This window comes from Thioalkalivibrio sp. ALE19 (assembly GCF_000428605.1).
Classification (GTDB): Bacteria; Pseudomonadota; Gammaproteobacteria; order Ectothiorhodospirales; family Ectothiorhodospiraceae; genus Thioalkalivibrio.
Map to the genome: position 1 here is coordinate 41,063 of NZ_KE386770.1, position 82,055 is coordinate 123,117.

Below are 82,055 nucleotides of genomic sequence, written 5' to 3' on the forward strand. Positions count from 1 at the left end.
TGGAAGAACTGCCCTGCGGGGTAGTGGTTGTAGGGCGAGCCCGGTCAGCCGGCGCAGCGTGGACAGATCCTGGGTGTAAGAACTGCCCTTTGGGGGTGGTGGTTGGAAGACGGAAATCGGAAACCGGTTGGGGCCGCCGAACCGAGGTCGAAGAACTGCCCTCCGGGGTAGTGGTTAGAGGCTGAGCTACCTGCTAGGTAGGTGAACGCGCATAAAGGTGAAAGAACAGCCCTTCGGGGCTGTGGCAATCCAACGCTGATACACGCAGCGTCGATCTTGGACAATTTGAGAGAAACAGCCGCCCTACTGGCACCAGGATCGGGTGCATCCCGTCTGGATTCCCAGTACGGACCGGCTCTGATGTCGCCGCTGCCACGCGAGCACCGCTCTGGCGCTCCCCGTGCCGGGGAGTGCTCGTTGGCGCAGGGATGCGGTGTGTGGCAGATTGCGAATACCGTCGGGGCATCGGTTCAGGCCGAGAAGGTGGACCGCTCGCAAATGGGGCTCGAGAGCCGAATTGGTGGCGGGGTGCAACGAAGTCTGGTGGAAGAACTGTCCTGCGGGGCAGTGGTTGGAACGGCCCGCCAACAATGCGTACCTCGCGGCGATACAGCCGGTGGAAGAACTGTCCTGCGGGGCAGTGGTTGGAACGAACCGTCTCAGTCGTTTATGGATGAAGACAAGGAGGGTGGAAGAACTGTCCTGCGGGGCAGTGGTTGGAACGGAGGATCTCAGACGAGAGGTACTCGGAGGTTTCGAGGGTGGAAGAACTGTCCTGCGGGGCAGTGGTTGGAACGAAGAACTGCTCTACTGGGAAGTGGTTGGAACCACTCGGTGGAAGAACTGCCCCTGCGGGGCAGTGGTTGGAAATCAATGACAGCTCTTCGGCTTTGCTGTGGGGGCAACGGCGCAAGAACAGCTTTCCGGCTGTGGTAACCCAACGCTGATCCATTCAGCGTCGATCTTGGACAATCTGGAGAAACGGAACCGCCCATAATGGCGCCAGGATCGGGTGCATCCCGTTTGGGTCCCCAGTACGGACCGGCTCTGATGTTGCCGATGCCACGCGAGCACCGCTCTGGCGCTCCCCGTGCCGGGGAGTGCTCGTTGGCGCAGGGATGCGGTGTGTGGCAGATTGCGAACACCGTCGGGGCATCGGTTCAGGCCGAGAAGGTGGACCGCTCGCAAATGGGGCTCGAGAGCCGCATTGGTGGCGGGGTGCAGCGAAGTCCGGTGGAAGAACTGCCCTTCGGGGTAGTGGTTGGAAAGAGGTGTACCGCCCCCGGATCCCTGGACACCTCGTGCGGGTGGAAGAACTGCCCTTCGGGGTAGTGGTTGGAAATGCAGCGCCTGCACGGTATCCAGCATCTGTTTCGCGGTGGAAGAACTGCCCTGCGGGGTAGTGGTTGGAAACGAATGAGCGATAGCTGCCGGTCACTGTGGTCGTTGCGGTGGAAGAACTGCCCTGCGGGGTAGTGGTTGGAACGATAAGCAAGCCGAAGCGCTGCGCGTTCATTGCGTGGTGGAAGAACTACCTTTTGGGGTAGTGGTTGGAACGCCGCCCCCGGCCGGTCTGCCGTGTCCCCTCGCCCAGGTGGAAGAACTACCTTTTGGGGTAGTGGTTGGAACCTGCGGATCTCCCGCGCCAGGAACTCGGCGGTGAGGGTGGAAGAACTGCCCGGCAGGGCAGTGGTTGGAAACGCATGGATGCGATCGTGTCAGTGTCGTCGTGCCAGAGGTGGAAGAACTGTCCTGCGGGGCAGTGGTTGGAACTGCGAGGGGTAGACCTCGATGGACCCCGTGAAGCCGAGGGTGGAAGAACTGCCTTTTGGGGTAGTGGTTGGAACGTCATAGAGATGGTGCGGGGTTTTGCCGAGATATCGCGGTGGAAGAACTGCCCCAAGGGGTAGTGGTTGGTGGCCCCGGCAATTCAATGGTGGAAGAATAGCCCTTCGGGGCTGTGGCAATCCAACGCTGATACACGCAGCGTCGATCTTGGACAATCTGGAGAAATGGAACCGCCCATAATGGCGCCAGGATCGGGTGCATCCCGTCTGGATTCCCAGTACGGACCGGCTCTGATGTTGCCGCTGCCACGCGAGCACCGCTCTGGCGCTTTCGGTGCCGGGAGTGCTCGTTGGCGCAGGGATGCGGTGTGTGGCAGGTTGCGAGTTCCGCCGGGGCATCAGTGAAGGCCGCGAAGGCGGACCGCTCGCAAATGGGGCTCGAGAGCCGCATTGGTGGCGGGGTGCAACGAAGTCTGGTGGAAGAACTGTCCTGCGGGGCAATGGTTGGAACTTCATCCGATTCGATATGCTCTGGGGATATATCCCTGGGTGGAAGAACTGCCCGGCGGGGCAGTGGTTGGAACGGCGATGGCTGTGACGGCTCAGCGCGCCTTTTTGGTAGGTGGAAGAACTGCCCGGCAGGGCAGTGGTTGGAACGATCTTCGAGTTGGAAATCCAGATAGATAAACCAGCCGAGGTGGAAGAACTGCCCCAAGGGGTAGTGGTTGGAACCACCAAGAATCGGATCTCGTCGTCGCGTGGTATCCCCCGGTGGAAGAACTACCCCAAGGGGTAGTGGTTGGAACGTGTGGTGCCATTTTGTAGGCGTCAGCCTCAAATGGCGGTGGAAGAACTGCCCCAAGGGGTAGTGGTTGGAACTAGGATGCCGCTGGATCGATTCGTAATCGATAGGTGGTGGAAGAACTGCCCCAAGGGGTAGTGGTTGGAACCAGAACCCGCGCCGGGGCGCGTCGTCCACCGCCTCGTGGTGGAAGAACTGCCCCAAGGGGTAGTGGTTGGAACGCGGAGCCACCGAGCCAATCGGTCAAGGGATTTCCACGGTGGAAGAACTGCCCGGCAGGGCAGTGGTTGGAACCACTCGGTGGAAGAACTGCCCTACGGGACAGTGGTTGTAAGCGACGTTGCCGCGCGCGCGCCGAAACCCGAGCGCGAATGGTGGAAGAACTGCCCTACGGGGCAGTGGTTGTAAGGTCGTTCGCGGCCCGGTATTCCGTAGCACGGCTCACCGTGGTGGAAGAACTGCCCTGCGGGGTAGTGGTTGTAGGGCGAGCCCGGTCAGCCGGCGCAGCGTGGACAGATCCTGGGTGTAAGAACTGCCCTTTGGGGTGGTGGTTGGAAGACGGAAATCGGAAACCGGGTGAGGCCGCCGAACCAAGGTCGAAGAACTACCCTTCGGGGTAGTGGTTGAAATGTCTTCAAGCCCGCGCTGGTTGAGGACCGTCGCATAGTGGTGGAAGAACTGCCCGATAGGGTAGTGGTTGGAACTGGCGTGTTCCGGATCTTCTGGAGGGGCGGCATGAAAGCGAAAGAACGGCCATGTACAGGCAGTGATTAACCGTGTGAATTTTCACACACCGGCGGCTCAGTTGAGCCGCCGGCTTCACCCTTCGGGTCAATCAATCCTCAATACAGCGTTCCTCTACGACCAGGGCAATTTCCTCGCGGAGCGTGCTGCCCCGATTGGGCTGCGCCCAGAACCGTTCGGCCGCGTCGATAATCGCCACCTGCTGACAGTACGTGAGCGCCTGAAGCTTCGCCAGAAGCGCATCCCCGTCAATTTCCCATTTCTGGTCGAGACGATCCAGGCTGATGCTGTCGCTGATGCCCAGCTTCAGTGACCCCTCGATCATCCCGGCGCCCTCCTGCATCCAGACGCCATTGAGCGACTCGAAGATCAGGCCCCACTCGTTCAGTTGGAAGGTAGGCATCGAACGGCGCACCACCTCCAGGTAGCGATCAACGGCCGTATTGATGGCGCCGCTGGTGGAGCGCATGGGCTCCCCATCGTCACCCGGGTCGTATTGAGACAGCAGCTTCTCGATCGGCTCGGAACAGTAAATACTCCGCTTCATCTTTTCCCTCGCATGGTCTTGGCTATCGCGGCCGAGATACTTTCGCTCCAGGTGCCGGCGATAGTCGGATTCGTCCAGATGGGCGCCCTTCAGGGCGCCGCAGTGATTCGGTCTATCGCCCCATCAGGAATACCCCTTGGGTCGGCCCCGGCCAGTACCGGGGCCGAACACGGTCAGGCGACCGTTTTCAGGACGGCCTTCTTCTGTCGACGCAGAGCCCGCAGGATCGCCGCCCTTGCCTCGGGGAGCGGAGCTTTCTGGTATGCCTGATAGACGTCCGCCAGCGGCGCCTCCCCTTTCTCGTACGGCAGGCCTGTCCGGTGGCACCAGGACTGAATGCCGTACTCGCAAGAGCCGGTGTTACGCGCGTCCTGAACGGTCACGGTGATATCGGGGTGGTTCTGTACGATGCCCTCGATGCCGTGATGCTCCAGCGCATTCGCGAGATCAGCATCGGCCTTCTTCAGACCAATCTTGCGCCGAAGGCCCGCCATCGCCTTGTCCACGGTATCCGCGTGATAGTTGTCGCCGAGGCCGACGGCAATGTACCCACGCCGATGGCCGAGATCGTATCCCCGGCCTTGATGCAGCCAGACCGCGGCGTAAACGGTGATGCGATCCGGGGCGCCTTCGAGGCGCTGGGCGTCCAGCGTCAGCATTCCGCCCACCTGAGACAGACCGGCTCCCCCAACACGCACCCGCCAGTCCCGAGGCACGGTAATCCGGGTATGCGTGACCTTCTTCGGGTACTGGACCCGCTTGTAATACTTCAAGTCCAGTTCCTCGGACTGACGGACACCGACCTGCGCCGGATCCCGGGTCAGATGAACCGTGTCCACGCCGGCGCCGTTCACACGATAGCCGTCATACAGTTCTTTCAGGACCGAGGCTTCGACCCGTTCATGCAGTCGCGTTTCCAGGTCGCCTTGCGGGAGAGTGACAGCATCCCGGCCGCGAGGGGGCTTGGCCAGCATTCGGCGACCTTCCCGAGGTTGTTTCCGCTTCAACCAGTAAGGATCAATCCGGCACACACCGATCGCCATTTCCGCACGACGCTTATTTCGCTCGCGGCGTTCACGCTCGATATCCATCGCCGCGGCTTCGACCGCTTCGCGCGCCGCCTTCTTCGATCGCGAGCCATGGATGACCTGCTTGCGCGAACGGATCGACTGGATCCGGTCTTCGCGTTCTTTCTGCGTCCCCGGAAGTTCCGGGGTCCGGCTCCATTCCAGCGCCAGGCGGAACAGCCGTTTTCCGATGACCGGGGCATGGCGGTCAAAGGGGGTTTCGAGTCGGGTATCGTTCTGCATTTTTCGATCTCCTTCTTCCGGTGCGCCGTGGCGGTGAGCCCGGCGATTTCAGTGAAGCCGACATCGTTTGTGCCGGTAGTATTAAGGTAGCACCCGTATCCTACCCCGTCGAATTCTGGCCTTCGGATCCGGATTCCGGGTGAAGCGACTGGCGGTAGCTCATCGCATCGGTAACGGACTCCAGCGACCCATGCAGCGCATGGGCGGCCCGCAGGAGGCCCGGTGCATCCGCCGTTTTCAGGGCTTTGGCGGCCTTCTGCCGGGCTACCTCCAGATCCTCCGGCGGTGCCGGCTCGAAGGTGGCATCCGCGGTTATTCGATAAAAGCCAGGCCGGGCGGCCTCACCCTGAGTCGCCGAGGTCTCGACGACCACCAGGTCTCCGGCGCGGGCATGAAAGGATCCTGAGTACATCCCATCCCGTCGTACCAAGACACGGATCCTGGCGTCGAGTGTGCCCGGGGTGCCAAACGAAGGCTCGAGCTCGAAACGAAACGAGAAATCGGCTCGAAGGGCATCCACCGTGAACTCACGCGGCTGGAGCCCGCAAAAGAAAGTTACCTGGCGGGAAAGCCCGCCTTCGCTGTCGATTTCCATGACCGAGGCGTTCGATTTGGTATTTGCCATTGCCGAGTCCTCGTGCAGATTCAGTAAGGCCAACGCAGATCGTCGTCGAGGCGATCCACGAGATCCGCGAAACGCTCCCCCCTGAGCCATTCACCTTCGACCTTGATGTCCATGTCGTCTTCATCGATCCAGGCATCCGGATCGTCCTCGAAGTCCCGGAGCGCGGACAGGACCCGGTCGTGCCCCTTGTCCTCGATCAACGACCGCAGCACGGACGGCGCCTGGTTGGCCCGCACCCACGCGGTCGAGGCATCGTCGGCCTCACGATACTGGATCGTCTCGACCGGTTCCGGCCCCTGGCTCTGATCCCAGGTATCGGTGATCCGATAAGCGCCGCAGTGACGGCAGACCTCGGTGACCACCACGCCGCCTCCCTTGCCCCAGACGCCGGGATTTTCCTCAAGCCCACCCAGAAGGTCGTGCGGGCTCTGCCAGTCGTGTTCCGACTCGGTGCATTCCGGTTCTTCAGGGTGGATCGCGACCTCGACGCCATGCGCACCGCCATACGGGTCAATCACAGCCGCAGAAACGTAAGTCGTCTTGCCCCCAGTCGGCCAATCACCATCGCGAAGAAGCTCGCGGGCCTCGTCGATGGCGGACGCGAGATCGGTCGCCTCCAGATCCTCGGTATGCCCCGAATCCTCTCGATACTGGAACAGCGGGCACCCGACCGCCTTGAGAATGGCGTAGCGATAGCCCCGGATATGGTCGGCGATCTCGATGGCGGTTGCGGGCGTTTCGCCCGGCCCCAGGTCGCCACCCCAGTCCGCGATCAGCTCGTCGGCCGTATCGCCGGGGGTATCCAGCGCCTCCAGCGCCTCATCACGATCCGGCGCGATATCCGGATAAACGTAGGCACCGACCAGTGCCGACAGTGCTTCTTCGCGCGTATTGTGGAGGGTCCCTCGGACTTCGTAGCTCATAGCGGTCTCTCCTTCTGGTGCGCCGTGGCAGTGGCTTTGGCCCGGCGGTTTCAGTGGGTGGTGTTTGATGGTTCCAAGGTAGGATAAGTGTCCCACCCTGTCCATTTCTTCAGACGCCTCCGGCTGGTGGGCCGAACCAGCCGAAGCGCGTCGACGCACATCACCAGTCAAAGACTGGGAACGCCTCCACTTTCGCCCCGTCCCGATCGAACAGAACCCACTCGAACCCCCGCTTGTGGAAGCAATCGAGGATCGAGTCCAACTGAGGGAAGGCATGCTTATCGTCGGAATGGAGGGGGTCGGCGAGGATCAGGAAGCCCTCCTCCCGCTCCATGCCAATCAGCGGCCCGTCTTTCAGACCCTGAGTAACCGACTGAGCTTCGCGATACGGAAGATGCCCGGTGCTAATCACCGCCATCAGTTCGGTGTCGAGGTCGTACGGAACGGGCTGTGCCGGCCGGGCGGCCTCACAACGCTCCAGATGCGCCGAGAGGGTCATCTTCGCGTCGGGGCCCATGTCGATTTCGGGGTCCTCGATTTGTCCGGATTCGAGGGCTTCGGCCACGCGGTCATGGAAACGCTCCAGTTCCCGGAAATAATCGATCATGCGATTCATGGTGGTTTTTTCTCCTTCCGGCTTCGCGCCGGTTCCGTTGGATTCAGTGCCACCCTACCGAAAACCGGTGGACTGTCTATTTTTAAGGGGGGCGAGATTCGGCCTCGGTTGCCCCGCCCCGCCAGCCAAGGGGCACTCAGCGTTCCGGTGAAACAGAGGAAGCTCGATGGACGACGAATCGCGCAATGCATCGAAACCGACGCCCCGGGATGCCCTGGAAGGCATGGCCTGGTGGAATAGCCTGACGCGGGCGGAGCGCCGGCACTGGATGGATCGAGCCGGAAGCGCACGGCCGGCCGATGCCTGGAATGCGTACATGGCTGTGCAAACGCAGGTGACGAGGGCGAGCAGCCGGAGATCGAGCGGCCGCGGAACAACCGAATAGCCGGCACCCGCCAGGATCGCGTGGCGGGTGCCGGTCGGATCGCGGATCAGTGGCCCCGCCAGGCCCAGGATTCCGGAGGTACACGGAGATCCACGGTCTCGGACGGCAGATCCACCCAGATCAGCAGCGAACCGTCGGACTGCGGCGCCACCTGTTCATCGGGCACGTCCTCGGCCGTTGGGCCACCGGGGATCCGGTGGATGGCGTCCGCTGCTTTGCGCAGCCAGCGTTCGCCGATCTCGCGGGCGAGCATCACGCGGGAAAGGGTCGTGCTGGGCGTCGCCTCCCGGCCTTCATCACGCATCCGGGCCGTTACGGTCCGCTCGATCGATTCGAGGTCCTTGAACGTCTGGCCTTCCAGGTCCTGGCAGTCCGGCATGGGTCCGCTACCGGGGGTCACACGGTTCAGGATGAAGCGACGCCCCTGCGTCTGGCAGTGGGCGATGGTGAAGTGTTCGCGGGTGCTGTGAACGTGGAGCATGTAATCGGCCATGATCAATTCCTTCCGGTGGTAGTGGCTTCAGAGTCGTCAGCGGTCACGCGACGGGCCACCCTCCCCGTTCCGTTCGAACGGCACCGCCATCCGGGCACGCGCAGGTGGCCCGGGCATTGAGGCTCGAGGGAAGTCGTCAGTGAGGGGTGGCGCAAGGGAGGCACGAGGATCGGGGGTGATCCGGGAGCACGGCACAGCGTTCAGCATGAGGCCTCCTTGCAGTCGATCCGGCGTGACCGGCGTTTGCGGGCCCGGCCACGCCCGCGAGGGGCATTCTGCCGGGCGGTTCCGTCCGCATCGGACACCGGTACGAACGATGTCCATCGCCTATGCTGCCGGAAACGATCGAAAAAATCACGTCATGGGGGGGGCGAATGCGCCGCCCTGCCCTCGAGGGTGCCGGTGGGAGAGGCAATCGACACGAGGGCGGGAAGCAAAGAGGCCCGCGCGACGGCGGGCCCGGGTGATTCGGATGCAAACCTGGTTAATTACGCTATCGGCATCGGGTGTTACCGAAGGAATCGGTTGAGCAACGAGTCGTGTTGCCATGGTTATCCCGGTAAGTGGTGTTCCCGAAAGAATCGGTGTTCCCGCGAATCGTATTGCCACGATTATCCCGCCAGGTCTCGTTGCCGAAGGAATCGGTGCTGCCTCTTAGCGTGTTCCCGCTATTATCACGATACGTCGTATTCCCGAAAGAATCGGTGCTGCAATTCATTTGACTGTGTGCCGCGCCGGCCCCCCAGAAACAGGACTGCACCCAGCAGCCCGATGATCAGTCCTTTCATGGTCTCTCCCCTTTCCCGGCGAACATGAGCGGCCGGATTTCGCGCTTCAGACCAGCGTGACAAAATGCCCCATAGAAAGGAAGGGGTAACCGTAATTCAGGATTGGCGTCCCAATACACGCCCGGAAACAGAATCCAGCCGATACTGCGCGATCGTCCCGTCCACGATGGCCTCCGCCACCCGAACCGCATCCTCGGGGGAAACCGCGAACCATTCCCGGGGATGAACCGTTTTCCCTGACTTGCTTTTCATGCGAATGGAAAGCCGGCGTTCAGCAAGAAAGCCATGCACCAGGCCTTCAAATTTCCGGGGATCCAGGTTGTAGCAGGCAAACGACTCGAACACCTCGACGGGTCCTTCGAGGAAGGCCGGATCGTTCTCCGCATTGCGGATGCGATCTTCCACTGACCCTTCGGTGTAGCCGATCTTCACCAGATCCCGGTACTCCCGAAGCGCCGGGTGCCGGCTGCGCGAGCGCAGGATGTACACCGTTCCACTGCGACGGTCATGGTGGGTCAGGCCGGACATCCGATCCGCCTCCAGGTCGGGATCCACGATCCGGCGGCCGTTTTCATCTCCATAGAGCGCGCGCCCCAGGGACAGCTTCAGGATGTCGGTCTCGGTCCCGTTGTCGAAGATCACCCGCAGACGCGGGTTGCGCGCCTCGATCTCTTCTCGGGTATCCAGCACGGAGTCCACCAGGCACAGCATCCCGTACACGATGAAGTAGTCGCCCACCTCGATCTTCGATTCGAACTGGAACCTCGGGGCCTCCGCTTGCCCGGATTCCAGACGGGCGCGCATCCGATCAAACAGCGGCCGAAACCGCCAGAAATCCTCGCATGGGCGCCGCTGCGCGATGGTCTCCGGCGCACGCGGACGTGCGCTGCGATCGCCCGGGGCAAAGATCGATTCGTCGCCGGGGTCGAGCAAACCCAGATCATCGTCGTCCCAGATGTCTTCGATCGAGCGGACATCGGACTCCGCAGGCGACGGGGCCGGATCCGCATGGGGTGGGGTCGGGCTTGTGTCGGCCGATTCCGGCGAAGCAGGGGTGTCCGATGGCGCTGGCGTTTCAGGTTCGGGGGTCGCGGTTGAATCGCCCGCCCCGGTCAGGAGGCCATGCCGGTCCCATTCCGTCAGCGCGGATTGTTTCTCCGGGCTCTGGCGGATCCCGTCCAGCCGATGGGCCAGCGAACGTTCATGGAAATCCCCGTCATGGGTCGGTTCGACACCGTGTTCATCCACGAACGCATTGATCGCCTCGAACCCCTGCGCCAGACGATCATCCGGCGAAGGGCTTTTCGAGGCCGGGCGAACCTGGAGGAGATCCAGATCCTCCGGGTCATCGAACACCTCGTCGATCGAGCGATAGCGTGGCATCACGCACTCCCGGCTGTGGCCTGCTCCCGTTTGCGGTTGCGCAGGTAGGACAGGGCCTCGGCGAATCGCACCTCCATCGGATCATGCGAGTGCGGAGAAGGCTCGCGCCCGTGCTGCTGCTTGAAGGCCTTGATCTTCGGCCAGAGGATCACGGCTTCTTCCTCGGACATCTGGATCCGGCGGGCCTGCACGACATCCTGGATCGTCTTCAGCATCGTGGCTGTGACCGATTTCGACAGGACTTCGAACGCCCCCCGGAAAGGATTGACGGCATCGATCATGTTGATGTTCAGGTCCTCGATGTTGATGAACCGATCCCCCATCTTCACGAACTGGCGGTTGCCCGTGCTTTCTCCGCGCGACGGCGGCGGATCCGAAACGGTTTCGTCGTCGTATCCGGCGCCGGTCGGTGTCGTTGTAACGGAGCCCGGTTCGTCCTCGCCCGGTTCGTCCTCGCCCGGTTCGTCCTCGCCCGGTTCGTCCTCGCACGGTTCGTCCTCGCACGGTTCGTCCGGCTTCGCGATCTTCGCGTCTTCCGGGAGGTCGGCTTCATCGATCAGGCCGCCGGAGGTGTTGATGACAAGCTGCGTCTGGATACCGGTTCGGACATGCTCAACCTCGTCCTCGCTGAGATCGGGGTGCCGCTGCCGGATGATCGCGGGAAGCGCCACCTGGCTGGCATACTCGTCCGCCACACCCGGGTCCACCGCGGCCGTTGCCACATCCTCACGCTGGTGCAGCTCGGCGATGATGTCGTCACTGGATGCATTGAGCGTATCCAGCACCCGCTTGCTGGGCGGCGGGCCGCCCTCTTCGCCCACCTGGATGGTGCCGGGCTCCGCCAGCGCGGCGTCGCCCCGCTCCCGGGGACGGAAGCGGAAAGTCGGAGCCATCACCTGCTCCATAAGCAGTGAAACCGTGATGGCCTTGAGCATGTTGTTGACGGCGTTCTTCACGTCGTCGTCTTCCGCGTCCGGTTGCGCAATCAGGTTGGTGAACTGCGCATGGGTCTTGCCGGGCGCGTCCCGGGTCGCGCGGCCGATGATCTGGACCACCTCGGTCATCGAGCGGCGGTAGCCGATCGTCAGGACATGCTCGCACCAGGGCCAGTCGAACCCCTCCTTCGCCATGCCCAGGGCAATGATCACGTCCACGTCGTCGCGATCGGACACGGTGCGCAGGAAGTCCATCACCCGGGTCCGGTGCGTCAGTTCATCCTCGACCAGATTCGCGACCTTCAGCATGCGGCGATCACTGTGCCGGCGAACATGCAGCAGGCCGGTATCGGGATCCTGGTGATCCACGTCGCCCATCGCATCGATGATGGCATCGACCTCGCCGTACTTGTCGGTGGTCGATTCCGCGGAATTGACGTTCGGGATGTGGATCAGCGTCTTGCGGTCGGTGTCGAGGACCTCCGTGACCGCATCGAGGTAGCACCCCTGGTAGAAGTGGTAGCCGATCCCCAGGGATTTCAGGTGCTCGTAGCCGTTCAACTGCTCGTAGTAGGTATAGGTCACCTTGTCGAACAGTTCCTCGTCATCCGGCTGGAGGATCGGGACGGTATCCCCCCGGAAGTAGCTGCCCGTCATGGCGACGACATGCGCCGTGGAGTGATGCATAAGGCCATCGATCAGGGCACCGAGGCGGTTTTCCTCGTCGGCACTGACATGGTGGAACTCGTCGATGGCGACCACGGTGCCGTTGAAGGCTTCCGGGCCTACGCGGTCGTAGGCGAACCGCAGGGTGGCGTGCGTGCAGACCAGGGTTCGATCCGACAGGTCGGACGGCCGGGACTCGATGAATCGCGCAAAGGCATCCACCTTTCCAGCATCCGATCCCGCCGTGCAGAGGTTATGGTCCGGCCGAACCTCCCAGTCGGCAAAGAACCCGTTTTCGGACAGCGCGGTGTTCTTGAAGGAGGCCCCGATGGAGCGTTCCGGCACCGCCACGATGGCCTTGTCGACCCCCTGGTTCACCAGCTTGTCGAGCCCGATGAACATCAGTGCCCGGGATTTGCCCGAGGCTGGCGGTGCCTTGATCAGCAGGTATTGCTGCTCCCGGGACTCAAAGGCACGGGCCTGCATCTCCCGCATGCCCATTTCGTCGGTGTGCGCGCTCTTGCCGGTACGCCCGTACTCGACGCGGATCAGATCAGTGGGCATCAGCGGCCTCCTTTGCGTTGTTCTTCCTCGACCAGCTCCGCATACCGCGCGAGCAGGTATTCCTCGCGCTCCGCCATGTCGCGGAACGGGCGATCCCGGAAAAGCCGTTCGACGGCTTCATCCAGTTCCCGGTGAGCCCGGCGTAGGCCGTCCGGCATCTTGTCCGGATCGTACATCTCGGCGAGGGGCAGTTCGTAGGTTTCCTCGCGGGTCAGAAGGACCTGCTCCGCCAGCCGTTCGATCTCCGCGCGCTGGGCGGGTGTGTGTTCCGGCCATGGGAAGGTGTTGTAGACGAGTTTGGCGGAGTAACGATAGTCGCTCTTCAGACGACCACCCACCAGCCGCAGCCAGTCCATGTGCATGCGTGACGAGAGGATGCCGAACTCGTAGAACGTGGCGCCGGGGATGATATTGACGGCATCGGTCGCGATCACTGAATTGTCGAGGAAGCCGACTGGCGCGTATTCTCGGCGCTCCGAAGTTACGCGCGGAACGATGATGTACTGACCCGGGAAATTCAGGTCCCGAAATTGATGGGGCCGATCCGCAAGAGCACGAGCACCCGGATCCGGACTCGAAAGCCTCGTTTCACGAACCTTCTCAACCCGATCCCGAATCAGCGGCATCGCGTTGATTTCCTCATTCGCTGCATCCTTGAGCCAAAGGCACCACCGTTCCTTCCCATTCAGGAACTCTTCGGCCCCCATCAGGCGCCGGATCCAGCGGGCGGCTTCCGGCTCCTTCCGCACCAATTCTTCCTTTTCGGGAGGCGATAAAAGGAGGTGGCCGCCGTCGGTCGGTTTGTTTCCATAAACCAGCGGGGCCGCATTGCGAAACGGCTTCGACCGCCCACGCACGACCGTATCCCCGCCCTCCACCAGGTACGGGCTGATGTTCCGGGCTTCGGACACCCGCCACTCGCCATCCACGCGCTGAAAAAGCCGCTTGGGTCCCGGGTCCGCGCTCAGTCCGACGATGATGACGTGAACGCCGGCATTCCCCTTGGCCTGATTGCTCCACGGGAAGGTCTGGTAGGCAAACTCGATCTCGACACCAAGATCCAGAATCGGCGGCCAAAGCATGTCCACCTGAATGCCCTGGCAGATCGAGTTCGTGGAAACAAACGCCGCGTGGTTCGTGGTGCCCTGGAGGTACTGCGCGGCCTTCCAGAACCAGGAGGCCACCAGGTCCAGGTACTTGTAGGTCCGGAACCCCGAGAAGACCTTTGCCATGTCTTCGTTCTGGCTGTCCGAACGCCCATTCGCACCCAGAAACGGCGGATTCCCCATCACCACAACCTCGGCATCCGAGGGATCGCAGACCTTGCGCCAGTTCACGCGTAGCGCATTCGCCAGCACGATGTTTCCGCTGGACTTCAGAGGCAGCATCGGTTCCGCGTGCCCGAACTTCGCCTCGAACTCGGCATGCATCTGGTGTTCCGCCAGCCAGAGCGACAGCAACGCGATCTCATGGGCGAAGTCGTCGATCTCGATGCCGTAGAACTGCTCCAGGCGGATCCCGGACATGAAGATTTCGCCCTGCCCCTGCTGGGGCATGAGTGGCTGCTGCCCGGGACGGTCGAACATCTCGCTCTGCACGTCCGGCACCAGAGGCTCGCCGGCCCCTTTCCCGTTCAGACCATCCATGGCCTCGAAGATCGCCATTTCGAGGCGCCGCAGCTCCTTGTAGGCGATGATCAGGAAAGCCCCGGATCCGCAGGCGGGGTCGAATACCTTGAGGCTGTGGATCCGCTCCAGAAGCCGGTTCAGCCGCTTGCGATTGCCCTTGGCCTTCGCCAGTTCCGCGTACAGATCGTCGAGGAACAGCGGGCGCAGCACCTTCATGATGTTGCTGACAGAGGTGTAGTGCTGGCCGAGACTCCCGCGCTGCGCCGGGTCGATGACCGCCTGGAACATCGAACCGAAGATGTCGGGGTTGATCGCGGACCAGTCGAGCTTACCGGCGTCCCGGATCAGGCGCCGGGCCCGGGCCCCCATTTCAGGCACCGGCAGGTCCTCGCGGAACAGGCCGCCGTTCACATAGGGGAAGGCGTCGAGGTGCGCCGGCACGTCGTCGCCGCGTTCTTCCGGGGGCCGGTTGAGGACCCGGAAGAACTCGCGGAGGAAAACGTGGGCGTCCGAGGCATCCTCCTGGGTGTGGCTCAGGAAGGTCTCGGTGAACTGGTGCTGGCGGAAGATGCCGGTGTCTTCGGCGAACAGGCAGAACAGCACCCGGGCCATGAATACGTTGAGGCGATGGATGTCCTCTTCGGTCTCGGTCGGGTTGCGGTCGCGCAGCATATCGCAGAGCCGACCCATGCGGTCGGCGGCCTTTTCATCCGCCACCGCCTCGGTGTGCATCCGCACCCTCTCCACGCCCGCCAGTGGCAGATAGAATCCGTAGTTGCGATGCAGGTTGGTGTAGGCCTCGTCGAGCGAGTCGTCCAGATGAAGGTCGTAGCCCGCGACCGACTGGAAATCGGTCACCAGGGTAAACCGAATCCCGTGCTGTTCCAGTCGCCCGGAGCGCAACAGCGCCTCATGGGCGGCATGCACGTCCTCGCCCCGGGGCACCGGGAGGAAGTAGACCTTCTTCTTGAGCGCCACTGCACCGGGTTCCGTTGCGACATTGCGGTTCCCGGTCCCATTGCGCAGTTGGGTCAGCGTTGCCTTCGGGAAGCCATAGAGGTCCAGGAATCGGTAGATGAATTCTTCGTCCGGCCCCGTCACGGCCTCTTCGAGGCCTTCCATGATTTTCGCTTGGTTGATCGCCATTCTCTTCCTGTCCTTTCCCTTTATCCCGCGTCCAGACCATACGGATCCCGCCGGGCCACCCACCCGTCCAGCGGTTCATCCTCCACCGACTCCAGATGTTCCAGCGCCTCCAGAGCGCGCTCCGGGTCTTCGTAGCAGTACCGGCGAAGATAGCCGCCCTCGGTGACCCCGAGGCACAGCCCCGTGGTATAGAGCAACGGGATGAGGCCCGCATAGCTCCCGTCGGGAAGCTGGCGGGGATGCCGGTATCCACCATGCTCGACCATCCAGCGATCGAAGCCTTCAGGGGGCTGGCGGATTGCAGGTTCAGCCATCATCGAATCTCCAGGTACCGCGAGAGTGGATGCCGCGACAGTTGCTCCAGGGCCCGATAGCCTTCGCCCTTGGGCGCCCCTTCCACGACCCCGTCCCCGGCCATCACGACGATTTCGTTTGAACGGACCGGGATGACCCTGCTGTCCTCGGCCCGCTGGGCGTCACGCCAGCACACCACCAGATTGCCCAGCTCCCGGACGAGATCATCCACCGAGACTTCATCGCTCTGGCGGAAAATCGCCGGGATCGCTTTCGGGAGGCCGTGCGCGTCCCGCTCATGATCGGGGTCCTGGAAGAGCACCTCCCACGCGAGCGGCGCCGGCCCGCCGAACGCGCCAAGGCCGACTTCGCCCCGACCCACTCGACCGAGGTATTCGCGGATCTTCTGCACATGGCCGTGAGCACGGGCGTATTCGCGCCGACCCCAACCTTCAATCACCGGCTCGCTCGGCCCGGTCAGCCGATAGGGAACGCTGCCATGCGTCATGCCTGGATCCATCATGCCGCCTTCTTCTCCTTGACCCCCGCTTCCTCGAAAATCGAATGTTCCATCGCCGCCCGGTAGTCCGCCAGCACGCGTTCGGGCGTGTCGTTCTGATAGTCCCGCACCAGGTACTTCAGGGCGTACTCGAAGCGGTCCCGCTCGTAGGTCCGCACACAGTACGAGAGCAGGCCGGCATCACTGTAGGTCGGATAGTCGATCTCGCCCCGCTGGTAGCGGCCGTTCACCCGATCATGGTCTGCCCGCGCTTTCCGCGTGATGCCCCGGCGCCGAGGAACCGCAAACACATCTTCCATCGCGTAAGCGCTGGTCGCCAGCGTATGCGCCGAGTCCTCGAAGAAACCATGGAGTTCATCCAGCCCCGAAACCTCGAGGACGCCGAACAGCAGATGCGCCTGAATGGCGAACACCCGCAGTTCGCAGCGCAGAGCGCGCGTCGTTTCCGGCTGCGGGAAACGCTGCCCGAGCACTTCGACTTCCGGATACCCCATGCCGAACCCGAGCACCCCGCACCGCTCGATGGCACCGCAGCGGTAGAAGTCGATGACGTGCGCGATCTCGTGGGTGATGGCATGCAGGTTCGGAATCAACGCGTATTTCGCCACCAGGCGGCCGTCACCGACATAGGTGCCCGACTTCGACAGTCGAAGGTTACGGTGCGCCAGCGGGCTGGCCGAAAGGTATTCGGCCAGCCGATCCAGCGAAGGAAACTCGTAACCCTTCAGCTCCATCAGTCGATCCCCAGTGGTTCCGCAAAAGGATGCGCCACCAGATCCTTCAGCGATTGAAAACCGGAGCCTACGGGTTCGTCACCCCAGGTGGGTTCGCCGGCCGAGACGATGATGCGCTGGCTCTCACCCACTTCCCGATCTTCTGCCAGATTACGGATCATCGCGTCGCGGGCATATTGTGCGCTCTCCCACAGGTCGTTCAGCGATTCGACTTCCTTGAGGATTTCGTCGTCCGTGACTTCAGCATCCGAAGGGTGAAAGATCGAGGGAATTTCATCGGGGACATCGCCATCATCCGCCATTTCAAACGCCACAATCCACTCATCCGAGAACTTGATGTCAACATCATCAGGCGACTCGCCCTCGACCATCAACGCAATATCCTTCCGAACCTCCATCACCTTGCCGCGAAGCGCGTCCATCGTGGCGCCGGAATCGGCCGACGAGGCAACCTCGAGACGGCTCGGCCCGAACGCCATGTAGCCAACCATATCCATACCCATTGCAAATACTCCTTCCGGCCTGGAGCCGGTTTCCGTTAAACACGACTTCACCATAACAGGCGAAAGCCGCTTGTCGATTTCTTGGTGAAGGTTAATCCACGGGATCGTCCCAGCGATCCAGCGATCCGTTCATCGAAAGGATTGAGGACCGCGCCAGTGTCCGCGCATCATCGATCGTTGTTTCATTGGGAAGATAGGCGAGTTCGAAAAGCGCATCTTCCGCCATGGCGTTTCGCTGAAACCAGAAGAGGAGATCCTCGGCCAGCGCATCGCGTCCGGTATGGCAGTTGTCGCAGGCACACCCGGTGCGTGCCGGCGGGATTTCATCCGGCTCCATCCATCCGTAATTTTGCGCGTACAGCGGGTGGCGCGGATCCTTGTGGCAGAGATTTTCGAGCACCTGCTTGACCGGCATCATCGCGAGACCTCCTCTCCCGTTCCGGACAGAAAACGCTCGACCCGGCGGCGCACCGAGGGCCGTGCCAGGTCGAACACCGGGATACCGAAGTCCGCCGCGATCCGCAACGCCTGCCCGGTACCGCCCCTGCCTTCGGCCCGGGGCGTCCAGCAGAGCACGAACGCCACTGGGTCGTCACCGTGCGGACCCAGCACCTGCAGCGCATTCCGGGCCATCAGGCGCCGACCCCAGCGTTTCAGGCGCTCCGGCGCCGGGTGGTATCGGTCCACGGTGGCAAAGGCCCAGTCCGGCAGGTCGTCCTCCGGGCGATAGATGGTCTTTGCGCCACGCAAATCATCCGCCCCGGCCTCAAAGGCCTGATCGGCGCCCTCGGCCCCACCAGAGCGCAGCACGAACCCCCGCGCCGCCAGCGCCCGGGCGGAACGGCGCATCAGGTCCTGCACGTCCACGGGCGTTGCCCGGGACCCGATGCCGGCGTAGAAGCGTGGTGACGTGGACATTGGCGATCTCCGCTGGCGGCCGTGCTAGGCCACGGCCGCCACGGCCCCGGCAGGCATCGGGGTGAAGGGCTGGCCCGTCTCGGCCTCGATCATCCGGGCCTCCTGCGCGCTCGGCTCGAAACCACCGAAGGTCTCGATCAGTACCACCCGATCACCTTCACAGGTGAACGAATGCCCCCGCGAGGTGTGCGCGGTGATATAGCCCTGGCGCTCAGGACGCGCCCTGGCGACAGCGCGCGCCTTATCAAGCGAGTCACGCATCTCCGTAGTGGTGGTACGCGCAGGACCGTCCACGGGCTGATCCGTGTAATTCACGAACCAGAGGGTATCGGTCGATTCATTCGGTGCTGCCTGAGTCATCATGTTGCTCCTTCCGGCTGCGGGCCGGTTCCGTTGATTGAGGCTCCAGTGTAGCGAATCGCCTCGGCCTGTCGATTTTACGAACGCGGGTCTCCCGGTCAACGCACCGGCCCGACCCTTCTTGGAAGGTAAACGCTTTCCTCTTTCGTGACCCTCTACCTGAACCGCGCCCTTGTGTCATGCGCGGGTGCACCCCTGATCCCGACCAAAAGGAGCACGGACATGCTGCGAATTGCCACAGCCGACCCGGACCTGAGCACATACCGCCCAGATGCCCCGTGGCAGGCAATTTGGGATGAAGCGGTCCAGGAAGGACAGGGAAAAACGGTGATTGAACCGCTCAGCAACCCCTCCAGGGTCTCCAGGTGGTCGCACCTTGACATTCTCCCCGGTCGCGACCGAACACCCCCAGCCCCCCCCCAGGATCGAGTAGGAGGCGGAGTTACCCCCGCCGTCCTCTCACACAACCGGGCATACGGTTCCGTACCATGGCGGTTCATGCAGCACATTTGAGCCGATGGTATTGATCCACCAGCGACACCAGTCCAAGACGATCAAAGAGCTTCTTCGGAAGAGCCTGGTTCAGGTGCGATACACCCGAGTTCCACCAAGGGCCACGCCCGTTCGTGGCACTCTTCCAGGCCCGTTCCTCCGTTACGCCCAGACGCATCAGTCTCTTGGCCCGTATAAACGGGCGTTTCCATTGCCGCCACAGGATCTTGCGTAGATGGCGGCGAACCCAGCCATCCAGCTCTTCGAAGATCCCCTCCACCAACCCAAGGCGCTGTTCGTGTGTCAGCAGAAGCCACGCCTTGGTGGCGTAGAAAGCGTCGGCTTGGGACTGGTGAGAGGCGTCATGAAAATTTCTTCTCCAATGACACTATTTGCCCACCCCGAGCGCCTGCCCCAGGCGATTTTCCTTGGCGTCCGTTTCGGCATTCATGAGGGCATCTGTTGCAGGCTGGGTGGCCGTGATGGCCGCTCGCAGGATGGCCCTCAACTCGGGACCGGTGAGCACATCTTTGTCTGACATAATGGCCGCAGCGTCAATCCCGGACGCCGTGATGACATTTGCCACCTTGTCGCTAAACCCGCCTGCTACGAGCACGGGCCGGATATCGGCCTTTTCGTCGTCGAGAAGCGGGCGCAGGTCGTCCAGCAGCGCCCGTGCATTGGTGTTTGCCTCGGCCATCGCGACATGGTGGGATGAAGCCAGAGACGACGGTTCCTGAGATGTACCAATGTAAATACCCCCTGCGATTATGCTTGTTATTAGCACAACCGCCAGTATATCGGCGAAAACCCATGGAGTCCTCGATCCTGCGCCAGCGTCTCTTGTACTTTCCGCGAACGAATTACTCATTGTTTACCTCTCCTCTTCTCCAAGCAGTCAGGCTGAAACCAATACCCGCTACGGCCTTGCCGGCCGGCGAGTCAGGAGCCCAGACGACTCCAGTGAACCACCGAAAAGCACCACGGCGGCAATCAGAAACCCAACGCCTTCACCCATGTTCTCGGTTATGGTCGTTGCTGTATATGGCGACATCGCCTCCTATTCGTCCGGGGCGTTCTCGATCTGGTCAGGGCTGAGGGCGATCTCTTCGTCATCCTCGGTGACCCAGATCACCTTTCCATCTTCCAGCGCGAACCGCTGGGAATCCCAGTTGACCTTAGTTTCCCCTGCATAGATCGGCGTACCGTCTTCCTCGATGCCTTGCACCAGGGCGATGCCTTCAATCACTTCCTTGGTTCCCTGAAGCACGGTTTCCGTGCCTTTGATACGCAGTGCCATGATTATTCTCCTTCCGGCTCCGAGCCGGTTCCGTTGATTTCAGGGTCAGATTAGCAAAATCGATCCGGCTGTCGATTTCTGGGGATCGGAAGACCCACCGCTCACGATTCGGATTCGACCGTCCGGCGCCGGGGGATCCAGTCCGGGTTCGTTTTTTTCGAGCGACGCGCCCGGTCGAACGCCCGCCACTCTTCCAACAACGCCTTCGCGCCCTCCACATCTTCGCGGTACCACTTCCGGCCCTGTACGGTTTTCGGGCCGATATTCACGGAGGCTGAAAAGGCGTGCGGCAGACGTCCATCCTGGTCCCAGCGGTCCAGTTCGCCCCGGGAACAGCCGAGGGCTTCGCGAACCCGGGAACCCCACATCGCCTCCCGGCGAAGCTCACGGCAACGGGTTTGCTCGTCGGCATCGAGGTGAGGATCCATGGACCGCTGGAGATATTCGGATGCCGCGGCAATCCGGGCTGCATCCCCCTGTTCCGATCGAACATTCTCCAGTCGTTCCAGGAAGGCTTCCCAGGCCTGTTGGCGCTCGGCTTCCATCTGTTTGGCCTGGTCCAACCGTTCGGCCTGCTGGCGCTCCAGATCGGCCTGTCGCTGTCGGCGGCGTGCGTCCAGCGCCTGCTGGCGCTCCTCCAGTTTGCGCACCGCCAGATCCCCGAGACCCTGGCGAACCTCGGTTCGCTGTCGTTTCGGAACGCCCAGCCATACCTGGAAAGCCCGTTCATCTTCTTTCTGACGCATGAGTTTCAGAATGCGCTGGATGCGCTGTTCGGGCGTTTGCATTGCCACCCCCATCGGTCGGTTGTTATATGCGATCTTGACCGGGGCAAGGGTAATGGAAAACCGCAGATGGTCAATATCTTCAACTCTTAAAGAAAAGAAGATACCATGGTAAGGTGTTACGCCCAGAGAATCGGGCACTCTAAGAGTTTCTGTAATTGAAGACCAGCCAAGGATCCCCCCTATGCGATGGATCGCCAACCTGAAACTGCGCACCAAGCTGGGACTCGCCTTTGGCGTCGTCCTGATGCTGATGATCTTCATGGCCTTCACCAGTCTGGCCGGTGATCGTTATACCGCAGCGCAATACGAAGACGCCCTGGAACGGATGGAGGATGTCCAGTTCCAGCTTCAGATGGAGAACAACCATGTTCGATGGGGGATGGAACTGTCACAGTCCATTCTGACCGGGGACGAATTCACCGGGCAGCTGGACCATACCCAATGCGCTTTCGGACAGTGGTATTACGACTTCCAGGAATCCGATGCCTACGAAATGTCGAGCCCGGAGTTTCAGCGGGCATTCGATCGGCTCGAAGAACCGCACTACCAGATGCACGCCAGCGCCCATCCCATCACGGAGGCGACACGCGAAGGCAACGACAGTGAGGCCCAGGAGAAGTACACCCGGGAGACCGTCACGCATCTGGAGACCATGGAAGAAGGCCTCCAGGATCTCCAGGAGGTCATGGAGTCGGAAAGCCAGGACATGGTCGAGGAGGCTCAGGACGCACAGGTTCGATCCGCCGGGATCATGATCGGCGCGTCAACGGCCGCCGTTCTCGCCGGCTTGATGCTGGCGGTCCTGTTGGCGAGCTACCTGGTGCGGGCCATCGACGCTCTGCGTGAACGCGCCGTGGAAATGGCCGACGGGGACATGAGAGGTGAACCGCTGCCGGTACGGGGGCATGACGAAATTGGCAGGGCCACCGAAGCCTTCAATACCATGGGCGAGGACATGCGAACCCTGATCCGTCAGATTGTGGATTCCGGAGATCAGGTGGCCTCCGCAACGAACCAACTGGCGGCAGTGGCGGAACAGACCCGCAACGATGTGTCCCGGCAGAAGGACGAGACCGACCAGGTCGCCACCGCGATGAATGAAATGGCGGCGACCGTTGCTGAGGTCGCCAACAATACTCAGTCCGCAGCGGACGCAGCGAGCGCCGGTGAGAAGTCCGTCACCGAAGCGAACCAGTCGTCCCAGGGAACCGCCGAAGCAGTGGATCGGTTGTCCTCCGAAATCCATTCCTCGGCGGATGCCGTGCGTGACGTGGCCGAGAAGAGCGAAGAGATCGGCCAGATCCTCAAGATGATTCAGGACATCACGGAACAGACCAATCTTCTGGCGCTCAATGCGGCGATCGAAGCGGCACGGGCCGGCGAATCCGGTCGTGGATTTGCCGTGGTGGCCGACGAGGTCCGCACGCTCGCAGGGCGCACGCATGAGTCCACCGAACGTATCAGCGAAATCATCCAGAACCTTCAGGGCGGAGTGCAGCAGGCGGTGAGCGCCATGGAGGGGAACGAGAACAGCGCCCTTAGTGTTGTGGAGGAAGTTCACGGCGTGCGTGATCGCCTGAACCAGCTGACGGAGTCAATCCGGACGATTGACGAGATGACGACCCAGATCGCCAGCGCGTCGGAGCAACAGAGCACCGTGTCCGAAGAGATCAACCGTAACCTGCAGACCATCAGCACGACGGCGGACGAAAGCCTCAGCGCCTCCAGTCAGGTGGCAACAGCCAGCGAGCAACTTTCCCGGCTGTCCGCTGAACTGCATCAACGTGTGGAGCGTTTCCGGGTGTAAAACCAGGCGATGGAGGCTTCAATATGCAGGAACAGTGGGTCTCTGAACAAAGAACGGGCCGCATCCCCGAGGGGGCGGCCCGTTTCTTCAAGTCGGATGGATTCCCTCAGCCAAAAATCTTTTGCTTCCAGCGCGAGAGCCAGCCGCCTTCGAGGATCGGGCGGACGTACGGCACATAGTCCTGATCGTCGCGCTTGATGTGATTCAGCAGCCAGAGGCCCAGGTCGGAGCGGATCTTGCGCGCAACCCCCAGAGGGTCCAACCCCTTGTCCAGCTCCTCGCGCAGCTTCTGGATGCGTCCGGCGAACGCCTGGTGAACCTGACGGTGCGCCTCCAGGGCTGGGTACTCAGCCTTCTCCATCAGCCCTTCCTCGAACACCAGGTGTGATTGGGTATAGTCCAGCAGGCCATTCACGACAGACTCCACCTCCTGTTTATCCCCGGTGGCGATGGCGTGGTCGACTTGCTGGAGATAGTCGAAGATGCGCTTGTGCTGTTCATCGATGGCATCGATGCCCAGTTCGAGGTTGCGATCCCAGCTAATGGGGGTCATGGCATGCTCCTTCCGTGGAAACCCGAATACCATTATGCACGTCGGGGCGATTGAACCAATCCCCGGGAGCGACATTTGGCGGATACCCCCCCTGAAACGACAGGGGGGCAGCGGCAAACCCGCGAGGCCCAGCAAGGCGCTTGTGATTTCGCGTTTCACGGTACGCACCCCCAGTTTCCGGCCGGATTCAAGCATCGCCCGGATTCAGGCCTCCACGAACTCAGCGTCCATTCCCTCCTGATACTCGCGTGCGCGCTCGGCCATGTTATCGGCCGCGTGCGCCGCGTCGGTTTCGTCGTGGTGGATCTCCTCGTCGAACACGCTGGGCATGCCCTCACCCATCGACCAGCCGGCCAAAAATCCCCGGCCGTGAGGCAGGCGCATCACGATCCCGCGGATCGTTTCATCTTCATCGCCGGGATCCGTGAACCATCCCGTGGGGCAGATCGCGTCGGATACTTCGTCGCACCATTTCCAGCGCAGGCCGGGGGCGAGATCGCTGTCCAGAAATAACACGGCGCCCTGCCCCGCATAGCGAAGGTCGGCTACATCGTAATGTTTGGTGAGACGGGTCCGGCGCTTGTAACGGTCCAGGCGTGCGGCGAGCGGAGCACGGGGCTCGATTGCTCGCACGCGCGGCCAGGTGAAGCCGGCGAAGGTACGGGTCGGCAGGCTGGCGCGAATGTCGCGAAGCGTTTTGCGGGCGGTCGGGGGATTATCAGTGATCATCGGCTTCTCCTTCGGCTTCGGGCCGGCGTCCATTCAGGACTCAGTTCGTTTCGGGCTTCGGTGGCTTGGACCACTGGGCTTCGGTGGCACCGGCCGCGGCGGACAGGCTCCGGGACAGCACGAAGAAGTAATCCGACAGCCGGTTGATATACGGCAGAGCCTCCACCGCGGCGGGCAGGTCCTCCTGATCCACCAGACGTACCAGACTGCGTTCCACGCGACGGGTCACCGTACGGCACACATGCGCCCGCACCGTGGCCTCCGAGCCCTGCGGAAGCACGAATTCCTTGAGAGGGGGAAGTTCATCATTGTGCGCTTCGATCTCGCTATCGAGCATTTCCACCGCGTCGGCCGGCATCATGGACTCGCCCATCGCCAGACCACCGCCGATGTTGAACAGGTGGTTCTGCGTGATCTCGAGGAATTCATCGTCTTCGCTCGAATCCTCGCCGGAGGGGATTGCGCAACGCAGCAGGCCGACCAGGGCGTTCAGTTCGTCGATGGTCCCGATCACCTCGATCCGCTCCGAACTCTTGCGGATATGGCGACGGTCGGCGGTGCTGGTATTTCCTTCGTCACCGTTGCGGGTGACAACCTTGCTGACTCGGGGCATGGGAAGCTCCTTCTTGAAGTTCGAATCCAGTATATCGAAACGCTCGATGCGGTCGATTTCTTTATCTGAAAATCCGATGCGCCGAAGGGTTCCACGAACGAAAAAACGGGCCTTCCTTGGCCCGTCTTATATGGGTGGTGCGGGATTCCGAAAGGGTCAGGCAATCGCGCGATCCTCGGGGTCTTCGATGCTGGCAACGTTGAGATCCAGATCGAAGGAGTCCGTCATGTGCTTGGTCGGTTTGAGGCCGGCCTTTTTCAGCGCATTGTGATAGGCCTTGAGCAGATCCTGAACCATGCGCCCATAGGAGGGAGACAGCGTTACCTCGTGGTACAGTTCGAAGAACTCCGGGCTGTGCGAATGCCCCGTAAGATCCGCACTGTCATGACAGTATTCATGGACGAGCAGGTTCAGCACCCGGACAACGCCGGTGTATCCACGACGCAGTTCTTTCACGACTTCGCGGTCGATGGCGATGTAGGTCTCGCCATCCGTCCACGCCTCGGCGGTCTCGCTGACCCCGAAATAGATCCGACGGGGGTTCATGGGGGTCCCATTGATTCGGGTAAACATCGAAGCCACACGGCGTGAGATATCCCGAACCGCCTTGATCGCGCACCGCTCGACCTTGCTCAGATCCTTCCTGTCGTCCAGCAGATCATGCCCGGCATCGAATTGGTCACGGAAGGTGTCGAAGGACTCCACGCGGCCCTGAAACGCGGAGTGAAAGGGCCCACCCACGCAAGGGCCCGGGGTAACGTACTGGATGGATTCCAGTGCCGCCTGAACTTCCTCCGGCGACGGGTCGGACAGCCCCAGCATGGACAGCATCTGCGGGTGCAGAACGAACGCACTGCCCTTCTCATGCACCCGCGCCGCCAGGCGCTCGTCTTCCCGGCTCGGCGGGAACGTCACCATCTGCAGGTTACGGAGCCGCCCGATCCGATGGCGTTTGCCGGTCACGTCCTGCAGAAGACGCAGATCCTCGGCTCCATCATCGCTCAGCGTCATATCGCCGGATTTCAGCTGACGCAGGAAATACTCGCGTTCGGAATCGTTCAGGCTCTTGGACTTCTTCGGCTTGTTGCCGACCGCTTTGCGGATATCCTTCTTGATGGCCTTCCACACATCGCACATCGACTCGAGGATCGCATTGCGTGCGAGATTCACCTGCAGCGGCTGGTTGGAAACCACGACCCCGCCCGAGCCGAACTCGTGGGAGTTGTAGCGGCACACCAGAACACCGAGGTTGTACACATGCAGGCTGCTGCTCTGGTCCAGACGGATCCGGGCCTGCTCGGTCTCCAGCGTCCACTTCTCGTTTTCCGGTGGCTTGTTGAGACGTTTCCCGTTGAAATAGACGGGCATGGAGATATACCGAGCCATTTCCGAAAGGTTCGTCTCCGTTCTTTCGACTTCGGAGAGGGACATCGGCTCATAGAACTGCCCCGTCACCAGAAAACCGTCGACCGGCTCCTGATCTTCGAGCAGTTCATATTCGAGACCCCAGTTCTTGATATCCACATCCATGCGGTAGGAGCCGGTCCGCATGGTGGTCGGCGCAAAGCTCCAGCACTGGGAGCGCCCGGCGCCGAATTTCCCAAAGACCCTGCTTTCCGTGCTGTCATGCTCAAAGCCCAGTGTGCCGAGACAGGTTTCGACATCCTGAATACGCTGAATGCCTTTCCCATCATCCGTTACACGGAATCCATTCGTATCCATTTCAATGGACATGGAAGCGGCCTCGGCATCCACTGAATTCATGACGAATTCGAGCAGTGCCTTGTCGAAAGACCCGGCCTGAGAAACGATGGTGTGATAGATCAGCTGGGATCCGACTTCGATCTTGCGCTTTGCCATTCTCGAGTCCTCGCCGGCTGCGGGCCGGTGATCCGCCGTCCGGGAGAGGCGCGGACGGTTCGCCTTTGATTCGGTTCCCAGTATGCCATCAAGAACCGCCTTGTCGAATTCTCGGGAACTGGGGCACGATCGAAACGCGAGGGCGGCAAGCTCGGCGTCCAGTTCAATCTTGCTCCCAGGCGCCGGTTTCGAGGGGAACACCTGTTCGGGGCCGCCCTACGCCCATCAAGCAGGAACGTCCTCACTCATGTTCGTTCTCGCCACGGATGGATTCCATGAGCCGACTTTTTGCTTGCCCCATACTCTCTTCTTCTTGTTCTTCAACGATGTCGTCCATGATCTTTTGGTATTCCCAGCGAGCGATGCAATCTTCTTGTTTCCAGCAGCCCGTCTCGAACAGCGATCGGACGCGATCATGAATTTCTTCGCTTTCGTCGGCAATGGAGAAAAGCACCGCATAGCGGTCCTGGCCGATCTCCTGGTTGGATAACCAATACACAGCGAACCAAAAAATGATGGTGAGCACGAGCCCCGTGCGCATAATAGGCAAGCCATCGTCATCATCGGAAATCAGCAGGGTCACCACTACACCGAACAAGATGCAAATAGCTACGAAAGCAAACAAGTCCCAATTCATGTCGATTTCTCCATGCGGCTGAACCGGTTGCCGCCGGTAATCCGAACATCAGCATACCGTCGAGAAGCGCCTTGTCTCGTTTTACAGGTTCCGGAGCACGGCCGGATCGCTAGGACGGCGATTTCGACACGCGGTTCAGCCTAGCTTCCAGGCGCCGGTTTTCGCGTTTCAGATCGATCTCGGTTTCGCGGCCGACGCAGCCATTTGACCGCCAGCGCGGTAAGTTCGTCGTGGTTCATGCAGGCGATCTCCCATACCCTCCGGCATAACCGCGCAGAGGCGCACCATAGATATCTTGGAGACCGAGAGACGGAGCGCGCTCCGACATCCAGGCCTCAACCACGCCGGGGGGAGCCCCAAAGATACCCACCTTGGGGATCCCCGTTTGTCTGTGCTTAACATGGTGTTCGACAGGTATGCCCAACTGAGCCGAGGCATCTTTGATGCCCGGAACATAACCATGGATGATCGCTACGGGCTTACCCGCAATGGTCAGGGAGGTTTCCGGATTCTGCATGGCCGAACGAATCTTGGAACGCCCCTTCTTGAACGAATAACGTATTTGCCCCGCAGGGCGACCCTGCAGATGCGCGCGGGATAAAATACGCCACTGCTCAAGGCGATCGGGATCAATACCGGGGCAATGGCCATGGTAGGCATGAGGGAGGGAGTGATCCGCAGCGGCAGCATATCGAAGGTCTTCGTCGAGCGGCATCAGTGCTTTTCCCAGAGCATAGGTCGTTTCTGGATTTGCGGAAGACAGACGATGGAGGTATTCCACAACCTGCCCGATCGAAGAGCCGCGCCAGAATTCGGTTGGACCCATATCGAACCCCGGATCACCGGGATGATGATGATCAATACGATGAACCACTGTGCCGGGAGGTTCCGACTGGAAATCACACTCGACCAGAACCAACGGTGTTTCTGACGACACCGTTACGGCAACACCGGTCGCGCTGTACGCGCTTTTTGTGTGGACGGGGTCACCCTCAAAAAGCGCACGCCCATACCCGGCGACCAGGCCTAAACGGGAACCGATCTCCAGAACACGTTCGATGCGGAACATTTCAGGGTCGGGCGCCCCGAGAATGAAGAAATGGCCTTGACCGGGCCGCAAATTCGCTACCCCTTTACGTTCAGTCATTTCACGTTTCATGCCGGTTCCTCCAGAACCTCGCAGGGCGACGTCGGCACTTCGTCCCAGTGCCGGCCGCCGAGCACACGCCCCGCCCGTTTCTTGCCGACGTGAAGCATGATGTGCGGCCAAGACCCGCTGAGGTGCGAAGCCCCGGCCACGGCTGAACCGAACTCCCCGTGTTCGTTCAGAACGACCACTCGATCGTCCGGATTCGAGGCGGCCTCCACCTCCATGACGAGCGGGCCCTGCGGCGACCACTCGCCCCACTGCTTGAACAGGAAGGGGATGGCGCGTGCCTGGCACTGGTCGCGGATCGCCTCCACCCAGGCTGGATGCATCGGGCGCGCGTTCGGCCCCGATTCGCCGCCGACAATGATCCAGTCGATGGCGGCGTCCGCCGGCATTGCCCGATCCAGATCCACCGGGCCCACCAGCGGCTCCATCGACAGAAAGCGCATCGTCGCGGGCGTCGCCAGCAGCTTGTCGATGTCCCGCTCGGCATCCTCCTGGTTGGCAACGGTCACCCCCAGCCATACATTCGGCCACGGCGTTCCATCGGAACCCGATGCCATCCAGGGCAGCATCCGGCGCGCGACCCCGATGCGCTTGGTCAGCAGCAGGAAATCCAGCGACGGACATTCCGCAATCAGGTCGAACAGGTCCCGGCGCCATTCGTCCGGCACTTCCCGGTCGGCCCAGTCCGCCAGCGAAGCGACGAAGACCCGCTCACGGGTGCCGGCCTCCGCGTTGCGGCGCTCGAGACGGCGGATCGTGTTCCAGTTGCTCTCCGCCGTGCGTCGCCGGGGCTCGCCAGGACCCCAGTGAACCGGCTTCGAGGCCCGATTCGACGCCCAGCGTTCGGCGTAGCAGTTGTCGCAGCCGGGACCGACCTTGGTGCAGCCGATCCACGGATTGAAGGTGTGGTGTGCCCACTCGATATTCGTATTTTCCGCCATCGCAATTCTCCTTTCGGTTTGCGAGCAATCCTGGCACTGACGAAAGAAAGGCGCAATAAAAAATGGCGAAAGAAAGACGAAGATGTACAATGAAAATGAAGATCACGAGCAAACGGCGCGAAGCCGAAAGGAGTATGAAATATGGGATGGTTGTGCGGGCCGATGCCATTTGAGGGCATCAAGAAATACCTGGATCGGAATATCTGCGGACCGGATGTGAAAATCCTCGATTCCGCCCTGAAAGTTTCAGATGCGTATTACGCCGCGGCGGAAGTCCCCGTCTCGAACGAACACGGGGAATCGGACCGACTGGTGATGGCATTCGTCGTTGCTCTCAAGATCGCACCACGGAGCGAAGAAGAAGCGTTCTGCCGCAAGGAAATGCAGGAGTCCATGTTCCCGCGCCAGTGCAGTTGTCCGAAGCGCATCCTGGACCAGTTGAGCCCCGTGGAGGACTTCGCTCCGTATGTCCACGAAGACTCGTTGGAGCGTATGCGGGAGTGGCGCGCGGCCTGCCTCAAGGATGCGGAAGCGGGGGCGCTACCAGTCGGGACGGTGATCCGGTTCAGCGACCCCCTGGTCTCAGGTGGCAATTACAACATGGGGCATCGCTTCGAGAAGATCCGCCTCCGCCGTCGAAAAAACATCTGGCGGGCACTGGACGTGAGCGGCGTCGTGGTCCGCCTGAAAAAATCGACCATCCTGAAGGCCATGGAGGTCAGTCGGCCCTGAAACGATGGTCGTATCGGGAAGTCGATCGAGGGCGATCCATTCGGGTCGCCCTTTTTCGTGGGTATCCTGGAAGTCTGGGGGGCAGCGGAGGTCGCCCAAAAGAAAAGCCGGCCCGTGGAGGCCGGCTTGTCTCCGGGGTCTACCCCGGAGGGGGAAGGGGCAAAATAATTCCCTCATGGCGCCGCCGTCAATCCGACACGCCCGTTGCCTCGGGGGCGGTGTACCCGAACATCGACCAGGTGGCCGGATCAATGTGCAGGGGTTGCATGGAGCCCTGCCGGGAGTCGAAGAACATGCCGTGATGGTCGATCTCGCCCTCCCGGATCAGGCTCCAGATCAGGGAGAGGCCCATCGAGGCGTACTTGTTCACCCAAAGGTCCTGCGACGCCAGCGCCTCGGCCATCGAGCACGAAGGCGCGTCGTCGTCGGGCTGGTCCCGCATTTCCGGGTACAGATCCACGATGTGCGGCAGCTTGAACTCCGGCCTACGGTGATCGTCCCGGGCCAGATGCCCCAGAACCACCTGCCCTCGGTGCTGCCCATTGCCCATATCCAGCCAGAGAAGGGGCGGCGGCCCCATCGGAGAACCCCGACCCGTCCAGTGGTCGGCCAATGCGACGCGGAAAGAGGCCCGGTCCACGCAAGTCACGAGCAGAGGCATCACCCATGGGCCGCACCGATCACCCCTCAGCGTTTCCGGGTCCGCCATCATCGGCACGCCTTCCCAGTCGAGGCCAAAAAACAGATTGTAGCGGGAGACCAGAGTGACGGCCTTGTTCTGACCGACATCCCGTGGGCCGAATCGCTGGCGGCCGATGTTCGACGCGCTCACGGTATCGCCATCGTACACCCGGACATTCAGTCCCGGATGACCAAGGCCGACGAGACCGTGGTGCATTCGCACCAGGCCGTCCAGAACCTCCGAGCCGGTGCCGCCCGCGCCAACCAGCGTCACAGGGATGGGCTCATGGAGCCAGGAATCGGGAACCGTCAACTTGTTCGTCATCATCACGAACGCTCCCCCACAAAACGAACCCACGGGGCCAACGTACACCCCATTTCCGCCATTTCGGACACCCTGGGGCTCCGTCCGGCCTGCTCAAGCGACCGCCAGCGTTGGATGTGTTCGGCGGTGTTCACCGAGTCTCTGGAGGCGAAGGTGGCGTCGTGATTAACGTGGGTGAACCACGTCTGGAATACCGCTTCTTCCCATTCCTTCATCGCATACGAAGAAACCGGATGACTCGGGGTCCGAATCGAACCGCGACAGATTTCACCTCGCTCATAAATGTTCATCAGCGGCGGGTGGAACAGCCGCGTCTGAGGAGTGGGGCGAGCCACCCCTGCCGTCGCAGCCAGGTACAGCTGGCCGGCGGAGTTTGCGGCGAACACCAGCGACGGCCAGAAAACGTTCAGCCGAAGATCCTCGGAGGAAGCGGAGCGACGGATATACATCGTCCGTTTGCGACGAGGCACGAACCAGACCCGGAGCCTCGAGGTGCTGTAGAGCACCGATCCGTCGAGGAAATCTTCCAGGGTGTCGAACGGTTCATCGGGTTCGCCTGCCAACGCCCGAAGGAAGTCCCGAGCATCCTCCCGTGAGAGTGCCCGTCCCGCGCCCAGCGCCGGGGGCGCACCCTCGGACGTATAGACCGAATGCACGGTGGCAAGCCCACGCACGCTGGGGCTTCCGAAGCTGTAACCCAGTTGGATGCCATGTTCTTGCAGACCCGCCGTTGCGGGGTGCTGACCCGATTCCTCGTGGAAGAGGATTGCAGAGGTCGGGGTTAAGGCCATCGTTCGGCTCCTGCGATCCGGCTACGGGCCGGTTCCGCCGCATGAAGTGCGGTTGCTCGATTCACGGACTCAGGCTATCGCTCTTGTCGGGTTCGTCAATTTTTCGCAGCGCAACGGCCAAATCGTGAAGGAGACTTTTGGCGTCCAGAATATGGCGAAGCACATCAAGGGTTTCGCCCCACCGCTGCGGCTCCAGGGAGAACGCGACCGCATCCCTGTCTTCGCCGGCTTCCATATCCATCCGCAGGAAGGAATCGGCAACCTCCACGGCGGCATCCTTCAGCCGAGCCTCCTGATCCGTATCCAGAACGAGAAGACCGGCCCCGAGGCTATAAGGGATGACCCGTTCCGGCCCACGGGAACGCTCCTCGTCCACGCGATCCGCCATCAACCATAGCGCATGGGCGCGCTCCACCAGAGCATCCAATTCACTGCCACCCCGATCATGGCGAGCCTCGAACATCGCATCAACGCGTGAAGCATCCGCACGCAGAGAAAAGAGCGGCTCGTAAAGCGCCGAAGGAGCCGCGTGAGCCAGAAGATAGAGCGTTTTGACATGCTCAAACATTTCGTCGTCCGGACGCTCCCCGACAATACCGACACAGGCGTCTTCCCACTCGTCTCGAAGCCCGTCCAGAATGGATTCCGTCGCGTTTTCCGGGTTGCTCAACCGATTATGCGCGCGATCGGAAAACTCCATTGCCAGCTCATCCATGTCGCACGCCAGGTGCGCGACATCCGAACCCGTCTGGAGGCCAGGGAAAAAACGTTCCAGTACCGCCAGAACCAGAAGGACATCCTGCGCCTTGTTCGGGTCCTCCCGCGTCAGCGCCTCCATCGAGAAGTCCAGGATGTCCGGCTCAAAGCCCGAATGCTCAAGAACCACGCTCCCCGGCTGCACGTCTGGATTGAAGGAGGGAATATCGGTCGAAATGGAAAACAGCGTCGTATATCTCGGATCTTCCGGTTTCGACGATACACCGAGTCGGTGGCGAACCGCCTGCCCGGTCAGTTCGCACAGGCGATTCGTATCTTCTCCCTGGAGCGCGGTCTGGACGACGCCTTCATCAAGAACGCCATCGTCCAGCCCCATCGTCAGACACTCCCCGAAGACGCGCTTGTGTATCGGCGCGAACGGGTCCGGGTTCAGGTTGCGCACGGTTTTCGCCCAGGCTTCTGCCGGGATCGAAGGAATCTGCATAGTGCCTCCCTAGATGGGCTCCATGTGTTCCGGTGGAACATGGGCCGGGATGGACGCCGGGAAACGCTTCAGGATGCTGGGTGCTTGGACGAGAAGCCTTTGGGGAACCGGCTCCGGCGTTTCCGCATCCGGCGAGGAGGCTCCGACATTCGGAGCCTCCTGATCCGTCTCTACGGGCATCGTCCGCCACGCTTCCAGGGTTTCGCGCACGTCTTCCATCCCCCTACCCCTTCGTCTTGGCCGGTTCCTTGTCGAGCGTGAACACCAGCCGGTTACCCTCGACACTGCGCTCGCCCAACTGACACGGCGGCATCGCCGGGTTGTTGCGTTGCAGCAGTTCCACCACGTCATCGGGCTGCATCTGCGGGTCCGGGTCGGGGAAGTCGGTCGCCCCGAGGCGGAAGATGCGGGTCATCGTTTCGGTCGTTGCAGTCATCATCGAGTCCTTTTCGCTTACAGGCCGAGCGGGTTATCCGCATCCGCCGTGGGTTCTTCGGTCGTGTCATTCGGCGCGGTCGTGGTGTCCGTACCGCTTGCCTGTGGCGTCGTTTCCTTCTTGCCGCCCTTCTCGGGCGCTTTCTTGGACTCCGCCGCCTGAGCGGTTTTGCGGGCCTCACGGGCATCGGCCATCAGGTCGTTCACGGTGTCGCGCATGTCGCGGTTCGTCTGCGCGAAAGGGTCGGCCAGATCGGCCAGGGCCGTCTCCAGCGCCTCGGGCGTGGAGGCGCGAACCACCAGCGGCATCGCCACCTTCTGGCGCAACGCCTGGGCCTCGTCGGAGAGGTCCTGGGTAGCGACGGCCCCGTGGAACTGGACGATGGCCCGGTAGCCATCGCCCTCGCGTTTGATTTCGACCGAGACTTCACCCTCCCGGTCCAGCAGTTTTGCCATCGTGGCGATCATTGCGTGCCTCCCGTGGCCTTCGGGCCATTGGTAATGGTGTCGGGAATGAACTGCGACAGGTCGAGCCCACTGTTCATCACCCCGTCGATGATTTCGGGCTTCTTCTTGCCCATGAGCGCCTTGAAGCTCCCCTCGCCCTTGGCGGCATCAAAGGCCCCCGAAAAGCCGGTCTGCGTCAGTACCGACTCGATCCCGGATTTCGTCAGGGCATCGAGGAAATCCGCATCCAGTGCGTAGTGCTCGCTCCAGTCGAAGGGAGCGGCGGACAGGCAGGCCGTCACGCACTCGGGCGCATTGACCCCGACATCGAAAGCATTGGTCATCGGCTGGCGGGTCAGCTGGGTCACGACCTCCAGCATCAGGTGATCCAGCGTCGTTTGATCGAGCGCCGCCAGTGCGGCGATCCTGCCTGCCGTTGTTTCCCGGGCAGTGACGTGACTCAGCGTGTCGCTGGCGTCCTCCGGCACCTGCAGCTTCGGAAGCAGCGACGCGATCAGCATGGCGCGACGCAGAATCGGGTCGTCCTGAACCCGCTTGGCGGCGACTTCACGACGAATCTTCTGCACCGTCTCGATGACCTTGCGCGGCTGGGCCTTGACCGCCTGAGACGGGGCCTGGCCCACACCCGACGAAGCCTGCTTTGCGCCGGTACTGGCGGGAGCCGGGGCGTCGTGGCCCACGTTCTCCGAGGCGGTCGGGGTCTCCCCTGCAACAGCGGTTTCGTTGTCCTCGCCTTCGCCGGTCGGGGTCGCATCCACCTGTTTCTGCGCTTCGGCATGGGCTTCAACCTTCTGCTTGTGGCACTTGAGGTCAAAGCACACGTCTTCGGTGACGCGACCCATGCGGTCGGGGTCGGTGGAGAGGATCGCGCCGAAGCTCGCGCAGCCCTTGCACGCGGCCATCTGCACTTCGCCCACGTCGCGGACGAGCAGAATGGTATGGGTGCCCGGCTCGGCCTCGGTGTCCAGACGCACGGTGTTGTACTGTTCCGTCAGGTCCGCCTTGCGGGCCTGCATCGCCGCCTCGGTTTTCTCGTTGAAGCAGGACGGCAGCGTGCAGCGACCCTCCCCGATGTGCTCCTCGAACAGCCCCGCCTGCGTGCTGGAGTTGTGCGGGCAGGTCATGCACTCGGTGCGGTCGAAAACCGCGGATTCCAGTTCCAGGGCGTAGCCACCGATCCGCTCGCGGAGCATCTGGACGCTCACGCCATCGTTCACGATCTTCGGCAGCGAGTTGTCCTGAACCGCCGTGGGCAGCGAGGACAGCAGTTCGGCGTGGCCGTTCTTGATCTCGCCCCTCGACAGCGCATCCTTCACCGCGTCGGTGCAGTTGAGCAGCAGCAGACGGGAATCCAGCTTCTTCCGCGACCAGCCCAGCACCTTGCAGGCTTCGGCGTGGTCGCCTTCACAGGCGGAGACCACCTTGCGGGCGGCGTCGGCTTCTTCGGTCGGGGACATATCGGCACGGGCGACGTTTTCCACCGTCGCCAGAACACGGGCTTCTTCGTCGTCCACGTCCCGCACGACCACCGGCACCTGCGGCAGCGCAACAGCCTGAGCCGCCCGCAGCCGCCGTTCACCGGCCACCACGCGGTAGTACCCTTCCTCGCCTGCCGGGCGCACCACCAGCGGCTGCACGATCCCCTTGCTGGCGACCGAGGCTTTCATGTCTTCTTCGGCAGCGGCGTCGAAGTGACGGCGCGGGTTGAAATCCGGCTCGACCATCAGGCAATCGAGCGGAACGTAAGTCAGTTCATTCGCTTGTTCTGCAAGCATCTTTCGCTCCTTTTGTTTTGCGGCTTGGGGCCACATCCTCCGCCCGAGAAAGACGCGGGCGGTTCGTCGTGTTGGCAAAAATGAGATTACCGAAAACGATCCGTCTGTCGATTTTTTAGGCGTGCATTCAGTAGTCCGTGAACGCCTCGCCGCTCGGACCTTCGCTGCATCTAAACGGGTTGCAACGCACCTGGTCGTAGTGGCGTCCCTCAAAAACGAACATCACGGGAAACGATTCGGGGCCTCGGACCTCGGGGTAAGCCGCCGCAGCGGCTTTCTGGACCTCGGCGGCCGCGTTCATGGGGCCATCGCCCGATCCGAAACCTACCCAGCAGGGGACTTGATCGAAAGCGTCACGAAAGAATTTCGGAAAGCTCAGAACAACGGTGTATTCGCGGCTTCCCACCACCGAGTTGGTATTCAAATTATTCATTTCGATTCTCCCACTGGCTTAGGGCCAGGAATCCGCCGCCCGGAAGGACGCGGGCGGTTCGTCGTGTCGCAGGGCCAGGATGCCAGAGCATCCCGGCCTGTCGATTTCTTACAGGTGCGGATATGAAGTCCGGACGTCAGGCGATGACGCCCGAGGGAGGAACGATCTGCGGGGTATCCAGGCATACCCCCTTGGGGAGGTCTTTCTTGGCGGCCTTGAGCGCCGGATTGGGCAGACGAAGGCCAACCGGTTTCACGAACACCGCACGGCCATACCCAAGCCCCTCGAAGCTCACGGTCCGCGCGCGAAGGCGGTCATACGCGAGCCCATGTTCGGAAAGAACCGAAGCGACGATCTTTTTCGCCTCGACAGCACTGTACTCACCGGGAATGTTCGGCATGATTCAACGTCCAATCCGGCTTCGGGCCGGGAATCCGCCGCCCGGAAAGACGCGGGCGGTTCGCTTGGGAAGAGAGCCGGGGCGCGGATAGCACCCCGGCCATCGGCTAGATCGAGTCATCTTCTCCTGGGAGCGTTCACGCTCCTTGGCGACTCAGGCCCAGTCACTATCGCAGAGCCGAATTCGCCTCGGTCCGGTCCTCGTGATGCCCCTCGAAGGCCACTAGGATCGAGAGATCCTCCACGTCCTTGAGGCCATCGATCATCCCGAAGGCGGAATCCTGAACACGGATCGCTGCATTTTGCCAGTTAGGGGCACAGGCATGCCCCACAAAGACGACAGCGGAATCCGCACCTTCAACACCGGGCAGGTAGCCCGGTAGCTGTAAAACCACGGTGTAATCCTTCTCCGCCAGGGCACCCGTATCGTGACCCTGCTCCGCCGACTGATTGATCAGAGCCTCGAGACGGCCCAAAGCGCACTCCTGCGCGGACAGATCCTCCAGCGCGCCCTTCAATTCATCCCCGTAATCCAGGCGGCCATATTCGGAATTGAGGTATTCCGATCGATCTTCGCGCCCGTATTCGGCTAGAGCGAGAACCTTCCTCAGATCGTCCAGGGAAACCGGGACATCGGAAGATTCGGTGGGTTCGGTATTGATGTTGGTGTTCATGGTAGTTCTCCCGACCGGCTTCGGGCCGGTTGTCCGCCGCCCGGAAAGACGCGGGCGGTTCGTCGTGTCGCAGGACCAGGATGCCAGAGCATCCCGGCCTGTCGATTTTTTAGTCGATACTCACCTGGTCATCGGGTTAAATCGCGGCTTCTTCCCTGGCGGCTTCGCGTTGCTTCGCGACCCAACCCCAGTAACTTTCGCGGGTGTCATCATTGCCGACTTCGTACTGCCAGTCCTCGACCGTAAAGTCCGGGTCTTCGTCCCAGTATCCAGAACCGTCTTCCGGTGCCGTCGCGTGTAGAGTCGAATTCGCCTCGACCCGGTCCTGGTGGTGGCCCTCGAAGGCCAGCAGAACAGCCAGATCATACTTGTCCTCGATGCCGTCGATGGCGTCACAGGCGGCGTAAGCGGCATTTCGGACAGCGTCCGACCAAAAGCGCCCGTGGGTGTGGCTAACCCAGACGCATGTGTCGCCTCCCCCGCAACCGGGCAGAAAGTCCGGCAACTGGAACACCACGGTATAGGCCTTTTCGATCACTTCATCGCTGCCGGAATCCGGATGGTGGTTATCGGATTCCTCCGACCGCTTGAGGCAGTTCCGAAGGGTGTCCATCGCGCGATCCTGAGCGGCCAGGGTATCGAGCGCATCATCCAGTTCCGCACCGTAATCCACCCGACCATAGAACGAGTTCAGGTATTCCGAACGATCATCGCGGCCCATTTCGGCCAGATCGAGTACCTGGCGGAGTGCATGGACGGGAACGGAAACCAGGGTTTCCGGGTTCTCATTGGACCGATTTTCGTCATTCATTGCGAGATTGCTCCTACCGGCTTCGGGCCGGTTGTCCGCCGCCCGGAAGGACGCGGGCGGTTCGTCGTCGCTTCAGGGTCAATATGCCATTTTTTGCGGATTTGTCGATTTCTTAGTCTGCCGCGACTTTTCGTACATAAGATGACCATTCATTCAATTCGGCATTCGTGCCATCCGTCAGAAGACCTTCCTCAATAGCCATCCTCACCATTTGGTGAAGATTGTCATAAAGGTGGTCGGGATTTACTCCGTTAGGGTCGTATTTAGCGGTAAGGGTCAGCTCCAGCGTAAGCGTTGAACCCGAATGATCGAATTGATCTTGCGTGTTATCCATTGCGAGATTGATCCTTCCGGCTTTGAGCCGAATTCATCGCCCGAAAGGACGCGGGCGGTTCGTCGTTACTGCAGGATTATTATGCCATTCCCTGGCGTGCTGTCGATTTTTCCCTGAAAGCTACGCCTCGGGCGACGCCGGGGGCTCCAGTAGGTCAGGATGAACCTTGAAGACGTGCTCCACGAAGTCTCGGGCGGGCTGCCAGTCTTCGGGTGTACCGTCCGAACGGATTTCGAGCACGCCCGGAGCAACCTTGGCGGCCATAAGCAGGGTTGCACAGACCATCAGGTCGTAGGGCTTGCGATCCGTTTTGCAGAACCAGAAACCCTGCGGGATCGGGGAATCGGGATCCATCCGCTCCCGGAACCGGGTCAGCAAAAAGGTTTCATGGGACAGCGGTTCCGGTGCTCCGTTGAACAGGATCCTTTCTTCGTCGCAAACCGGGTCCCCGCCTTCCTGATCGTCAATCGCCAACGGATCGTTCGAGTAATAACCGCCCGCCGAACGGCTGCTGGACGGCATTTCCTGACACAGCCGGGAGAAAGCCATCATCAGGCGACTCCACTCTTGATCGGTGAAATCGCGCTGCTGCGTGTATTGGTGCGTATAACCCATGACGTTGCACTCCTTTCGGCTTTGAGCCGCATTCATCGCCCGAATTGACGCGAGCAATTCGTCGTCGCTTCAGGGTCAATATTCCATTTATCGCCGTGGTGTCGATTTTTTAACGGGCCACCGACCCCCGCCCAGGCACCTAGCTCGGACCGCACCCCGAACGGGAGAACGCCCCGGTGGGCATGAACCATTCATCCGGTTCCGAACGAACCGGCAGCGTGTATTCGGTCCGAAGGGCCTGATCGAGTACTTCGGTGTCCTGAATGGACAGGGGCTCCGCCTGCCGGGAAACATCCTTGATCGGGATGCGACTGCGGTGAATCGTGGTCCCGAAGCGATCCTCATAGGCGGCGATGTCGTCCAGACTGCCGGGGAAGTGTTCGCGCAGCGTGGCCCAGATGGTCGGGTCGTTGAAGATGCACTTCATGCAGGACGAGCGGCCCCATCCCAGCCGGTACGGTACGGGCGGCAGCACACCATGGCGCTTCAGCGCATCCCAGACCTGCTCCTCCGACCAGTGCAGAACGGGTCGCCATGCGTCCACATGCCGCGCCTTGCGTCCGGATCGGCGGTCGCAGGCATGGGGCTCCAGCTGGTTGTACTTCGCCCGGTTGGTGCTTTCCTCGCGGCGCTCCCCGGTCACGAACAGTACCCGCTTGCCGTCGAAGCGCGACTGGTTGTTCAGGGCGCGGCGGCCCACGTCGATCTTGAGCGCTGAACTGCACCAGCGGGTTTGCAGGCTGGCGGACACCTGGGGGAACTTCAGGCGAGTGCCCGGTTTCGCGCGACGGGTATCCCGATCCAGCGTCACCAGGCCCTCGGGCGTCTCGATCTTATGCGGGCGACCGTAGCTGTTCTCCTTGAGCATTTCGCCCTCGAAGCCCCCTTCCAGCCAGGAGAAGTACAGCGGGAGATCGAAAGCATCCGCCAGCTTGCGGTTGTAGTCCGCCATGAACGGCCAGTCCATCAGCGTTGAGCCCTCGCGGCCGTCCACGTCGTGGTGCCACAACTCGACCGATCCGTGATCCACGCCCTCGTCCAGCAGGTGGGCCAGGCTGGCGATGGAATCCTTGCCGCCGGACATGCACAGCACGACCCGGTCGTACTGGTCGAGGTCCACGCTGGGGGCCGAGAAATACACGCCGTCCTCGGAGGGCGACCGCGAGGATTCGCGCAGATCCACGCCCAGCGAATCGCCCAGGCCGGGGATCACCATCTGGTCGTCGTATTGATCGGACATGGTATTTGCCTTTTTTCCGGCTGTGGGCCGGAATCCGCCGCCCGCCAGGTTCGTGGACGGTTGGTTTCGATTCAGGAACCAGATTACCAGGCGCCGCCGGTTTGTCGATTTTCCGACCGCGTAAAACCCGGCGAGGATTAACCTTCCTCCAGCGAAACGTCCGGGACGACCCCTTCGACCTGGTTCCGGCTGGACAGCCAGCGTGACGGCGAGAATACCTGGAGGTCATGCAGCCGTGGCCAGAGGTCTTCGACCTCACGCTCCGCCTGCTCCAGAAACAGTGTGCGTGTCGCCTCGTTGTACGCCTCGATGATGGGCCGCACCGCGCGCACGTTGTCCCGACGAAACGCCAGCGCCCGCGTCAGGGCCTGAGAACGGTCCGCCCCGGAGCCGTCGGGTCGATACGGGAACCGGCGAACGTGCTGGCAACCCGTCTCGACTGAACGGTGGAGAACCTGGAACAGTGGCTTTCCCCGGTGGTACAGATGCGTGATCCGGGCATAGCCGGTATTCGTCCGGGACCGTTCATCATTCATCGTGGGGACCAACAGGCTGATCGCCTTCGCGGAAAACGGCCGCTCGACATACAGTTCGTTTCGGACGGTCAGTGCCTTGCGCAGCGCATCCGTCCCGGTGCCCGGCACCCAGCGGGTGAGCCGTTTGCGGGTGACCGGATGCCATCGAGTCACCAGGAAACCTTCATCCGTCGGGGAGACCGAGAAAAAGGGTCCGTAATTCATGCTCGCTCCTTCCGTGATCGCGGGGAGGCCTGCCGCCTCCCCGGTGTATTCCGTTACGCCGCCGCTGCGTCGGCGAAAAGATCCAGCGTTTCGCCCTGCTTCGGTGGGCGAGTACCAATGATCGGATCGACCGATCCCGCGTCGAAGGCTTCGGCATCCTCCGTTTCCAGGGCGAGCGCCGCCGCATCGTCCTCCACCGTCCCGGTCTCCGGCAGCGGTTCATCATCGGCATCGATGACAGCCGGTTCCGCCGTTGGGGCCAACGCCTCCGGCGTCACGATGGGGCCGTTTTCCGCCAGCCATTCGCTGAAGGTCATTTCGGGCTCGGCCTCCACCGCATCGGCGTTCTCGGCGCGCGAGGCGGACTGTTCCGACAGTTCGGCCTCGATCTCCTGAATCCGGTGGGCGACCCGATCCAGGTCTTCCCGCGTCACCTTCGGTTCCCGGTTCAGCACGTCCCGAGCGCCCGCCATTTCGTCGTGGAAGGCCTGCCACTTCCGCTCAATGCGGGGTTCGATGTTCGAGCGCAGGTCATGGACGATATTGGACAGGCGGCGGACCAACCCCGTGGGACTGATACGCTCCCCCATCTTGTAGCCGGTGACATCGGACGCGCCCTGGCCGCGCAGCCAGAACTCCGGCTGCTCGCCGGGGGAAAGGTACAGTTCCAGATTCAGGCCATTGAGCTGACCCAGCAGGAACCCTCGGCTACGCAGAACCTTTTTCGACTGGCTCAGCCCTTCGGACACCGCTTTCTCCAAGTGGGCGACGAAGGCCTTGCGATCCCCTTGGTGGGACACCGAGCCGCCATGAGGGGAAGCCAGCACGAGATCATCACCGTGGGTGTTCAGCGTGTCCAGATCCTGCCGCATCAGGTATTCCATGCGTTCCAGCGAGGCCCGGCGCTTCGCTTCGTCACTCAACGTCGATTCGGCCTTGTGCCGGGCTCGCTTCTCCCCCCGCTCAATGCTCTTGAGGTTTTTGTATTCCTCGTGCTTCTCGAAGTGTTCGAGGATGAGCGGATTGCCGGAGAGTTCGGCCTTCATCGCCGCAAAGCCGCTTTCCGCCGCTTCCGTTTCGGCGTCACTGACGGTGCGATCGTTCACCGATCCCTTGCGGACCTGACCGATGAAGTGCGCCTTGGTTTCGAGGATCGCCCAGCGCATCGCATCCAGCGTCTTCATCGTCCCGTAACGGTACAGGGCCACGGCGAAATCCGGTTCGGAGTCGCGCAGCGCGTTCCCGCGACGGATGATCCGACCGTCGCGCTGTTCCACGTCGGACGGACGGAATGGCGCATCGAGGTCGTGCTTGGCGACGAGGCGTTCCTGTACGTTCATGCCCTCGCCCATCTTCGCCGTCGTGCCGATCAGCACCCGGAGATCGCCGCAGCGCATCCGGCGAAACAGATCCTTTTTCTTCTTCGGCGTCGGGGCCTCGTGGATAAAAGCGATCTCGCGGCGCGGGATGCCCAGGGCCACCAGCTTTTCCCGGATGTCGCTGTACAGATCCATGTTCTCGTCGGCTTCGGCCTTCGGCGTGCCGCTGTCGAGAAAGATCAACTGCGTCCCGCGCACATGGTTCCAGTTCAGGTATTCATGGCAGACGTTGCGGCAGCACTCGTTGATCTTCGAGAAGGCATAATCGGGCGCGCTCGGCTCGATCATCCGGGGGTCGAGCGCGATTTTCCCGGCGTCCGAGAAAATTTTCAGGGCGTTGTCCTGCTTGGGGTCACTCGGCGGGTTGTCGGCCCGTTCCACGATGTCATCCATCATCCGCGACTGGGTGGCGCTGCGTTCGGCGTGAACCATGATCGGCTCACCCGTGCGGATTTCCGGCGTCGGCCACTCCTTCCCTTTATCGGCATAGATCGCCTTCAGGTCCGGCGTATGGATCACGTCGGCATACCGGCGATACAGCCGCATGAGTTCGGGCAGGTTGTTGAACTCCCGGAACCGGGTCTTGAGCTTGTACTTGCCGCTGCTCGAAAGCTCGTAGGCCGAAGTCGGGGTGGCGAACAGGGACGCCCAGGCATCGAACTGGTCAATGCCCATCGCCTTCAGTTCGTCCATCGCCAGAAACCGCAGCACCGTGTACATTTCGGACACGCTGTTCGAGATCGGCGTGCCTGACAGCAGGACCAGGCCACCTTCACCCTCGGTTTCCTGCACCCACCGACCCTTCAGGAGCAGGTCGAGCGAAGCCATCGAGCCATCCGGCTTGCCCAGACCGCCCACGTCCTGGTGGCCGGTGAAATAAAACAGGTTCTTGTAGGACTTGTGGTACTCGTCCACCACGATCGAATCGATGCCCATGGCATCCACCGTGACGGTCCGATCCTTCGGAGCCTTTTCGATCAACGATTCGATGCGGTTGTTGATCCGCTTCTTGGCGCGTTCCATCGATCGCAGGGTGTCCCGCGAATCGTCCATTTGCTGGGCTTCCCGGATCGCTGCTTCGAGCGATTCCCGCATTTCGTCGAGGTGGCGCGTCTTCTCGTGCGCCGGCATTTCGATGAACTGGAACGACGAGTGCGGAATGATGATGGCGTCCCAGTCGTTCAGGGCGATGCGCGAGAACAGGCGGGACCGCTTATTGCCGGCGAATTCTTCTTCCGAGGCCGCCAGCACGCGGGCATCCGGGAACGCCTTGCGGTATTCATCCGCCCACTGGCCGACGAGGTGGCCGGGGACCACGAAGCACGGCTTGTTGACCCGCCCCATGCGCTTGGCGAGGAAGGCCCCGGTGATCGCGGTCAGGGTCTTGCCAGCCCCCACCACATGGTCGATCAGCGCCGTGCCATCCTGCGCCACGCGCCAGGCCGCGTTGATCTGGTGGCGGTCGTAGACGAACGCCCGCGAGGAACCCGGCAGGGTTCCATCATCGTCCAGCAGGAACGTACCGTCGTACTGGGGCTCAACGAAGCAGTTGTAGTTCTCGTTGTAGATGGACTCCAGGCGTTCGCGGCGGTCGGCGTCGTCCATGATCCATTCGTCCCACGCCTCCCGAATCTCCCGCGCGCGGTTTTCGAGCTGACGGGTCAGGTCCATGTTCTGAACCCGCTTGCCTTCCCAATCCCGCTCAAAGACCGCCAGACGATGATGGTTGCAAAGGGCCTCGAAGATCCGGCAAAACGGCCAGTCCTCGGGGCCGCCCCAAACGGATTGGTTCTTGGCGTGATTGAGTCGGGTCACCTTCGGGAAATGCCACTGCCCCGCCACATAGCGCGGATCGTTCGGCGGCTCGGCGTCCACCATGTGCCGCATGAAGTCCGTCATCACGTCCGGCGGCAGCCAGGCCGCGCCCACCGGCACGGTGATGTCCGAAGCCGGAATCCACTCGGGCAGCACCGATTCGAGGGCTTCCACGTTCGCTTCAAAGATCGGCTGCGTTTCAGCCAGCGACTTCGCCTTCTCCAGCTTTTCGCGGACGTTGCCCGACAGGTAACGGTTCCGCGTCTCCCAGCGCGTGAAATACGCATCCGCCGGGAAGACCTGCCCCTTTAGAGCCTCCATGAGCGTGGCACTGTCGATGCGGCTGCGCTGCTCCATGTACGGAAAGTCCACACCGCCCTTGTACGTCAGGGAGTCCAGAAGTGCCGCCTCCGGGGTTTGCGGGCGCTGATGGTCCCGAGACGGATGGATGGTGCGGCGATGCAGGATGTCCGATTCGCGCCAGGAGGGATCGCGCGGCTCGTCGTCCTCCTTGGCCGCCTGCGCGGCCGTCAGGCCGGGGTCGTAGTCTAGTTCCAGACCCTGGATCAGCGCATAATCCGGGTCTTCGCGGTACACGCTGGCGTTGGCCCGGGCATGGATCGCCCCGAAGCGTTTGACGAATGCACGGTAGTTCTCGCGCAGTTCATCGCGCATGGACTCGATGCGGCTTTCCGGGGCGTCGGAGGATTCCGCATCCAGCAGATCGCGCAGACGGTCGCGCAGATCCCGCATGGCGTTCATCCGCTTCAGGCGAGCCCCCTTGATGCCCGGAACACGGCACCAACGCGCCTGATCGGCATGATCCGGCAGCCGCTGAACCACGTCGCCGGTTTCCCGATCCTGCGCGAACCCGAATACGGCGGCGGGCGCGTCGGGAACAATCGAGGGGTCCGCCTCGTCCTCGACCCCCTCCCCGGTCATCACCGGCTCAAGATCCTGTTCGATGCGATGGGTCAGGCCGTCCAGCCAGCCCGGGGCCGCATCTTCGAGCGTGAAGGCGGGACGCATGTACTGGTTCGTCTTCACCTCCGGGGTGCCGATCAGGTGCCCCGGACGAAAATCGAAATAGCCGCAGATCGCGTCGGTGCCATCCTGGCCGTGGATCACGCAGCCATCCTTCTCCGACCATTCATCGGCGTTGTGTTCGACGCCGTTATCCGGGTCCACGCGCTGCAGGAACACCACGTCGGTGACCACCTCGGCCCCCGCTGAACGGAACACGTTGGTTGGCAGGCGATACGCTGCGATCAGGCGCGTCCGGGCCCGGAGCCAGTCGAGCGCGGCGTTTTCTCCGTCCAGGGTGTACCGGGACACGACGAACGCGCCCAGACCGCCCGGACGCACCCGGCTCATGGCCTTGGCGATGGTGAAGGTATGGATCGGGCCGGACGGCGTCTTGCCGGACAGGTCATCGACCGTATGCCGGTCATAGGGCGGGTTCCCGATCGCCATATCATACGAATCCGCCTGAAGCGGCGTGGACTCGAACGAGCGGTTGAGGACATGGTGATCCGGGTACAGGTAACCGGCGATGCGCGCGCTCACCGGATCGAGTTCGATCCCGGTGAACGACATCGAGGCCGCCAGATCATCGGGGGCGTGTTCGATGAACGCGCCCGCCCCTACGGTCGGCTCCAGCACCTTGCCGCCCTCGAAACCGAGACGGCGCACTCCATCGTACATCGCGCGGATCAGCTCGGGCGGCGTGAAATACGCGTCCAGCACCGATGCCTGCATGGCGTCGTACTCGTCGGGCGAGACCAGCTGGCGCAGTTCACGACGCACGCCTTCGTGCTCGTCCTTCGCGGGATCGAAGACCGCGGCATGGGCACCCCAGCCCCTGTAGGCCAGCAGATCGGCACGTTCGGCATCCGAGAGATCACGCGGGTTCGCGTCCAGATCCGCCAGCAGACGCAGCGCAGTGAGATTCGCTTGGATCGACATAAGAATAGCTCCTTTCGGTGTCTTTGCGGCTAAGGGCCGAAACCTGTTTTTGCTTTATCCGGAAGGGATGAAATCAACGGACTCAAGAATACCGAAAGAAGGCCATGTGTCGATTTCTTCAGGGGGGTGATTTTAAGAAAAAAGACCCGCCTCGTTGCTGCAAAACGAAGCGGGACGAAAAGATCATCGCATCAGGAACACACTGCCTGTTCTTTTGGAACGCTCTGTTTTGATCGGGTGTTTCGAGGTTTCGATTTAGAGGATTTCGTGGCGGGCGAAGATTTCGGTTTCGACTGAGTGTTCGCGTTGGACCTGGACGACGAGGCACCCGATTGTTTCGGGTTGGCTTTCTTCTTGCCGGAGCCCTTCGACGATTTCGACGGCTTCGGGGCCGAGGATTTAGGACTCGCTGAAGAAGCCGCAGGCTGCGCCTTCTGGCCGCTGGAAGAGTTCGCCTGGCTTTTCTTTTTGGCAGGCGAACCCGAGGCACCGGACTTGGAGGGCTGGCCCTGGGACTTCTTGTTACCCTGGGCCGTTTTCCCGCCCTTCTGTGAACCCCCTTTGGATGGCGGACCAGAGGCACCAGGCGGCGCATAAGTGCCCGCGAAGTCCGACTGGGAAGGGTCGAAGAAAGCACCTTCGGCTTTGCCCTTGATCGCGTGCCGGGCCAGATGGTGGGCAGCCCGAATATCGAGGTAATGGCGGTCGTTCCCATGGAGCAGACGGATGCGACCCGCCATGAGTCGAAGGTTGGAGAGAGCCCGCTGGAGATAGATGGATTGGCGAATCCGGCCGGGGATGGATGCCGGCCGCGCCGGGTTGGCGCCGCGTATCCCGACTGACGCCGCCAGCGACGAGACAAGCGCCAGATGATCGCCGTGCATGGTGACCGGGCGGCCCGCCCAGACGGCATATTCCGTCGCCATCCAGAGTCCCAGCAGTTCCGCTTCAAGGGAACTGAGCTGGCGGCCGCCGGGGAACGCCTCCGGCCCCTCCACGCGCCAGAAACTTCGTCGGTGATGTCCGTCCACGACCACCAGGGCTGCGCTGACACGGCTGAAGTCCGGGGCCACGCTCCCATCGCTGTACAGGTGGACCGAGCCGCCGACCGGAACGCTGTCGGATGACTCGCGGCGCTGAACGGGTCGCCCGAGGTAATCCCGGGGGTCGTGGAATCGCAGGGTCATGTCGTCGCCTCCCGGTGCGTTCCCAGGGCCGCACGCAGATTGCCGATGGTTTCCCGGTCCTCCCCGAAGGTGGCGCTTTGCAGTTCCGGGTGGCGCGACAGGATCACATCCAACGCCTCGCGGCATTGCCGAAGCTGGCGGTCGTTTTCCTCGCGCGGATCCGGGATCGGCTCCGGCGCACGGCGGTCCGGGTCGTCCCCGCGAACCATGGCGATCGCGGCATCCATCTGGGGGTTTCGATAGAACGCCCCGTTGCGTACCTGGCTGATGGATTCGAGTTCTCGCCGCGCCGCTTCCAGGGACTCGGTGACGGCTTTCAGTGCCCCGATCTCGACCGGGCCCTCGATACCCTGACACGCATCCATGCACCAGGCGATATTGGCGAAGTCGATGGCGCGGAGCGTCACCCGACCGCTTCGGGATTCGATCGTCGGCGGGCGACCCGAGGTGGGTGTCCAGGCCGGAGCGTTGGGATTCAGGTTCGACATGCGATCTTTCCTCTTCGGTTGGGGTTCAGAACCACCGTACCTAAAGGAAGCATCCTGTCGATTTTTTGAACGAAGGAATGATTGCTTAGAGCAGAGCGAAAATCAGAATGAATGGCTTTCCGAAATGGAGTGAAAGTCCACCTCGAGGTTCAGCGGGGACGAATCGAAAAAAGAGGTATGCACGATGGGGTCGTGCGGCGTGGACGGAACGTGGACCGAAATGCGCCAGTAAGCACCGCGAGGGCGTTCAAACGAAACAGTGGCATTCCCGCCGGGAAACCGTGAACGCAGCGTTTGGTACGCTTCTTGGCTGGTATGGCATTCGATGCAGTCCGTTCCCTGAATGATCCGGTACATCCGGCGCTTCCTCCTTGATGCAACAGGACGCCCGGATCGTAGCGAAGAGAACGCTGAAGGTTAAGAGACCGGAAGCGAATGCCCCGTGATCTGGGCCTGGCGGGCGGCGACCAGCCGCAGGTACTCCCGGGGGTCGAACCCCGAATAGAAGCCGATGGCCCATCCATCGGTCGCCTCCACCAGTACGGTATCGCCCTCCCCGTCCACCGCGAAGTCGAGCGCGCAGCCCGCCGGCATCGGGTCCTCTTCGGAGCAACGCCAGGCCTCGATGGCCTCCATGATGACGGACATATCCAGAGCGCCCGGTGGCGGCGTGTCGTTCGGGTCATAGCGAACCGCGCCGCGCATACGCCCCTGGTGGACATAGACGCGGTACTCCGCGTGCGGGTCGAACACCGAGGAAGTCCAGACCGGCGTGGAATCCGGCCAACCGGCGCCGGGCCAGTGTTCGGACGACACGGCCGGATCCAGCACCCCCGCGTCGAACGCCTTACCGCGCTGCGGCTTCACGAAAACACAGTGCGGTTCCCGACGAGCCTCCCCCAGCGTTTTCGGCTGGACTTCGCGTTTCAGAAAAGGACGCAGCGGCTCCGGGTAGTCGATGTCTTCGGGGATCGGGCAGTCGTGTTGCCGCCAGTGCGCGTGCAGGACTTCCACCGATCCAATGACGATGGCTTCGGGCTCCAGTTGCAGCGAACCGTTCAGCACTTCTTCGCCCGAGAACACCCGGACATCGAGGCTTCGGTCGAGGGTTCCCTGCAGAAAAACGGCTTTTCCTTCCGCCGACAGCGGGCCTCCATCCGGGGACCTCTGCACACGAATGGGTCGATAGATCGGCATCACGCATACCTCCGTTCCGGTTGATCCGCTTCCAGCAGGCCGCCGCCTGCGCCGAGGATGGAATCCAGATCCGCTTTACACCAGCGACCGCCGCTCCCGGCCCAGACGACGTACGCCGGGCTGATATAGGGCTCGTTGATAAACCCGGCGTAGGCATGCTGAACATGGACCGTCCGCTTGCGCCGATTGGTTGAGGGGTCTTCGTGAACACACGAAACCTGCACCCCTTTAGGGATCTGTAGACGAGCCCCGCGAGCGTACCCCTGGAGGGAGATGCCGGCCGCCACGAACGGGCCAAAGAACAGTCCGTACCCCTCGATCGGGCCGTCACCGTGGACGGCCAGTACCCGCCGGATCACATCCCGGGTTTCCTCATCGAGATCGCCGGACGTTGCCAGTTCTTCCAGAGACTCCCGTGTGATCCGCTCGACGGGGAGCGGGACCTGGAAGCGGGCAAGATGGCTCAAGCAGGCTGGCTTATTCATCGAAGCGGCCCTCCTCGGGCACGTCGTCGTCCCAGTCGTCTTCGTCGCAGTGGTTCCCGTGCGCTTCCAGAGCCGTTTTCAGCCCTTCGATGTACCGCTCGTCCAGCACGTCGATCCCGGCAACCGCGTGCGCAAGCACCAGCGAGTCGATCGCATTCGGAACCTCATCCGCAGGAGCCGAGCTGCGGGCACCCACATAGCGACCATCGGGCTGTTGTCTGTACAGAGAGATCGTCCAGCCGGAGCCAACCGGGATCTCGATGGTCTTGCCAGTCGGATTGTTCATGGTTTCTTTCGAGTCCTGCATTTCGCTTCTCCATTGTCCGGATTGGGCCGGAATCCCGTTGCTTCATCGGATCAAGAATGCCTTCGGAAACAATCTATCAAATCCGGGGAGGGTGTCGATTTTTATGCGAGCGGGAAACGGGTGCCGATACGGACGATAGTGCCAATGAAAAGACGAATGGAGGAAGGAAATTGGTCACGGGGCTCTTTACCGAGGGGGAATCTGCGATACACTGCGTACTCGTCAAACCCGGCTGAAAATTGCGCTTGCCGGCGAATGGCACGAAGATGAAGTGGCCCGATCGGGGTAAAAACGGTTGCCGCAACACCCCGGGGAGGCATGTTCTGAATCAACGAAAGGAGTTCAAATTGATGGACAACAATACGATCGGAAAGGGTGAACTGGTGGAAACGGTGGCGGACTTGGCCGGCCTCTCGAAAACCCAAGCGAAGGAAGTGATCGAAGCAACCTTCCAGAAGATCGAGGATCACCTGCGGAAAGGAGACGGCTACAAGGTCCGCATCCACAACTTCGGCACATTCGAGACGCGGCATCGCGAGGCCCGCGAGGCGCACAACCCCGCCAGCGGCGGCAAGGTGCAGGTGCCGGCGAAAAACGTCGCGGCCTTCAAGCCGGCCACGGCCCTGAAGGATCTCTAAGGGCCATCGCAATGCTCACGGCGGCGGGCACGGTCCCGCCGCCTGTCCAGGGAAGGCCCCATGGAATTGACCCCATCGCTCGCAGGCGGGATGCTCATCGCACTCGCCGTTTTCAATCTGGTGTCCTACGCCCTCTATGCGTTCGACAAGCACATGGCGCGTCAGGGCCACGGGCGAATCCCCGAAAAGATGTTGCTGGCGGTCGATCTGGCGGGTGGATTCCCGGCCGGCTTCACGGCCCAGCGCCAGTTTCGGCACAAGACCCGCAAGACTTCGTTCCAGGTCCAGTGGTGGGCCGCGGCGGTGGTGTCCGTGGCCGGTTGGTCGTGGGTAGTGATGCAGGGGGTCTAGCGAACGGCGGCAACGGCAACGGTGACAACAGCGACAACGGTAGCGAAGAGTGATCGGGCTGGCGTGCGGCGCATGGATATGAACTACTCCCGCCAAGCCTTTCAGGCTATGGCGTGAGTTTTGCGCTTCACGGGGCGTGCCGGATCATCCGGGGATGATCCGGTCTTACCGCCCTCCACGCGTCGGCCCGGTTCCCGACCGAATGACTTGCTGCTCGGCCCAGGCCATCAGGACCCGGGCGGCGTTTTCGTCCCGCGAGCAGGACGCGCCACAGGCACACGCATGGTGCCGCTGGCCGAGCGGCTTCTTCTCCTGACGCCCGCAGGCGTGGCAGGTCTGCGAGGGCTTGAGCTGCCGCGTCGGGGCCTCCATCGCCCAGGCACCAGCCTCCTCCGCTTTGTACCCGAGCCGTTGATGAAAAGCCCCGCCGGCGGCATCGAGGATGCTGCGGTTCAGGCCCTTTTTGTACGGACCGCCGGAGGCGGTCATGTTGCGGATGTTCAGCGCCTCCAGTCCCAGGACGGCGAATTGCCCAACAAGCCGCGCCGTCGTCTGGTGCAGAAAATCGTTTCTCTGATTCGCCACCTTGCGGTGAAGGCGGCGCAGGCGCTCGTATTGCCGCTGGAGCCGGTTGGAGACCGGGAAGCGGCGCGTCCTGCCGGACGCCTTCTTCGCCGCCTCCTCCTTGCGGGAGATATCCCGCTGGACCCGTCGGATCTCGCCCAGGGTCCGGGCCATGTGGCGCGGGTTGTCGATGGTTTCGGTCCCCTCGGGGGTCGCCATGGTGGCAAAGGTCTCAACGCCCCAGTCCAGTCCGCCGAGTTGATCGCCGCGCTCCCGCTCCGGTTCGCAGTCCAGCGTGATACTGGCGTACCAACGCCCGCCGAGCCGGATGATCTCGCAGGTCTTCGGGGTGCCCGGTGTGCGGGGTTTGCCGCGAATGGCCACCTTGCCGATGCCGGACAGGCGCAGGGTGCCGTGTTTCATGCGCTCGTTGGTGATCAGGCTCCAGCCGTCACCGTGGTTTTTGTACCCCCAGCCCTTGAAGCGATGCAGCGGCTTGAAACGGGGAAACCCCGGCGTCTCGCCGTTTTGCACCCGGCGAAAGAAATGCTTGAACGCCAGGTCCAGGCGTTTGAGCGTGACCTGTTCGGACTGGGCATTGAGACCGCGAAGCAATTTCGACTGATGGCGCCACTTCGTCAGAATCTTGCACTGATCCGAGAACTTCAGTGATTCCCGACGCTCGCCCCAGGCCCGGCGCCGTTCGGCCAGCGCCTCATTCCACAACAGGCAATGGACCCAACGCTGGTGCTCCAGGGCGGCCAGTTGTTCCGCCGTGGGATAAAGCCGGTATGTGACTTTGCGCTGAACCATCGTGGCTCCAATATACGCCGAGCATCCATTGATGCAATTTTTCTGGCGGGACCGCCCTGCGCCGCTTCACCACCCCCTAAGCCGCTGCGCGGCTATAGGCGGAGCACTGCGGCGCGGATTGGTAGCACCAAGAAATACGATGTTGGAAGTGCGGGATATGAGATGATCGAAAAATCAATCGCTTACAAAGACCGTACAGAAAACATCGTATTTCGGGTGTTTGTGCGTCTTTCGTTAATCGAAAGAGAGGTTTACGATAAAATGCGCCGTGTTATCCGCCGCATGGCGGCTTAGAAGACCGCGCGGCAGGGGTTTGCGCGGCCCTCCGGGTTATCCGCCGCATGGCGGCTTAGAAGCCTCGATGCGGAGGCCCATCTCGTACTGAAGCGTTATCCGCCGCATGGCGGCTTAGAAGCGGCGCTTCGCGCCGCATGGTCCGCTCGCTCCGTTATCCGCCGCATGGCGGCTTAGAAGTGCCGCGCGGTGGCTCATCCAGGGATGAGCCAGTTATCCGCCGCATGGCGGCTTAGAAGCTGATGGGCTTCGACGACAGCTTCCGTATCCCGTTATCCGCCGCATGGCGGCTTAGAAGATCGAGGATTCGGGCGGAGAGGTGGATCCTCGGTTATCCGCCGCATGGCGGCTTAGAAGTGCGCCAGCTTCCGGCGAATCTGCTCGATTTCGTTATCCGCCGCATGGCGGCTTAGAAGTCGACCTGAACGCACCAGGTCTCGCCCTGGGCGTTATCCGCCGCATGGCGGCTTAGAAGCATCGGTGGGTGGCTCATCCAGGGATGAGCCAGTTATCCGCCGCATGGCGGCTTAGAAGTCCTCGGGTGTAGAGGCGAGTTCGGGTACTCGGTTATCCGCCGCATGGCGGCTTAGAAGGCAGTGTGGGCGCATATCACAGGCTGATATGCGTTATCCGCCGCATGGCGGCTTAGAAGACACCCGGACGCGCGTGCATGCGTCGGTAAGCGTTATCCGCCGCATGGCGGCTTAGAAGGCGATCCGGGACGTGAATGAGCACTCCGACCGTTATCCGCCGCATGGCGGCTTAGAAGAGGACCAGGAGCAGCACACCCGGCCAAAGGGGGTTATCCGCCGCATGGCGGCTTAGAAGTCGTAGTGCTGGAGCTGATCGCGAGCGAACGCGTTATCCGCCGCATGGCGGCTTAGAAGTCCACCGCCCAGCTATCACCCTCCCCAATGATGTTATCCGCCGCATGGCGGCTTAGAAGGACCATGTGGGCATGACCTGGTGGAACCGGCTGTTATCCGCCGCATGGCGGCTTAGAAGATGCCGGGTGACATGGATGGAAGCCAGCGTCTGTTATCCGCCGCATGGCGGCTTAGAAGATCTCTTCCAGCAGCTCGAGCTGCCAGTCGTCGTTATCCGCCGCATGGCGGCTTAGAAGGACTGGATCGGCATGACATGGTGGAATCGTCTGTTATCCGCCGCATGGCGGCTTAGAAGATCGACGCATACCGCGCGTATATCGCCTTCTTGTTATCCGCCGCATGGCGGCTTAGAAGTTTGAGACCGCCGACCCGGCTGACCTGGTTCCGTTATCCGCCGCATGGCGGCTTAGAAGAGGTCATGCCGATCCAGTCGGAGTGCTTCACTGTTATCCGCCGCATGGCGGCTTAGAAGTCCCCCCAGACCCCCCTCCGGGGGCATCTTCAGTTATCCGCCGCATGGCGGCTTAGAAGGTGAATGGCTCCGTGATGCGCCTTTGGGTGATGTTATCCGCCGCATGGCGGCTTAGAAGATCCGGAGCAGATGGGCGGGAGCAAAGACTCCGTTATCCGCCGCATGGCGGCTTAGAAGCCACGCCGGGGGTTGATGGGCACAGAAAAACCGTTATCCGCCGCATGGCGGCTTAGAAGGGAGCGGATCGGCCCGGCCAGACCGCGGAGCGGTTATCCGCCGCATGGCGGCTTAGAAGATGCGTAGTCGTTCCGGTTCTGCTCGACCCGTGTTATCCGCCGCATGGCGGCTTAGAAGACCGTGCCGTGGCTCATGTCGCCGCGCTCCCGGTTATCCGCCGCATGGCGGCTTAGAAGAGTGGTTTGGCACGTTCAGGAATCGACCGGTTGTTATCCGCCGCATGGCGGCTTAGAAGACCGCGCGGCAGGGGTTTGCGCGGCCCTCCGGGTTATCCGCCGCATGGCGGCTTAGAAGTTGCGCGGACCATCGCGACGGTTTCACCGCCCGTTATCCGCCGCATGGCGGCTTAGAAGAACCACGCCTGACCGATGATGTCGGCCCGGCCGTTATCCGCCGCATGGCGGCTTAGAAGTCACGCTGATCGGCGGGATCCGTACTTCAGTGGTTATCCGCCGCATGGCGGCTTAGAAGGTCACCTGGCGTCGTGGGGTCTTGCCGGTTTCGTTATCCGCCGCATGGCGGCTTAGAAGAGCGCCGCGTACCACGCTGGACTCTCACCATTGTTATCCGCCGCATGGCGGCTTAGAAGAGCGCCGCGTACCACGCTGGACTCTCACCATTGTTATCCGCCGCATGGCGGCTTAGAAGATGCGGAACTTACGCTGGGTGCCGGTCGATCCGTTATCCGCCGCATGGCGGCTTAGAAGACCCGGTGTGCCGACGCATGCACGTTCGGCCGGTTATCCGCCGCATGGCGGCTTAGAAGGTCCCCGAGGCTGACCACGAGCCTGCACCCACGTTATCCGCCGCATGGCGGCTTAGAAGAATACCGGCGATCACCCGGAGTGAGTGCATTCGTTATCCGCCGCATGGCGGGAAAATCATTAGCAATGTTGGCGGCTTAACGGCCGCCTTCCCGATCATCAAACTGAATCATCGAATCAAGAACATACGCCCCGCACTCGATTTCCATCGCACGATCGCCATATTCTCGGAACTCACGGCGAACATCATCAAGGCTTTGGGACAGCCAGGAAGGAGAACCTTCAACGACAGAGACATCCTTGACCGGGTCGAGAATCGTGCTTGTGACGTTTTTTAGAGACCAGTGCTCATCTTGTTTTACGAAACGAAGGAGAATAGTTTTATTATCCCGAAGGGGGAACTTCTCGTAATGTGCGAGGCTTATCCAGTCTTTTTCATGTCCGTCCCGCGATTGAATCGCATTCATCCCGTCAAACATCGCCCTCTCAACCGCGCGGTCATCAAGATCGGCAAACGGCGTTTTGGGCGTGGATGTCGAGCCGAATTTCAGCGTAGAGGTCAAGGGAAAGTCCTCGGATGAAAAAGATTCGCCGCCTGTGTTGAGGAGATCCGTCATTGAGTGCCGAGTCTTTTCTTCATCGCTGAACCGATCCCCATTTCCAGGGCGGACGAAGCAGGTCTCGGTCGGCTTCCGGAGGGATCGGAGGTTTCGATCCAGAATCGCGATGTTAGGCACTGCAGTCGTTACGCGTCGATGACGATTAACGCGACCCGCTAACTGCACAATCGAAGAGATGCTGGATGGTTCGATGACGCCGAAATCGAAATCGTGGTCACGACCAATCTCTTCCACTGGGGTTGCAACGACCAGGAAGGTCACGTCATCGAATTCCGAGTCGCGAATCCAGTGATCAGTGGAGTCATCCGTTGCCAGAGGGTCATCGCCTTTGCGGGTGAACAGATGATCCATCCTGCGCTCCTTCGCCGCTCTTCGGCCTTTGACGTCAAAAGAGTGGTAGGACGACGCAAAGATGCCGTGTCGACGGTTTAGGCGTCGAGTCAAATCGACGCACGGCCGCACATTGGCGACACGCACGACTCCGAAGGACACGCGCTTCCCAGACGGGTGATGCCATGCGGTGTTCTCGTGCATCTGACGGATTGCATTGGCTACGGCCAACTCAAAACGGCTTTTCGGATCGTCGTCTTCGTCCGGAATGCACTGGATCATCGCCCGATGGGTTGCCGGCCGTTCTTCGATCACGCTCATCATTCGCTGGATGCGTTGCGCGTAACGATCCCCAGCGTCGTCTTCGGATACATCGAAGGTCTCCGGTTCGGTTAGATTGTCGACGAGAGAGATGTTGCCGCAGAGGGTCTGTTCGTTCAGGGCCGCCCTCATCGCACAACCCGAACGAAAAGCGCGGATCAGGGCATTGGCAACAACCGGGGAGAGCGTCGCGGAAGACGCGACGATCTTTCGGCCAAACATCGCGGCTATGGTGACCAGACGGAGCACCGCGACCATTGCCTCCGGCTCGTAACTTTCGATCTCATCCAGAACAAGATCCGACGACATGAGCCGCAGGAAGGCCTTTAAGTGGTGATGCTGACGGCCGGGCTCCCCGGCCTGGATCAGGTAATCTACCGTCGAGACAAGAATCGGAGTGCCAATGAGCGTCCGGCATTGGCTTGGCTGGCGATCCCGCTCGGACCAGCTTTCGAGCCAGGGAGGCATTTCAGGCGGTTCGATGGATCGCCCGAGGTCGATATCACCCCCCTCCGTTTCGTCATTATCTTCCGACCACTCGTGCGCTTTCTCATCAAAAACCTGACGCGAAAAGCTGTCGCCCACCAGACAGGCGACTTCGTCGTCGGGGATACGCAGTTGCTCGGAGAGCGCAGCGGACGTCTGCAATGTGAGGGACCGGAGGTTCAGGGCTACGGATAGACGGAATGGATCCCCCGGGGCTTGAAGGGATTCGGCAATGCGGACGTTAGCCCTGGTTTTCCCGCTGCCCGTCTCGGCGCAATTCATGACCAGGTGAGGTCCATGATCCGCATACCGTGAGAGGTGATCGCAAGCGATGTCCTGCCATTCGAAACGCCCCGGACCAGAGCGTTCCCGGACGGCTTCCCTGGAGGGGGCCGTCATGCCAGGCAGATTCAGGTTGGCAAAACGGTAAACCCACCGCTGGGCGTCACGGCTGACACCCAACAGGTGAAAATCGAGCGGTTGGTTGAAAACGCGGGAGCCACCGCCGTCATGGGTTGCGGTGTTCGCAAAAACGCCCTCGGGATCCGATGTACGGGGATAACGGACGCTCGACACTTCGTGGTCCGCACCGATAACGGCCGCCCGGGCGATGATGGCGACCCCCTTCCAGAGATCCGGGTCCTGGCCTTCGAATTCCGACAGCCGCTTACGAAACCGTTCGAGCTGACGTTCAACATAGGGGCCAAACCCGTCTTCTCGGTAGCACCGAAACGCATCCTCCGTCTGATCCGCGAACGTATCCCCATGCCGGACATGGCGGCTGGAATCCGGCTCACACAGGGTCCCATTGCATTTCGAGGGGCCGAGCAACCCATGATGCGTGAGTATCCCGAGATCCACAGCTTTGTCGGCGGAATCAATACCTTCATCGTCGTCCAGGATGCTCGGTGCCTTACGGATATGCCGACCCTCGGGCCAGACATCGGCCAGTCGGGTCAGAGACCCCGACTCCGCGCCCTGTTTCTGAGCCTTGCGCCACTCCTCCACAACGCGTGTCGATACCCATTCATGTCGTATCCGGTCACTCACCGACCCCGTTGAATTCTTCCCTTTTACCGAATCCTCCAGCTTCCCCTGGAACCGGAATGTGTTCTTGCCCACATCATGCCCCACGCCCGCCATCCCGGCGACCAGGGATGCCTTGCGGACCCAAGGGGGAACGAACGAGGCGGGAGCCCGTTTCTGATGGGACACCGCGACCGCACCATGCGGCCCAAATGCCCCGGAGCGACCCACCACCCATAAAAGGCTCCAGGTCCTTCGCTTGACCTGGTAACAGGCGACCGCCGTGTTTCGGGTGGCGGTTTTCCGCAGGGCCTTGCGGATTTCGCGTGCGCCTTCCGCACTGATCATCGTCATCCAGGTGTTGTTCCCGGAGCGCACCGCATATCGGTCCATGACGCGGCGTGTTCGCTGGATGGCGCGTTTTTCACATAAGGATACGACGGCAATCTGCACCAAATCTCTCCTGGCAATATTGCGAAATCCAGAATCCACCTGTAGGGTTTACATCGTACTATTTTTGAAAGGCCTCTGTGAACTGAACGCAGAACCGAGTAGGTGGAGGTGGCATGGAGAGAAAGCCGAAAAACTTCGCTGAGGCGCAGTCCAGCGAGGAAATCGAGGAGTTCATTGACGAAAATTTGGTTCACTTCGCTGGAAAAGTGATCAATTCCAACATCAGCCCCGCAGTGGGTGTCCGCCTGAAGCAGGAGGACGGGATATCGGATCTGCCGCATGTGTGCGCGCGAACCCTGATGGCCGATCCGTCAGCGGGGCCACTTCGTCTCGATTGGATTGGCATACAGCAATGCGGCATCACCTTCAAACAGATACAAAAGATTGCGGGCGAGAAGGAAGATCCGAAAACAGAGATAACGTTCTCGAAGCCGGCGGCAGACGCCGTACGTTCTCGGTACCTCGAACTTAAAGACGGCAAGGGTGAAAGGAGAGTGGTCAACGGCGACGCGGTCAAAAGCCGCAATCGTCAGCTGCTCGTGCCGGTTCAGGGCATGGAGACGAGCTATGTAAGCGTGACGCCGCTGTATGCCATGGGTGTGTCCGCGGAAATCCAGAGGATCATGAATCAAAGGTTCGAGCAAGAAAAAGAAGAAGGGAGAAGCTCGGAAAAGTCGGCTCTCAGGGCCGTCGACATGGTCAAGGCTTTCAGTATCGGTGGGACCAGGCCGCGCAATGTCAGCGGTCTTACGGACGAGCCGGGAATCCGACAGGCGCTGGTCTTTGAACAGATGGTCCCAAAAATGGATTCCAATAAGAAACGCCTGATCCGAGCCTGCTTCAGCGGTTTTCGGTATCGCATACCGCGCGATCGGATGAAGGCTTACACCGGCTTCCTGTCCCGTACGTTCCCTCCGGGTGGCGACGATTCGGAAGAAGCGCCAAGAATCTGGACAAAACGACTGAAAGAAAAGGAAAGGGAAATCCTGATGCCTCTCATTGAGGCCATCGAGAGCCAGGCACAATCGTTAGCGCGAAAGCTGGAAGAGCAATCGAATGAGCTGCCAGAGATCGACGAGGCGGCGCCAGGCTGGCCGTGGGTTTTTCCAGATCGCCGAAGTCGTGAATGGAAAAAACAAGAAGCTTCGAGCCTCGCGAAACAGATTCACAAGATGGACCGGGAAGACAAGGGCGGGACCGGCCAGGTCCGAGGTCAGGATGTTGCACGCATCGCGGATGCGCTGGAGGCCATGCTTTGATGTATCTCCCGATTTCTCACATGAGGGTGCAGGCAGCCAATGCTCTGGTCACCCCATCGATGATTTCCCCCTGCCCTATTATGGCTGCCGTCATGTTCGGGCACGCCCTCGGAGATACGATCGGCTGCGAAACGACCGGGGTTGCGATCATCCACCACGACGCCCAGCTGCGAGGAGAGCGGATGAACCCGCATAAGAGGAAAGAATTCCAGCCCCACCAGATGCGGAGTGCGACTTACATCAACGGCAAAGACTACGCTAATAAAAGTAATGGCCCGACCCTGTCATTGCAGCCGGTCGCTTTGGCGGATCTGGAGTGGTCCATCATTCTGGAGCTGAGTTGCGATGGGGAAGCCGGACTGAATGCGGGCCAGATCAAGAAACTCCGGAAAAGACTCCGAGGCGGGCGATTGGCAGGCGGTCAGATCGTGGGATACAGCGCAGCGGATGAAGCCTTCCCCGCCCTGTTGGGCAAGGAGGGAGCCATCGCGAAGAAAATCGGCGGCGGGCACGCCCTGATCGACCGTTCTGATCGACTTATTCACCCGGAACGCAGTCGCCTTGAGCAACTGATGAAGATCGGAACAGGCGACAGGGATGTTGTGGCAGAGGAATCGGGATTTTTCGTCCCGGCGCCGATGGGGTACGCCATGGTAACGGAGTTCGAGGAGAGAAAAGGGTCCCGAGAGGGGCTGCCTCATGCGTTCGGGGAAATCATGGTAGGCCTGGCGGAATACGCTGGGATCAGAACTCTGGGTGAGCGTGGTTTCGAAGCGCAATCCCTGTTGTGGCGGCATCACTGGGATGTGGACAATGCCGCCTTCATCCTCTCTCAAGAAAGTTATTAAACCAGAACGGAGGCTGTTATGAAGCTGGAGCCAATGAAGAAGTTGCCGGCGGTCCTGAGTTTTCAAAGAGCGACGGTGATCAGTCATGGGGAATTTTTTAATATTCTGGAAGACGGTGCTGAGACGCCATTGACCGTAATCCGGCACGGAATCCGTGGGACGCAGAATGTTAATAAAAAGGAAGAGCACGGCGTCTCGAACATGCAGATTACGGAGTCTGCGATGACAGACCGGAATGCCATCGGGTTCGGTATCCGGTTCGCCCTTCGGTATCTGCCGATCGACGAGGCGCTTCACGCGTGCGCTCCGGGGAAGAAAGACGACGAAGAAAACCTCCGGAACATGCGCAATCATGTGAGAGCGTTCACCAAAGCCGTAAAGGGCAGCAAAGGGCTGAAGGAAGTTTCTGAACGTGTAGCAACGAATATCTTGAATGGTCGGTGGTTGTGGAGGAATCGATCTCTTGCGTCAGATTTGACGATTATCGTCAAAATGACGAATGAAAATGGCGAAAATGTCGGGGAAGTGACGTCAAAGCCTGCCGGGGAAACGAAGCTTTCGTATAACAACTTCGAAAATCGCCCGGGTGAAGTAAAGGAGGTTGGTGAAAAGATCGCGGAAAGCCTGTCGGGCGAAGGGAGTTATAATTTCCAAGTGACCGCGCGCGTGGACCTTGGATTTAAGGGGTCTCTTGAAGTCCACCCGTCTCAGAACTACGTCGAAGGAAAGCCAAGCGGAAAAAAGGGCGGATTTGCAAGGCCGCTTTTCAAGATCGGCCACCCCGAAAAGCCCAATATGGATGAAAGCAGTACGAATCTGAATGACGTGCGAACGATGGGCGTTGCCGCGATCCGTGATCAGAAGATCGGCAATGCACTGCGTACGATCGACACATGGTATCCGGGATTTGAAAAGAATAAAAAGCCAATTCCTGTTGAGCCACAGGGTGCGAACCTGGAGCAGATGACGTGCTTTCGCAAACAAAGGAATTCCAGTGCATTCGATATCGCGAAGGACATGGGCAACTTGGATCCGGACAGTAAGAATGGAATGTTCCTGATCGCGGCCCTGATGCGCGGTGGTGTCTACGGTTCCGAATCGGAGGACTGAGAATGAAACCGAGCGTCAAGCGGACCCTCAAGGTCGATGGCGGGGCTGGGGTGAGTCGGTGGGATGTCGCAACCGTGATCACGAAGATGGTTCACCATGCCAACCGATCCGGTGATGAACCCGTGGCGATCGCGCTCCCCGAGCTTGCCCGGTCGTTCCTTGAGAACGGCCGGGAGAGGGCCGGGCACCCGCTGTCACTGATTGAACTGCATGCGGAGAATCCGGACTTCCTGGAAGAATTTGCCGCAAGGGTCACCGAAAATACGAAGGTCGGTGAATTCGTGGAAGTTCGCTCCTCAAGGAGAAGAGATGCCTACGACATGGAGTCACTGAAGGAAGAACGGTCACCGGAATCCTTCGTGGCTTATACGCGTCTCAGGATCCCGAACAGGAAAGTGAGTAGCGGGGAATCGGCTGAAAAGCGCGAGAATCATTTCCGACGTCGGGCTAAGCGAATTCAGGAAGCCAATGAGCTCCCATCGATTCCCATGTCGTCCAGTCAGGAACGTGGGGTCATCTACCCCATCCCGATCAAGCCTCGGTGGATCGAGGATATTCAGGGGGTGCCGGTTTCCGGGGTCATCAACAGCTATGGCCTGTCCGGAGGGGAAGACCGCCTGTATCTGCCGCTTCCGTGATGGAGAAGGATCGACGTCCCAACTCGATCCTGGTGAGTCAGCGCGCCAACGTGATGTACCTGGAGCGTTGCCGTGTGATGCAAAAAGACGAAACGGTCGTCTATTACGCGGAAGAAGGAAGCGGAGACGAAGACCGTTTTTTCAACATCCCGGACCGGAACACCCTGTTCGTGCTTTTGGGGCCGGGAACCTCCATCACCAACGCCGCGATGCGCAAGCTGGCGGAATCCAGCGTGGTTGTGGGGTTCTGCGGAACGGGCGGAACCCCACTCCACGGCATCACCGACAGCACCTTCATACTCCCGCAGGACGAGTATCGACCAACGGAGTACATGCAGAGCTGGATGGCCTTGTGGCAGGACGAGCAAGCCCGCTTGGAAGCAGGCCGACAGCTTCTTACGAAGCGCGCGGAATGGTGTGAACGCACATACCGCGAACTATCCAGGGAAGGGGTTTCGATTACGCCCGGGGATCGCCTGCTCGACACATTCGAAGATGCCGTCGAAGATGCGTGTTCGACGACCGATCTATTGTCGGCTGAGGCGGAGTGGGCAAAGCAGATTTATGCCCACCTCGCGAAATGCTACGAGGTGGATGGTTTTCGCAGGGTTGCCGGAAACGAAGGGAGAGGAAAGAACGATGCGGTCGAAACCATCAACGGGCTCCTCGATCACGGGAACTATCTCGCATACGGGTATGCCTCGGTTGTTCTGCATACCCTCGGCATCCCGTTCTCGATGCCGATTCTTCACGGCAAGACGCGGCGTGGCGGCTTGGTATTCGACGTCGCGGATCTGATCAAGGATTCCGTCGTGATGCCTCATGCGTTCCGTATAGGGCGCAAGGGATACCAATCCGGATGTCATAAAAGTCTCCGGGATGCGGTGGTTCACCAAGCCCACGAAGATCGGTTTGTCGGTCGAATGTTCGACTTCGTCAAAGAAGTCGCGGCAATACCGGGGAAGTAAGGGGGCCTCTGTCAGAAAAAGAACTTTCGTGTTACACGTCTGCCCCAGACGTCCTTGGGACGTCTGGGGCAGACGTGTAGCAGACTCGAACGAGCCAATGCACTGCATTACGGCTTCTTCCGAATCGCCCGGCGGGCAGTGTACAGAGCAATACCGGCGCCGCAGGCCATCAAGACCGCAACCGTCAACAGGACAAGATACCCGCCCATACCACGCTCTCCGGAAAGATTGACCTATTCAACCGTCACGACGTGGACCGTGCCGCGCTCGGGGTCCCAAGCGTCCGTGGTATCGCAGTCGCCACGCTCGAAATCGGGGACCTCCGGGTGCATGTGCCACGCATCGGCATCACACCAGTATGGGCGACCGTCCGGGAACAGTTCACGATTGCCCGGGTCCGGCGGAGTGATTTCGTTGGCCCGGTCCTGAGCGATCTCCACGGCCTCGTCCCACCCATCGCAATCATGGCTCCACATTACGGACGATTCACCCGCTTTCAGTTCGCAGATGCGGTAACTCATGCCAGCCTCCGTCTCCTGTTGATGCATTCAAGAAGGGATGGGCAGGACGGGGGCATCGCCCCGCCCTGCCCGATCCGGATCAGGCGGCGGCCACCACCGGCGCCGAGGTGGATTCGGGAGCCATCGACAGAAGGGATTGCCCCAGCAGCTGACCGACGGCCTCGAAGGCACAGTGGATCACCGATTGGCCGAGGATTTCGTGCGCCCGGGTCTCGCTCAGTCCGTCCACGAGGTATTCCGGGATCGTTTTCCCTCGTGCGTGTTCGGCCGGCGTGAGCAGACGGGTCAGGCTTTCGTCCGCAGGATGCTGGATCCGAATTTCAGTACTGCGTACTTTCGAATAGCCCCTGCCGATTGTGCCGTATCCATCGAGCGACCCGTCCTGCACCTGCGTCCGAAAGCCCTTGCCGGCGGCCTTGTCCCGCTTCTCCTTGTCATCGAGATACGTGTACGCCTTCCACCGGGGGTCATCCGGCGCGATCGGATCGAGGATGTCCGCCACCTGCGGTTCCCGCTGACGGATCGGGCGCAGTTCCCCGAAATCGAGCGGCACGTTGCCGTTGGTGGCAACCATGCAGAACCGCTTGCGCTTTTCGAGCGACCCCATTTCCCAGCCATCCAGCACCGTCTCATGGAGTTCGTAATCGAGGCTGGAGAGCACGGACCGGATGACCGTCATGCTGACGGTGCTCCCGTATTCGGGAACGTTCTCCAGCACGACCAAAGACGGCTTCAGCGTCTGGATGGCCGTGAGGAACGCCACGAACAGGGCCCCGGCGGTTTCGTGCTCCTCGGCCGCCTTCAGGTTGTTCTTGGAGCGTCCGGATTTCGAGGCCCCGGTGCAGGGAAGGCCCGCGACCAGCATGTCGACCTCCGGCAGCTTCGACCATTCGATGTCCTGCATCGGGCCCTCGATGGCGATGCTGTCCGGGGACCAGATCGGGTTGTTCATCAGGGATGCATCGAGATACTGACCATCGAACTCGTTGGCGAACGCCAGATGGGTCGGTACCCCTGCACGTTCCAGCCCCTGATGCAGCGCGTGATCCAGTACGCCACCGCCATGGGCCAGCGAACCCATGCGGATCGGAAGCCCCTTCTCGATCCGCTCACCCAGCGTGCGAAGACGATGCCGGGTGGCTGCTTCGTGGTGATGCAGAGTGACGTCGATGCGCCCTTCCCGGACCACCACACGGACCCGTTCAGAGTCGCCCAGAACACGCGAGATATCGTCGTTGGCGATGTCGATGACCGGCAGCTCCCGCTCTCCGCGCTTGCGACGGGAGACCTTCCGGTCACCCTCGTCGGTAAACGAAAGACGAATGCCTTTCGAACCGCCTTCGATTTCGGTGAGGCTGTACTTCAGCCTCGGGGTGATTCCCAGACGCGCCAGCCGCTGACCTTCCAGCCAGAGACGCTTGCGACCGCGGTGTTCACCAATCTTGCTGTAAATCACAGTGCTCTTCGGCATTGGAGTGCTCCTTCCCGGCTTCGGGCCGGTTTCCGTTGGTTCGATTTCAATTTTACCGGCCGCCGAAGATCTGTCGATTTTCCCGAGGCATCCACCGGTCAGACATCGAGATCCTCCGGGGTCACCCAGATCCGCCGCGGCCGACCTTCGTCGAGGACATCCACCTGCGCCGATGGAAGACCGGTGTTGCGATCCTTCCGGACCGGCCCATAGAACCGAATCCGTTGACCGTTTCGCAGGCGAAATTCCGCGCCGCGACGCATGCGCTGGATCTCCTCGTTCACGCAGGACTGCAGCGCCGGGTAGGCCCGAAAAGCATTGAGCACCTCTTCGATAGCCTTCTGCCGTTCGCGCTGATTGCTGGCTTTGCGCCGGGCGTGCTGCTCGAGTACCACGGAGGGCGCCTCCAGTCCCACGAACCGGTCACTCAGGGACCGCATGGCGGCGGCCATACCGAACGGCTCCTGGCAGTTTCGCGCCAGCGAAATCCGGTCTCCGCTTCGGTGAACGGTCCAGGTGGTATCGCAACGCTCATCCCGCATCGGCTGTTCGCAAACCACCCGATCGGAGGATGACCAGACGAGGTTCGATTCGCAGCCTGGCGCCTGAAGGTCGGGGAAAGCCGGCAGCAGTGAGAAACAGGCCTCGGGTCCCAGCAGAACACGGGAACACAGGGAACGAACATCCACCGTCGCGTCGACCATCCGCTGCTCCTCCTTCGCGCCAGACGCCCCTTCGACGTAGACCATGGCTCGAATCGGGAACGGCATCGGATCCATGCCGGCGGCGGCCAGCGTCAGGTCCGCCTGCTTTTCCATCTCCGCAATGAAGGCCCCCAGATGCGCCGGCAGCTTTCCGATCAGCCGCTCGAACGCTTCTTCGGAAGCCGAGGTGGCGCCACCGGGAATGGTGTGGACCTGGCGGCCCACGGCCACTTCCGCAACCCATCCGTTTTGATCCGGATCGAACCGGATGCGCCCTTCCGAGGGGATCTCGGCCTTCGTCATTTGGTCAACCCGCCACCGATACTGCTCGGCCTTCATCCCGAGCGGTGCGCACAGGGCCGGCTGCAGAATCTCATCGAGCTCACAGCCGACGGGATCCAGTGATTCCAGATCCGCCGGCACTCGGGCGAGCAGTCCGGGGGCGTCCGGCGCTCCGGGGGCCCCGCGGACGATCGCTACACGCCCGGGCAGTGAGGTAACGCCGCTGACGAATTCAGCGCGAGAGGTCATCTCTTCAGTGACGGCCACGCTTTCCCAGAACGTCCAGCCCCGAGGGGTGGATCCGGGGTGGGCCAGTCCGATTGCAATCGATTCGCGAAACATCATTTTCATGCTCCTTACGGCTTTGGGCCGCTTCCTGTTCAGTTTGTCGAGAACCGCGGATGTGCGATTCCAGGGTCCGTTCTACCGAAGCGAATGCCGATGCGCAATTTTTGATTCTGATGATCGTCCGTGGCAAATTGGGGATGATTCGATCCCCCTGCCGAGGGTAAGCGGCGTCAGGCAAGCAGCCTGGAGGGCTCCGAAACGCGAGTCCACTGCATCCACCCTTCGGTGGATCATCCCGCCTTCGCATCACGCGATGGCCGAACCGGTCCATGCCCATGGACCGAACACCCATCGGGGTACGCCAACGCCCCGATGGGGCGGTGCGTGCCCTTCATTCAGATGAAGGAGAACGTTATGCATCAGGACACGACGATTACGGCAACTTGCGAGATCCCGCAGAGCCTCCTGAACACCTTCGACAGGATGGTACTCCAGGAAATGGGGTTCAACTGGTCGAAGGAGTGCGCCGAGAAGATGTATCTCTTCATGGAGGGGCCACAGAAACAAGAGTGGCAATTCGATCTCCATGAAGCTCGGACAATCCAGAGCACAATTCGGGAGAGCTACCCCCGAAACGGCTTTTACCCCTCCTGGGTCGAGGATATGGAGAATAGCCTCGAAACGATCCTGGAGGATATGGAAGCCACGGGGGAATACGCCGGAGGCATGAGCCTGCCCGATTGGGCGGAGATCATCCATGGTGCCGTTCAGAAGCCGGAGAATTCCGGAGAGAATCGAATCGAGTCGATTGCCTTTCAGGCGGCCTACTGGGCCAATAAGGCGAGACCGTTCGAATTCGGCGGATACGTCGTCCGCATCACGCCAGCCGGAATCCAAACGATCGGCGTGGATCACATCCTCGCGTTTATGGAGCGTGGCGGAGAAATCGACCCCAGCGGCAAGCTGACGTCGATGCCGGAGCAGGAGAAAACGGAGCGCAAGCCCCAGATTCTCAACGGCCCGAAACCGGGCGATCGCACCTACGAGGCGATCGTAACCCGTGACACGACCGAGTCCGCGGTCGTGCGTGTCTTCGCGGAAGACGAGGAAGAAGCGGCCACGATCATGACCGATCACGGTCATGCCTCGAAGGCCGTTTTCGAGGTGGATGAAGGAAACCACGTGCGTGAATACTACCTCGGGGATCCGGATGCGATTGAAGACGTCTCGGGGTTTGTTCCCTTCTGACTCAATCGCCCACCATCACCCATCGGGGGTACGTACACGCCCCGATGGGGCCGTGCGTGCCCCTTCGCTAAAAAGAAGGAGGCAACATAATGGAAACGATCTACAAGATCACCAGAACCACGAAGCCAGTCCCCGAGGAAATTCTCGAACCGAACGTTGACCAGAGAATCCTGGAAAAACTCGGGTGGAGAATCGAACCCCGTGGGAATAACAACCTCTTCCTGTTTCTGGAGGGCGAAGAGACCATCAGCATCACATTCGGGCGCGAAGAGGCTCGGCAGCTCTCCGATAGCGTTCACGATGTTTACGTGAACAGCACCACCGGTTGCCCCTTGTGGGTTGAGCACGTCTACGACCAGCTCGTCGATGCAAACCAGTATATGGAGCAAACCGGAGCGAAAACGGTGGATGTTCTGCTGGTGGGCGTGGTGGACGGGATTCGAATCCTCACGACGGCACTCCAGCAGGGTCAGGCAAACAGGAGGAATGTGGAATGCATCCCCCTCGAGACGGTAACGATGGTCTATCGCAACAATAAGCCCATTGCCCATCGTTGCGGAAGCACGATGACCGTACTCACGTCGGAAGGGATAAAAGCCCCCTCCTGCGAGAAGATGGCCGAGGCCTTTATCAGCAAAGGCCTTACTTTCTAACCCGGCCCTCGCCCACCATCACCCATCGGGGTGCGTACACGCCCCGATGGGGCGGTGCGTGCCCCTTCGCTAAAAAGAAGGAGGCAACATGACCACGATCCACATGATCACCACGGCTGAGCGCAGCATTCCGATGCGACTCCTGAACCCGGTCGTGGATCGGACGATCCTGGAAAGGATCGGATGGCGGATCAAGACAGAGCGGGATCAGGTCTGGCTGTACCGCGAAGGTCACGAGATGACCGACGTGGTGCTCGACATGACCGATGCTAAAGGGCTTCTGGAGGCGCTCTGGGAGTTCTATCCGCATGATGAAGGCTTCTACCCCGTGTGGGTCGAGGAGCTGGAAATCAAGCTGGATGAGGCAATCCGCTTCATGCGGGAAAACGACCGCAAGCTCACCAGCGTCTTTTTCCCGTCATCCGAGGAAATCTTCCAGACGGCCATGAGCAAGGTGCAGAACTGCGGCGAAGACCGCCTGGATGCACTGCCGCTGAAGACCGTCAAGATCACCTACAGTTGGGGTTTCCCGGTGCTGGAACAGTGCCGGTGCTCGATGACTGTGGTGACTCGGAACGGTTCGCGCGGCATCGAAGACACCGACGTCCTGCATTTCATGGCCGGCGGAGGTGTCATGAGTACTGTGGCTCCGCAGGAGACGCACAGCGCAGAAGCGCAGGCGAATTAGCCTCACCGCTTCAATCATCTTCACCCATCGGGGGTACGTACACGCCCCGATGGGGCGGTGCGTGCCCCTTTTCACTGCAAAAGAGGAGTACCCACCATGAACTACGAGCTTGAAGTGACGGCCATGGGCCAGGACGAAGCCAGTATCCCCAGCCAGGTCACCGTCAACATCGACGAGCGCCTGGCAAAACGGATTCGAGAAGTCTCGGAAATGGCTCGGTCGCTGGACCTGAACGAAGCCAACTTCTTCGAGTTCTCTCCGGAGTGGCATACCTCGGATGACATCGAGATGCCTCTCTGCGTCATCCGAGGAAATCTGGTCTGCTTTCGGGCTTGCCTGAAAGGTTCCGACCAGTTCTTCGAGTCCGAGGATCTGTCCATTCCGGATGTCCTTCGGGATCTCGGGATAAATCCTTCGGTGGACGCTTCGTTCTGAGTCGCTATCGCAACCAACGCGGGGTAGGAGCACGTCCGTCAATGGACGGGCCCTGCCTCTTGTTCAATAAGGAGAAATCCTATGTTGTATGTGTATGAAATCATTAAGTCGATGGAAGTCATTTCGCCGGATCTGTTGGAACCCTCCATCGAGCAGGTTTTCCTGAAAAAGATGGGGTGGAAAATCGATTCTTCGTGTTCGATGTTAAGACTGTGGCAGGAGAAGTGTGGTTACAGCTGGGAAGAAAGCTGGGAAGATTGGGCGCCTCGGATGTGGGACATGGATTCGAAACAAGCCAACCAAATCAGGCAACGGATCCAGTCCGCCTGGCCCGAGGCCGGATCACGGCCCGAGTGGGTTGAAAAGCTGGAACAGGAACTGGCGTCCCAGATCATTGACGTCGAAGCGGGTAGACTAAGCCGGGTCACCGTGATGATCGGTGACGACTGGAAAGAAATCATTCAGTCGGCGCTGGCGCGAGCCAAGCATAAGAACCCGTACGCCCACCATCAGATAACATTCCAGTATGTCGTGATGGAGCGCGGGCCTGAAGAGTCGGTCCCTCCGCCGTACATGGAATTTGGAACCATCGTGGTCGAGCCCGATGGATTTCGCCATGTCGGCTCAACGGAGAGCCGTCAATTCATGGAGCTCGGCGGAGATATCGATATTCGGGGTTGTGTGAATAATATCCCGGATGTCGAAAAACTCCCACCGCAAGAACCCAGGGGCGCACCCTATGGCCGCGATTCCCGTCAATTCACGGCGGTGGTATCACGAGTGGTTCGGGAATCCGCTACCGTCTATGTAAATGCATCGGACGCGCAGGAAGCGGAACGGATCATGACCGACCCCGAGTTCACTTCTCAGCTGACATTTGTGCCGGATATCGAAGCGGATTCCGAGGTGCAATATTATGTCAGGCGGGACGGTGACCACGACGGGATCACTGAGGAAGAGGAAACGGTTCCGTTCTGATCTGACGACGGCGAACGATCGAAGTCACACCCGGTACGCGAGGCGTACCGGGTTCTTTCTGGAGATTTCCGATGCAACGAGCACGAATGATCCTGCTTCCCTTCGGCGCGCTGGCGGAGATTGCTCTGCTGGTCGTCGCATGGATTCTGGTGTTGGTCCGCCAGGAGAACCGAGCCCTCGGGCTCGCCGAATGGATCGATCAGAAGTCCCCCTCACTCCCCCTGGTGTGTCTGCATTGGATGCCCGGGGCTCTATTGAACGGAGGTAATACCCCATGGTTACCAATCTGGAAGAAAGGGCCCGTTCCTTCGCGGCCTTGGCCCATATCGAAGTCGGGCAACTCCGGAAGTACACGGATGAGCCATACATCGTTCATCCGGCCGCGGTCGCCGGTATCGTGCGGGGTGTCCCGCACACGCCGCAAATGCTGGCGGCCGCATGGCTGCACGACACGGTGGAAGACACCCGTGTCGAGCTCTCGGACATTCGGGCCGAATTCGGCAGCGAGGTCGAGGAGCTCGTGTACTGGCTGACGGATGTGAGCCGGCCCGAAGACGGGAACCGGGAAACCCGTAAAGCCATCGATCGGGCTCACCTCGCCCGGGCGCCGGCTGCGGCGCAGACCGTCAAGCTGGCGGATCTGATCGATAATAGCCGCTCCATCCTGGAGCATGATCCGGATTTTGCCCGGGTTTACATCCGGGAGAAGGATCGTCTTCTGGACGTGCTGTGTGCCGGTGATAGCCATCTTCACACAAAAGCCCGCAACCAGGTTTGCCAGGCCCGCAACCACCTCGAGACGAGGGATACGGCCTAATTGAAGTCAACCAACACCCCGGAGAACGCGAAAGCGTCTCCGGGGTTTTTTTATGCGCGCCGTCCGCCAGAAGAAATTGCGAAGAAAGAAGAAATCCGGAGGATGGAAAGTCCATCCATTTCGGAGAAAAACGCAATGAACCGAAAGAAGTCCATGATGACGGCCGCAATGCTGGCGGCCATGATGACCACCGGGGGCGCTCAGGCTCAGTGGGGATCCTCGGGCTGGGAGCTGAACTGTGAGATCGACCGGTTCACCGACGAAGGTACCTGCTCGATCGACCAGACCCAGCGTAGCGCCTACGCGTTCATCACACCCGACACCGACAATGAATCACTGACCATCGCCGTCGGTGATACCGAAACGCTGTTCCACCCCTCCATGCTGATGCGGGTGGAGGATGGCGAGGTATGGGATCTTGCTGAGGAAAGCGAGACCGTACAGGCGACTCGGGGATCCGTGCTGGTCACCCTGAACCGGGAAACGGCCATGGAGGTGATCGAGGAGATGCAGCAGGGGCCGGAAACGCTTTTCCGCCTGGAAGAGCACACGGGCGATACCATCGACTTCAAGATGGATGCAACGGAGCTTGACGACGTCTGGCGTCAGTTCCGGGAGAATACCGGGTTCTGACCCTCGCCAAGCTTCACCTCGAAAAGGCGGCCTTCGGCCGCCTGAACAACACGAATTGAAGGAGAATGATGGAATCGGATCATGATCCTGTCCAGATGGCCTTGGCGTATCTCAAGGATGGCGATCCGGAAAACGCGCTGAATGTGCTGGATGAAGCCACCGAGTCAGTCCGTAGTCGTCTCGACTGGTACCTGGCGCGGATCGAAGTCCTTTATGGATTGGGGCGCCATGCAGAGGCCAAAGCCGAACGACGGGCTCTGAAACAGGGGCGAACGGCTGTGGCTGCGAGCGCCTGGCTGGATAAGGCGAGGCATTTCCGGGAAAGAGGACATTGGGCGTTAGCGCGAGCGGCCGGTGGTCGGGGGCTTTGGTTGATGCCCGACCATGCCGAAGGCCTCATGGGGATTTGTAGTGACGCGCTAAGGGAGCAACGTTTCCAGTGGGCCCTACCCTTCGCTCGCTCTTTGCTGGATCGATCCGATGGATCCGCCAAGGCGATGGCCGTCGCCGGATCGGTGTTCATCGGCGTGAATGATCGAAGAAGGGCTTGGGAAGCATTCGAAAAAGCGGTCGCGAAAGACGCCAACGATTTGCGTCTGCACGCGAGAAGGGTTGGTGCCTCGATGGAGATCGCGGAATGGCGAAGCGCATCGCAATCACAGGCGGTGTTGCGCAGCGCCTACAACCGGGGTGAGTTCTCGAGGGCTCAGGAAAACCCGTTTCGATCGCTGGCCTGGTACATAAACGACCTCTGGAATCGACGGATCGCGGAGGTGAGCTGGAAACAGGTCGCAGGCGACATCCATCCCCAGAGCCAGCCTGTCCTCCCGTCTTCGCAGGAGGATCGTCCACTTCGAGTGGGATACCTCTCCAGTAATTGGTTCGATCACCCAACCCTGACACTGGCGATCGGGGTGTTGGAACAACACGATCCGGACGCAGTAGAAGGCATCATCTATTGCCACTCCCCAGAGGATGGTTCCGAACTTCGTGAACGGTTGAAAAAGGCCGTGCCGAACAACTTTGTGGATCTGAGGTCATTGAACGACGCTGAAGCCGCTGAACGCATTCGGGATGACCATCTGGACGTACTGGTCCACTGCGCAGGATTTACTGAAAACAACCGCGTCCGGATTCTCGCTTATCGGCCCGCGCCGGTACAGGTGAATTGGCTTTCCTTTCCGGGGTCCATGGGAAGCGAAGCCTACGACTACATCATCGGGGATCCGGTTGTGACCCCTCAAGGATCGGAATCTGATTTCAGCGAGGCGGTGTGTCGCCTGCCCGAGAACTATCAGGCGAACGATCATCGCCGACCGGTGGCCGCCCGTACACCGACCCGCAAGGAAGAACGACTGCCGGAGCAAGGGGTCGTATTCTGCTGTTTCAACCAAGCTTACAAGATCGAGCCGGTGCGGTGGGCAACCTTTATGGCGATCCTTCGCGATGTGCCCGACAGCGTGCTCTGGCTGCTGGAATTGAATCCAGAAGCGCGGGAGAACCTGCGAAACCATGCGCAGTCGGCCGGGGTGAACCCGGACCGTCTAATGTTTGCGCCCAGGCGACCGGGCCCGCTCCATCTGGCCCGTTTGGCGAATGCGGATATCGCCCTGGATTCACGGATCTACAACGGCCATACCACGACGGCCGATGCGCTGTGGATGGGGGTGCCGGTACTGACAACCCGAGGCGGTCATTTTGCGTCACGGGTTTCGGGGAGCCTGCTACGTGCTTGCAACCTCCCGGAGCTGGTGTTGGCCGATGAGGAGGCGCTGCATGCGCGAGCGGTGGCGCTGGCGAAGGATCCGAAAGCACTAAAGGAGCTGCGCGAACGGGTAAAGAATCATCGCTTCCAGGCCCCGCTCTTTGACACGGTACGCTACACCCGACACTTGGAGAGCGCCTTTCGGGAAATGGTGAGGCGTGCGGCCAACGGTGAGCCGCCAAGGACTCTGGAGGTGACCCCGCTGCCGGCGAGAACGGTTCCTTTCGCCGAGGCTGCACCGCGCGCAGACGTCAACGTCGAGACCTCACCGGAGCCCGTACCAACAAGCGAATACGACCCGAACCAGCAGTGGGCACACGCGGGTTGCCCCGTCTGTAATCATCCTGGGCAAGAGTACCTGGGAACGGTGGCTTGGACTGAAACAGTCACCACCAACGACGGCCAGCCCCTGGAGAACGGTGTGTGGTGCCGATGTACTGGATGCGGCCATACGTACACGCCACACTACTGGGCGCCGGGTCATCCCTGGGCGGGTGCGGCATTGCCTGTGCAGCCGGGCCCGGAGCAGTCGGAACGATGGATCAGGATGTTGCGTGGTGGTGAGCCCAGGGGGCGGCGCGAGATGCGCAGCCAGCAACGTCCGGGTATCTGGCTGGAGGTGCGTCCTCAAGGCCTGGAAATGGCCCTTGCAGCGGCCGAGGCCGATTATACCGTGGCGGTCATGGAAGCCCCGGAACATCTGGTAGAAAATCCGGCGGGGCTGAAAGTCACCGCGCAGCGATTTCTGCATACACGGATCGACGCCGATCTATCCGTGCTTTCCCTGCCGGGCGTACTGGCCTGCACGCCGTTTCCGGAACTCTATCTGCACCGGGCCGCCGGCCTTCTGCCGCCGGGAGCGAAGCTGTTGCTGACGGTGCCCATGGTCGAACCAGGTTCAAGTGTTCCGACGGCACCGCAGTCCCCGGCCCTGCTCCATCGGTTAACGGAGAAGACGCTGCATCGTGTGCTCAAGGAAGCGGGATTGATATGGCAGGAAAGTGGACGCGTTCCGGATGTTCCGGGGCTGCATTGGGTGATTGCGAAACGTTAGCGAAGCCCACGGTTTCCAGCCTGATGACCTGGATAGAAAAGCTAAAAACTCGTAATTCGAAAGAAGCCTGATCTGCCACCGCCAGTAGCGGGCGCGCTCTCAAGAGGGGATGCCCCACTCATCCAGGGGCGGATCCAGTTTCTCGAACTCTTCTTCCCCGATACGCTCCTTCAGATAGGACTCGACATCCTGACGGCGGGGGATACCGTTCAGCGCGGTGTCGTCCTCCGCCGGAGACGCCGCCTTCTCCGGCTTGCGGATGCAGGCCGCCTTGCGGAAGGCCTCGGCATACTGACCGGCGCTGATCGAGAAGGCCTTCTTGGCGCGTTTGCCGTTCGGCTCACGGTAGCGCACCTCGAAAACCGGGCGAAGCACTTCCCGGCTCTGACGTTTCAGGAAGCGTTTGTACAGGCTGAGATGAATGCTGATCGGCCCGGGCGCGGAAGTGCGCTCCGAACGCGAACGCTTCGCGGCCGACAAAGGCGCCGGGCGCTGCCCCCGCTCGGGATCAATCCCAAGCGACCGGTAGGCTTCATCTCGTACCTTGATGGCGTTTTTCAAGGCCTTTTCCTGGCCGCCGGATTGTTCGTCGGAGATCCAGCGGGAAAACACGGTCTTCCCTTTGCGGGCAATCCAGACCTGGTACCCGGGATCACTGTCGTCTCGGCGATAGATGTGACGATAACTCATACCGTACCTCCGGTCGTCGATCGACGATGATTCGGAAGGTCCGAAGCATGGCTCGAGGTCACTACGACCGGCCGGGCCTGATGAATCGATCCTCCGTGTTTTTGCGTGTAATAGTTCATGGCACGATCCAAGCTACCGGAAAAACTCGAAGACGCAATTTCTTTCCGGGAGGCGCTGGCATCCAGGATGCGAGTTGTTCCATTCTCGAAAAAGCACAACAGGAAAGGTAGCTTTCCGCTGCTGGATCGTCTTGCTTTAGCATCGAACGAGACCGAAATTGGCAAAGGGAATTGCAGATGCTGAATAGCACTGGCGGAGGGAATATAGCGCGAAAAATGGGAGGGGCACTCGAAGCATGGCGCCCCGTACGATTTCGAGCGATCCGGGAAAGCCGAAAAGCACTGGCGAGGGTACGTGAGGAAAGCGACCCGGAAGAAGTCATCCGGCGAATACACGAGGTGCCCGACTCGATTTTTCCGGATTTTGTAATCGAGGTCCTCCTGGGCTATGGATTCTCGGTCCACCGACTTCCCAGGTTTGACGCCATCCGGAAACCGCACGCCGAAGTGGAAATGATGGGCTCGAGGTTTCTGATCCAGATCGAGGAGAATGTCCCGGATCGCATGCGGGGGCGACACCAGGCCGTCACGATCAATGCACTGGCCGAAAACTGCGAGCAGTCCGGGAAGCGAGGGATCTATGTTGCCCAGGACCCAACGCTTTGTCCCAATCTCATCCGGCAGGCAGGAGAAGACAAGGACGGATCATCAATCGCAGGAATCCACAAACCCGAGGTCGCCGATCTGATCCTGGGCCGGTGCGTGAACGATCCAGCGACCGGGAGGGCCTTGATCGATCGAAAGGGAGGGGGCCGATAAGGCAGCCCATCACCCCCACCACCACTATTCGCCATGGTTGCAGGCCGGCGCGGATTTCGGACTGTGGAATAGCCGGAGCGAACAAGGCCGCGCCGTGGTGGGGATGGAAGTTGAGGAAGGCGAATCGCGCTAAAGGATCGATTGCCCCCCGCACGACTCGTGTCCTCATCGTCGGCGCAGCGACCTTAGCTTGAAGTTAGTTGCTGCCGGAGCTGCTTCAGCTCATCCCGCCGGGATTCAGAAATCGGTTGGTTTTCAGAATCAGAAGCCGGTTCTGTTGAGGCGCCAGGTTCGTCAGGAGAGGTTTTGCGGGTGAGCGAGCGGGATCTCTTCAGACGTTCCGCGACCGTCTTCAGATCCGGCTCACCAGGATGGGCTTGAGCTTCGAGATAAGCACGATCGAACCCGAGAATTCGGCCGTTATGGCCCTTCGACTCACCGGCACCCCCTTTCTTTTGCGTGGGAGTGCGATAGTTGCGATTTTCGAACCGAACGGTGTCCGTTTTCCGGTCAAGAAAAATGCGGTAATCGGGAATGATGTCGGCATCGACCGCTTTCTGTAGCTCGTAACGAAGACGACGAATCTCATATCCAGCGCCGATCTTGATCGACAGCGTATCGAGTCCGACGAACCATTCCTTCTGGCTGCCGCAGTGCTTTCGAGCGATCTCATACAGGCGGCGATCGATGGGGCGACGCAGTCGGAAGTAGTTCTCGTTGATCGTCAGAACATCGAACTGCTCCACCGAACGGCAGAGCCAGGGTGGCAACTGGACTTCGATCATCATTTCACGACCTCGCCCCACTACATCTCCTTCCACGGTGGTGCCGTCCACCAAAAGACCGAAGTTGTTGGTTGTGCGCTTACCTCCGGTTTCCTGGTTGGTTAGGATGCGGGTGCCCATAAGCCGATTGAGGCCGGCTCTCAGTTTTTTGTAATTGTGGCCGCCTGTGGCCCGATTACAGAAGCGCAGGAAATCCGACGCTGAAAAGCGGATGTACGAAGAAGCTTCAGGGTCGTTCCGTTCGAGCGCCCTCACCAAGTGGGAGATCGCGAACAACCAGATGTCCTTGTCGTTGATGGTGGCAAGCCCGTGGATCGACGGCTCGACCGTTATCTCGACGCCATTGTTTTCATAGTGGCGGACATTCTGGTCACCGACCCGCAGAGCAAAATACGGATGCGGCATAGAGGGCATATCGCTCTTGGGCACAACGCAGGGTAGGTCTTCGAGCACGAAAAGATCACCGTTGGGGTGACGATCAGGGTCAAGCAGGTCGGCCATCCGTATTGCCTCGCGTCTGTCCTAGACTGGAGTAAATCTGAGCGGTATCCAATTTAATAGCGACCGGACGGACATGCAAACCCGGAATTATACCTCGTAAGATCAGTGACTTATCTTCGGCATTCTGGAACGCTGCGGCCATGTAGGCTTCGGCATTTGGGAACGGTCAGGCCCGGATCTTCGGCATTTGGGAACACCTGATGGTTGGTTATCGGCATCCAGCAACGCCGGATTCGAGGGGTCAGGGGTCGTCACGGCCGTACATCGGCTTCGGCATTTGGGAACGGTCAGGCCCGAAGCTTCGGCATTTGGGAACACGCCAGGGTATGAGGGCTTCGGCATTTAGGAACGCTTCGGGGGGGTGCGAGGACTTCGGCATTTGGGAACACCCGGGCATGGGGCTTCGGCATTTGGGAACACCCGGGGCATGGGGCTTCGGCATTTGGGAACACCCGGGTTCAGAGCCTTCGGCATTCGGTGAACACACTTCGGCATTCGGTGAACAGAGGCTTCGGCATTCGCTGAACAACGCTTCGGCATTCGGTGAACGCGGACCCCTCGCAGACGGCTTCATGACGCGGTTTCCGCGGGCCCCTTAACGTAGGTCTTAACGTGAGGTCTTAACGGCGCGACGAGCGCGCCGGGTGGAAGACACCAAAAACCAAACCGGGGGATTACCAAAATCCGGGAAGATGGATAAACTGTGGGGATCACGTTGGCACGGAGGCCTCCATCATGTCCGCAGCCGTAGAAAAACCGACCCCCGCGTACACCAGCCGGATGGATACCCGGACGGTCCGGCCTATGCAGATGAGGCCGGAGATGGTGAGCGCCCTCCAGCGAGGCCAAAAAACCGAAGAACGGCGTCTGCTCATGCGGCCCGGGAAAGTCGTCAAGAGCGCCGTCATCACGGCATCCCAGGCACTGGGGCAATGCCGGATCGTGATGCGTGAAGACGATGTGTTTGGCGCCCGGATGGACGACGAGTTTCTGCCCTCCCCCTACGGCGCTCCGGGCGACCTCATCTGGATTCAGGAACCGTGGTTGGGCGATGCGACCCGGCCGGAGACCGTCGAATATTGCGCCGACTGCGAGGTGCAGAAGACAGGATGGAACCCTGCCTCGATGATGCCGCCAGAGTGTAGCCGCTGGACACTGGAAATCGAAGAGGTGGGCGCGGAACCGCTCTGTGCCGTTGATGAACGCGGTGCTCGCGCGGCCGGCCTGGAGCCGGAAACCGACGCCAGGGGCAACGTGGTCCGTTCAGCGCGAGACGTGTTCGCCCGGGAGTGGGGGTATTCGCCGGATTATGGCTGGCAGGTGAATCCGATGGTCTGGATCTACCGGTTCACGCCTCACCGCATCAACTTCCTGGCCGCGATGTCGGACTTGAAACCGGATTGAGACGTTCAGCCGCCGGTATCGGTCGCCTGTAAGCGTTCGATCTCGGCTTTCAGGCGCTCGACCTCCGCGGCCAGGAGCTCGGCCCGTTCGCCCTGGTGCTCGAGGCGGACGACCTCGTTCTCGAGCTTGGTGATCCGGCTCGCCTGCTGCTGCATCTGCTGGTTGTGCATCGACCGCTCCTGATCGAACTTCTTGCGCTCTTCTTCCAGCCGGGCGTTGGCTTTCTCGGTGGCATCCCGGGCCTTGCCCACCTCCTGCAGCCAGTACGTGTTGGTGCCCTCGTAACGGTTTTCCCACTTGGTGACCTCGTCCATCAGCTGAGACACCCGTTCGGACCATTGACGCTCCGCCTCGGCATGTTCCCCTTTGAGGTCCTGGATATCCGCCTCGTGCTCGGCGACCAGTTTTTCTTCCCGTTCCTTCGCAGCTTCCCGGACCTCGGCCAGTTCTTCATCCCGCCGTTGCAGCTGGGCCCGTGCGTCCGCCCGATCGGCTTCCAGTCGTTCGATCCGATCATCACGGTCCTTCACGTTCGCCTCCAGGGTCTCAAACTCCGACCGCAGGCCGGTTAGTTCCCCTTGCAGGGCCTCCTCTCGGGCCCGGCTCGCTTCCAGTTCGCTCTCCAGACGCTCGCGTTCCGCGTCGAAGACCTGGCTGGCTTCCTGGAGCGCCGCGTTCCAGAGCGATTCCACAGCGCCGGTCAATGTCTCGGGGACGCCGGCAGGCATCACGAATCCCTCCCGGTCCAGGCCCTCGCGCCACTGCTGGAGATGCTTCAGCGCGGTGGACTTCGATCCGCGGCCAAGACGGCGAACGACCGCGGTCGCGGTGGGATTTCGCCCTTCCCGCAGGAGCGTCATCGCGGTTTCAACGGTGGTTTCGTAGCTGAGTGGCTCCATGACGCCATTCTCCCGGTAAAAGTGTACGGTGTACGGTGTACAGCCTATACCATTGCGTACACCTGTGACCCCGCTATTTGACCTAAGACGCATTGTGTCAAACTAGGGCCCGAAACCCCGTCTCTCACTGTTCAGGGGCCGTGAAACATATATTCCTGCGGTCGGCCAGGAAGGAGCGAAAGTGTCGAAGGATCAATCGGATACCAACGTATGCACCCCCGAATCGCCTGACCGTGAAACATTCACAGAGGGGTCCGTGAAACTCACCGGCGATGCCACCTACCCGATCCCGTGGGGGCACCCGGCCGGCTGGCCGGCCGTGCCGGATGGCACGCGCGGGCGGTTTCGGAATCCCGGCGACAACATGCTGGATGCGGCCAGTGATCGGGAGGCGGTGATCGCCTGGTTCGCCCGCAAGGGGATCGACCCAAGAGGCGACGACCGCCCTACCCCAACGGCAGACGCGTATATCCGGGAGGTGACGCGCGTGCTGTTGTGGGCCGCCTGGCGGGGGCAGGCCCTGAGTGACCTGTCAGCCCGGGACGTACTGGCGTACAAGGTCTTCCTGGTCGAGCCCTCCCCTGCCGAGGTCTGGGTGTCGAACGACACGACCAAGCGTGCGCGCGCGCACCCGGACTGGCGCCCGTTCCAGCCGGGGCGCTCACCCAAGCGGGCCGAATACGGATTGCGGGTGCTGAACGATCTGCTGGGATTTCTCGCGCAGGCCGGTTACCTCCAGGCGAACCCGGCGGCATTGGTGGACCTGACCGTCGAGCGATCGAAGGAAACCGAGGCGGCGGCCAGCCAGGCGCAACGCGGGCGAGCACTGACCCGTAAAGGCTGGGAGGCCATCAAGCGGTACATCGATGGCCTCCCCTTCGGCACCGAGGAAGACGCGTTCCAGAAAGCCAGATCCCGCTGGGTCTTCCATCTGCTCTACACCCTGGGAATTCGGATCAGTTCGTTGCGCGGACGTTTTGGGGAGATCCAGCCCACGGTGATCGACGAGGAGGAAGTCTGGGTCTGGTCCCTGGAGGTGAAAGGCGGGAAACGAATGGTGCTACCCCTGCCATCCAGCGTGCTGGATGAAATGCAGCGGTTCCGGTTGCACTTGGGGTTGTCTCGATGGCCGTCACCCAACGACCCCGTCCCCATCGTTCCGCGTGCGCGCGCGCACAACGGCGTGGATGAGAAGCCGCTCACCCGGCAGGCCCTCGATCACCTCACCCGTCGAGTCATTCAGGGTGCGAGCCGGCAGTTGTCCGAACAGGGGGAAGAACGCGAGGCGGAAAGGCTCGCCCGAGCGAGTGCGCATGCGCTCCGGCATACGGCGGGAACGGAACTGGCCGATCAGGGTGCCAGCTTGCGCGACGCGGCCGAGGCGCTGGGGCATTCCGATGTCCGAACGACACAGCGGTATAGCCGCGCGGAACTCGATCGACTGAGGAAGGTGCTGGAGGTGCGGGATACGCGATGGTGAAAGGGGGAGCTAAACCGCCCTCCCCTACCCAGGGATCCGGTATTCGGAGTAAGGGATCTGCCCTTGAATGGATAAAAAGTGACCAACAGAGAGCGCGCACAAGGCGTTTTTGGGGCATGGCATGGACGATCGCCTATGTTTGGAGTATGGGTCGTTTGTGTGGCACGACAGGCGCTCTCATCGACTACCGCTCTTTTTGTAGTGGAATTGCAAAGGCCTTCTCGGGTATTTGGGGGCATCCCAACGAATTCCATTAGTTCTTGTGTGTGCGTGCGCGCACAATCGCACCGGGCTACCGACGTTACTGGGCATCGCGTTTTTCCGTTGGTTGATGCGCGTGCGCATTTACCAGACCCGAAGTCGACGGCCTAAAAAATCGACAGGCCGGGTAGAGCCGCCCTTCTTGAAGGTGCGCATGCGCACACCTGGAGCAAAAGCGGCGGACAAGAAATCGACAAAGCGCGATCGATCTGTACGCTGGACCCTGCAACTGACAAAGGAGAACGCAATGAAGATGAAGATGAAGATGAAGATGAAGATCATGGCTCTGGCGCTGGTCGTGCCGATGGCGATGGGAATTTCAGGGTGCGGCCAGGATGAAGGTGAAGGTCCGAAACTCGACGCGAGCAGCCGAGAAGACTTGAGGAACACGGCTATGCAAGCCGGGCTTTGGCTCGAAAGGGAGAAAGGTCGTGAAGCGGCTAAGGAGTTGGACCGGGGGTTGGGGGTCTACGTCGACGAAGGGAAAGAGGACAAAGTGGATGGGTTGCGCGCGACG

78 protein-coding genes and 3 CRISPR repeat arrays are annotated in these 82,055 nt (G+C 61.0%); of the genes, 21 read left to right on the forward strand and 57 right to left on the reverse strand.

Annotation, left to right across the window (positions count from 1 at the left end; all coding sequences use genetic code 11):
* Nucleotides 1-542 precede the first annotated feature (542 nt).
* Nucleotides 543-870: direct repeats of the CRISPR family, unit length 37 nt; unit sequence GGTGGAAGAACTGTCCTGCGGGGCAGTGGTTGGAACG.
* A gap of 1,392 nt (nt 871-2,262) precedes the next feature.
* Nucleotides 2,263-2,883: direct repeats of the CRISPR family, unit length 36 nt; unit sequence GGTGGAAGAACTGCCCCAAGGGGTAGTGGTTGGAAC.
* Nucleotides 2,884-3,424: 541 nt separating this feature from the next.
* The 20 genes from F787_RS0114365 to F787_RS0114455 all read right to left on the reverse strand — a co-directional run bounded on the left by F787_RS0114365 (nt 3,425) and on the right by F787_RS0114455 (nt 21,389).
* Nucleotides 3,425-3,880 carry a hypothetical protein gene (locus F787_RS0114365; protein ID WP_028492632.1) on the reverse strand — a complete coding sequence of 152 codons (456 nt, stop codon included), beginning with the start codon at nt 3,878-3,880 and terminating at the stop codon, nt 3,425-3,427.
* A 173-nt stretch (nt 3,881-4,053) separates the two neighbouring features.
* Nucleotides 4,054-5,190: a hypothetical protein gene (locus F787_RS0114370; RefSeq protein WP_028492633.1), complete on the reverse strand. Its 1,137-nt coding sequence runs from the start codon at nt 5,188-5,190 to the stop codon at nt 4,054-4,056.
* A 100-nt stretch (nt 5,191-5,290) separates the two neighbouring features.
* Nucleotides 5,291-5,815, reverse strand: a complete 525-nt coding sequence (locus F787_RS0114375) for a hypothetical protein (protein WP_028492634.1) — start codon at nt 5,813-5,815, stop codon at nt 5,291-5,293.
* Nucleotides 5,816-5,835: 20 nt separating this feature from the next.
* Nucleotides 5,836-6,738 (reverse strand): hypothetical protein, encoded by a 903-nt coding sequence (locus F787_RS16205; RefSeq protein ID WP_051246191.1) that lies wholly within the window; start codon nt 6,736-6,738, stop codon nt 5,836-5,838.
* A 160-nt stretch (nt 6,739-6,898) separates the two neighbouring features.
* Nucleotides 6,899-7,354: a hypothetical protein gene (locus F787_RS0114385; protein WP_028492635.1), complete on the reverse strand. Its 456-nt coding sequence runs from the start codon at nt 7,352-7,354 to the stop codon at nt 6,899-6,901.
* Between the two features lie 431 nt (nt 7,355-7,785).
* Nucleotides 7,786-8,232: a hypothetical protein gene (locus F787_RS0114390; protein ID WP_028492636.1), complete on the reverse strand. Its 447-nt coding sequence runs from the start codon at nt 8,230-8,232 to the stop codon at nt 7,786-7,788.
* A gap of 884 nt (nt 8,233-9,116) precedes the next feature.
* Nucleotides 9,117-10,403: a GIY-YIG nuclease family protein gene (locus tag F787_RS0114395; RefSeq protein WP_042806051.1), complete on the reverse strand. Its 1,287-nt coding sequence runs from the start codon at nt 10,401-10,403 to the stop codon at nt 9,117-9,119.
* The gene (locus F787_RS0114400; RefSeq protein WP_028492638.1) at nt 10,403-12,568 is read right to left on the reverse strand and encodes a DEAD/DEAH box helicase; all 2,166 of its coding nucleotides are present in this window, start codon (nt 12,566-12,568) and stop codon (nt 10,403-10,405) included. The genes F787_RS0114395 and F787_RS0114400 overlap by 1 nt, the downstream gene beginning before the upstream one ends.
* A complete protein-coding gene (locus F787_RS0114405) occupies nt 12,568-15,342 on the reverse strand; it encodes a DNA methyltransferase (RefSeq protein ID WP_028492639.1) in 2,775 nt (924 codons plus the stop codon). The genes F787_RS0114400 and F787_RS0114405 overlap by 1 nt, the downstream gene beginning before the upstream one ends.
* 20 nt (nt 15,343-15,362) lie before the next feature.
* A complete protein-coding gene (locus F787_RS0114410) occupies nt 15,363-15,656 on the reverse strand; it encodes a hypothetical protein (RefSeq protein WP_231373467.1) in 294 nt (97 codons plus the stop codon).
* A complete protein-coding gene (locus F787_RS0114415) occupies nt 15,656-16,159 on the reverse strand; it encodes a hypothetical protein (RefSeq protein WP_028492641.1) in 504 nt (167 codons plus the stop codon). The genes F787_RS0114410 and F787_RS0114415 overlap by 1 nt, the downstream gene beginning before the upstream one ends.
* Nucleotides 16,156-16,890, reverse strand: coding sequence for a hypothetical protein (locus F787_RS0114420; protein WP_028492642.1), 735 nt, complete (start codon nt 16,888-16,890; stop codon nt 16,156-16,158). The genes F787_RS0114415 and F787_RS0114420 overlap by 4 nt, the downstream gene beginning before the upstream one ends.
* Entirely contained in the window at nt 16,890-17,393 is a 504-nt protein-coding gene (locus F787_RS0114425; protein ID WP_028492643.1) for a hypothetical protein, read from the reverse strand. The genes F787_RS0114420 and F787_RS0114425 overlap by 1 nt, the downstream gene beginning before the upstream one ends.
* A 91-nt stretch (nt 17,394-17,484) precedes the next feature.
* A complete protein-coding gene (locus F787_RS0114430; protein ID WP_028492644.1) occupies nt 17,485-17,811 on the reverse strand; it encodes a hypothetical protein in 327 nt (108 codons plus the stop codon).
* The gene (locus tag F787_RS0114435) at nt 17,808-18,311 is read right to left on the reverse strand and encodes a hypothetical protein (protein ID WP_028492645.1); all 504 of its coding nucleotides are present in this window, start codon (nt 18,309-18,311) and stop codon (nt 17,808-17,810) included. The genes F787_RS0114430 and F787_RS0114435 overlap by 4 nt, the downstream gene beginning before the upstream one ends.
* Before the next feature lie 24 nt (nt 18,312-18,335).
* Nucleotides 18,336-18,671, reverse strand: a complete 336-nt coding sequence (locus F787_RS15895; RefSeq protein ID WP_155989637.1) for a hypothetical protein — start codon at nt 18,669-18,671, stop codon at nt 18,336-18,338.
* Between the two features lie 496 nt (nt 18,672-19,167).
* Entirely contained in the window at nt 19,168-19,443 is a 276-nt protein-coding gene (locus F787_RS16680; RefSeq protein WP_231373468.1) for a group II intron maturase-specific domain-containing protein, read from the reverse strand.
* 108 nt (nt 19,444-19,551) lie between these two features.
* Nucleotides 19,552-19,863 (reverse strand): hypothetical protein, encoded by a 312-nt coding sequence (locus tag F787_RS0114445; protein WP_028492646.1) that lies wholly within the window; start codon nt 19,861-19,863, stop codon nt 19,552-19,554.
* Nucleotides 19,864-20,223: 360 nt separating this feature from the next.
* Complete coding sequence (locus tag F787_RS0114450; protein WP_028492647.1) at nt 20,224-20,463, reverse strand: hypothetical protein; 240 nt, start codon at nt 20,461-20,463, stop codon at nt 20,224-20,226.
* A gap of 101 nt (nt 20,464-20,564) precedes the next feature.
* Nucleotides 20,565-21,389: a hypothetical protein gene (locus F787_RS0114455; RefSeq protein WP_155989638.1), complete on the reverse strand. Its 825-nt coding sequence runs from the start codon at nt 21,387-21,389 to the stop codon at nt 20,565-20,567.
* A 43-nt stretch (nt 21,390-21,432) separates the two neighbouring features.
* Between F787_RS0114455 and F787_RS0114460 the strand changes: the two genes are divergently transcribed.
* Nucleotides 21,433-23,058, forward strand: a complete 1,626-nt coding sequence (locus F787_RS0114460; protein WP_028492649.1) for a methyl-accepting chemotaxis protein — start codon at nt 21,433-21,435, stop codon at nt 23,056-23,058.
* Between the two features lie 106 nt (nt 23,059-23,164).
* On the opposite strand, the gene F787_RS0114465 is transcribed toward F787_RS0114460, so the two are convergent.
* From F787_RS0114465 to F787_RS0114495, 7 genes are all read right to left on the reverse strand, one after another.
* Nucleotides 23,165-23,611, reverse strand: coding sequence for a bacteriohemerythrin (locus F787_RS0114465; protein ID WP_028492650.1), 447 nt, complete (start codon nt 23,609-23,611; stop codon nt 23,165-23,167).
* A gap of 204 nt (nt 23,612-23,815) precedes the next feature.
* Nucleotides 23,816-24,373, reverse strand: coding sequence for a hypothetical protein (locus F787_RS15900; protein WP_051246194.1), 558 nt, complete (start codon nt 24,371-24,373; stop codon nt 23,816-23,818).
* Nucleotides 24,374-24,380: 7 nt separating this feature from the next.
* Complete coding sequence (locus tag F787_RS0114475; protein WP_019023102.1) at nt 24,381-24,953, reverse strand: cob(I)yrinic acid a,c-diamide adenosyltransferase; 573 nt, start codon at nt 24,951-24,953, stop codon at nt 24,381-24,383.
* 156 nt (nt 24,954-25,109) lie between these two features.
* Entirely contained in the window at nt 25,110-26,813 is a 1,704-nt protein-coding gene (locus tag F787_RS0114480) for an ATP-binding protein (RefSeq protein ID WP_028492651.1), read from the reverse strand.
* Nucleotides 26,814-27,054: 241 nt separating this feature from the next.
* Nucleotides 27,055-27,450 carry a hypothetical protein gene (locus F787_RS0114485; RefSeq protein WP_028492652.1) on the reverse strand — a complete coding sequence of 132 codons (396 nt, stop codon included), beginning with the start codon at nt 27,448-27,450 and terminating at the stop codon, nt 27,055-27,057.
* Between the two features lie 235 nt (nt 27,451-27,685).
* Entirely contained in the window at nt 27,686-28,609 is a 924-nt protein-coding gene (locus F787_RS16685) for a hypothetical protein (RefSeq protein ID WP_231373469.1), read from the reverse strand.
* Complete coding sequence (locus F787_RS0114495) at nt 28,606-29,547, reverse strand: phage Gp37/Gp68 family protein (protein WP_028492654.1); 942 nt, start codon at nt 29,545-29,547, stop codon at nt 28,606-28,608. Before F787_RS0114495 ends, F787_RS16685 begins: the two co-directional genes overlap by 4 nt.
* A gap of 141 nt (nt 29,548-29,688) precedes the next feature.
* Between F787_RS0114495 and F787_RS0114500 the strand changes: the two genes are divergently transcribed.
* On the forward strand, nt 29,689-30,279 hold the full coding sequence (locus F787_RS0114500; protein ID WP_028492655.1) for a hypothetical protein: 591 nt from the start codon (nt 29,689-29,691) through the stop codon (nt 30,277-30,279).
* A 187-nt stretch (nt 30,280-30,466) separates the two neighbouring features.
* Here the strand turns inward: F787_RS0114500 and F787_RS0114505 are convergent, their stop codons facing one another.
* From F787_RS0114505 to F787_RS15925, 22 genes are all read right to left on the reverse strand, one after another.
* A complete protein-coding gene (locus F787_RS0114505; protein ID WP_028492656.1) occupies nt 30,467-31,288 on the reverse strand; it encodes a PRTRC system ThiF family protein in 822 nt (273 codons plus the stop codon).
* Nucleotides 31,288-32,076, reverse strand: a complete 789-nt coding sequence (locus F787_RS0114510) for a PRTRC system protein B (RefSeq protein WP_019023073.1) — start codon at nt 32,074-32,076, stop codon at nt 31,288-31,290. Before F787_RS0114510 ends, F787_RS0114505 begins: the two co-directional genes overlap by 1 nt.
* A gap of 61 nt (nt 32,077-32,137) precedes the next feature.
* A complete protein-coding gene (locus tag F787_RS0114515; protein ID WP_028492657.1) occupies nt 32,138-33,277 on the reverse strand; it encodes a hypothetical protein in 1,140 nt (379 codons plus the stop codon).
* A gap of 9 nt (nt 33,278-33,286) precedes the next feature.
* Nucleotides 33,287-33,496: a hypothetical protein gene (locus F787_RS0114520; protein WP_028492658.1), complete on the reverse strand. Its 210-nt coding sequence runs from the start codon at nt 33,494-33,496 to the stop codon at nt 33,287-33,289.
* Nucleotides 33,497-33,500: 4 nt separating this feature from the next.
* Nucleotides 33,501-33,713, reverse strand: a complete 213-nt coding sequence (locus tag F787_RS0114525; RefSeq protein ID WP_019023111.1) for a PRTRC system protein C — start codon at nt 33,711-33,713, stop codon at nt 33,501-33,503.
* A gap of 17 nt (nt 33,714-33,730) precedes the next feature.
* The gene (locus tag F787_RS0114530; RefSeq protein WP_028492659.1) at nt 33,731-34,180 is read right to left on the reverse strand and encodes a hypothetical protein; all 450 of its coding nucleotides are present in this window, start codon (nt 34,178-34,180) and stop codon (nt 33,731-33,733) included.
* Complete coding sequence (locus tag F787_RS0114535) at nt 34,177-35,991, reverse strand: PRTRC system ParB family protein (RefSeq protein WP_081694164.1); 1,815 nt, start codon at nt 35,989-35,991, stop codon at nt 34,177-34,179. Before F787_RS0114535 ends, F787_RS0114530 begins: the two co-directional genes overlap by 4 nt.
* Before the next feature lie 91 nt (nt 35,992-36,082).
* On the reverse strand, nt 36,083-36,388 hold the full coding sequence (locus tag F787_RS0114540) for a hypothetical protein (RefSeq protein WP_051246196.1): 306 nt from the start codon (nt 36,386-36,388) through the stop codon (nt 36,083-36,085).
* A 136-nt stretch (nt 36,389-36,524) separates the two neighbouring features.
* Nucleotides 36,525-36,788, reverse strand: a complete 264-nt coding sequence (locus tag F787_RS0114545; protein WP_019023066.1) for a hypothetical protein — start codon at nt 36,786-36,788, stop codon at nt 36,525-36,527.
* Between the two features lie 166 nt (nt 36,789-36,954).
* Nucleotides 36,955-37,461 carry a hypothetical protein gene (locus tag F787_RS0114550; protein WP_028492662.1) on the reverse strand — a complete coding sequence of 169 codons (507 nt, stop codon included), beginning with the start codon at nt 37,459-37,461 and terminating at the stop codon, nt 36,955-36,957.
* A gap of 136 nt (nt 37,462-37,597) precedes the next feature.
* Nucleotides 37,598-38,272 carry a hypothetical protein gene (locus F787_RS15905; protein ID WP_042806053.1) on the reverse strand — a complete coding sequence of 225 codons (675 nt, stop codon included), beginning with the start codon at nt 38,270-38,272 and terminating at the stop codon, nt 37,598-37,600.
* 112 nt (nt 38,273-38,384) lie between these two features.
* Entirely contained in the window at nt 38,385-38,606 is a 222-nt protein-coding gene (locus tag F787_RS16920; RefSeq protein ID WP_155989639.1) for a hypothetical protein, read from the reverse strand.
* A 120-nt stretch (nt 38,607-38,726) separates the two neighbouring features.
* Complete coding sequence (locus tag F787_RS15910) at nt 38,727-39,221, reverse strand: hypothetical protein (RefSeq protein ID WP_051246198.1); 495 nt, start codon at nt 39,219-39,221, stop codon at nt 38,727-38,729.
* A 139-nt stretch (nt 39,222-39,360) separates the two neighbouring features.
* Nucleotides 39,361-40,461, reverse strand: coding sequence for a phosphoadenosine phosphosulfate reductase family protein (locus F787_RS0114565; RefSeq protein WP_028492663.1), 1,101 nt, complete (start codon nt 40,459-40,461; stop codon nt 39,361-39,363).
* A 137-nt stretch (nt 40,462-40,598) separates the two neighbouring features.
* A complete protein-coding gene (locus F787_RS17275) occupies nt 40,599-41,201 on the reverse strand; it encodes a hypothetical protein (protein ID WP_231373470.1) in 603 nt (200 codons plus the stop codon).
* A gap of 53 nt (nt 41,202-41,254) precedes the next feature.
* A complete protein-coding gene (locus tag F787_RS0114575) occupies nt 41,255-46,360 on the reverse strand; it encodes a DEAD/DEAH box helicase family protein (RefSeq protein ID WP_028492665.1) in 5,106 nt (1,701 codons plus the stop codon).
* A gap of 191 nt (nt 46,361-46,551) precedes the next feature.
* Nucleotides 46,552-47,547: a hypothetical protein gene (locus F787_RS16925; RefSeq protein ID WP_155989640.1), complete on the reverse strand. Its 996-nt coding sequence runs from the start codon at nt 47,545-47,547 to the stop codon at nt 46,552-46,554.
* Complete coding sequence (locus F787_RS15915) at nt 47,544-48,035, reverse strand: hypothetical protein (RefSeq protein ID WP_051246201.1); 492 nt, start codon at nt 48,033-48,035, stop codon at nt 47,544-47,546. Before F787_RS15915 ends, F787_RS16925 begins: the two co-directional genes overlap by 4 nt.
* Before the next feature lie 102 nt (nt 48,036-48,137).
* Nucleotides 48,138-48,392, reverse strand: coding sequence for a hypothetical protein (locus tag F787_RS0114595; RefSeq protein ID WP_028492668.1), 255 nt, complete (start codon nt 48,390-48,392; stop codon nt 48,138-48,140).
* Between the two features lie 60 nt (nt 48,393-48,452).
* Nucleotides 48,453-49,232, reverse strand: coding sequence for an ATP-grasp domain-containing protein (locus F787_RS16215; RefSeq protein ID WP_051246203.1), 780 nt, complete (start codon nt 49,230-49,232; stop codon nt 48,453-48,455).
* On the reverse strand, nt 49,232-49,717 hold the full coding sequence (locus tag F787_RS0114605; RefSeq protein WP_155989641.1) for a hypothetical protein: 486 nt from the start codon (nt 49,715-49,717) through the stop codon (nt 49,232-49,234). Before F787_RS0114605 ends, F787_RS16215 begins: the two co-directional genes overlap by 1 nt.
* Nucleotides 49,710-50,003 (reverse strand): hypothetical protein, encoded by a 294-nt coding sequence (locus F787_RS15925; RefSeq protein WP_155989642.1) that lies wholly within the window; start codon nt 50,001-50,003, stop codon nt 49,710-49,712. The genes F787_RS0114605 and F787_RS15925 overlap by 8 nt, the downstream gene beginning before the upstream one ends.
* Nucleotides 50,004-50,374: 371 nt before the next feature.
* On the opposite strand from F787_RS15925, the gene F787_RS0114615 reads away from it, so the two are divergent.
* Both F787_RS0114615 and F787_RS0114620 read left to right on the forward strand, forming a co-directional pair.
* A complete protein-coding gene (locus F787_RS0114615; RefSeq protein ID WP_042806054.1) occupies nt 50,375-50,662 on the forward strand; it encodes an HU family DNA-binding protein in 288 nt (95 codons plus the stop codon).
* 60 nt (nt 50,663-50,722) lie between these two features.
* Nucleotides 50,723-51,013 (forward strand): DUF1294 domain-containing protein, encoded by a 291-nt coding sequence (locus tag F787_RS0114620; RefSeq protein ID WP_028492671.1) that lies wholly within the window; start codon nt 50,723-50,725, stop codon nt 51,011-51,013.
* Nucleotides 51,014-51,178: 165 nt separating this feature from the next.
* On the opposite strand, the gene F787_RS0114625 is transcribed toward F787_RS0114620, so the two are convergent.
* Both F787_RS0114625 and cas3f read right to left on the reverse strand, forming a co-directional pair.
* The gene (locus tag F787_RS0114625; RefSeq protein ID WP_028492672.1) at nt 51,179-52,390 is read right to left on the reverse strand and encodes an RNA-guided endonuclease TnpB family protein; all 1,212 of its coding nucleotides are present in this window, start codon (nt 52,388-52,390) and stop codon (nt 51,179-51,181) included.
* A gap of 270 nt (nt 52,391-52,660) precedes the next feature.
* Nucleotides 52,661-55,164: a CRISPR direct-repeat array (repeat unit 27 nt; unit sequence GTTATCCGCCGCATGGCGGCTTAGAAG).
* Between the two features lie 17 nt (nt 55,165-55,181).
* Nucleotides 55,182-58,280 (reverse strand): type I-F CRISPR-associated helicase Cas3f, encoded by a 3,099-nt coding sequence (gene cas3f, locus F787_RS0114630; protein WP_196801944.1) that lies wholly within the window; start codon nt 58,278-58,280, stop codon nt 55,182-55,184.
* A gap of 113 nt (nt 58,281-58,393) precedes the next feature.
* On the opposite strand from cas3f, the gene F787_RS16930 reads away from it, so the two are divergent.
* Genes F787_RS16930 through cas1f form a run of 5 tightly spaced genes read left to right on the forward strand, consistent with a single transcriptional unit; the run spans nt 58,394 to nt 63,103 of the window.
* The gene (locus tag F787_RS16930; RefSeq protein WP_028492674.1) at nt 58,394-59,539 is read left to right on the forward strand and encodes a type I-F CRISPR-associated protein Csy1; all 1,146 of its coding nucleotides are present in this window, start codon (nt 58,394-58,396) and stop codon (nt 59,537-59,539) included.
* Complete coding sequence (locus tag F787_RS0114640; protein WP_019022907.1) at nt 59,539-60,387, forward strand: hypothetical protein; 849 nt, start codon at nt 59,539-59,541, stop codon at nt 60,385-60,387. The genes F787_RS16930 and F787_RS0114640 overlap by 1 nt, the downstream gene beginning before the upstream one ends.
* Nucleotides 60,388-60,405: 18 nt before the next feature.
* The gene (gene csy3 / locus F787_RS0114645; protein ID WP_042806056.1) at nt 60,406-61,497 is read left to right on the forward strand and encodes a type I-F CRISPR-associated protein Csy3; all 1,092 of its coding nucleotides are present in this window, start codon (nt 60,406-60,408) and stop codon (nt 61,495-61,497) included.
* A gap of 2 nt (nt 61,498-61,499) precedes the next feature.
* The gene (locus F787_RS0114650) at nt 61,500-62,135 is read left to right on the forward strand and encodes a hypothetical protein (protein WP_028492676.1); all 636 of its coding nucleotides are present in this window, start codon (nt 61,500-61,502) and stop codon (nt 62,133-62,135) included.
* Nucleotides 62,135-63,103, forward strand: coding sequence for a type I-F CRISPR-associated endonuclease Cas1f (gene cas1f / locus F787_RS0114655; RefSeq protein WP_028492677.1), 969 nt, complete (start codon nt 62,135-62,137; stop codon nt 63,101-63,103). Before F787_RS0114650 ends, cas1f begins: the two co-directional genes overlap by 1 nt.
* 233 nt (nt 63,104-63,336) lie before the next feature.
* On the opposite strand, the gene F787_RS0114665 is transcribed toward cas1f, so the two are convergent.
* From F787_RS0114665 to F787_RS0114675, 3 genes are all read right to left on the reverse strand, one after another.
* Nucleotides 63,337-63,624, reverse strand: coding sequence for a hypothetical protein (locus tag F787_RS0114665; RefSeq protein ID WP_028492678.1), 288 nt, complete (start codon nt 63,622-63,624; stop codon nt 63,337-63,339).
* Nucleotides 63,625-63,703: 79 nt separating this feature from the next.
* A complete protein-coding gene (locus F787_RS0114670) occupies nt 63,704-65,095 on the reverse strand; it encodes a DNA cytosine methyltransferase (RefSeq protein ID WP_028492679.1) in 1,392 nt (463 codons plus the stop codon).
* 98 nt (nt 65,096-65,193) lie between these two features.
* Nucleotides 65,194-66,426 (reverse strand): hypothetical protein, encoded by a 1,233-nt coding sequence (locus tag F787_RS0114675; protein WP_028492680.1) that lies wholly within the window; start codon nt 66,424-66,426, stop codon nt 65,194-65,196.
* A gap of 357 nt (nt 66,427-66,783) precedes the next feature.
* Here F787_RS0114675 and F787_RS0114680 point away from each other — a divergent pair, with 357 nt between their 5' ends.
* From F787_RS0114680 to F787_RS16690, 8 genes are all read left to right on the forward strand, one after another.
* Nucleotides 66,784-67,617, forward strand: coding sequence for a hypothetical protein (locus F787_RS0114680; RefSeq protein WP_155989644.1), 834 nt, complete (start codon nt 66,784-66,786; stop codon nt 67,615-67,617).
* 89 nt (nt 67,618-67,706) lie between these two features.
* Complete coding sequence (locus tag F787_RS0114685) at nt 67,707-68,270, forward strand: hypothetical protein (protein WP_028492682.1); 564 nt, start codon at nt 67,707-67,709, stop codon at nt 68,268-68,270.
* An 88-nt stretch (nt 68,271-68,358) separates the two neighbouring features.
* Nucleotides 68,359-68,958: a hypothetical protein gene (locus tag F787_RS0114690; RefSeq protein WP_028492683.1), complete on the forward strand. Its 600-nt coding sequence runs from the start codon at nt 68,359-68,361 to the stop codon at nt 68,956-68,958.
* 96 nt (nt 68,959-69,054) lie between these two features.
* Nucleotides 69,055-69,393 carry a hypothetical protein gene (locus F787_RS0114695; RefSeq protein ID WP_028492684.1) on the forward strand — a complete coding sequence of 113 codons (339 nt, stop codon included), beginning with the start codon at nt 69,055-69,057 and terminating at the stop codon, nt 69,391-69,393.
* 81 nt (nt 69,394-69,474) lie between these two features.
* Nucleotides 69,475-70,371, forward strand: a complete 897-nt coding sequence (locus F787_RS0114700) for a hypothetical protein (RefSeq protein WP_028492685.1) — start codon at nt 69,475-69,477, stop codon at nt 70,369-70,371.
* A gap of 274 nt (nt 70,372-70,645) precedes the next feature.
* Entirely contained in the window at nt 70,646-71,188 is a 543-nt protein-coding gene (locus tag F787_RS0114705; protein ID WP_019022896.1) for an HD domain-containing protein, read from the forward strand.
* Nucleotides 71,189-71,821: a hypothetical protein gene (locus F787_RS0114710; RefSeq protein ID WP_155989645.1), complete on the forward strand. Its 633-nt coding sequence runs from the start codon at nt 71,189-71,191 to the stop codon at nt 71,819-71,821.
* A gap of 68 nt (nt 71,822-71,889) precedes the next feature.
* The gene (locus F787_RS16690) at nt 71,890-74,640 is read left to right on the forward strand and encodes a hypothetical protein (RefSeq protein WP_196801945.1); all 2,751 of its coding nucleotides are present in this window, start codon (nt 71,890-71,892) and stop codon (nt 74,638-74,640) included.
* Between the two features lie 99 nt (nt 74,641-74,739).
* Here F787_RS16690 and F787_RS0114720 read toward each other — a convergent pair whose 3' ends face one another.
* Nucleotides 74,740-75,330, reverse strand: a complete 591-nt coding sequence (locus F787_RS0114720; protein ID WP_019022891.1) for a hypothetical protein — start codon at nt 75,328-75,330, stop codon at nt 74,740-74,742.
* Nucleotides 75,331-75,626: 296 nt separating this feature from the next.
* Between F787_RS0114720 and F787_RS0114725 the strand changes: the two genes are divergently transcribed.
* A complete protein-coding gene (locus tag F787_RS0114725; protein ID WP_155989646.1) occupies nt 75,627-76,208 on the forward strand; it encodes a hypothetical protein in 582 nt (193 codons plus the stop codon).
* 185 nt (nt 76,209-76,393) lie between these two features.
* Here the strand turns inward: F787_RS0114725 and F787_RS0114730 are convergent, their stop codons facing one another.
* Nucleotides 76,394-77,494: a replication initiator protein A gene (locus F787_RS0114730; RefSeq protein WP_019022889.1), complete on the reverse strand. Its 1,101-nt coding sequence runs from the start codon at nt 77,492-77,494 to the stop codon at nt 76,394-76,396.
* A gap of 735 nt (nt 77,495-78,229) precedes the next feature.
* Between F787_RS0114730 and F787_RS0114735 the strand changes: the two genes are divergently transcribed.
* On the forward strand, nt 78,230-78,898 hold the full coding sequence (locus F787_RS0114735; protein WP_028492688.1) for a hypothetical protein: 669 nt from the start codon (nt 78,230-78,232) through the stop codon (nt 78,896-78,898).
* Nucleotides 78,899-78,903: 5 nt separating this feature from the next.
* Here the strand turns inward: F787_RS0114735 and F787_RS15930 are convergent, their stop codons facing one another.
* On the reverse strand, nt 78,904-79,797 hold the full coding sequence (locus tag F787_RS15930; RefSeq protein ID WP_051246207.1) for a DNA-binding protein: 894 nt from the start codon (nt 79,795-79,797) through the stop codon (nt 78,904-78,906).
* A gap of 181 nt (nt 79,798-79,978) precedes the next feature.
* Here F787_RS15930 and F787_RS15935 point away from each other — a divergent pair, with 181 nt between their 5' ends.
* Together F787_RS15935 and F787_RS0114750 are read left to right on the forward strand one after the other, a co-directional pair.
* The gene (locus tag F787_RS15935; protein ID WP_051246210.1) at nt 79,979-81,277 is read left to right on the forward strand and encodes a site-specific integrase; all 1,299 of its coding nucleotides are present in this window, start codon (nt 79,979-79,981) and stop codon (nt 81,275-81,277) included.
* A gap of 508 nt (nt 81,278-81,785) precedes the next feature.
* Nucleotides 81,786-82,055 (forward strand): hypothetical protein (locus F787_RS0114750; RefSeq protein ID WP_028492689.1); only part of this gene is annotated, 270 nt, incomplete at its 3' end.

Bases quoted from the DNA above. Each gene is read 5' to 3' on its own strand.
- F787_RS17275 (WP_231373470.1), bottom strand. From the start codon at position 41,201: ATGAATTACGGACCCTTTTTCTCGGTCTCCCCGACGGATGAAGGTTTC.
- F787_RS0114445 (WP_028492646.1), bottom strand. From the start codon at position 19,863: ATGGCCGAGGCAAACACCAATGCACGGGCGCTGCTGGACGACCTGCGC.
- F787_RS15900 (WP_051246194.1), bottom strand. From the start codon at position 24,373: ATGGACGCCGGCCCGAAGCCGAAGGAGAAGCCGATGATCACTGATAAT.
- F787_RS0114475 (WP_019023102.1), bottom strand. From the start codon at position 24,953: ATGCCCCGAGTCAGCAAGGTTGTCACCCGCAACGGTGACGAAGGAAAT.
- F787_RS0114625 (WP_028492672.1), bottom strand. From the start codon at position 52,390: ATGGTTCAGCGCAAAGTCACATACCGGCTTTATCCCACGGCGGAACAA.
- F787_RS0114390 (WP_028492636.1), bottom strand. From the start codon at position 8,232: ATGGCCGATTACATGCTCCACGTTCACAGCACCCGCGAACACTTCACC.
- F787_RS0114480 (WP_028492651.1), bottom strand. From the start codon at position 26,813: ATGGCAAAGCGCAAGATCGAAGTCGGATCCCAGCTGATCTATCACACC.
- F787_RS0114575 (WP_028492665.1), bottom strand. From the start codon at position 46,360: ATGTCGATCCAAGCGAATCTCACTGCGCTGCGTCTGCTGGCGGATCTG.
- F787_RS0114485 (WP_028492652.1), bottom strand. From the start codon at position 27,450: ATGAATTGGGACTTGTTTGCTTTCGTAGCTATTTGCATCTTGTTCGGT.
- F787_RS15915 (WP_051246201.1), bottom strand. From the start codon at position 48,035: ATGTCGAACCTGAATCCCAACGCTCCGGCCTGGACACCCACCTCGGGT.
- F787_RS15905 (WP_042806053.1), bottom strand. From the start codon at position 38,272: ATGAATGACGAAAATCGGTCCAATGAGAACCCGGAAACCCTGGTTTCC.
- F787_RS16925 (WP_155989640.1), bottom strand. From the start codon at position 47,547: ATGACCCTGCGATTCCACGACCCCCGGGATTACCTCGGGCGACCCGTT.
- F787_RS0114535 (WP_081694164.1), bottom strand. From the start codon at position 35,991: ATGTGGCCCCAAGCCGCAAAACAAAAGGAGCGAAAGATGCTTGCAGAA.
- F787_RS0114565 (WP_028492663.1), bottom strand. From the start codon at position 40,461: ATGTCCGATCAATACGACGACCAGATGGTGATCCCCGGCCTGGGCGAT.
- F787_RS0114650 (WP_028492676.1), top strand. From the start codon at position 61,500: ATGAAACCGAGCGTCAAGCGGACCCTCAAGGTCGATGGCGGGGCTGGG.
- F787_RS16920 (WP_155989639.1), bottom strand. From the start codon at position 38,606: ATGGATAACACGCAAGATCAATTCGATCATTCGGGTTCAACGCTTACG.
- F787_RS0114615 (WP_042806054.1), top strand. From the start codon at position 50,375: ATGGACAACAATACGATCGGAAAGGGTGAACTGGTGGAAACGGTGGCG.
- F787_RS16205 (WP_051246191.1), bottom strand. From the start codon at position 6,738: ATGAGCTACGAAGTCCGAGGGACCCTCCACAATACGCGCGAAGAAGCA.
- F787_RS0114420 (WP_028492642.1), bottom strand. From the start codon at position 16,890: ATGGAGCTGAAGGGTTACGAGTTTCCTTCGCTGGATCGGCTGGCCGAA.
- F787_RS16690 (WP_196801945.1), top strand. From the start codon at position 71,890: ATGGAATCGGATCATGATCCTGTCCAGATGGCCTTGGCGTATCTCAAG.
- F787_RS0114540 (WP_051246196.1), bottom strand. From the start codon at position 36,388: ATGAATAATTTGAATACCAACTCGGTGGTGGGAAGCCGCGAATACACC.
- F787_RS0114675 (WP_028492680.1), bottom strand. From the start codon at position 66,426: ATGATGTTTCGCGAATCGATTGCAATCGGACTGGCCCACCCCGGATCC.
- F787_RS0114410 (WP_231373467.1), bottom strand. From the start codon at position 15,656: ATGGCTGAACCTGCAATCCGCCAGCCCCCTGAAGGCTTCGATCGCTGG.
- F787_RS0114510 (WP_019023073.1), bottom strand. From the start codon at position 32,076: ATGGCCTTAACCCCGACCTCTGCAATCCTCTTCCACGAGGAATCGGGT.
- F787_RS0114430 (WP_028492644.1), bottom strand. From the start codon at position 17,811: ATGATGCCGGTCAAGCAGGTGCTCGAAAATCTCTGCCACAAGGATCCG.
- F787_RS0114700 (WP_028492685.1), top strand. From the start codon at position 69,475: ATGTTGTATGTGTATGAAATCATTAAGTCGATGGAAGTCATTTCGCCG.
- F787_RS0114465 (WP_028492650.1), bottom strand. From the start codon at position 23,611: ATGACCCCCATTAGCTGGGATCGCAACCTCGAACTGGGCATCGATGCC.
- F787_RS16930 (WP_028492674.1), top strand. From the start codon at position 58,394: ATGGAGAGAAAGCCGAAAAACTTCGCTGAGGCGCAGTCCAGCGAGGAA.
- F787_RS0114735 (WP_028492688.1), top strand. From the start codon at position 78,230: ATGTCCGCAGCCGTAGAAAAACCGACCCCCGCGTACACCAGCCGGATG.
- F787_RS16215 (WP_051246203.1), bottom strand. From the start codon at position 49,232: ATGCCGATCTATCGACCCATTCGTGTGCAGAGGTCCCCGGATGGAGGC.
- F787_RS0114415 (WP_028492641.1), bottom strand. From the start codon at position 16,159: ATGATGGATCCAGGCATGACGCATGGCAGCGTTCCCTATCGGCTGACC.
- F787_RS0114620 (WP_028492671.1), top strand. From the start codon at position 50,723: ATGGAATTGACCCCATCGCTCGCAGGCGGGATGCTCATCGCACTCGCC.
- F787_RS0114370 (WP_028492633.1), bottom strand. From the start codon at position 5,190: ATGCAGAACGATACCCGACTCGAAACCCCCTTTGACCGCCATGCCCCG.
- csy3 (WP_042806056.1), top strand. From the start codon at position 60,406: ATGAAGCTGGAGCCAATGAAGAAGTTGCCGGCGGTCCTGAGTTTTCAA.
- F787_RS0114720 (WP_019022891.1), bottom strand. From the start codon at position 75,330: ATGAGTTATCGTCACATCTATCGCCGAGACGACAGTGATCCCGGGTAC.
- F787_RS0114385 (WP_028492635.1), bottom strand. From the start codon at position 7,354: ATGAATCGCATGATCGATTATTTCCGGGAACTGGAGCGTTTCCATGAC.
- F787_RS0114375 (WP_028492634.1), bottom strand. From the start codon at position 5,815: ATGGCAAATACCAAATCGAACGCCTCGGTCATGGAAATCGACAGCGAA.
- F787_RS0114395 (WP_042806051.1), bottom strand. From the start codon at position 10,403: ATGCCACGCTATCGCTCGATCGACGAGGTGTTCGATGACCCGGAGGAT.
- F787_RS0114695 (WP_028492684.1), top strand. From the start codon at position 69,055: ATGAACTACGAGCTTGAAGTGACGGCCATGGGCCAGGACGAAGCCAGT.
- F787_RS0114495 (WP_028492654.1), bottom strand. From the start codon at position 29,547: ATGGCGGAAAATACGAATATCGAGTGGGCACACCACACCTTCAATCCG.
- F787_RS15930 (WP_051246207.1), bottom strand. From the start codon at position 79,797: ATGGAGCCACTCAGCTACGAAACCACCGTTGAAACCGCGATGACGCTC.
- F787_RS0114725 (WP_155989646.1), top strand. From the start codon at position 75,627: ATGCTGAATAGCACTGGCGGAGGGAATATAGCGCGAAAAATGGGAGGG.
- F787_RS0114665 (WP_028492678.1), bottom strand. From the start codon at position 63,624: ATGAGTTACCGCATCTGCGAACTGAAAGCGGGTGAATCGTCCGTAATG.
- F787_RS0114460 (WP_028492649.1), top strand. From the start codon at position 21,433: ATGCGATGGATCGCCAACCTGAAACTGCGCACCAAGCTGGGACTCGCC.
- F787_RS0114640 (WP_019022907.1), top strand. From the start codon at position 59,539: ATGTATCTCCCGATTTCTCACATGAGGGTGCAGGCAGCCAATGCTCTG.
- F787_RS0114520 (WP_028492658.1), bottom strand. From the start codon at position 33,496: ATGGAAGACGTGCGCGAAACCCTGGAAGCGTGGCGGACGATGCCCGTA.
- F787_RS15925 (WP_155989642.1), bottom strand. From the start codon at position 50,003: ATGAACAATCCGACTGGCAAGACCATCGAGATCCCGGTTGGCTCCGGC.
- F787_RS0114515 (WP_028492657.1), bottom strand. From the start codon at position 33,277: ATGCAGATTCCTTCGATCCCGGCAGAAGCCTGGGCGAAAACCGTGCGC.
- F787_RS0114435 (WP_028492645.1), bottom strand. From the start codon at position 18,311: ATGTCCACGTCACCACGCTTCTACGCCGGCATCGGGTCCCGGGCAACG.
- F787_RS0114530 (WP_028492659.1), bottom strand. From the start codon at position 34,180: ATGATCGCCACGATGGCAAAACTGCTGGACCGGGAGGGTGAAGTCTCG.
- F787_RS16685 (WP_231373469.1), bottom strand. From the start codon at position 28,609: ATGAAACGTGAAATGACTGAACGTAAAGGGGTAGCGAATTTGCGGCCC.
- F787_RS0114730 (WP_019022889.1), bottom strand. From the start codon at position 77,494: ATGGCCGACCTGCTTGACCCTGATCGTCACCCCAACGGTGATCTTTTC.
- cas1f (WP_028492677.1), top strand. From the start codon at position 62,135: ATGGAGAAGGATCGACGTCCCAACTCGATCCTGGTGAGTCAGCGCGCC.
- F787_RS15895 (WP_155989637.1), bottom strand. From the start codon at position 18,671: ATGACTCAGGCAGCACCGAATGAATCGACCGATACCCTCTGGTTCGTG.
- F787_RS0114685 (WP_028492682.1), top strand. From the start codon at position 67,707: ATGGAAACGATCTACAAGATCACCAGAACCACGAAGCCAGTCCCCGAG.
- F787_RS15910 (WP_051246198.1), bottom strand. From the start codon at position 39,221: ATGGGTTATACGCACCAATACACGCAGCAGCGCGATTTCACCGATCAA.
- F787_RS0114405 (WP_028492639.1), bottom strand. From the start codon at position 15,342: ATGGCGATCAACCAAGCGAAAATCATGGAAGGCCTCGAAGAGGCCGTG.
- F787_RS0114550 (WP_028492662.1), bottom strand. From the start codon at position 37,461: ATGAACACCAACATCAATACCGAACCCACCGAATCTTCCGATGTCCCG.
- F787_RS0114400 (WP_028492638.1), bottom strand. From the start codon at position 12,568: ATGCCCACTGATCTGATCCGCGTCGAGTACGGGCGTACCGGCAAGAGC.
- F787_RS0114500 (WP_028492655.1), top strand. From the start codon at position 29,689: ATGGGATGGTTGTGCGGGCCGATGCCATTTGAGGGCATCAAGAAATAC.
- F787_RS0114425 (WP_028492643.1), bottom strand. From the start codon at position 17,393: ATGGGTATGGATATGGTTGGCTACATGGCGTTCGGGCCGAGCCGTCTC.
- F787_RS0114450 (WP_028492647.1), bottom strand. From the start codon at position 20,463: ATGGCACTGCGTATCAAAGGCACGGAAACCGTGCTTCAGGGAACCAAG.
- F787_RS0114680 (WP_155989644.1), top strand. From the start codon at position 66,784: ATGCATCAGGACACGACGATTACGGCAACTTGCGAGATCCCGCAGAGC.
- F787_RS0114525 (WP_019023111.1), bottom strand. From the start codon at position 33,713: ATGACTGCAACGACCGAAACGATGACCCGCATCTTCCGCCTCGGGGCG.
- F787_RS0114705 (WP_019022896.1), top strand. From the start codon at position 70,646: ATGGTTACCAATCTGGAAGAAAGGGCCCGTTCCTTCGCGGCCTTGGCC.
- F787_RS0114595 (WP_028492668.1), bottom strand. From the start codon at position 48,392: ATGTACCGGATCATTCAGGGAACGGACTGCATCGAATGCCATACCAGC.
- F787_RS0114365 (WP_028492632.1), bottom strand. From the start codon at position 3,880: ATGAAGCGGAGTATTTACTGTTCCGAGCCGATCGAGAAGCTGCTGTCT.
- F787_RS0114670 (WP_028492679.1), bottom strand. From the start codon at position 65,095: ATGCCGAAGAGCACTGTGATTTACAGCAAGATTGGTGAACACCGCGGT.
- F787_RS0114545 (WP_019023066.1), bottom strand. From the start codon at position 36,788: ATGCCGAACATTCCCGGTGAGTACAGTGCTGTCGAGGCGAAAAAGATC.
- F787_RS0114605 (WP_155989641.1), bottom strand. From the start codon at position 49,717: ATGAATAAGCCAGCCTGCTTGAGCCATCTTGCCCGCTTCCAGGTCCCG.
- F787_RS0114505 (WP_028492656.1), bottom strand. From the start codon at position 31,288: ATGATGACGAACAAGTTGACGGTTCCCGATTCCTGGCTCCATGAGCCC.
- F787_RS0114690 (WP_028492683.1), top strand. From the start codon at position 68,359: ATGACCACGATCCACATGATCACCACGGCTGAGCGCAGCATTCCGATG.